Consider the following 115343-nt stretch of genomic DNA (forward strand, 5'->3'; position numbering starts at 1 on the left):
GACGCCACCCGCGAATTGCTGGCGGCGAAGAGCGTGGCCGATCTGGTCGAGTGGTCCGGCGGCCTCTACAACCCGCCCGCCAAGTTCAGGAGCTGGTAATGCACGCACTCAACCTGCAACCCAAAACCATCACTCTCGCGGAACGGCTGGCGGATCTGGCCGTGGACGCGCTGATCGACGAAGCTGACCTGTCACCAAAACCGGCGCTGGTCGACCGTCGCGGCAACGGTGCACACACCGATCTGCACCTGGGTTTGATGCACGCCTCGGCGCTGGCGTTGTGGCCGGCGTTCAAGGAAATGGCCGAGGCCGCTCTCGAGTTCGGCGCGATCGGCTTGCCGCTGCGCGAAGCTATTGGCCGTATCGGTCGGGAAGGCGAGCAAGCGATGCTCGCCACCACCAGCGGTGTGAACACCCATCGCGGGGCGATCTGGGCGCTGGGCCTGCTGGTCACGGCTGCTGCGCTGGATACCAAGTCCACCAGCGCTGGCGCCGTCACTCTGCGCGCTGCGCGTCTGGCATTGCTCGATGACCGTTATGCGCCTCGCCCGCTGAGCCACGGTGCCCAAGTCGCCCAGCGCTACGGTGCTCGCGGTGCCCGGGAGGAAGCGCAACTCGGCTTCCCGTCCGTGGTGCAACGCGGCCTGCCGCAGCTCAAACGCAGCCGCGCCGCCGGCCATGGCGAACAGAACGCCCGGCTCGATGGCTTGCTCGCAATCATGACCGACCTCGCCGACACTTGCGTCCTCTATCGCGCCGGCGAACCGGGCCTGCACGCCATGCAGCACGGCGCCCAGGCAGTGCTCGACGCCGGGGGCAGCGCCAGCCTCACCGGTCGCCGCCGCCTGCACGAACTGGATCAACAACTCATCGCATTGAATGCCTCGCCCGGTGGCGCCGCCGACTTGCTCGCCGCCACTCTGCTGCTTGATCGAATCGAGCGCGACGGCATCTTTCAGGGAGCGTTTTGATGGAAACCTTATCCTTTGAATTCCCCGCCGGGCAGCCGTCGCGCGGTCGGGCGCTGGTCGGTTGTGTCGGTTCGGGCGATCTGGAAGTGCTGATCGAACCGGGCCTGGCCGGCAAGCTGACGATCAATGTGCAGACCTCGGTCAACGGCGCGCAGCAGCGCTGGCAGCATCTGTTCGCGCGGATGTTCGACGGCACCACGCCGCCGGCGATGGCCATCGATATCCACGACTTCGGCGCGACCCCGGGCGTGGTGCGCTTGCGGCTGGAACAAGGCTTCGAGGAGATCGGCCATGACTGACACCTCAGCGCTTCTGCACAAACACTCGTTCGTCGAACTCGGCGCACGGCAGCGGGCGAAAGCCTTGCTCGACACCGGCACCTTCCGCGAACTGCTCGATCCGTTTCAACGCGTCATGTCGCCATGGCTGGAACGTCAGGGCGTGGTGCCGCAGGCCGATGACGGCGTGGTGATCGCCAAGGGCAGCCTCGTCGGTTTGCCGGTAGTGATCGCGGCCATCGAAGGCGCGTTTCAAGGCGGCAGCCTCGGTGAAGTCGGCGGCGCCAAAATCGCCGGCGCGCTGGAACTGGCCGCCGAGGACAACCGCAAAGGCATCCCGACCCGCGCCATCCTGCTGCTGGAAACCGGCGGCGTGCGCTTGCAAGAAGCCAACCTCGGACTGGCGGCGATTGCCGATATCCACGCGGCGATTGTCGATCTGCAGCAGTACCAACCGGTGGTCGGCGTGGTGGCCGGCAGCGTCGGTTGCTTTGGCGGGATGTCGATTGCCGCCGCGCTGTGCAGCTACTTGCTGGTGACCCAGGAAGCTCGCCTCGGCCTGAACGGCCCGCAGGTGATCGAGCAGGAAGCCGGGATCGAGGAGTACGACTCCCGCGACCGGCCTTTCATCTGGAGCCTGACCGGCGGTGAGCAACGTTTCGCCAGTGGTCTGGTGGACCGTTACGTTGCCGATGACGTGGCGCAGATTCGCCAGCAGGTCGACGAACTGCTGCAACAAGGCTTGCCGCTGCAACCGCGCAGTCAGCGGGCCGAATGGTTCCTGCAACGCCTGACGAGCCTGGACACTGACAAGCAAATCGAGCCTTCGGTGGTTCGCGATCTGTATCAAGGAGAGCGCTCATGAGCGGTTATTCCGTGCGCGGTTTGAACTGGTTCATCGCCTTGAGCGCTGGCGCGAATGTGGTTGAAGGTTTGCCGCCATCGCTGAAGGTCGCTGACGGGCCACTGGGTCGCTTTATCGCGGTGGTCGCCGATCCGCAAAACCGTTTCCCTCGCGCTCGCAACGGCGAAGTCGGTTTGCTCGAAGGCTGGGGTCTGGCCAAGGCTGTGGATGATGCGATCACCGCCGACCGAGACAAAACGCAAAAGCGCCCACTGATCGCCATCGTCGATGTGCCGAGCCAGGCCTACGGTCGCCGCGAAGAAGCCCTCGGCATTCATCAGGCTTTGGCCGGTGCGGCGGATGCTTACGCCCGCGCGCGTCTGGCCGGGCATCCGGTGATTGCGCTGCTGGTGGGCAAGGCCATGTCGGGGGCGTTTCTCGCTCACGGATATCAGGCCAATCGCTTGATCGCCCTGCGTGATCCGGGGGTGATGGTGCACGCGATGGGCAAGGCTTCGGCGGCGCGGGTGACCTTGCGCAGCGTCGAAGAACTGGAAGCCCTGGCGTCCAGCGTGCCGCCGATGGCCTATGACATCGACAGCTATGCCAGCCTCGGATTGCTCTGGGAAACCCTGTCGGTGCAACAGATCGAACAGCCGACGGCGGAGGATCTGGCGCGGGTCGGCGAATGCCTGAAGCAAGCCATCGGCGATATTTCGGCGACTGATTTGAGTAATCGTCTCGGCGCGAAAAATCGCGAAGCCTCCAGCCGTGTACGTGAATTGCTGAGGGCGCAGTGGTGAACACGCCTCTGGCCCACGACCTGCTGTGGGGCATGACGCCGGCGCAGTTGCCGGCGGATGCGCCGCAGTGGGCGATTGATTCGCTGGCTGCCGGGCAACCGGTGGTGGTGCGGCGGGAGTTGAGTGAAGGCGGGTTCGTGGCAGTGGGCGTGCGCGGTCGGTTGCGCGAGCAGCGCTTGGCGGCGTTCATGGCGATCGATTCGATTGCCTGTCGGGTCAGCCCGGAAGCGCTTTGTCATGTCGAGAGCGAACGTGATTTGCCGGTCATGCACGCGCTGCGGCAACTGCGGCCGGTACTCGATGATTGCGGCTGGATCTGGGGTGTCAGTGGCAGTGTCGGGTTTGAACTGGCGAGTGGGTTTGCGGCCATGCACGAAGCCAGCGATCTCGACTTGATCCTGCGAACACCGCAACTCATTACCCGAAATCAGGCGCGTAAATTGGTCGCGGTTTTCGATCAGGCGATCTGCCGGGTCGATCTGCAATTGCAGACACCATTCGGTGCCGTCGCCCTGCGCGAGTGGGCCGGGAATGCTTCGCGGGTGCTGCTGAAAAACGCCCATGAAGCCTGTCTGGTGTCTGATCCGTGGAACCCTCAGGAGCAGGCAGCGTGAGCAGTCTGCTGGTGTTTCCCGGCCAGGGCGCGCAGCAACCCGGCATGCTCCAGCGTTTGCCTAGGGAAACGCTGATCGAGGCCAGCGATAGCCTCGGTGAAGATGTCTTGCGCCTGGATTCCATAGAAGCGCTGCGCAGCACCCGGGCGGTTCAGCTCTGTCTGCTGATCGCCGGAGTCGCGGCCTCGCGGCAGTTGTTGCAGGAAGGGTTTGCCGCAGATTACGTCGCCGGTCTGTCCATTGGTGCCTACCCGGCTGCGGTGGTTGCCAGAGCCTTGAGCTTCAGCGATGCGTTGCATCTGGTCAGCCTGCGTGGCGAGTTGATGCAGCAGGCTTATCCACAGGGCTTCGGCATGACCGCGATCATCGGTCTGCAATTATCCACAGTCGAAACGCTGCTGGCGCAGGTGCACGGCGCAGAAACACCGGTGTACCTGGCCAACATCAATGCCGATAACCAGGTGGTGATTGCCGGCAGCGACACGGCGATGCAGATGGTCGCCGAGCTGGCGCGCAGTCGTGGTGCCGGGCTGGCAAAACGTCTGGCGGTCAGCGTGCCGTCGCACTGCCCGTTGCTGGATCAGCCTGCGCAAACCCTCGCCGAAGCGTTCGCCAGGGTAGAACTGAAAACACCGAAAATCGCTTACCTGAGCGGCAGTCGCGCAAGGCCTGTGATCCAGGTAGAAGCGCTGCGCGACGACCTCGCCTTCAACATGTGCCGCGTGGTGGACTGGCGCGGCACCGTGCAAAGCGCTTACGAGCGCGGCGTACGTCTACAGATCGAACTGCCGCCCGGTGCGGTGCTGACCGGGCTGGCGCGCCGGGTGTTCGAGCAGGGCACCGTCACTGCCTTCGACAGTGCCCGGCTCGACACCTTGCAGGCGCTGTTGCGTGAAGAGGAGGGCCGACGACCCTAAATCACCGACTCAGGCTTCGAACAACAAAAACAACATTCGACGATGCACTTTGAGGACTACAACAATGATTATTTACGGTGTGGCGCTGCTGGCGATCTGTACGCTGGCAGGGGTGATCATGGGTGACCTGCTCGGCGTGCTGCTGGGGGTCAAATCCAACGTCGGCGGGGTCGGCATCGCCATGATCCTGTTGATCTGCGCGCGGTTGTGGATGCAGAAACGCGGCGGCATGACCAAGGATTGCGAGATGGGCGTCGGCTTTTGGGGCGCCATGTACATTCCGGTGGTGGTGGCGATGGCCGCGCAACAGAACGTCGTCACCGCCCTGCACGGCGGCCCGGTGGCGGTGCTGGCGGCGATCGGTTCGGTGGTGGTCTGTGGCTGCACGATTGCCCTGATCAGCCGCACCCACAAGGGCGAGCCTTTGCCCGACGAGCCGGCGGAAATCTCCCCGGTCGGCACGCCGGTAGGAGGTCGCTGACATGTGGGATCTCATTGAAAAAGGTCTGGAACACAACGGTCTGGTCACTGCGTTTGCCTTCGTCGGCGTGATCATGTGGGTCTCGGTGATTCTCTCCAAGCGCCTGACGTTCGGGCGGATTCACGGTTCGGCGATTGCCATCGTCATCGGCCTGGTACTGGCCTGGGTTGGCGGTACGATGACCGGCGGGCAGAAGGGCCTGGCGGACCTGACGCTGTTCTCCGGTATTGGTCTGATGGGCGGTGCGATGCTGCGGGATTTCGCCATCGTTGCCACGGCGTTTGAGGTGCAGGCCACTGAAGCGAAAAAGGCCGGCATGATCGGCGTGATTGCGCTGCTGCTGGGCACGATCCTGCCGTTCATTGTCGGCGCGTGCATGGCTTACGCGTTCGGTTATCGCGATGCGGTGAGCATGACCACCATCGGCGCGGGTGCGGTGACTTACATCGTTGGGCCGGTGACCGGTGCGGCGATTGGCGCGACGTCGGATGTGATGGCGCTGTCGATTGCCACCGGGTTGATCAAGGCGATTCTGGTGATGGTTGGCACGCCGGTGGCGGCGCGCTGGATGGGCCTCGACAATCCGCGTTCGGCGATGGTGTTTGGCGGGCTGGCCGGGACGGTGAGTGGTGTGACGGCGGGGTTGGCGGCGACGGATCGGCGGTTGGTGCCTTATGGGGCGTTGACGGCTACTTTCCACACAGGGCTTGGGTGTTTGCTTGGGCCTTCGCTGCTGTTCTTCATTGTTCGCGGGATTGTGGGCTGAACGTCAAAAGCGCCCTCACCCTAGCCCTCTCCCGGAGGGAGAGGGGACTGACCGAGGTGAATATTTGAGTTACGCCGACCTGAAAATCCTGAGTCGAACTCAGGTTTGAAAAGCCCCCGATCTGCTCCCTTTCCCCTCGCCCCCTTGGGGGAGAGGGCTGGGGTGAGGGGGTAGGCTGTTGATCTGCTGTTGATCTGCTGTTGATCTGCTGTTGATCTGCTGTTGATCTGCTGTTGATCTGCTTTTAATCACACCGCCGACTGGCGATTCGCATACATCCGACACTCCGCCAACAACGCCAACAAATTCGGATCCCGCTCCTTGGCCTTCAAGAACACCACCCCAATGTGCTGCTGCAACCGGTACTTCTCCTGCAATGGAATCAGCTTCACCCGGTTCTCGTACACCGCCGCAATCCTCCCCGGCAACAAGGCATAACCGACCCCGGAACTGACCATGCTCAGCAGGGTGAAGATGTCGTTGACCTGCATCGCCACCTTCGGCTCGAACCCCGCCTGCCTGAACACCCGAATACCGTCCTGATGAGTGGCGAAGCCTTGCGTGAGGGTGATGAAGGTTTCGTCGCGCACCTCCGCCAGATCCACTTCGCTGCGCTGGGCGAACCGGGAGTCCGCCGGGGTGGCGAGGAAGATGTCGTCGGAAAACAGTGGAATCTGCTCGCAGTCCGGGTCGTTGACGGTGTCGTCCAGCGACACCAGGATCGCGTCGACTTCCATGTTTTTCAGTTTGTAGAGCAGGTCGATGTTCGAGCCGAGGATCAGGTCGATGTTGAGTTCGCTGCGGCGGATCTTCAAACCCATGATCAACTGCGGCACGGTCTTCACCGTCAGCGAATACAGCGAGCCGAGCTTGAAACGCTCGGCCGAGAACCCGGCGGCTTCGCGGGTCAGACGCACGCTTTCGACCACGTCCTGAATCAGCTTCTGCGCCCGCTCTTCGAGCACGTAGGCGCTTTCCAGTGGCGTCAGGTTGCGCCCTTCGTGTTTGAACAACGGGCAGCGCAGGGCGCTTTCCAGCGAATGGATCGCGCGGTGCACGCTGACGTTGCTGGTCTGCAACTCGGCGGCGGCGCGGGCGAGGTTGCCGGTGCGCATGAAGGCGAGGAACACCTCGAGTTTCTTCAGGGTCAATTCTTCGTCGATCAGCATGGCGCGGACTCTTCTTGGTATCGGTCGATTGTGCCCAAATATCAGGACAGGCGCCTGCCTGTGTTGAACGGAAACATTGCGCTTTTACGCTCAAGGCCCGAGCCTTGCGCGCTGCGGTAATGAAATCGAGGTGTGCGACACATGTATCACGGAGAAAAACTGAACGCCTGGACGCATCTGGTCGGGGCGGTAGCGGCGTTTGTCGGGGGCGTGTGGATGCTGGTGATCGCCAGTCTCGACGGCAGCCCGTGGAAGATCGTCAGCGTGGCGATTTACGCCTTCACCTTGCTGGTGCTCTACAGCGCATCCACCGTGTACCACAGCGTGCGCGGGCGCAAGAAAGCGATCATGAAGAAGGTCGATCACTTTTCGATCTACCTGCTGATCGCCGGCAGTTACACGCCATTCTGCCTGGTGACACTGCGCGGGCCGTGGGGCTGGACGCTGTTCGGGATTGTCTGGGGGCTGGCGCTGATCGGCATTCTGCAAGAGATCAAGCCGCGCTCCGAGGCGCGGATCCTGTCGATCGTGATCTACGCGGTGATGGGCTGGATCGTGCTGGTGGCGGTCAAACCGCTGATCGCAGCGCTCGGGACGGCGGGGTTTGCCTGGCTGGCCTCGGGCGGTGTGCTGTACACCGTGGGGATCATCTTTTTTGCCCTCGACCATCGGTTGCGGCATGCCCACGGGATCTGGCATCTGTTCGTGATCGCCGGGAGCCTGCTGCACTTTGTGGCGATTTTGTTTTATGTCTTGTAGAGCGAGGCGCCGCCAATCGCTGGCAAGCCAGCTCCCACAGGGTTTGGTGTTGCTCACAACTGTTGCGGCCAACAAGGATCCCGTGGCAGCTGGCTTGCCAGCGATGGGGCCTTAGAAATCACCCCACAATTGCTGCGCCACCGCCAGCGCCACAACCGGCGCAGTCTCGGTACGCAGCACGCGCGGGCCGAGGCGGGCGGCGTGGAAACCGTTGGCCTTGGCTTGCTCGACTTCGGCGTCTGACAACCCGCCTTCAGGGCCGATCAGGAACGCCAGCGTCGCAGGCTTGGCATGGCTGACCAACGGCTCGGCCACCGGGTGCAGCACCAGTTTCAGTTCGGCTTCGGTCTGCTTCAGCCAGTCGGCCAGCAGCACCGGTGGATGAATCACCGGTACTCGCGAACGACCGCATTGCTCGCAGGCGCTGATCGCCACCTGACGCCAGTGCAGCAGGCGTTTGTCGGCGCGTTCGTCCTTGAGGCGGACTTCGCAGCGCTCGCTGAAGATCGGGGTGATTTCGGTCACGCCCAGTTCGGTGGCTTTCTGGATTGCCCAGTCCATCCGCTCGCCCCGGGACAGGCCCTGGCCGAGGTGGATTTGCAGCGGCGATTCGACCTGACCTGCGAACTGCTCGTCGATCTGCACCACCACGCGTTTCTTGCCGACTTCCACCAGCGATCCGCGAAATTCATGGCCGGAGCCGTCGAACATCTGCACCGCATCGCCCTCGGCCATGCGCAGCACGCGGCTGATGTAATGCGCCTGGGCTTCCGGCAGTTCGTGTTCGCCGGTGCTGAGCGGGGCGTCGATAAAGAAGCGGGACAGTCTCATGGTGGTTCTCTTTAAGTAGATCGTTCCCACGCTCTGCGTGGGAATGCCTCGTTGGACGCTCTGCGTCCGCTTTTGGGACGCGAAGCGTCCCGGGCTGCATTCCCACGCAGACGGTTCGACGCCTCGACGTGGGAACGAGTGAAGTAAGCCGGATCAGCCCGGATCACGGAACCCGGGATGGAAATCCTTCGGCACCGCCACACTGACGTTGTCACGGGTGGCGATGTCGATGCCTTCGCTGGCGACTTCGGCAAGGAAGTCGATCTGCTCCGGGGTGATCACGTACGGCGGCAGGAAATACACCACGCTGCCCAACGGACGCAGCAACGCGCCACGCTCCAGCGCATGCTGGAACACCTTCAGGCCGCGACGTTCCTGCCACGGATAAGCCTCTTTCGTGGCTTTGTCCTTGACCATCTCGATCGCCAGCACCATGCCGGTCTGACGCACTTCCGAAACATTCGGGTGATCCACCAGATGCGCCGTCGCCGAGGCCATGCGTTGAGCCAGCGCCCGGTTGTTCTCGATCACGTTGTCCTGTTCGAAGATATCCAGAGTCGCCAGCGCCGCCGCACACGCCAGCGGGTTGCCGGTGTAGCTGTGCGAATGCAGGAAGGCGCGCAGGGTCGGGTAATCGTCGTAGAACGCGCTGTACACCTCGTCGGTGGTCAGGCACGCCGCCAATGGCAAATAACCGCCGGTCAGGGCTTTCGACAGGCACAGGAAGTCCGGGCGGATGCCGGCCTGTTCGCAGGCGAACATCGTTCCGGTGCGGCCGAAGCCGACGGCGATTTCGTCGTGGATCAGGTGCACGCCGTAGCGGTCGCAGGCTTCGCGCAGCAGCTTGAGGTACACCGGGTGGTACATGCGCATGCCGCCGGCGCCCTGGATCAGCGGCTCGACGATCACGGCAGCGACGCTGTCGTGGTTCTCGGCCAGCGTCTGCTCCATCGCGGCAAACATGTTGCGCGAGTGCTCTTCCCAGCTCATGCCCTGCGGGCGCAGGTAGCAATCCGGGCTCGGCACCTTGATCGTGTCCATCAGCAGCGCTTTATAGGTTTCGGTGAACAACGGCACGTCACCGACCGACATCGCCGCCATGGTTTCGCCGTGGTAGCTGTTGGTCAGGGTAACGAAGCGCTTCTTGTTCGGCTGGCCGCGGTTGAGCCAGTAGTGAAAGCTCATTTTCAGCGCAACTTCGATGCAGGACGAACCGTTATCGGCGTAGAACACCCGGTTCAGGCCTTCCGGCGTCATCTTCACCAGACGTTCGGACAGTTCGATCACCGGCTGATGGCTGAAACCGGCCAGAATCACGTGTTCCAGCTGATCGACCTGATCCTTGATGCGCTGGTTGATGCGCGGGTTGGCGTGGCCGAACACGTTGACCCACCAGGAGCTGACCGCATCCAGATAACGCTTGCCTTCGAAGTCTTCCAGCCAGACGCCTTCACCGCGCTTGATCGGGATCAGCGGCAGCTGTTCGTGGTCTTTCATCTGGGTGCAGGGATGCCACAGCACCGCGAGATCGCGTTGCATCCACTGGTTGTTCAGGCCCATGTTCAGTCTCCTCGAGGCGGCTCGCGTCAGGCGCGGGCAAACAATCGCGCAAGCCTATGCAATGCGTCGCGCCGGGACAACCCATTGTGTCGATTGAGCTACTTTGTATGGGCCGATAGACGTCGCTGGCGGCGTTTTGATGGCTGACGTATTCTTCGCGGTTCTTTGGGTCGTCTGACTCGCAAAACTGCATTTTCCTACGTGTTTTTCCGGAGTTCGCTGAATGTCTGTCGGTTGGCTGCGCGCCTGTGCGCTAGTGGTGTTGGGGCTGTTTAGCGTTACGGCGCTGGCCAAGGATAAAACCGCAATCGTGATCGGCGGCGGCCTGTCGGGCCTGACGGCGGCTTACGAACTGCAGAACAAGGGCTGGCAGGTCACGCTGCTCGAAGCCAAGCCGAGCCTGGGCGGTCGCTCGGGCATGGCCACCAGCGAGTGGATCGGCAACGACAAGACTCAACCGGTGCTGAACAAGTACGTGTCGACCTTCAAGCTGAACACCACGCCAGCGCCTGAATTCGTACGGACCCCGGGTTACCTGATCGACGGCGAGTATTTCTCCGCCGCCGACCTGACCACCAAACAGCCTGCCACGGCCGAAGCGCTGAAGCGCTACGAAAAAACCCGTGACGATCTGGCGCGTTCGATCGACGACCCACAGAACCCGGCGGCGACCAACACCCTGCACGCCCTGGACCAGATCAACGTCTCGAGCTGGCTCGACAAGCAGAACCTGCCGGCCACCGCGCGTCAGCTGATCAACCAGGACATCCGCACCCACTACGACGAGCCTTCGCGCCTGTCGCTGCTGTACTTCGCGCAGCAGAGCCGGGTGTATCGCGGCGTGTCCGACCGTGACCTGCGCGCTTCGCGTCTGGTCGGTGGCAGCCCGGTGCTGGCCCAGGCCTTCGTCAAACAGCTGAAAACCATCAAGACCGACTCGCCGGTGTCCGCTATCACCCAGGACAAGGACGGCGTGACCGTCAAGGTCGGCAGCGTGGGCTATTCGGCGGATTACGTGGTGTTGGCCGTGCCACTGCGCGCGCTGAACAAGATCCAGCTGACCCCGGCGCTGGACGCCCAGCACCTGGCCGCGATCAAAGGCACCAACTACGGCTGGCGCGACCAGATCATGCTGAAGTTCAAGACGCCCGTGTGGGAAAGCAAGGCGCGGATGTCCGGCGAGATCTACAGCAACACCGGTCTTGGCATGTTGTGGATCGAGCCGGCCCTGAAGGGCGGCGCGAACGTGGTGATCAACCTGTCCGGCGACAACGCCCGCGTCATGCAGGCCTTCGGCGACAAGCAGATGGTCGATCAGGTGCTGATTCGTCTGCACGCGTTTTATCCACAGGCCCGTGGCTCGTTCACCGGCTATGAAATCCGTCGCTACAGCACTGATCCATCGACCGGCGGTTCTTACCTCGCCTTCGGCCCAGGCCAGATCAGCAAATACTGGCGTCTGTGGGAGCGTCCGCTGCAACGCGTAGCGTTTGCCGGCGAACACACCGACACCTTGTACCCGGGCACCCTGGAAGGCGCACTGCGCACCGGTCAGCGTGCGGCCAGTCAGGTTGAAGACCTGGCGGCGGGCAAATCCTTCGAACCGGCCAAAGTCGGCCCGGCAGCGGCCACCGCCGCAGCGGCAGGTGCAGCGGGTGCAGCCGTGGCGGCGAAGAAAGGCAACTTCTTCACCAACCTGTTCGGCGGTTCGGACGACGACAAGAAGCCAGAGCCTGTAAAAGCGCCAGAGCCGGCACCTGCTCCAGCCGCCCCAGCGCCTGCACCGACCCCGGCCCCTGCGCCAGCCCCGGTAGAAGCACCGAAGCCAGCAGCTCCGGTAAAAGCCGAGCCGGCCAAGAAAGCGGCTGCCAAACCAGCAGCGAAGAAACCGGCGGCCAAGACCGAAGCGAAAAAACCTGCAGCCAAACCTGCGGCGAAAAAAGCTGAACCGGCGAAGAAGCCAGCGGCCAAACCGGCGGCAACCACCGAGACCAAAGCGCAGTAAGGCTTTGCGGTGAATGAAAAAGCGCGGCTTTCAGGCCGCGCTTTTTTTTGCCCGTGATTCACAACATCCCGCCACACTTTTGTCTTTAATCTTTCCTTAACTCCCCTGTTCAAGACTCTTGATCGTATTTCTCGATATTTCAAAGCGAAATTTTCCGCTTTAATTCGATAGATAACTCGCTAGTCTTGGTTCGCAGTTCTCACAGGATTTGGGCAATGCAGCTACGTAACTCTTCTTCGCGCTACGGTTGGGTCAGCATCTTCATGCACTGGGGCGTGGCGCTGGTGGTCTTCGGGCTGTTCGCGCTGGGTCTGTGGATGGTGGGGCTGGATTACTACAGCACCTGGCGCAAAGACGCGCCGGATCTGCACAAGAGCATCGGTCTGGTGCTGCTGGGTGTGATGGTGTTGCGGGTGTTGTGGCGCTTTGTCAGCCCACCACCGCCAACGCTGCAAAGCTACAGCCGCATGACCCGCATCGGCGCCAGGTTCGGCCATGGGTTCCTCTACCTTGCGCTGTTCGCCGTGATGATTGCCGGTTACCTGATTTCCACCGCAGACGGTGTCGGGATCCCGGTGTTTGGCCTGTTTGAAGTTCCTGCACTGGTTTCCGGACTACCGGATCAGGCAGATACCGCCGGTGTGATTCATCTCTGGCTGGCATGGGCGCTGGTAATTTTTTCCGGCCTTCATGCGTTGGCAGCATTGAAGCACCACTTTATCGATCGTGATGCGACCCTGACACGAATGCTGGGACGCAAAGCCTGATGTTCAACCTCGACTCCAAAGGAAAACAAAGCATGTTGAAAAAGACTCTGGCCGCTCTGGCAATCGGCTCTGCCGTCCTGTCCGCCAACGTGATGGCCGCTGACTACGTGGTTGATAAAGAAGGCCAGCACGCCTTCGTCGACTTCAAGATCAGCCACCTGGGCTACAGCTTCATCACCGGTACCTTCAAGGACATCGATGGCAAGTTCAGCTTCGACGCTGCCAAGCCTGAAGACAGCAAGATCGAGTTCAACGTGAACACCGCCAGCGTGTTCACCAACCACGCCGAGCGCGACAAGCACATCGCCAGCGCTGACTTCCTGAACGCCAGCAAGTTCGCCAAGGCGACCTTCGTCTCCACCAGCGTCAAGTCCACCGGTGCCAACACCGCTGACGTGACCGGCGACCTGACCATCCTGGGCGTCACCAAGCCAGTGGTCGTGAAGGCTACCTTCCTGGGCGAAGGCAAGGATCCATGGGGCGGCTACCGTGCAGGTTTCGAAGGCACCACCACCATCAAGCGTTCCGATTTCGGCAAGCAGAAAGACCTGGGTCCGAAGTCCGACGCGGTCGAGCTGTACGTTTCGTTTGAAGGTGTGAAAGCGAAGTAATTTTCGCCGGCCACACAAAAACGCCCCCGGTCTTGCGACCGGGGGCGTTTTTTATTGCCTGCCGTAACTCTCGTCTCGGCGGCGCGCAAAAAAATGCCCCGGTTTTCAGGCCGGGGCATTTTTTCATGGCAGTGGAAAACTCAGCGATTGCGGGTCAGCAAGGCCGGTTTTTCACCGCGTGGGCGGCTTGGCAGTTGATCCAGCTGCTCAGGTGTCGGGAAGCGGTCGGCTTTCGATTCCTTGTGCATGATCTTCGGCCCGCTGCTGCGCGGGTTCTGCACTGCCGGTTCAGCGCGTTGCTGATCGTCACGGGCCGGGCGGCGGTTGCGCGAATTTTCATCGCGACGACCCTGACCATCACGCGGGGCACCGTTGCGCGGGCCGCTGCGTTTGCCTGGCGGCGTGCCGGTGCTCGAACCGTTGCTGTTGCGCGGGCCGTTCTGGCGACCTTGCGACTGACCGCCACGTGGTGCGCCCGAACCTGCGCCTTGCGCCGGAGCGCCTGGACGACGGTTGCGACCACCGGCCGGAGCCTGCTTCGGCACGTAATCGACGCGGTTACCGAAGTTATCGATATCGTCGTCGAGGAACTCGTCCGGAGCACGGTCAGCTGCGGCACGTGGCGGCTGGCTTGGCTGGCGCTGTTCGCGGGCCGGGGTGCCTTCACGCGGCTTTTGTTGACGGGCTGGACGCTCGCCACGCTCACCGGCCGGTTTTTCCTTGCCCTTGTCTTTGCCTTTGTCTTTACGACCGCCGCCACCGCCGCCGCCATTCGGGCCGTCGCCGCGTGGGCCACGGGCATTGCGCGGGTTGCGCATGTCCGGACGTTCGCGGGCTTCCGGCTTCTCGGCCTCGATGGTGCTGGCATCGAAACCCATCAGGTCGCCGTCGGCGATTTTCTGCTTGGTCATGCGTTCGATGCTTTTCAGCAGTTTTTCTTCGTCCGGTGCGACCAGCGAGATCGCCTCGCCCGAACGACCGGCACGGCCGGTACGGCCGATACGGTGCACGTAGTCTTCATCGACGTTCGGCAGTTCGAAGTTGACCACGTGTGGCAACTGGTCGATGTCCAGACCGCGCGCCGCGATGTCGGTCGCTACCAGGATGCGTACCTGGTTGGCCTTGAAGTCGGCCAGGGCTTTGGTGCGGGCGTTCTGGCTCTTGTTGCCGTGGATCGCCACAGCCGGCAGGCCGTGTTTGTCCAGGTACTCGGCCAGACGGTTGGCGCCGTGCTTGGTGCGGGTGAACACCAGCACCTGTTCCCACGCGCCGGCGGTGATCAGGTGAGCCAGCAGCGCACGCTTGTGGCTGGCTGGCAGACGGAATACGCGTTGCTCGATGCGCTCGACCGTGGTGTTCGGCGGCGTCACTTCGATGCGTTCCGGGTTGTGCAGCAGCTTGCCGGCAAGATCAGTGATGTCTTTGGAGAAGGTCGCCGAGAACAGCAGGTTCTGACGCTTGGCCGGCAGACGCGCGAGGACTTTCTTCACGTCGTGGACGAAGCCCATGTCGAGCATGCGGTCGGCTTCGTCGAGCACGAGGATTTCAACGTGGGACAGATCGACGCTGCCCTGGCCGCACAGGTCGAGCAGACGACCCGGGCACGCAACGAGGACGTCCACGCCACGGGACATGGCCTGAACCTGTGGGTTCATGCCGACGCCGCCGAAGATGCAGGCACTGACGAATTTCAGGTCGCGGGCGTAGATCTTGAAGCTGTCGTGAACCTGGGCCGCGAGTTCGCGGGTCGGGGTCAGGACCAGCACGCGCGGCTGGCGCGGGCCGTGACGCTGGGATTTGTCCGGGTGGCCGTTGGGGAACAGCCGCTCCAGGATCGGAAGGGCGAAACCGCCGGTTTTACCGGTACCTGTCTGTGCCGCAACCATCAGGTCGCGACCTTGCAACACGGCGGGAATGGCCCGCTGTTGCACCGGAGTAGGCTCGGTATAGCCCGCATCTTCGATAGCGCGGACCAAAGCCTCGGAGAGACCGAGGGAAGCAAAGGACATGAGTAATCCTGTTTCAGTTAGGGCTTGGCCCAATGGGAGTCTTGCCTGGCGCGAATGGCGTTTAAGAGGACGCAATCCCGTCCGGTCCTGCTGCGGTTCCGAAGGCACGTCCGGAGCGCTCGCGCGGGCTGAAAAGCTGCGCTGTAGCGGGTCGGGAGGCCTGTTACGGTTCCGGGCGTCCGGGCGTGAGCCTGGCGGGAACGCCGGAGTATAACAGAGCAATCACTGCGCGCCGCTTTCCTGCTGCTCAACGGTTTTTCCGCTGGCGGTGGCGTTGCCCAGCGGCGCCGTCAGGGCGGGGGCCGCGCCGTAGCGGGCGCTGAGCTCGGCATAGGCCGGTTCGCGCTTGAAACGCTTGAGCTCGGCGCCGAAGCGCTGCACCAGCAAATCCATCCCGGCGTTGCGCCGCACGGCCAGAAACTGGCTCTGGCGGCTGATGACCGTGGGGTTTTCCGTGATCTTGTCGCGAATGCCCAACTCATCAAGTAAATGCTGACCCACGCGGCGATCGGTGATCAGCAGGTCGATGCGCCCGCGCACCAGTTTGCCGAAATTGGCCTCGTGGGTCGGGGCCGGTTCCCGAGTGAACAGGGGCGATTCGCGGAAGTCGGGGCTGTACAGATAGCCCGGCGAGGTGCCGACAGTCAGGCCTTTGAGGTCTTCCAGGCTACTAAAAGGGTGCGGTCGCTCGTTGGCGTAGAACATCACGAACTCGACGTCCGACAGCGGTTCGCTCGGGTAGAGCAGGGTGGCGTCGCGTTCGTCGCTGTGGAAGATGTCCAGCGCACCGTCGGCCTGGCCGGTTTCGAGCATCGACAGGCAGCGTTTCCACGGCAGGAACTGCCATTCGACTTCGATGCCCAGGCGCTTGAACACAATGGCGGTGGTTTCGTAGTCCAGACCGAGGTTCTTGCCGCCCTGTTCATAGACGTACGGCGCCCACGGTTCGGTGACGATACGCAGCTTCTCGCCCCGAGCCGCAAAGCTCAGGCAAGCAAAAACCAGCACGGCGAATAACTGCGTGATCAAAGGCATGGCTTGAGATTACGACGAGAAACGGCAAAGAGCCAGAAACTGGCCGCAGAAGCTCTGTTTCGGGCGTTAAAAGCAAAAGATCGCAGCGGCGAAAGCGCTGTAGGCACTGTCGCGGCTGCGATCTTCTGGTCTTGCGGTGACGTCTTTTTAGCGCGGCAGCTTCAGGTTGTTCCAGATCGCCAGGCTCGGTTCGGCCTGGTTCATGGAATAGAAGTGCAGGCCAGGCGCGCCGCCTTGCAGCAGGCGTTCGCACATTTCGCTGACGACCTGTTCGCCAAAGCGCTGAATGCTCTGGCTGTCATCGCCGTAGGCTTCCAGCTGCTTGCGGATCCAGCGCGGGATTTCCGCACCGCAGGCATCGGAGAAGCGCGCGAGTTTGCTGTAGTTGGTGATCGGCATGATCCCCGGCACGACCGGAATGTCCACGCCCAGCGCCTGCAAACGGTCGACGAAGTAGAAGTAGCTGTCGGCGTTGAAGAAGTACTGGGTGATCGCGCTGTCGGCGCCGGCACGAGCCTTGCGCACGAAGTTGGCGAGATCGTCTTCGTAGTTGCGCGCTTGCGGATGCATCTCCGGGTAGGCGGCGACTTCGATGTGGAAATGATTGCCGGTTTCTTCACGAATGAATTCAACCAGTTCATTGGCGTGACGCAGCTCGCCGCTGGTCATGCCCATGCCGGACGGCAGGTCACCGCGCAGGGCGACGATGCGCTTGATGCCGGCAGCCTTGTACTCGTTCAGCAGGCCGCGCAGGTCGTCCTTGCTGTCGCCGACGCACGACAGGTGCGGGGCGGCGGGGATTTTGACTTCGTTTTCCAGCTGCAGAACGGTATTCAGCGTGCGGTCACGGGTCGAGCCGCCAGCGCCGTAGGTGCAGGAAAAGAAATCAGGGTTGTAGGTGGCCAGCTGACGGGCAGTGGCGAGCAGTTTTTCATGCCCAGCATCGGTCTTGGTCGGGAAGAACTCGAAGCTGTAGCGACGGTCTTGGGACATGGAGGGGACCTCCAGCTACAAGCTGCAAGCTTCAAGCTGCAAGAGCAGCGGAGGTGCGCTGGTCTCTTGTGCCTGAAGCTTGCGGCCTGACACTGTTTTGACAAATAGGGGCAGAGCTTTCGGGCTTCGCGCGGCAAGCCCGGCTTGTGGCCTTGCTTGCCGCTTGAAGCTTGAAGCTCGCAGCTGCTCTTAGTAGCGGTAAGCGTGCGGCTTGAACGGACCTTCGACGGTCACGCCGATGTAGTCAGCCTGTTGCTTGGTCAGTTGAGTGACCACGCCGCCGAAGCCGCGAACCATTTCCAGGGCCACTTCTTCGTCGAGTTTCTTCGGCAGTACTTCAACGGTCAGACGCTCGGCTTTCTGGGCTGGCGACAGGTCGGCGTACTTCTGGCCGAACAGGAAGATCTGGGCCAGAACCTGGTTGGCGAACGAACCGTCCATGATGCGGCTCGGGTGACCGGTGGCGTTGCCCAGGTTCACCAGACGGCCTTCGGCCAGCAGGATCAGGTAGTCGTCGTTCTGAGCGTCGAAAGCGCCCGGGCCGGTACGGTGGATCTTGTGTACCTGTGGCTTCACTTCTTCCCATGCCCAGTTCTTGCGCATGAAAGCGGTGTCGATTTCGTTGTCGAAGTGACCGATGTTGCAGACAACGGCGCGCTTCTTCAGGGCTTTGAGCATGTTTGCGTCGCAAACGTTGACGTTACCGGTGGTGGTCACGATCAGGTCGATCTTGCCCAGCAGCGCTTTGTCGATGCTCGCTTCGGTGCCGTCGTTGATACCGTCGATGAACGGCGAAACCAGTTCGAAACCGTCCATGCAGGCTTGCATGGCGCAGATCGGGTCGACTTCGGAAACCTTGACGATCATGCCTTCCTGACGCAGGGACTGGGCCGAGCCCTTGCCCACGTCACCGTAACCGATGACCAGCGCTTGCTTGCCGGACAGCAGGTGGTCGGTGCCGCGCTTGATGGCATCGTTCAGGCTGTGACGGCAGCCGTACTTGTTGTCGTTCTTGGACTTGGTCACCGAGTCGTTGACGTTGATGGCCGGGATTTTCAGCTCGCCTTTGGCCAGCATGTCCAGCAGACGGTGTACGCCGGTGGTGGTTTCTTCGGTCACGCCGTGAACGCGGTCCAGAACCTGTGGGTACTTGTCGTGCAGCAGCTGGGTCAGGTCGCCGCCGTCGTCGAGGATCATGTTGGCGTCCCATGGCTGGCCATCTTTCAAGATGGTTTGCTCCAGGCACCACTCGTACTCTTCTTCAGTTTCGCCTTTCCAGGCGAAAACCGGGATGCCGGCAGCAGCGATGGAAGCAGCGGCCTGATCCTGAGTCGAGAAGATGTTGCAGGACGACCAGCGCACTTCGGCACCCAGGGCAACCAGGGTTTCGATCAGCACGGCGGTCTGAATGGTCATGTGGATGCAGCCGAGGATTTTTGCGCCTTTCAAAGGCTGCTCAGAAGCGTACTTGCGGCGCAGACCCATCAGGGCCGGCATTTCCGACTCGGCGATGATGGTTTCGCGACGGCCCCAGGCAGCCAGGGACATGTCGGCAACTTTGTAATCGTTAAAATCTGCAGGCGTGATAACAGCGCTCATGAAGAGCCTCCATTCGTAATGTATGCGAATGGGCGCCGTTGTGCGTTTAGTGTCCGGCCTGAGCCGGTCAACGCCCCATCCGAGCCTGACAGGTTGAACCTGCTGCAGCGCCCCTCGGACAGGTGGCGGGAAAACGGTATCAAGTGAACGTTACCGTTTTGAAACGGGGGCGATTATAGCCGTCTAGACTGATCTTCCAAAGGGTTTCTGTCGGCCAGATGAAGATCGCTAATCGCGACCATAGTAGAACCCTCATGGAGAGTGACCGCTCAGTCTGCCAAGATGGCGCCATCATTCGGCAAGACGCTCAGGAGTGAAGATGAATTTCCACACCCGCAAGTGGGTAAAACCCGAAGACCTCAACCCTAACGGCACCCTGTTCGGCGGCAGCCTGCTGCGCTGGATCGACGAAGAAGCGGCGATCTACGCCATCGTGCAACTGGGTAACCAGCGCGTGGTGACCAAGTACATTTCCGAGATCAACTTCGTCAGCGCCTCGCGCCAGGGCGACATTATCGAACTGGGCATCACCGCCACCGAGTTCGGCCGCACCTCGATCACCCTGACTTGCGAGGTGCGCAACAAGATCACCCGCAAGAGCATCCTGACCGTCGAGAAGATGGTCTTCGTCAACCTCGGCGAAGACGGGTTGCCGGCCCCGCACGGGCGGACCGAGATCAAGTACGTCAAAGACCAGTTCAAGGATGAAACACCCGTAACCGAGTAATCGCACCACCCTGGCGAACGGAAGCCGAGCGGCGCGTGTCGTAGCCTTATGACCCCGCCACCGGTTTCCCGCCATGACCACGCCAACAGACGGCAAGACCCCCGACCTCTCGGCCAAGGAACAACACGAAGTCGAGAAAAACCAACCGCCCCGGGCGGCGGTCCTGCATGAAATCATCCGCAAACAGGGCGACCAGGAACTGGAGCGCAGCATCGCCGCGCTGTGGTGGTCGGCGCTGGCGGCCGGGCTGACCATGGGCCTGTCGCTGATGGGCATGGGCCTGCTCAACTCGCGTCTGCCCGAGGGCGACGAATTCAAGGTGATCGCCAGCTTCGGTTACTGCGCGGGTTTTCTCGCGGTGATCCTCGCCCGCCAGCAACTGTTCACCGAAAACACCCTGACCGCCGTGCTGCCGGTGATGACCAAACCGACCCTGGCCAATTTCGGCCGGCTGATTCGGCTGTGGACGGTGGTGCTGTTCGGCAACCTGTGCGGGACGATTCTGGTGGCGTACGTGATGCTCGAACTGCCGATCTTCGACAGCAAGACCGACGAGGCCTTCCTCGAAATCGGCCGCAAGGTCATGGAGAACCACGCGAGTCAGATGTTCGCCAAGGGCATCGTTTCCGGCTGGATGATCGCCACCATGGTCTGGATGATTCCGTCCATGGAGAGCGCGAAGATGTGGATCATCATCCTCATCACCTACTTAATGGCGCTGGGCGATTTCACCCACATCGTGGTGGGGTCGGCGGAGGTGTCGTATCTGGTGTTTGCCGGCGAGCTGCCGTGGAGTGATTTCTGGGCGGTGTTTGCCGGGCCGACCTTGGCGGGGAACATCATCGGCGGCAGTTTCATCTTCGCGCTGATCAGTCATGCGCAAATTCGCAGTGAAAGCGGCGCGCCAAAAGAAACGGACGGGCCGAAAGAGTCTGCGGATCAGGCCGAAAAGCCCGATCCGCAGCAGATCAGGAAATGATCAATGGTGCGCGGGCTCGGCAGCGGTCGCCGGCTCATCGCGGGTTGCGTGCTTGACCAGTTTGCCGATGGTCAGGCCCTGCAACAGGATCGATGACAGCACCACGATGTAGGTGATGCTCAGCAGCAGGTCGCGTTCCGGGCCCAGCGGCAGGGCCAGGGCCAATGCCACCGAAACACCGCCGCGCAAACCACCCCAGGTCAGGATGCGAATGGTGCCGCGCGGCACCGTGCGCCAGCGCCGCAGCAGGACGATGGCCGGGGCCACGGTGAGCAGGCGCGACAGCAGAATCGCCAGCGCCAGCAGACTCGCTGCCGCCACGTGCAGCCAGTTGAACGGCAGCAGTAACAGCTCCATGCCGATCAGCGCGAACAGCAAGGCGTTGAGCATGTCGTCGAGCAACTCCCAGAAACCGTCGAGGTATTTGCGCGTCATGTCGTTCATCGCCAGGTTGCGACCGAGGTTACCGATGATCAGACCGGCGACCACCATCGCAATCGGCGCCGAGACGTGCAGCTCGGTAGCCATTGCCGAACCGCCGATCACCAGCGCCAGGGTCAGCATGACTTCGATCTGGTGCTGCTCGATGCTCTTGATCATCAGGTACACCAGATAACCGATCAGCCCGCCGAACAGCACGCCGCCCACTGCTTCGTGGACGAACAGCATGGCCGTGGCGCCGACGGTCGGGGTTTCGCCCAGTTGCGCGATTCCCAGCAACACGGTGAACACCACCACGGCGGTGCCGTCGTTGAACAGCGATTCGCCGACGATGGTGGTTTTCAGTGGCTTCGAGGCATTGGCCGTACGTAGCACACCGAGTACCGCAATCGGGTCGGTCGGGGAAATCAGCGCGCCGAACAACAGGCAGTAAAGGAAGCTCACGTGCCAGCCGAACAGGGCAAAAATGTAATAGGCGAGGCTGCCGATCACGGCGGTGGCGATCAGTACGCCGAAGGTCGCCAGCAGGCCGATGGGCCAGCGGTAGCTGCGCAGGTCGTTCAGGTTGACGTGCAAGGCACCGGCGAACAGCAGGAACGACAGCATCCAGTTCATCAGCAGATCGCCGAAGTCGATCTGGCCGATCAGTTGCTGCACGCGTTCTTCGAGGCCGGGGTAACCGAGCAGGCTCAGGCCTTGCAGCAACAGGGAAAACATCAGTGCGGTAACCATCACACCGATGGTCGGGGGCAGGCCGATGAAGCGGAAATTCACGAAGGTGAGGAGGGTGGTGAGGCAGATGAAAGCGGCGACGAGTTCAAGCATCCGGGGTCCTTTGGATGGGGGGGTGAAAGACAGCGCGCCCGTTCATGGACGCAAGGGTTGGATGGGCTGACGCCGGGTGGGGACACAATTGTGTCCCCCGGGAAAATCAGCCGGACACATTGACCGCAGCGACACTCCGACGTTGCAGGTAGATGAAAAACAGCGCCGTCAGCACGGTAAACACGCCCACCAGTGCACCGGTCCAAGGCAAGTCCGCCAGATCCGCGCCGCTGGCCACCACCAGCCCGCCGATCCACGCGCCGGCGGCATTGCCGAGGTTGAAGGCGCTCTGGTTCAGGGTCGAACCGAGGTTCGGTGCTTCATGCGCCTGATCAATGATCAGCAGTTGCAGGATCGGGCACAGGGCGAAGGCAAAAATCCCCCACAGCACCAGTGTGATCGCCGCCGGAACCACCGAGCGACTGGTCTGGCTGAACGCCGCCAGAATCACCACCACCGCCAGCGCGACACCCACCAGCGACGGCAACAGACGGCTGTCGGCCAGGCGCCCGCCGAGCATGCTGCCGCCGGTCAGGCCGACGCCGAACAACAGCAGCATCACGGTCACGCCGTGAGGGCTGACGCCAGTGATGTCCTGCAGAATCGGCGCAATGTAGGTGAACACGCTGAACAGGCTGGTGGACGCCAACACGCTCATGCCCAGCGCCAGCAACACGTTGACCTTGCCCAGCACCTTGAACTCGCTGGCGAGGTTGGCCTTGTCCATCGGGATGTGTTTCGGCAACCACAACCATTGGGCGAGGGCGGCGATCACACCGATCACCGAGACCGCCCAGAAAGTCGAGCGCCAGCCGGCGTACTGGCCGAGCGCAGTGCCCAGCGGTACGCCGAGAACGTTGGCCAGAGTCAGACCGGTGAACATCATGGCAATCGCCTGCGCCCGTTTGTTCGGCGCGACCAGCCCGGCGGCCACCACCGAACCGATACCGAAGAACGCGCCGTGGCAAAGCGCGGTGACCACTCGCGCCGCCATCAGCGTTGCGTAGTTCGGTGCCAGTGCGCACAGCACGTTGCCGAGGATGAACATCAGCGTCATGCCCAGCAGCGTGGCCTTGCGCGGCATATTGGCGGTGCCGATCGCCAGGATCGGTGCACCAAACACCACGCCCAGGGCGTAGCCGGTGATCAACAGGCCGGCGTGGGGAATGCTCACCGCGAGGTCGCGGGCGACATCGGGCAACAGGCCCATGATGACGAATTCAGTGGTGCCGATGCCGAAAGCGGCAACAGCAAGTGCAAGCAAGGCGAGTGGCATGCGCAAGGTCTCTGTCGGTAGTCTTGACGCTTTGATCAGGCATACGCAGGCCGGCGACCGGTCTCGGACGAGAACGGGGCAGGCAGGAATTATTGGAATTTATCTGTGCGCAACTGAGTGCGGCGTGGTCGCTTGCAGTATAAACAGCTGCTGACACATCGCGAATCAATAATCTGACTAATTGGCTCAGGCTCAACAACAAAAATCAAGGAGTGGCACGTGCTGGCGACAGCTCTGGTGTTGGTGGCGGCGCTGTTGCACGCAGCGTGGAATACGTTGATCAAGTTCAGCGCCGAGCGGCTGCTGGTGGTGGCCTGCATGGACACCGTGGCGCTGTTGTTCGTCGCGCTGGCATTCCCTTTCATCAGCCTGCCGCCGGCGGAAATCTGGCCGTGGATTCTGGCGTCGGCGGCATTCGAACTGCTCTATCGCTATCTGTTGATCCAGGCCTATCGGGTTGGCGATCTGGGGCTGGTCTACCCGTTGATGCGCGGACTGTCGCCGCTGGTGGTGCTCGCGCTGACCCTGATCTTCGCCGGCGAAGTGCTGACCACCCAGCAGATCTTCGGGATCATGCTGATCCCGCTGGGCATGGCTTGCCTGCTCTGGCAGGGCGGCGGCGGGAAGCACTTGCCTTGGTCGATGCTGCCGGTGGTGGCGCTGATCGGCTTGTGCATTGGTTGCTACACCTACATCGATGGCCAGGCGTTGCGGCGCTGGTCGCATCCGCTGGATTACCTGGTCTGGGTCACGCTGCTCAGCGCCTGGCCGTTCCCGTTGCTGGCGTGGGTAGCCAAGCGTCCGGCGTTCAAGCTGTTCTGGCGCGAGCAATGGAGGCTGGGATTGGCGGTCGGGTTCTGCGTGTTGTTCAGCTACGCTCTGGTGCTGTGGGCGATGCAGTTGGGCTCGATTGCCGAAGCGGCGGCTTTGCGTGAAATCAGCGTGATTCTGGTGGTGCTGTTCGGCATGCGTTACCTGAAAGAACCTTTCGGCCGGCCGCGGCTCTTAGCCTGTGGGCTGGTGCTGGTCGGCATGCTGGTGATGAAGTTCTGACCGCCCGGCAACTCTATAACTCGAAAAAAGGACGGCGTTATGACGGTGGCTCTGTGGTGCGTTTTGATTGCGATCTTTCTGCCCTACCTGTGCACAGGCGTGGCCAAGGCTGTCGGTGGGTATCGGCTGAGCGACAATCACGATCCCCGGGATTTTCTCGAAAGCCTGAACGGCGTGGCGCGGCGTGCCCATGCGGCACAGCTGAACAGTTTTGAAGTGACGCCGGCGTTTGCGGCGGCGGTGATCGTTGCGCACCTGGTCGGCACGGCAGAGCTGGTGACGGTCAACGTGCTGGCGGTGCTGTTTATCACCAGTCGCCTGCTCTACATCATTTGCTATCTGGCGGACTGGGCGATTCTGCGGTCGCTGGTGTGGTTTGTCGGGATGGGGCTGATTGCCAGTTTCTTCTTCGTTTCGGTCTGAACCCTGAAAGATCGCAGGCTGACGAGGCCTGCGATCTTTTGCGTTGCGCTTATGGCTTGTCGGCCACCTGCGGCACTTGCGGCAGCGCTGCACCTTTTGGCCAGAGCATCCAGATCTGCCCTTGCTGCTTCATGTCGCCGGCCAGTTGCCCGGCGGCATCGCCGGTGCCCCAGAACAGATCCGCACGAACTTCGCCGGCAATCGCGCCGCCGGTGTCCTGCGCAGCCACCGGGCGTACCAGCGCCGTGCCGTCCGGGCGGGTGGTCGACAGCCACAACAGGCTGCCCAGCGGAATCACCTTGCGATCCACTGCCGCGCTGTAACCGGCTGTCAGCGGTACATTCAGCGAGCCGCGCGGGCCTTCGTTGCTGTCCGGGTTGCGGGTGAAGAACACGTAGCTCGGATTGCTCGCCAGCAGTTCCGGAATGCGCGACGGGTTGGCCTTGGCCCAGTTGCTGATCGCGCCCATGGTGACTTCCTCTTTTTTCAGTTCGCCCTGTTCCACCAGCCAGCGGCCGATCGGCCGGTATGGGTGGCCGTTCTGGTCGGCGTAGGCGATGCGCAGTTGGCGACCGTCATCGGTCTGGATCCGCCCCGAACCCTGAATCTGCAGGAATTGCAGGTTCATCGGGTCGGTCAGCCAGGCCACGACCGGCGCCTTGACGCCCTGGTTCTCGATGGTCGCCGCGTCGTCGTAAGGCTTGAGCACGCGACCTTCGAGGCGTCCGCGCAGGCGCTTGCCTTTCAGTTCCGGGTAAATGCTGTCCAGCGACACAATGATCATGTCTTCGGGCACGCCGTACACCGGCACGTTGGCGGTGGCGGTTTGCGTCAGACTGCCGGGATAGACCGGTTCGTAGTAGCCGGTGATCAGACCGTTGGGGTTGTCGTTCTCGGCGCGCAGGCCGAAGACGTCGAGGTTCTGCTTGAGGAACGTGCGAATGTCGCCGGCGCTTTGCGGCACGTTGGCGGCTGCCGCACAGGTCGCGCCCCAGACCGGGTCAGCCTTGAGCCGGGTGCAGGCACTGCGCCAGGAACCAAAACCGGCCACCAGATCGCTATCGGACACTGCCGGCAGGGCTTCCCAGGTGGCACTGGAATACGTGGCCAGGGCGTGGGTTTTCGGCTTGGCGCTGTCGCCACCGGTGCAGCCGGCGAGGATTGCCAGCAGCGGGAGGGTGGCGATAAGCGGATGACGCCAGGCCTTGAAACGGCTGTTCATGGAGAATTTCCTGTGCCGGTTGCAGAAGTGCTCCATGCGCTCAAGCAACCCTTATTGTTAATAGGGCTATTGGTGTTTGGCGGTGACCCGAGGATACTGGCCGCCGATTTCCGTGACCTGAAGCCACCATGACTCTTAAAAGAATTTCTGTTGTATTGCTGGCCTGTCTGACCTTGTCCGCCTGTGGCGGTGTCGACCCCAATTCCCCGCTGGGTCAGCGCAAGGCGATCTTCAAGCAGATGCTCAAGACCGGCGAAGACCTGGGCGGCATGCTGCGCGGACGCATTGCCTTCGACGGGCCGAAATTTGCGGAAGGTGCGGTCAAGCTCGATGCGTTGTCCCATGAGCCGTGGAAACATTTCCCGCAGGTGCGCGAAGAAGATCACACCAGCGCCAAGGACGATGTCTGGCAGAAACAGGCGCGCTTCCAGGAAATGGCCCGCACCCTTGAAGCGGCCACCGGTGAACTGGTGATCGCCAGCAAGGTTCAACCCTACAAGGCCAGTAACCTGGGGCCGGCCGTGCAGAAAGTCGAAGATGCCTGCAGTGCCTGCCATAAAGAGTTTCGCGACCACTGATGTTCAAGGGATCACGGCTTTTGGCTGTGATCCCCGGCTTTCTTACTTGTCGAGTTCGTCCAGCGCGTCCTGCAATTCCTTGCGCGATTCGGCGAGCTTGTTCTTGCGCTTGTCGATCTTCTCCGGATCGCCTTTCTTCATGGCCTTGTCCAGATCGGCCTGACGCTTGCTCACTTCGTGCTTGGCGTCGAGCACCTTGTTTTCGCGTTCTTTCTTCAGGCCGGCGTCGGTGCAGTGTTCGGTGACTTCGCGCAGGGCGGTTTCGAGGCCGGCCTGCTGGTCGGCGTTGCCGCGGGACTTGGCCTGTTCGATCTGATTGATGATGCCCTGCTTCTTGGCGGCACAACCGGTCAGGCCCGGCGCGTCTTCGTCGGCCATCACGGGGGCGGCGAGGACTGCGCAGAAAGACAGCAGGGCGAGCGGTGCGAGAAATTTCATAAAAGCTCCATGTGCAAAGGCAATCGGTCGGTGAAGCACTGCGCTGTTGGAGCGCTCCGGCGGACATTGGGTTCCCGGCGGGCCGGGGATTGCGTGTTCAGAAGCCGTCGACGCCGGCGGCTTGCAGGGTTTCACTCAGGGCCAGTACCTGCGGGTCGCGAAAAAAGGCGCTTAACTGCGCCGCGCGGCCCGGGCCGATTCCGGCTTCTGCCTGCCATTGTTCGGTATTGCGTTGTGCCAGCGCCTGCCATGAATCGGCGAGTGTTGCCTGACCGGTCGGTGGCAATCCCAAGGCTTTGAGCCACTGCAGGAACGGCCGTTGGCGGGCGCTGTGAAAACTGTGCAGCAGGCGGGCACTGCTGCGCTCGCCGAGACCGGCAATGTTAGCAAGCTCCGGCCCGTCGAGGGTCAACCAATCCAGCAGGCTGTTCAGGCGGCCTGTTTCCAGAGGTTTCTCCCAGGTGCCGCGACCGACATGGGGCATGGCCAGGCCCTGCTTGCCGCTGAGCCAGGTCAGGCGTGCGAGGAACTGGCTTTCGCAGCCCGGCGTCGGTTGCCAGCAGCTCAGGGTGTGAAAGTCGCTGGCGAGCGGAACGTTCAGATCCGCGCGTTCGGTGCTGCGCAGCACCACGCTGTCCAGGCGCGGGATCGTCAGCCCGGCCAGGCTGATTGCCACCTGATCGCCGGGGCGAATGTCCAGTTCCTGCCAGCGCCTGAGCGAACTGACGCTGACCCGTTTGATCTGCCGGTCATCGAGCATCACTGGCGATAGTTCGAGCACCGGCGTAATGCGCCCGGTGCGGCCGATCTTGAAGTTCACCTTGCGCACATCGGCCAGCGCCTGGGCGAAAGGGTATTTCCAGGCGACAGCCCAGTAGGGCGGACGAGCCTGCCAGCGTTCGGCCGGCGGTCGCAGGCTTTGGCGCAGAACCACTCCGTCCGTGGCAAATGGCAGTGGCGAGCGATACCAGTGATCGCGCCAGTGTTGCGCTTCGTTCAGGCTGGCGACGGCCTGGGTGTAGGGCTCGGTGGTGGGAAAGCCGAACTGCGTCAGCGCCGCGATTCGCTCGGGTAATTCGTTCGGTCCTTGCGGCCAGTCCCAGACAAACAGCCCGATGCCGGCAGCGTGTTCCGCGTCGAGATCCTTGCGCCCCAGCAGCCCGGCCACGGTGGCGCGGGCATTGGCGCTGCCGGCACGTGCCTGCGTATGTCCGTTCAGGCGCCAGTAGAGTTCGCCTTGCACCAGCAGATCCTGCGGTTGCTTCAGCTGCTGCGGAATGGCTCCGATCTTTTTTGCTGAAGTCGTCCAGTCCTGCCCGCGAACGCCATCCCCGCGACTGATCGCCTGATGCAGTCGACCGTCGCGATAGATCAGGGTGACCGCTACGCCATCGACCTTGGGTTGTACCCAGACGTTTTGGCGGTCGCGCAACCAGGTGGCGATGTCCACCGCATCGTGAAGTTTGTCCAGACCAGTGTGAGCGACCGGGTGCGCAACCGAGCCTGATGCGGTGTGCAACGGCTCGGGCGGTGAGGGAAGTTTGAAGCACTGGCGCCATTGGTTCAGGCGCAGGCGTGACTGATCGTAGAGCTCATCGGCGATCACCGAGTGGCCTTCGCGATGATAGGCGTCGTCCCAGTGATCGATCTGTTGTTGCAGGGCGGCGACTTCGTTCGAAGCCCGGGCGGCGGTCCAGTCGGGGCAGTCGGCAGCGAAGGCGTTGAGGTGAAAAACCGGCAGGAAAAACAGAAACAGGCGCAGTGTGGCAAGCATTGTGAGCGTCCTTGCTCAGGGAGATGCTTGAAGGCTAGCCGGGATTTTGAAGTGGGCCGGGCGGCTGTTTTGCCGGTTGTTTCGCGACCACGAAAAAGCCCCGCACGGCGAACCGTGCGGGGCTTCTTGTACCGCCAGGAAAATTACAGGCCGGCAGCGGAACGCAGAGCGTCGGCGCGGTCGGTTTTTTCCCAGGTGAACGTGGAGAAGGTGTCTTCGCCAACAGTCTTGGTCTGCGGAGCACGGCCGAAGTGGCCGTAGGCTGCAGTTTCCTGGTACATCGGGTGCAGCAGGTCCAGCATGGTGGTGATCGCGTATGGACGCAGGTCGAACACTTCGCGGACCAGTTTGATGATCTTGTCATCGCTGATCTTGCCGGTGCCGAAGGTGTTCAGCGAGATCGAGGTAGGCTGGGCCACACCGATCGCGTAGGAGACCTGGATCTCGCAACGCTCGGCCAGGCCGGCAGCCACGATGTTCTTGGCAACATAACGGCCAGCGTAGGCAGCCGAACGGTCAACCTTGGATGGATCTTTACCGGAGAACGCGCCGCCGCCGTGACGGGCCATGCCGCCGTAGCTGTCGACGATGATCTTGCGACCGGTCAGACCGCAGTCACCTACCGGGCCGCCAATGATGAACTGGCCGGTCGGGTTGATGTGGAACTGGGTGTCCTTGCTCAGCAGTTCGGCAGGCAGTACGTGCTTGACGATCAGCTCCATCACGCCTTCGCGCAGGTCGTTGTACGACACTTCAGGGTTGTGCTGGGTCGACAGAACCACGGCGTCGATACCGACAACCTTGCCGCCTTCGTAACGGCAGGTCACTTGCGACTTGGCGTCCGGACGCAGCCAAGGCAGCAGACCCGATTTACGGGCTTCGGCCTGACGCTGCACCAGCTGGTGCGAGAAGGTGATCGGTGCTGGCATCAGCACGTCGGTTTCGTTGCTGGCGTAGCCGAACATCAGGCCCTGGTCGCCGGCGCCCTGATCTTCAGGCTTGGCACGGTCAACACCCTGGTTGATGTCAGGGGACTGCTTGCCGATGATGTTCATCACGCCGCAGGTCGCGCCGTCGAAGCCGACGTCGGAGCTGGTGTAGCCGATGTCGCAGATCACGTCACGAACGATCTGCTCCAGGTCGACCCAGGCGCTGGTGGTCACTTCACCGGCAACGATGGCCACGCCAGTCTTGACCAGGGTTTCCACCGCAACGCGTGCGTGCTTGTCCTGGGCGATGATGGCGTCCAGCACTGCATCGGAAATCTGGTCGGCGATTTTGTCCGGATGTCCTTCAGACACGGACTCGGAGGTGAAGAGGGAGTATTCGCTCATCTCGATGTTTTCCTGAATTTACCGATGGTGAGTGTCGCCAGCCGGTCGCTGAAAATGGCGAACCTGGATCTGGAAACCATTACGTAAGCCTACATAGAGGCTTTCCCCGGGAACGAGTCCCGCAGCGGTGGCCCAACGGGCCAGATCGTCCTGTTCAAACCCCAACCACAGATCACCGCAGGCCTCCCTGGCCCAACTCTGGTTGTGGCTACATAACTCTGTCACGAGCAGGCTACCGCCCGGTTGCAGCAGGCTGGCCATGTGCTTGAGCGCTTCGGCCGGCGCGGCGAAATGGTGCAACACCATGTTCAACACCACGCAATCGGCCTGAAGACTTACGCCATTCAATGCATCGGCCAATTGCAGGCTGACGTTAGCCAGCTTTTCACGTTCACATACCTGGCGTGCCAGTTCGAGCATCGCCGCGCTGTTGTCCAGTGCGGTTACGGTGCCGAAGCGGCGCGCCAGTTCCGGCAGGAATGCACCATCGCCGGGGCCGACTTCAATGGCCGTGGCAGCGCCATTGAAATTCAGTTTGTCGAGCAGGGCCAGCACGCTTTCACGGTATTGCGGCAGGCCGGCAATCAAATCCTGCTGGGCGCGGAATTTCTCCGCGACCCGGGCGAAAAAGTCCTGGCTGTTGGCCGCGCGTTGCCCGTGAACCTGTGCGATCCGGGTTTCCACGTCGGCGGGCAGCGCCAGATTGTCGACTTCTTCTAACAATGCCGCGTGCAGCTTGCCGCCCAGCAACTCGGTGTGGGGCAGGGCGCGGCGATAGAACACCGCATTGCCTTCACGGCGAGTCGCCACCAGATCCGCCTGCGCCAGCACTTTAAGGTGATGGCTCATGCCGGACTGGCCGATATCGAAAATCTGCGCCAGTTCCAGTACGCCGAACGAGTCGTTGGCCAGGGCGCGCAATACATTCAGCCGCAGCGGATCGCCGCCGGCCTTGCACAGGGCCGCCAGCTCGTCGCAATCGTCATGGCGAATGGAAGGCACGCGTAAGTTCATAGGGCTGGCAGTCTAGTGACGGCGGGAAGGCATCGCAAGGTCTATATCAAAAAGTTTTGATATTGCTCGATGGATGGCGCATTCGATTGCACTTCTCACTGCCCGGTTAACTCTACAAACGAACAGCGGAAAGGTTTCACCAACCGAAACCGATGTTATCCATGGGAAAAACGCCTCCGGATGACTATCTGTCATTGCCCCGAGGCGCTCGGGTGAGGGAAAATGCCCTCCTTTTTTCCGTTTCAATCTATTCACACCCAGGAGATCAGCGATGCCTAGCCGTCGTGAGCGTGCCAACGCCATTCGTGCCCTCAGCATGGATGCCGTGCAAAAAGCCAACAGCGGCCATCCCGGTGCCCCTATGGGTATGGCAGATATCGCCGAAGTGCTTTGGCGCGACTACCTCAAGCACAACCCGAGCAATCCATCGTTCGCCGACCGTGACCGCTTCGTGCTGTCCAACGGCCACGGCTCGATGTTGATCTACTCGCTGCTGCACCTGACCGGCTACGACCTGTCGATCGACGACCTGAAGCAATTCCGTCAACTGCACAGCCGTACCCCGGGCCACCCGGAATTCGGTTACACCCCGGGCGTTGAAACCACCACCGGCCCGCTGGGTCAGGGTCTGGCCAACGCCGTGGGCTTCGCCCTGGCTGAAAAAGTACTGGGCGCGCAGTTCAACCGTCCTGGCCACAACATTGTCGACCACCACACCTACGTGTTCCTGGGTGATGGCTGCATGATGGAAGGCATTTCCCACGAAGTCGCTTCCCTGGCCGGTACGCTGGGCCTGGGCAAGCTGATCGCTTTCTACGATGACAACGGCATCTCCATCGACGGCGAAGTCGAAGGCTGGTTCACCGACGACACGCCGAAGCGTTTCGAATCGTACAACTGGCAAGTGATCCGCAACGTCGACGGTCACGACCCGGAAGAGATCAAGACCGCCATCGAGACCGCTCGCAAGAGCCCGCTGCCGACCCTGATCTGCTGCAAGACCACCATCGGTTTCGGTTCGCCGAACAAGCAAGGCAAGGAAGATTGCCACGGCGCCCCGCTGGGTGACGCGGAAATCGCCCTGACCCGTCAGGCGCTGAACTGGAACCACGGCCCGTTCGAAATCCCGGCCGACATCTATGCCGAGTGGGATGCCAAGGAAAAAGGCCGCGCCGCCGAAGCCGAGTGGGACCAGCGTTTCGCTGCCTACTCCGCCGCGTTCCCGACCGAAGCCAACGAACTGATCCGTCGCCTGAGCGGCGAGCTGCCGGCCGACTTCTCCGAGAAGGCCGATGCCTACATCGCTGAAGTCGCGGCCAAAGGCGAAACCATCGCCAGCCGTAAAGCCAGCCAGAACGCCCTGAACGCGTTCGGCCCGCTGCTGCCGGAAGTGCTGGGCGGTTCGGCTGACCTGGCCGGTTCCAACCTGACCCTGTGGAAAGGCTGCAAAGGCGTCAGCGCCGAAGACGCCAGCGGCAACTACATGTACTACGGCGTGCGCGAATTCGGCATGACCGCCATCATGAACGGCGTTGCCCTGCACGGCGGTCTGGTGCCTTACGGCGCGACCTTCCTGATGTTCATGGAATACGCCCGCAACGCAGTGCGCATGTCCGCTCTGATGAAGCAGCGTGTGATCCACGTCTACACCCACGACTCCATCGGTCTGGGCGAAGACGGCCCGACGCACCAGCCGATCGAGCAACTGACCAGCCTGCGCAGCACGCCGAACCTCGACACCTGGCGTCCAGCCGATGCCGTTGAATCGGCCGTGGCCTGGAAAAACGCTCTGGAACGCAAGGACGGCCCGTCGGCGCTGATCTTCTCGCGTCAGAACCTGCAGCACCAAACCCGTGATGCCGGCCAGATTGCCGACATCCGCCGTGGTGGCTATGTGCTGAAGGACTGCGCAGGCGAGCCTGAGCTGATCCTGATCGCGACCGGTTCGGAAGTCGGTCTGGCCGTTCAGGCCTACGACAAACTGACCGAGCAAGGCCGCAAGGTGCGCGTGGTTTCCATGCCATGCACCAGCGCGTTCGACGCTCAGGACGCCAGCTACAAGCAATCGGTCCTGCCGTTGCAGGTTGGCGCGCGTATCGCGATCGAAGCGGCCCACGCCGACTTCTGGTTCAAGTACGTGGGTCTGGAAGGTCGCGTGATCGGCATGACCACCTACGGCGAATCGGCTCCGGCTTCGGCACTGTTCGAAGAGTTCGGCTTCACCCTGGAAAACATCCTGGGTCAGGCTGAAGAGCTGCTGGAAGACTGATTCAGAATAGATGTCGTCTTGACTGACGCCATCGCGGGCAAGCCCGCTCCCACAGGGATCTACATCGTCCATGTGGGAGCGGGCTTGCCCGCGATGGCGGTCGGTCAGGCAACATCGCACTGCCTGATTCACCACGGTAATCGAGAACCCCATGCCTCAACCGCGTCCCTACAAAGTTGCACTCAACGGCTACGGCCGGATTGGTCGTTGCGTCTTGCGTGCGTTGTTCGAGCGAGGCTCGGCGGCAGGGTTTGAGATTGTCGCGATCAACGATCTGGCCGACATGGCCAGCATCGAATACCTGACACGCTTCGACTCCACTCATGGCCGGTTCCCCGGCGAGGTGAAGGTCGACGGCGATTGTCTGCATATTAATGGCGACTGCGTGAAGGTCCTGCGCAGTGCCACCCCCGAAGGCATCGATTGGGCGTCGCTGGGCGTCGATCTGGTGCTCGAATGCTCCGGCGCCTACCACACCCGCGCAGACGGCCAGCGTTTCCTCGACGCCGGCGCGCCGCGTGTGCTGTTTTCGCAGCCGATGGCCAGCGAGGCGGATGTCGACGCCACCATCGTCTACGGCGTCAATCAGGATTGCCTGACCGGCGACGAACTGCTGGTGTCCAACGCCTCCTGCACCACCAACTGCGGCGTGCCGCTGTTGCGTCTGCTGGATCAGGCGGTCGGCCTGGATTACGTATCGATCACCACGATTCACTCGGCGATGAACGATCAGCCGGTGATCGACGCCTATCACCACGAAGACCTGCGCCGCACCCGTTCGGCGTTCCAGTCGGTGATCCCGGTGTCCACCGGTCTGGCGCGTGGTATCGAGCGCCTGCTACCGGAACTTGCCGGGCGAATTCAGGCCAAAGCCGTACGCGTGCCGACGGTCAACGTGTCCTGCCTCGACATCACGATGCAGACCGCGAGCGACACCGACGCCGGCGAGGTCAACCGGATCCTGCGCGACGCCGCCACCAGCGGCCCGCTCAAAGGTCTGTTGGCCTACACCGAACTGCCTCACGCAAGTTGTGATTTCAACCATGACCCACATTCGGCCATCGTCGATGCCAGTCAGACCCGCGTTTCCGGCCCACGGCTGGTGAACATCCTGGCCTGGTTCGACAACGAATGGGGTTTTGCCAACCGAATGCTGGATGTTGCAGAACACTATCTGCAAACAGCGACTTCAAAAAAACCGTAGGAAGTGCGACCCATGACCGTGTTGAAGATGTCCGACCTCGATCTGCAAGGTAAGCGCGTATTGATCCGCGAAGACCTCAACGTCCCAGTCAAGGACGGTGTTGTCACCAGCGATGCGCGTATCCTGGCTTCGCTGCCGACCATCAAGCTGGCCCTGGAAAAAGGCGCGGCCGTGATGGTCTGCTCGCACCTGGGTCGTCCGACCGAAGGCGAATTCTCTGCCGAGAACAGCCTCCAGCCAGTCGCCGATTACCTGAGCAAGGCTTTGGGTCGCGAAGTGCCGCTGGTGGCTGACTACCTGGGCGGCGTTGACGTCAAGGCCGGCGACATCGTGCTGTTCGAAAACGTGCGCTTCAACAAGGGCGAGAAAAAGAACGCCGACGAACTCGCCCAGCAATACGCCGCCCTGTGCGACGTGTTCGTGATGGACGCTTTCGGCACCGCTCACCGCGCCGAAGGTTCGACCCACGGCGTCGCCAAGTTCGCCAAGGTCGCCGCTGCCGGCCCGCTGCTGGCCGCTGAGCTCGACGCACTGGGCAAAGCCCTGGGCGCCCCGGCCAAGCCGATGGCTGCCATCGTTGCCGGTTCCAAGGTCTCGACCAAACTCGACGTGCTGAACAGCCTGAGCCAGATCTGCGATCAACTGATCGTCGGCGGCGGTATCGCCAACACCTTCCTCGCTGCGGCCGGTCACCCGGTCGGCAAGTCGCTGTACGAGCCGGACCTGCTGGACACCGCGCGCGCCATCGCCGCCAAGGTCAGCGTGCCGCTGCCGGTCGACGTGGTAGTTGCCAAGGAATTCGCTGAAAGCGCCGAAGCGACCGTGAAGCTGATCGCTGACGTTGCTGCCGACGACATGATCCTCGACATCGGCCCGCAAACCGCCGCCAACTTCGCCGAACTGCTGAAGTCGTCGAAAACCATCCTGTGGAACGGCCCGGTCGGCGTGTTCGAATTCGACCAGTTCGGCAACGGCACCAAAGTGCTGGCCCAGGCCATCGCCGAAAGCGCAGCGTTCTCGATTGCCGGTGGTGGCGACACCCTGGCGGCCATCGATAAATATGGCGTGGCTGAAAAGATTTCCTACATTTCCACCGGCGGTGGCGCGTTCCTCGAATTCGTCGAAGGCAAGGTGTTGCCGGCCGTTGAAGTCCTGGAAAGCCGGGCCAAGGCCTGAGGCCGCCCGATTGGCCAGGCAAAGGAGTGTTCAGATGGTCAAGTCGTTAGCGCTGTTGTTGCTGACCGGTACATTGGCAGCCTGCGGGAGTAACCCGAAGGCTGCGCCGGAGCCGGCACCCGGCGAGGCACAGAAAGGCTGTTACCAGGCCGACTGGCAGGCCGAAACCAACCCGGTGCTGAACAAGCGCTCGGGCCCGGACGGTCTGGACAAATACGAGACGCAAACCCCGGCCAAGGAACATGGTTGTCCTTGACCGGTCTGACTCTTTACTCAAGTCCGGCGGCGTGCGCTGCCGGTCGAGGAACACGGATGAAAGGCTTGATCGCCGTTGCGGCACTGGGATTGTTGGGTGGTTGCGCGCAGTGGAACCCGTTCCAGTCGTCCGCCCCTGTGGATAACTGGACCACCTGGACCTGCGACAGCCAGGCCAAGGTGCTGTGGCGCTTCACCGATGCCGCCCGCAAGGAAGTCGATGTGCGCCTGGGCGGCGGTGATCAGGTCTATCGCCTGAAAGAAGAGCCGGGCGCCTCGGGCGCGCTGTACAGCGACGACATGCTGGCGTTTCACATCAAAGGTGAGGAAGGCCTGGTCTACTGGGTCGCCACCAATGATCTGATCGGCCGGGGCTGCAAAGCCGAATAAAACAGAATTTGCTTTATCGAATCACCAGGCCGGGCCTCAACCCCCGATCTGCAATCACTTGAATAGCCGCCGCCGCTCCGGCAGGCTGGCACGATTAACGACCCAAACCGGGAGAGAGACACACAATGGCACTTATCAGCATGCGCCAGATGCTGGACCACGCAGCCGAATTCGGCTACGGCGTTCCAGCCTTCAACGTCAACAACCTTGAGCAGATGCGCGCCATCATGGAAGCCGCTGACAAGACTGACTCCCCGGTGATCGTCCAGGCTTCGGCCGGCGCTCGCAAATACGCCGGTGCGCCGTTCCTGCGTCACCTGATCCTGGCGGCAATCGAAGAATTCCCGCACATCCCGGTGTGCATGCACCAGGACCACGGCACCAGCCCTGACGTCTGCCAGCGTTCCATCCAGCTGGGCTTCAGCTCGGTCATGATGGACGGCTCCCTCGGCGAAGACGGCAAGACGCCGACCGACTACGAATACAACGTCCGCGTGACCCAACAAACCGTAGCCATGGCTCACGCCTGCGGCGTTTCGGTTGAAGGCGAGCTGGGCTGCCTGGGTTCGCTGGAAACCGGCATGGCCGGTGAAGAAGACGGCATCGGCGCCGAAGGCGTTCTGGATCACAGCCAGATGCTGACCGACCCGGAAGAAGCTGCTGACTTCGTCAAGAAGACTCAGGTCGACGCCCTGGCCATCGCCATCGGCACCAGCCACGGCGCCTACAAGTTCACCAAGCCACCTACCGGTGACGTGCTGGCGATCGACCGCATCAAGGAAATCCACAAACGCATCCCGAACACCCACCTGGTGATGCACGGTTCCTCGTCGGTTCCCCAAGAGTGGCTGGCGATCATCAACCAGTACGGCGGCGACATCAAAGAAACCTACGGCGTACCGGTTGAAGAAATCGTCGAAGGCATCAAGCACGGCGTGCGCAAGGTCAACATCGACACCGACCTGCGTCTGGCATCCACTGGCGCCATGCGTCGCCTGATGGCCACCAACCCGAGCGAGTTCGACCCGCGTAAATTCTTCGGCGAAACCGTCAAGGCGATGCGCGATGTATGTATCGCTCGTTACGAAGCCTTCGGTACTGCCGGCAACGCTTCGAAGATCAAGCCGATCTCGCTGGAAAGCATGTATCAGCGTTATCTGAAGGGTGAGTTGAACGCCAAGGTCAATTGAGACTGGGTGTTTAGCTGAGTTGAAGGAAACCCGCCGAGAGGCGGGTTTCTTTTTGCCTGGGTTTTTTATGTCTAGCTCATATACGTTGCGTGAGATGTCACCTATAACGGACAAAAAGCCGGAACGGCTTACTGAAGTCCGATATAGGTGACATTGATGATCTTGTACAACCCTCCGCTGTTTGGTGAGCGAGTCCGTCAGTACAGGCGTGCGAAGGGTTATACCCAGGCGCTGTTGGCGCAGAGAGCGGCGTGCAGCCGTAAGACCATTATTGATCTTGAAGCGGGAGGGAATGTGGCCCTGTACACCGTGTTCAGGGTTTTGACAGCGCTGGGAATGGCGCTTGATATCGTGGATAGCCGGATAGATATCAAATCCTTGGCGGATCTGGTTGAGCACGATGAGTAGCTGCAACGGAGTCCGTCTACGGATTTTCACGGGAGGTGATTTTGCGTGGGGTAAGAATTATCCAAAAAGTCAGAGATCATTGAATAACTCCGCAAGCTCTTCAAGAGTCGGCATTACAGCTGGAATGACCACAAGCTCACTATCCAGAGCTGCCAGGGTGCGTGCGTAGGCGATCATGCTGACAGATGGAGCGCCTTTCTCCACTGCGATGATTTTGTATCGTGTCAGCCCCGCGAGCTCGGCAAGTTGTACTTGCGTCAGGCCACGAGCTATACGTTTTTCGCGTAGTTGATTACCTAGACGGCTGATCAATAGGACGTAGTCCATGTTCCGCTACCGCAACATTTGAAGATTCATGTTGTGCAAACACAGTTCGAGAAACCCGCCGTGAAGCGGGTTTTTTTAGATAGAGCGGATTATTTCGGCTATACGTGATCCAGCGCCTGATTTACCGCCAGTTCTCCAAGCATCACCAGTTGCGCAATGCCTATCGCGGTTTTGCGGTCGGCGGGAGGGAGGGTGGCGGCGAAGTTGTTGAGCATTTCGCTGGCGGAGCCGAGCGTTTCGCTGGCGTTGGCCAGCAGGGATTCGGTGTTGTAGGCGGGGTTGGCGAAGTACATGCGGTCGGGTTCGTTGACCGTGGCCATGATGCGGGCGCCGGGGCAGAGGTAGTGGTCGAGGGCGCGTTCGGCGGCTTCGTTGAGTTTTTTGGAGTCGAGGGATTCGTAGGGGGAGGCCAGATCGATATCTGGAGGATTAGGCGTAGGTTTGAACATTTGGTGGATTCCCGATAGGGCCACGACCAATCCGCTACTACACGAAAGGGTGGCGGCTGTACGCAAGTTAGTAGACCGGGCAACCCCACCAAATCCCGGCGCACCCGAAGGCGCCATGCGCACAGCCACCATCAAGTACAGGCCAGGCCTGACTGAAGGACGCTTGTACGACGGTGGAGTTGCCGGGCTACTAAACCCGATCACTGCGAATCAGTGACCCGAATCAAGTTACCGATGGCCCTCCAGGCGCACAAGCCGGCGGATTCTGGCGTACCGGTAGGCAGCGACGCAAGCCGTTGTAGGCTTCGGGACGTTTCGCGAACTGCCTTTAAACAGAAGCCTTAAACGGTCGCGCGGCTGCTATTTATCGTGATCAATATCCAGCTTGCTGAACGTCACTTGCCCACCTTCACTCGTGTACCCGGTGTTGTCCTGCACATACACGCCCGCCTTGAAATACAGCGGTTTGTTGCGCCACGTTGCGCTGATCTGCGAATCCCACTGATACCCGGCCGCACTCACGCCCAGCGCGCCGCCGGGGCTCAGGTGAATGAGGTAGTTGAACTCGCGATTGAGTTTGATCCCGGTGGCGAGGGTGATGACGCGGCTTTCGTCCTGATCCGGATGGGTGCGCAGTTTGATCACCAGGTTGCCGGTCTCGGTTTTGTCTTTGTATTGATACTCAAGCTTGAGCATCGGCTTCTGGCTTTCATAGGCGTGGATCTGGCCGATGACGATCTTGCCGGAGCTGGGCACCTTGTTGACCGAAAGGGTCGCGCGCAGCAGGTTGTCGGCGTCCGGGTAGTACCAGTTGCGCAGAGTGCCGTTGCTGTAGGTTTCGCGCAGTTCGGTGCGCGGGTAGATGGCGTTTTCGGTTTTCGAGCCGGTCACCGGGGACCAGAAGAACAAGGTGCCGGTGTCGGAATGGAAGTACTGATCCTTGAAGCCGTTCACCAGTTTGGAGGTTTCGACGGTGTAGGGCGGGCTGCCAACGGGAACGCTGAGGTTCCAGGTTGCGAGGTCGATCATGTCGGTTCTTCCACTCTGTTGCTGTTGCACGCGCGTGCCAGAAGCTCTAGCCCGCGGTTCTTGGGGGCGGCCTTTATAAGCGTAGAGGGATTTTTTGTTAACGGCCGTCTGGCGGATGATTGGCGTCAACATCCTGTCGAAATGCCATCTTTCCCGGTTTTCGGGGGCTTCAGCGGTGACCGTTAGTCGGCTACTTACCGGTTTGGTTAAATGATGGCTTGGTGACAGCTACTGCTTTTACAGATCCCGGACTAGAGTGAAGGCTCAGTGACTGTACGGTTTTCACGAGAAACCGCCCGGAACGCTGATCCGAGATGCCCCGACACGAGATGTCCCGACAAGAGAAGCAGCATGGAATGCGCGCAACCCCAGCCAGGTGAAGGCAGCTCAGTCCTTTTGATCGTTGATGATTACCCTGAAAATCTGATCAGCATGCGCGCGTTGCTGCAGCGCCAGGACTGGCAGGTGATGACCGCCGCTTCCGGTTTCGAAGCCCTCAGCCTGCTGCTCGAACACGACGTCGATCTGGTGCTGCTGGATGTGCAGATGCCGGGCATGGACGGTTTCGAAGTCGCGCGGCTGATGCGCGGCAGCCAGCGCACGCGCCTGACCCCGATCATTTTCCTCACCGCCAACGAGCAGTCCCAGGACGCCGTGATCAAAGGCTACGCCAGCGGTGCGGTGGATTACCTGTTCAAACCCTTCGATCCGCAGATTCTCAAGCCCAAAGTCCAGGCGTTGCTGGAGCACCAGCGCAATCGCCGGGCCTTGCAGCGCTTGAGTCAGGATCTGGAATCGGCACGAGCCTTCAATGCCTCGGTGCTGGATAACGCCGCTGAAGGCATTCTGGTGCTGGCCGAGGATGGCTTGATTCGCTTCGCCAACCCGGCGATTTCCCGACTGCTGAATGCGCCGGTGAAGGAACTGGAAGGGCAGGAGTTTCTCGATTTCCTGCAGAAACCGCACATTCCGCTGTGGGCCGATTCCGAGTTTTATGCCGGTTACAAACGCGGCGAGACGTTGCGCTTACACGACGCGTTGCTGCGTACCGCGCCGGGCCAGCAAGTGCCGGTGGCCCTGTCTTGCGCGCCGCTGCCGAGTGAACAGCACGCGATGGTGGTGACGGTGCTGGACATGTCGGTGGTGCGTCATCTGCATCAGCAGCTGGAATTTCAGGCGGTCACCGACCCGCTGACCGGGCTGCTCAATCGTCGGGGTTTTTACCAGACTGTGGAAAACCTGCTACTGCGCGGCGAGCGCACGGACAGCAGTTGGGTGCTGATGTACCTCGATCTAGACGGCTTCAAAAGGGTCAATGATTCCCTCGGCCATGATGCCGGAGACCGGGTGTTGCGCTGGGTCTCCGAACAACTGAAAGCCTGCCTGCGGCCATTCGACATTCTGGCGCGGATGGGCGGTGACGAGTTCACCGCGCTGCTGGATCTGGAATTCCCCGAACAAGCGGCGAAGATTGCCGAGAAGCTCATCGAACGGGTTTCGATCTGTCAGCAGATCGAAGGCCTCGATATTGCGCTGGGCGCGAGTATTGGCATCGCCACCTACCCGGATTGCGGCAACAACCTCGACGGTCTGATGCGCGCCTCGGACATCGCCATGTATGAGGCCAAGCGTGCCGGGCGGCAGCAATATCGCTTCTACGATCACGAAATGAACGGTCGTGCGCGCTCGCGATTGATGCTGGAAGAGAGTGTGCGCAACGCCATCGAGAACCGCGATTTCAATCTGGTGTATCAGCCGCAAGTCGCGATTGGTGACGGCAAGATTCGCGGTTTCGAAGCGTTGCTGCGTTGGCAGCACCCGAGTGTCGGTGATGTGCCGCCGGGCCTGTTTCTGCCGTTGCTGGAGGAGGCGACGCTGATCAGCCGGCTCGGCAGCTGGATTTATCATCGCAGCGCCGGGCAGCGTAAGGCCTGGGAATCCGAGTTCTCCAGGGATCTGGTGATCGGCGTGAGCCTGAGCAACACCCAGTTCGGCCTGCCGAATCTGGTCACTGAATTGCGCCAGGTGCTGGAGCGCCATGGCTTGCAGCCGCACCAGATGGAAGTGGAAGTGACCGAAGAGGCGCTGACGATCAACCCGGACGAGACCCGCAAACAGTTGAAGCTGCTGCGCAATCTCGGGGTGCGGGTGGCGCTGGACGATTTCGGTTCCGGCTCCTGCTCGCTGTCGCATCTGCGCGATCTGGAACTGGACACCCTCAAGCTCGATCGGCACCTGATCGCCCGATTGCCGGACTCGTCCCGCGACGCTTCGCTGGTGCGCACGGTCATCGACCTGTGCAAGGAATACGGCTTGCTGGTGATTGCCGAAGGCGTGGAAACCGTCGAGCAATACCAGTGGCTGCAAGCCCATGGTTGCGAGTACGTGCAAGGTTTCCTGGTGGCGCGGCCGTTGGTCGCCGAGGACACCGCACGCTTTACCGAGCCATTCGACTGGAGCGCGTTGGCCGGTTGAATTCGCTACACTGGCGGCCTTTTCATGACCCGTGCCGCCCCATGACTGCGTTGAAATACCTCCAGGCCTATCCCGCGAATCTGCAGGATCAGGTGCGCCAATTGATCGCCGACAACCGCCTCGGTGATTACCTGAGCCAACGTTATCCGGGTCGCCACGATGTGCAGAGCGACAAGGCGTTGTACGGCTACGCGCTGGATCTGAAGCAGGAATACCTTCGCAACGCCCCGGCCATCGACAAGGTGCTGTTCGACAACCGCCTCGACCTGACCCACCGCGCCCTCGGCCTGCACACCACGGTTTCGCGGGTGCAGGGCGGCAAGCTCAAGGCCAAGAAAGAGATTCGCATCGCCTCGCTGTTCAAGGATGCCGCGCCGGAGTTTCTGAAGATGATCGTCGTGCACGAGCTGGCGCACTTCAAGGAGTCGGATCACAACAAGGCGTTCTATAAGTTATGTGAGCACATGCTGCCGGGCTACCACCAGGTCGAGTTCGACCTGCGGGTGTACCTGACGTGGCGGGACATGCAATAAGACATCAAACAACGGAGCGCATGCATGGACGTAAGCAAGACCAAGAGCAGTTTCTACCGGCGCTTGTACGTGGCGTACCTGATCGACAGCGGCCTGGCAAGCAGCGTGCCGGCGCTGACCGAGGTCACCGGCATGCCCCGGCGCACGGCGCAGGACACGATTGCGGCGCTGGCGGATCTGGATATCGTCTGCGAGTTCGAGCAGGAAGAGGGCGCGCGCAATCATGCGGGGCGTTATCGGATTCGGGAGTGGGGGGCGATTGATCGGGGGTGGATTGAGCGGAATTTGCGGCAGATCAAGGCTGTTCTCGAATATCCCTGAGTTTGGGTGTTCGCCTTTAGATTGTTGCCCTCACCCCAGCCCTCTCCCGGAGGGAGAGGGAGCCGATTGGGGGATATTTGAGAGATACGCCGACGTGCACCAACGCTTTTGAATCCATAATCGCCAAGCTCGTTCAGGTCGGCGTATAGCGCAAGACAACTCGGTCAGTCCCCTCTCCCTCTGGGAGAGGGTTAGGGTGAGGGAGCTTTTCAGGACCGCCGCATTCCAATATGCGGAATGTCATCCTCAAGATATTCCTCACCCGCCACCACAAACCCGTAGCGCCCGTAATACCCCTGCAAATGCGCCTGGGCCGACAGATAGATCGGCACTTCAGGCCAACGCTTCTCGGCCTGTTTCAGCGCCTGTTCCATCATTTCATGCCCCAGCCCTTTGCCACGCCCGGCAGGCGCCGTGAGCACGCGGCCGATCACTACGTCGCCACCCTGGGATTCCGGATCCAGCAGGCGCAGGTACGCTACCAGCTGATCACCGTCCCAGCCCATCAAATGGCAGGTGTCACCGTCCAGATCCTGACCGTCCGGATCCAGATACGCGCAGCGCTGTTCGACCACGAACACTTCCGAGCGCAATTTCAAGATGGCGTACAGCTGCTCCAGTCCCAGATCGCTGTGATGTTTGCAGACCCACTCGATTGTCATCTTCCGATTCCTTGAACTACGTCGCCCGATACTAAGCGCAGCGCCGAAATATGTCTGTATGGCTGAGAAATCTGTGACAAAGGCCAAAATGCCATCATTCCAATATCGCGGCCCGCCTTACTTTGTGTAATCTGCTGGGAAGCGCTGTGCAATGGCTTCAATGAGCTAATGTTAGGGCCTGGGATTCGCCGGTAAGGGGCCTTGGGGTTTTGACTGAAAACACGCCGGGCGGCCCGCCCGCTAAGGATTTTCAAGCATGCCGCGATTGCATCGAGCCTTTGCTTTGATCGGATTGCTGTTGCTGGGTCAAAGCGCTGCAGCGGAGAAATTGCGTCTGGTATTCGACGTCTGGCCGCCCTTTACCGATGACACGCTGGTCAACGGTGGGCTGGCGACCGACATCGTCAGTACGGCCCTGGCCCGTGCCGGTTATGCCAGCGGTTACGAGCAGGTGCCGTGGGCGCGGGCGTTGATGGGGGTTGGCGAAGGACGTTACGACGTGCTGGTCAACGCCTGGTACAACGACGAGCGCACGAAGCTGGGGCAGTTTTCTGCCGAGTACCTGCTCAATCGCGTGCGTTTTCTCAAGCGCAAAGACGCGCCCATCGAATACAACAACCTGCAGGAACTGCACACCTATCCGATTGCCGTAGTGCGCGGCTACGCCTATTCGGCGCCGTTCGATGCCGACACCGCGTTGCAGAAAGTCCCTGTGCATAACTTCGCGATGGCCGTGCGCATGCTGGCGGCGGACCGGGTCAAGCTGACGCTGGAAGACGAATACGTCGCCCGCTATTACCTGGCCCGGGAGTCACCGAAGGTACGAAACGCGGTGGAGTTCCTGCCGAAACCGCTGAGCGAGAACAGCCTGCACATTCTGGTCAGCCTGAAGAACCCGCAGCACGAACAGATCGTGGCCGGGTTCGACAAGGCAATTGCATCGATGAAGGCCGATGGCAGCTATGACAAGCTGCTCAGGCAGCACGGAATGTGAGGCGGCTCAATCTTCGGCGGTGTCTTTGATCAGGTGCGCCGCCAGCGTGCGCAACGGTCCGAGCTGGCGGCAGATCAGCGCCAGTTGCGTCTGCACCAGCCGCTGGCCTTCGTCGATTTCGTCCGGCATCTGCTCAAGCTCGTTGGCCAGCGCCTCTTCCTCATCGCTCTGAATCGCAATCGGCTGTTTGCTCGCCAGCCCTTGGGCGATTTCATCGATGCTCGCCGCCAGACTCACCCCGGCGCCGTCGATCAGGTGTTCGCGCACTTCGGCCGGCAGCTGGGTTTCCCGGTGTGCGCCGAGGCCTGACAGATAGCTGAGCAAGGTGTGCGACAGCACCAGGAAACGGAAGCCCACGTCGGCTTCCTTCCGGAAATGCCCAGGCTCCATCAGCATGTTCGCCAGCGTAGTCGACAGCGCCGCGTCGGCGTTGTGCGCGTTGCGTCGGGCCAGGCGATAGGCGAGGTCGTCGCTCTTGCCGGCGGCGTATTGCTGCATGATCTGGCGCAGGTAAATGCTGTTGCAGGTGAGGGTGTTGGCCAGCACTTTGTTCAGGCGCCGACCCTGCCAGTCCGGCAGGAACAGGAATACCGCAAGCCCCGCGATCAGGCTGCCGAGCAAGGTATCGAACAGCCTCGGCACAAACAGCCCGTAGCCGTCGCCGACCTGGTTGAAGCAGAACAGCACCATGATCGTGATCGCGGCGGTGGCCACGGTGTAGCGGGTGGTGCGGTTGGTAAAGAACACCACGCCGGCGGCGATGGCGAAGCACGACTGCACCAGCGGATTCGGGAACAGATCGAACAGCGCCCAGGCAATCGTCAGGCCGATCGCCGTGCCGAAAATCCGCTGGCCGAGTTTGCGCCGGGTGGCGCCGTAGTTCGGCTGGCAGACGAACAGCGTGGTGAGGATGATCCAGTAGCCTTGCGACGGGTGAATCAGATGCACCATGCCGTAGCCGATGCTCAACGCCAGTGGCAAACGCAGGGCGTGGCGGAACAGCAGCGAGGTCGGCGTCAGCTGCGTGCGCAGGCGAATCCACACATCCTTGAAGTTGCGCGGCGAGCGGTCGAGCAGGCTGCTGTCGGTGGCATCCGCCAGGGCGTCGGGGTTGCTGGCGTCGCTGAGCAAACGGTCGAGGGTGCCGAGGTTGGCCGCCAGTGCGCGCAACGAACGGAGCAGTCCGCGCCAGGCCGGGTTGCTCTGGATGCGCAGGTGTTCGAGGGAAGCGTGCAGGTCGCTCAGTGCTTCGGCGAAACTCGCGTCGTAGATGAACGGCTGACGCATCTGAATCGATTCGGCCAGCGCCCGGCAGGCCTTGCCTTGCTGGCGCAGCAGGCGCTGGCAGCGGAACAAGACATCGCTGTGGAAAAACGCATCGGCCAGCGCGTTATAGGGATAGTGCGAAGAGCTGGCGCGTTCGTGAATGTCTTGCGCCAGGAAGTACAGCTTCAGGTAACGGCTGACTTTCGAGCCCGGGCGACCGTTGCCGACCCGGTGCAGGATGATTTCCTTGGCGCTGTTCAGGGCTGCGACGACCCGGCCGTTCTGCTGGGCCAGTTCCAGTCGCCGTGCTTCGACATCCATATGACGGATCGGCTCGAACAGCGAGGATTTCAGCTTCAGGTAATAGCCGAGTTCGCGGAACAGCCGCGCCAGACTCTGCTGCACCGGCTGATTGGAAAACATCGCCTGCCACAGCACCGACAGCAGGCCGTACCACGCGGCGCCGGCCACCAGCAGCATCGGCTCATGCCAGAAGTCCGTGACCGCACCACCGCGCTGATCCACGCCGATCATGGTGTAGACGGAGAGAATCAGGGTCGCTGAAGCAATTGCGCCATAACGCTCGCCGAGCGCACCGAGCATGGTCAGGCCGAAACTGGCGAGTGCCAAAGCGATGACGAAAACGATGGGGTAGGGGAACAGCAGTTCCACGGACAGCGCCGCGACGCTGAAACACACCAGCGTCACCGCCAGTGCGTTGAGGCGGCCCTGCCAGCTGTCGTCGGTCTCGGCCAGGGCGCTGGCGATGATCCCCAGGAACAACGGGATCAGCAGCCCCATTTCATCCTGATACCAGCACAGCGCCATGCTGCCGGTCAGGGCGATGAACACCCGCACGCTGTAGCTGAATTTATCCAGCGCCCACAGGCGCCGCAAAGACTGACGAAACGAGGTCGAGGACATGAAGTGCGAAGGCCTTCCGAGGCGATGCCGCTAAATTGAGCCAGTAATGACGCCGACGCAATGGCGCCGATCACATCTGACAGCAAAAAGTGTTCCGCACGGCCTTCGAATCAGACGTATTGCGCCGCCGCGTAACCCGATGCCCAGGCCCACTGGAAGTTGAATCCGCCCAGATGCCCGGTGACATCCAGCACTTCGCCGACAAAGTACAGGCCCGGGCTTTTCAGCGATTCCATGGTCTTGGACGAGACTTCGCGGGTGTCGACGCCACCGAGGGTGACTTCGGCGGTGCGGTAGCCTTCGGTGCCGGCCGGGACGACTTTCCAGCTGCCCAGCTTCTCGGCGATGTCCGCCAGTTCGGCGTGGGTGTACTGCTTCATCGGTTTGGAGACGAACCAGTTGTCCGCCAGCAGGTTGGCCATCTTCTTGGTGAAGATTTCGCCGAGCAGGGTTTTCAGTTCGCTGTTCGGACGCTCGGCGGTTTGCTGTTGCAGCCAGCTCGCGGCGTCGTGGTCGGGCAACAGGTTGATCTCGACCGTGTCGCCCGGCTCCCAGAACGAGGAAATCTGCAGAATCGCCGGACCGCTCAGGCCACGGTGCGTGAACAGGATGTTCTCGCGAAAGCTCTGGTCGTTGCAGCTGACCAGACAATCCACCGAAGTGCCGGACAGTTCGGTGCACAACTCCTTGAGCTGGTCGGTGATGGTGAACGGTACCAGACCGGCGCGGGTCGGCAGCAGTTCGTGGCCGAACTGTTTGGCGACCTGATAACCGAAACCGGTCGCGCCCAATGTCGGGATCGACAGGCCGCCAGTGGCGATCACCAGCGACTGGCACTGGATCTGGCCGAGGGTGGTGTCGAGCAGGTAACCGCCCTCAACCTTCTCGATGGTCTGGATCGATGTGTCGAGGTGCAGATTGACGCCGACCTGATCGCATTCGTCCAGCAACATGCCGAGGATGTCGCTGGATTTGTTATCGCAGAACAGTTGGCCGAGTTTTTTCTCGTGGTACGGCACGCCGTGCTTGGCGACCATGCCGATGAAGTCCCACTGGGTGTAGCGGGCCAGCGCGGATTTGCAGAAATGCGCATTCTGCGAGAGAAAATTGCTCGGTTCGGTGTACATGTTGGTGAAGTTGCAGCGCCCACCGCCGGACATCAGGATTTTCTTGCCGGCCTTGTTCGCGTGGTCGAGCAGCATCACCTGACGCCCGCGCCCGGCGGCGGTCAGTGCACACATCAACCCTGCGGCGCCAGCGCCAATGATCACGACTTCGGTAGAGCGCAAAACGGTGTCCTCACAGTGTTTTCAAATTCACCGACGCCCCATGTGGGAGCGGGCTTGCCCGCGATGAGGTCGGCACATTCAACATAGATGTTGTCTGTATGTCCGTCATCGCGGGCAAGCCCGCTCCCACAGGGATGTGCGTTGTTCTTACAAGACGCGAACGCGCAAAGAACGACCCTTGATCTTGCCGTTGTTCAAGCGCTGCAGCGCCTGCATGACCACGGTGCGTTCAACAGCCACATAGGACTGGAAGTCGAAGATCGCGATCTTGCCGACCTGGGCGCCCGGAATGCCGGCTTCACCGGTCAGTGCGCCAAGAATGTCGCCCGGACGCACCTTGTCCTTGCGCCCGCCAGCGATGCACAGCGTGCTCATCGGCGGTTGCAGCGGGGCACCGCCCTGCGACTTGAGGTTGTCCACCTGATCCCAGTTCAGCGGGGTTTTCTGCAGTTGTTCGATGGCTTGCGCGCGGTGGGCTTCGGACGGCGCAACGAGGCTGACCGCGATGCCTTTCTCGCCGGCACGACCGGTACGGCCGACGCGGTGAATGTGGATTTCCGAGTCGCGGGCCAGTTCGACGTTGATCACCATGTCCAGCGCATCGATGTCCAGACCACGGGCGGCAACGTCGGTGGCGACCAGTACCGAAGTACTGCGGTTGGCGAACATCGCCAGCACCTGATCGCGGTCACGCTGTTCCAGGTCGCCGTGCAGGCCGACGGCGGAAATGCCTTTGGAGGTCAGGTGATCGACGGTTTCCTGCACTTGCTGCTTGGTGAAGCAGAAGGCCACGGTGGAGGCCGGGCGGAAGTGGTGCAGGACCTTGGTCACCGCGCTCATGCGCTCTTCCGGAGAAATCTCGTAGAAGCGCTGTTCGATCTGGGTGTCGTCGTGGAACGCTTCGGCCTTGACCGTTTGCGGATCGCGCATGAACTTCGACGCCAGCTGCTTGATGCCCACCGGGTAGGTCGCCGAGAACAGCAGGGTCTGACGGCGGGCCGGGGTCTGCTCGATGATGTCTTCGATAGCGTCGTAGAAACCCATGTCGAGCATGCGGTCGGCTTCGTCGAGGATCAGCGTGTTCAGGCCGTCGAGGACCAGCGAACCCTTGCGCAGGTGCTGCTGGATGCGGCCCGGGGTGCCGACGATGATGTGCGCGCCGTGCTCCAGCGAGCCGATCTGCGGGCCGAACGACACGCCGCCGCACAGGGTCAGGACCTTGATGTTGTCTTCGGCACGGGCTAGGCGACGGATTTCCTTGGCGACCTGGTCAGCCAGCTCGCGAGTCGGGCAAATCACCAGCGCCTGGCAACCGAAGTAGCGCGGATTGATCGGGTTCAGCAGGCCGATGCCGAACGCGGCGGTCTTGCCGCTGCCGGTCTTGGCCTGGGCGATCAGGTCCATCCCCTTGAGGATCACCGGCAAGCTCTGCGCCTGGATCGGCGTCATCTGGGCATAACCGAGGGAGTCGAGGTTAGCCAGCATGGCGGCGGACAGCGGCAAAGTATTAAAAGCGGTGGCGATGGTGGTCACGGGACTGGCCTGCAAAACAAAATGTCGCGCAGTGTACCAGCCCGGTGGCCATTAGCCCTAAGACTCGATGTGTTCTTCCGGACGTCTGACTCGCCGTCCGTCATTCTTTGAAAGTTGAGAAAAAATGGTCGCGGCCAACATGGCCATGATCCCAACGGTCACGAACGTGAGCTGAAACGCGCCCAACACGGTCTCAACGCCGTCGTTGCCGATCTCCGCTGTAAAGCCGCCGAGCAGCGCACCGGCGCACGCCACGCCGAGACTCAGCGACAACTGCGCCACCACCGACAGCAAACTGTTGCCGCTGCTGGCGCTGGCGTCGTCGAGGTCGATCAGGGTCACGGTGTTCATCGCGGTGAATTGCAGCGAGTTGATCGCCCCGAGAATCGCCAGCAGGCACAGCAGCAGCCAGTATGGCGTCTGTTCGCTGACCAGGCCCATGCTCGCCAGCATGATCCCCAGAAACAGGGTGTTGCCGGTCAGCACGATGCGATAGCCCAGACGCTCGATCAGCGGTCGCGCACCCCACTTGGCGACCATCGCCGCAGCGGCCAAAGGCAACATGCTCATCCCGGCCTGGGAAGGCGAATACCCCAGCGCCACTTGCAGCAGCAACGGCACCAGAAACGGCAGGGCGCCGCTGCCCAGACGGGCGAACAGGTTGCCGAGAATGCCGACCGCGAAGGTGCGGGTCTTGAACAGCGACGGCGCGAACAGCGGGTTTTCAATGTGCCCGGCGCGCAACCAGTACGCCGCCAGACACGCCATACCGCCGAACAGCAACAGCATCACCCGCAGGTGCGGCAGGTGCAGTTCGCCGAGGCCTTCCATGGCGATGGTGATCAGCACCATCGCCGCGCCGAACAGCAGGAAACCGAGGCTATCGAAACGCGTGCGCTCGGTGCCGCGCAGGTCGGGGATGAATTTCCACACCGCGTAGCAACCGATGACGCCGACCGGCAGGTTGATCAGGAAGATCCAGTGCCACGTCAGGTATTCGACCATCCAGCCGCCCATGGTCGGGCCGATCAGCGGGCCGAGCAGGCCGGGAATGGTGATGAAGCCCATGATCCGCACCAGTTCCGAGCGCGGGTAGGCGCGCAGCACCACCAGGCGTCCGACCGGCAGCATCAGCGCACCGCCGAGGCCCTGGATCACGCGCGCGCCGATCAGCATGCTCAGGCTGCTCGACAAGGCGCAAAGCAGCGAGCCGAGGCTGAACAGCAGGATCGCGCCGAAGAAGATTTTCTTGGTCCCGAAGCGGTCGGCGATCCAGCCCGAGGCCGGAATCAGCAGGGCCACGGTGAGCATGTAGGCGATGATCACGCCCTGCATGCGCAGCGGATCTTCGGCGAGATCCCTGGCCATGGCCGGCAGGGCGGTGTTGAGGATGGTCCCGTCGAGGGACTGCATGAAGAAAGCGATTGCGACGACCCACGGCAACCAGCGGGCGGTGATGGCGTCGAGAGGCGGGCGGTTGGGCATGGAACCTCTTGTGGTGTGGGGCAGTAGATGATCGTTCCCGCGCAAGGCGCGGGAACGATTTGTATCAGAGGGTCAAGGTCAATCGGCTCACCAGCGCCCCCGGCAACAGCGCCGACGAGGTATTGCGCTGGCTGTAGGTGCTCGCCGACAGCAGCAGCTCGCGCTCGGCGGTCAACGCTTCCAGCTGCGAACCCAGCAGGCTGTAGGCGCTGTCGTCGAAACGCATGGTGCTGACCGGTGCCTGAATCTCGCCGTTTTCAACCCAGAACGTGGCAAACCGGGTCATGCCGGTCAGTCGCGCCGCCGGTTGATCGGAGAAGTTCAGGTACCACAGATTGCTGATGTACAACCCGGTGCCCAACTGTTTGAGGATCTCGGCCTGCGGCAGATCACCGGCGCCCATGTTCAGCGCGCTCGGCGATTCGCCACCGCCGGCACCGTTGGCCGTCAGACCGTACTCGGCGGCACTGCGCGAACCGACCAACTGATCACCCGCTTTGCCTTCGATGATCAACCGCAGATCGCTGCGCGGGTAACCTTCGCCGGAGAACGCCGGGCTCAGCGAATCGCTGACTTTCTCGTCGAGGGACACCAGCGGGCTGAACGCCTGATCGCCGGCATACAGCTTCTGCAACGGGCTGCTTTTGCTGGCAATCGACTGCGCCGAGAAACCGCCCCAGCACAGCATGCCCATGATTTCCTCCAGGGCTGCGGGTGCCAGATAGGCGCGGTATTGGCCGGGTGGAAGGGTGCGCAGCGGGCGACCGAGAAACTCGAGTTGTTCGCGGGCCTGCTGGATGCGTTTGGCGAAGTCCTCGCTGTTCCAGTCATGCCCGGCGTAGCTGGCCTTCACCGCTTCGCCGTTCTCGTGGAACAGGCTGAAGTCGAAGTTGAAACTGTTGGCCTGATGCCAGCCGAATGCGCCGGAAGAGCTGGCAAAACCACGGCTGATCGGGCCGGCAGCGTAGAAGCCGACCAGATCCAGACCTTCGGCCGCCTGAGCGATTTCAGCCACCACCTGCTCGGTGTCCGGCAGCGGATGTTCCTGCACATTCTTGCTCTGCCAGCCGTTGTGGTTGAGCAACAGGTACGGATCCTGCGGCAGCAGCGGCAGGGTTTCGCGCAGTTGCTGCAAACCTTCGGCGAGGCGTTGCAGGTCGGTGGCCTGTTCACCGGAAAGGGTGATGTGCAGGTCGGCATGGCGACCGTCATCGATCAGTTTCAGACCGATACCGGCTTGTTGTACTTGCCCGGCCTGACGCACCTTGGCGTGGTTGAAACGGACGAAGGCCGACGATTCGGCGTCGTAACTCAGGGTGAACTGTTCCGGCTCGCGCACGGCATCGCGCAGCCAGTTGACCAGCACCTTGAACGCCTCGGACGGGTTCTTGGAAATACTCATCAGGCGTCTCCCCCAAACACATCAACATTGCTGAACACGCAGGCCGGCGACGCATGGCCGACGCGTATCACCTGGTTCGGTTCGCCCTTGCCGCAGTTCGGCGTGCCCAGCACCTGAGTGGTGCCGGCGTTGCCGACGGCGCGCAGGCTCTTCCAGAAGTGCGCGGAAATGCCCCGGTAGTTCGGGTTTTTCACCACACCCTTGAGTTCGCCGTTTTCGATCAACTGGCCCCATTCGCAGCCGAACTGGAATTTGTTGCGGGCATCGTCGATCGACCACGAACGGTTGGTGCTCATCAGGATGCCGTTTTCGATGCCGCCGATCAGTTGTTCCAGCGGCTGATCACCCGGCTCGATGTTGAGGTTGGCCATGCGGTCGATCGGCGGTCGGTTCCAGCCACAGGCGCGGCTGTTGGCGACACCGTCGAGACCCGCGCGGAACTGCGACAGGGCACCGCCCAACGGCCGCACCAACAGGCCTTCGTGAATCAAAAATTGCTTGCTGGCCTTGGAACCGTCGTCATCGTGACCGTAACTCGCCAGCTCTTCGGGAATGCCCGGATCGAACGTCACGTTGAGCAGTTTCGAGCCGTATTGCAGGCTGCCGAAATCCGAGGCTTTGACGAAACTGGTGCCGGCGTAATTGCGCTCGTCGCCGAGGATCCGGTCGAGCTCCAGCGGGTGACCGATGGATTCGTGGATCTGCAGCATCATCTGGTCGGGCATCAGCAGCAGGTCGCGCGGGCCTTGCGGGGTGTTCGGCGCGAGCAGCAGTTGCAGCGCCTGATCGGCGACTTGCGGGCCAGCACCGATCAAACCGCAGCGGCTGATCACGTCGGCGCCGCCCTGCTGGCCGAAGTTCTCGCGGCCGAGGCTGCGGGTCTGGCTGTCGTTGCCGTCGTAGGCGGTAACGTCCAGGCCCGGATAGACGAAGCGCTGGGCCTGGCGCAACTCAGCGCCGGCGCTGCTCAGGTAAATCTGTTCGACGTGGGTGATGCCGATGCTCACTTCCCAATTCACCAGGCGCTCATCCTTTGGCACCGAGGCGGATTCCGCGCCGAGCAGCTCGAAGCATTCGCTCAGGGACGGGAAGGGTTGTTCCAGATTGGGTGAAAAGTAGTCGGCGCGGTCGCTGGACACCGGCTGCTGGCTCAGGTCGAGCAGGGCGTGCGGTTTGATCCGCCGGGCCTGTTGTTCGGCGCGCTCGAGGGCGGCTTGCAGGCCTTGTTGCGACAGGTCATTGGTCGCGGCGTAGGCTTCGACGCCGTTGACCCGGACGGTGAGCATCGCACCTTCGTCGCGGCTCAGGCTCGGCGGTTCGGCGACGTTCTTGCGCACCGACAGGTACTGGCCGGACTCGCGGACATACCGCAAGGAAAAAAACTCGGCGCCCGTGCGCAAGGCAGCGAAGCGCTGCTTGAGCTGGGGGTGGAAATCGAACATCAGGGAAACCTCCTTGTTATGGGAGAAACGGCGAAGCGGATTCGGCGGGGAGGTGAAACGATTGGGCGAGGACTAGAGTAGGCCTGCGAGGGGGTAGGATCAAGTGAAGAGGGGGTGTAGGGGGATTTACTGCTTTGAGTCGGCTGATCGTCCCCACATTGCATGGGAACGATCACCGCCCGGTATTACGACTTACTGAGCAACAGCACTCACATCACGCAGTGCCTTGCCTTTCACCGGCGCATCGCCAGCGACGTAGTACGGCGCCTTGCTGCGCGGCAGCGGCTGGCGGCCACGGATCTTGTCGGCGATTTTCTCGGCCATCATGATCGTCGGCGCGTTCAGGTTGCCGGTGGTGATGATCGGCATGATCGAGGCATCGACCACGCGCAGACCCTGCATGCCATGCACGCGGCCTTCGCCATCCACTACGGCCATGTCGTCGGTGCCCATCTTGCACGAGCAGGATGGGTGGAACGCGGTTTCGGCGTGCTCGCGGATGAACTTGTCCAGCTGCTCATCGGTTTGCACTTCGATGCCCGGGCTGATTTCGCGGCCACGGAAAGCGTCCAGTGCAGGCTGTTGCATGATTTCACGGGTCAGGCGGATGCCGTCGCGGAATTCCTGCCAGTCCTGCTCGGTGGCCATGTAGTTGAACAGGATGCTCGGGTGCTGGCGCGGATCCTTGGATTTGACCTGGATGCGGCCGCGGCTCGGCGAACGCATGGAACCCATGTGCGCCTGGAAGCCGTGCTCTTTCACACCGTTGCTGCCGTTGTAGTTAATCGCGACCGGCAGGAAGTGGTACTGAATGTTTGGCCATTCGAACTCTTCGCGAGTCCGGATGAAACCGCCGGCTTCGAACTGGTTGCTGGCGCCGATGCCGGTGCCGTTGAACAGCCACTCGGCACCGATGGCCGGCTGGTTGTACCAGAGCAGCGACGGGTACAGCGAGACCGGTTGGGTGCAAGCGTATTGCAGGTACAGCTCGAGGTGATCCTGCAGGTTTTCGCCGACGCCCGGCAGATCGTGAACGACCGGGATGTCGAGGCTTTCCAGCAGTTTTGCCGGGCCGACGCCGGAGCGTTGCAGCAATTGCGGCGAAGCGATAGCGCCGGAGCAGACGATGACTTCTTTACGGGCGCGGGCTTCGACGCGCTCTTCAGCGGCGCCGATCAGGTAACGCACGCCAACGGCACGCTTGCCGTCGAACAGAACCTTGTCGGTCAGGGCGTGAGTGACGATGGTCAGGGTCGAACGCTTCTTGGCCACGTCCAGGTAACCACGGGCGGTGGAAGCACGACGGCCTTTCGGCGTCACGGTGCGGTCCATCGGGCCGAAGCCTTCCTGCTGGTAGCCGTTCAGGTCTTCGGTGCGCGGGTAACCGGCTTGCACGCCGGCTTCAACCATGGCGTGGAACAGCGGATTGTTGCCCGCCTTCGGCGTGGTCACGCTGACCGGGCCTTCGCCACCGTGGTAGTCGTTCGGGCCGATGTCGCGGGTTTCCGCTTTGCGGAAGTACGGCAGGCAGTCGAGGTAGGTCCAGTCTTCCAGGCCTGGCAGTTTCGCCCAGCCGTCGTAGTCCATCGCGTTGCCACGGATGTAGCACATGCCGTTGATCAGCGAGGAACCGCCGAGGCCCTTGCCGCGACCGCATTCCATCCGGCGACCGTCCATGTGTGGCTCTGGATCGGTTTCGTACGCCCAGTTGTAGCGACGGCCTTGCAGCGGGAATGCCAGAGCGGCCGGCATTTGCGTGCGGAAGTCGAAACGGTAGTCCGGGCCACCGGCTTCGAGCAGCAGGACGGTGACGCCTTCGTCTTCAGTCAGACGGGTCGCCAGGGTGTTACCGGCAGAGCCGGCACCGACGATGATGTAATCGAATTCTTGGGACATTGAATGCACCCTCTTTGAAGTTGGTCAGGTCAGACAGCCAGCGCTTCCCTTGTGGGAGCGGGCTTGCCCGCGAAGGCGGCTTCGCGGGCAGCACACAATGGCGGGTCTTAGAACACCGAGACGTAATCGCCCAGCTCGACCTGTACCGATTTGATGCGAGTGAAGTTGTTCAGCGAGCTGATGCCGTTCTCACGGCCGACGCCCGACTGCTTGTAACCGCCAACCGGCATTTTTGCGTCGGACTCGCCCCAGGCGTTGATCCAGCAGATACCGGCTTCCAGTTGATGAATCACGCGGTGGGCGCGGTTCAGGTCGCGGGTGACGATACCGGCGGCCAGGCCGAAGTCGGTGTCGTTGGCGCGACGGATCACTTCTTCTTCGGTTTCGTAGGTCAGGATCGCCATCACCGGGCCGAAGATTTCTTCACGGACGATGGTCATGTCGTCGGTGCAGTCGGTGAACACGGTCGGAGCCACGAACGCGCCCTTGGCGAATTCGCCGTCGGTCAGACGTTCGCCGCCGCACAGAACGCGGGCGCCTTCTTCTTTACCCTTGGCGATGTAACCCAGCACGCTTTCCATGTGAGGGAAGCTGACCAGCGGGCCGAAGTTGGTGTTTTCGTCTTCCGGGTTGCCAACGCGGATGCGCGCAACGCGCTCGACGATCTTGGCTTCGAAAGCGGCTTTCAGGTGGCTCGGCACGAACACGCGAGTGCCGTTGGTGCAGACCTGACCGGAGCTGTAGAAGTTGGCCATCATGGCGGTGTCGGCGGCGCGATCCAGGTCGGCGTCGTCGCAGATGATCAGCGGGGACTTGCCGCCCAGTTCCATGGTCACGTCTTTGAGCGACGAAGCCGAAGCGCTGGCCATTACCTTCTTGCCGGTGTCGGTGCCGCCGGTGAAGGAGATTTTCTCGATGCGTGGGTGCTCGGTCAGCCAGGTGCCGACTTCACGGCCGCTGCCGGTCAGGACGTTGAACACGCCGTTCGGAACGCCGGCTTCGGTGTAGATCTCGGCCAGTTTCAGGGTGGTCAGCGAGGTGACTTCGCTTGGCTTGAAGATCATCGCGTTACCGGCCGCCAGGGCTGGAGCGGATTTCCACAGAGCGATCTGGATCGGGTAGTTCCACGCGCCGATACCGGCGACAACGCCCAGCGGCTCGCGACGGGTGTAGACGAATGCGGTGTCACGCAGCGGGATCTGCTCGCCTTCGATGGCGGGTACCAGGCCTGCGTAGTATTCCAGCACGTCGGCGCCGGTGACGATGTCGACGTACTTGGTTTCGGAGAAGGCTTTACCGGTGTCCAGGGTTTCCAGGGCAGCCAGTTCATCGTTGCGCTCGCGCAGGATGTCGACGGCGCGACGCAGGATGCGCGAACGCTCCATGGCGGTCATCGCGGCCCAGATTTTCTGGCCCTTTTCGGCGCTGACCACGGCGCGCTCGACGTCTTCCTTGGTCGCACGTTGCACTTGTGCGAGGACTTCACCGTTAGCCGGGTTGATGGCTTCGAAGGTGGCATCGCTGCCGGCGTCGGAGTACGCGCCATCGATGTAGAGTTTTTGCAGTTCGAAACGGGCCATAGTGTCCTCGCAAGTGCATTAGTGGTTGGCGTTGGTCACCGGGTGAGCCATGTAGCTGTGGCATCGCTGGTCGGTGACAGTTCAGGGGCCGAGCGTTTTCTCTGTGCTCTAGCTCACCTGCTTGGCCAATTGGAAATCCATGTATTCGTAAGCGATCTGTTGCGCCTGCGCAGTGTCGAAAGCGTCTCCCGACAGCGCGCCGCGCAACCACAAGCCGTCGATCAGAGCTGCCAGTCCACGGGCGGCGGTGCGCGCATCTTCGAGCGGCAACACACGGCGGAACTCGCAGCACAGGTTGGAATACAGACGGTGATCGTTGATCCGCTGCAACCTGTGCAAAGACGGCTGGTGCATGCTGGTGGCCCAGAAGGCCAGCCAGGTTTTCATTGCCGGGCCATTGACCTGGCTGGCGTCGAAGTTGCCTTCGATGATCACCTGCAGATGCGCCCGGGGGCTGCTGTCTGCCAGCGCCTGACGGCGCGCGGTGACGCTCTCGCTGAGGGCGGTCATCAGATACCGCATCGTGGCGGCGATCAGGCCATTCTTGTCCTGAAAATAGTGACTGATGATGCCATTCGAGACACCGGCCAAACGGGCGATCAGCGCAATGCTGGCGTCCCCCATTCCGACCTGATCAACCGCCTGCAAAGTGGCTTCGATCAGTTGTTGGCGGCGGATGGGTTGCATACCGACCTTGGGCATCTTGCACATCTCCTTAGGCCTTCCGACGGGCGAATGACGCCTATCGGATTGAGGGCCAGTCTATTTTGTTTTGATTGAACGTTCAATCAACAAAGAATAAGATCTGCGACAAATCGTCGCTGCCTACAGATTTTTCCTACGTGTAAGTGGCGATAAACCGACATCCGAAAATGCTCGAAACCTGCGCGGGGCAAGGCGCGGTTCGATGTTCGATGGACGTGTTGAATGGGCAAGACGCTCAAGGCCAGGTTTCGGATGAACGTCCATGCCTCGGCCACGACGGCGATTCGCGGTGCCATCTCTGCAGGTTCGGGCTTTTTTCGGGGTGTCTTTATATCACCCGCCGGTCGGCTGCCAACTAACCGATTGGTCGGGTTCCGTGTTGCCTTGTGTTCTTCTCTCGCACTGCCTGGAGCATTTGTGCCATGAGTTCTGCCTCGCTTATAAAGACCCCGCCCGAGAAGGTGACGGTCAACGGTTGGGTGTTCTACACCTCTACCGCGCTGATTCTGTTGTTGACCGCCATTCTGATCATCGCCCCGCAAGAGGCCGGCAGAATGCTGGGAGTGGCTCAGGCCTGGTTGTCCCGCAGCTTCGGCTGGTACTACATGGTGGTGATCGCCGCTTACCTGGTTTTCGTGGTGGGCCTGGCGTTTTCCTCGTACGGCAAACTCAAACTGGGTAGCAAGGACGACACCCCGGATTTCAGCTACGGCGCCTGGGCGGGGATGCTGTTCTCGTCGGGTATCGGTATTTCGCTGCTGTACTTCGGCGCTTCCGAGCCGCTGGATCACTACTTCAATCCGCCGGAAGGCGCGTCCGCTACCAACATGGCGGCACGTCAGGCTGTTCAGCTGACTTTCCTGCACTGGGGCCTGCACGGCTGGGCGATCTACGCGCTGGTCGGTCTGGCCGTGGCCTATTTCGCTTACCGTCATAACCAGCCGCTGGCCCTGCGTTCGGCGCTGTATCCGCTGGTGGGCGAGCGTTGGGTCAAGGGCGCTGCCGGTCATGCGGTGGACGGCTTCGGCATGTTCGTGACCCTGCTGGGTCTGGTGACCAACCTGGGGATCGGCTCGCTGCAAGTGTCCTCGGGCCTGGAAAACCTGTTCGGCATGGAACACAGCAACACCAACCTGCTGATCGTGATCATCGTGATGAGCACCGTGGCGACCATCGCCGCAGTGTCCGGTGTGGAAAACGGCATCCGTCGTCTGTCCAACCTCAACATCATCCTGTTCAGCGGCCTGCTGATTTTCGTCCTGCTGTTCGGCCCGACCCTGCACCTGCTCAACGGCTTCGTGCAGAACATCGGCGACTACCTCAACGGCGTGGTGCTGAAGACTTTCGACCTGTACGTCTATGAAGGCGACAGCGAGAAGTCCGACCGCTGGCTGGGCCTGTGGACTCTGTTCTACTGGGCGTGGTGGATTTCCTGGGCCCCATTCGTCGGCATGTTCATCGCGCGTATTTCCCGTGGTCGTACCGTGCGTGAGCTGGTGGCTGGCGTGCTGCTGATCCCGCTGGGTTTCACCCTGGCGTGGCTGTCGATCTTCGGTAACTCGGCGCTGGATCTGGTGATGAACCAGGGCGCGGTGGAGCTCGGCAAGACGGCGCTGGAACAGCCGTCGATGGCGATCTATCAGTTGCTGGAACACTACCCGGCGTCGAAAGTCGTCATCGGTGTGTCGATCTTCGTGGGTTTCGTGCTGTTCCTGACCCCGGCCGACTCCGGCGCGGTGATGATGGCGAACCTGTCCTGCAAGGGCGGCAACGTCGACGAAGACGCACCGCACTGGCTGCGGATCTTCTGGTCGGTCGTGATTACTCTGGTGACCATCGGCCTGCTGTTCGCCGGTAACTTCGAAGCCATGCAGACCATGGTGGTGCTGGCCGGTCTGCCGTTCTCGGTGGTGCTGGTGTGCTTCATGTTCGGCCTGCACAAGGCGATGCGCCAGGACATGCAGATCGAACAGGAGCAGGCGCAACTGGCTGAACGCGGTCGCCGTGGTTTCAGCGAGCGCCTGACCCAGCTGGATCTGCAACCGAGCCAGTCGGTGGTTCAGCGTTTCATGGACAAACACGTCAGCCCGGCGCTGGAAGATTCCGCTGCGCAGATGCGTGCTCAGGGTCTGGAAGTGCAGACGCTGCTGGGCAAGTCCAAGCGCTGCATGGGGGTGCGGGTCGAGATGGAAGAGGGCAACCCTTTTGTCTACGAAGTGAGCCTGGACGGCTATCTGGCGACCCCGAGCGAATCGGTCCAGTCCGATGAAGCGCGCCAGCGTTTCTACCGCGCCGAGGTGTACCTGCACAATGGCAGCCAGGACTACGACCTGATGGGCTTCACACAGGATCAGATCACGCGTGATGTGCTTGATCAGTTTGAAAGCCATCGGCAGCTCCTTGGCCGGGTGTACAGCTAAGATCAAAAGCTCCCCCTCACCCTAACCCTCTCCCGGAGGGAGAGGGGACTGATTGGGGGATGCTTGAGAACTACGCCGACCTGAACGAATTTCACTGTATCCATAATCGACGCTGATCTTTCAGGTCGATGTATAGCGAAAGACGGCTCGGTCGGTTCCCTCTCCCTCCGGGAGAGGGCTAGGGTGAGGGGCTCTTTTCCCTGACCCAATAAAAAAGGGATCGCTCACCGCGATCCCTTTTTTTTCGTCCCGCCTTACCCCAGGTTCTTCCCGAGCAACGCGTGATACAGCTCGCTGTCCCCAAGAATCCCCACCACATGGTTGTTGTCGTGCAGCACCAGTTTGTTGCCGGTCTGGTAACGGATCTGCAACGCGTCGCGCATGCCGATGTTCGAATCCACCAGTGTCGGTTTTCGCTCCAGCCCTTCCACGGCTTGCCCCGGTGCCCAGTTTTGCAGGTTCAGCACCGAACCGTTCTGCCGCGCACCCTTGATGGTGTTGCCTTCGGCCAGGTCCAGCCACGAATCGCCGCCCGGATCCAGGCACACCGAGCCGTTGATGCGTTTGCAGTTGTCCAGGGTGCGCATCAGGCTGCGACCGCACAGCACGTTCAGCGGATTGGTGTGGGCGACGAAGGTGCGCACGTAATCGTCTGCCGGGTTGAGCACGATCTCTTCCGGCACGCTGTACTGGATGATTCGGCCGTCTTTCATGATCGCGATGCGGCTGCCGAGTTTCAGCGCTTCGTCGAGGTCGTGGCTCACGAACACGATGGTCTTGCTCAGCTTGCGTTGCAGTTCCAGCAGTTCATCCTGCAGACCCTGACGGATCAGCGGGTCGAGGGCCGAGAACGGTTCGTCCATCAGCAGAATGTCGGCGTCCATCGCCAGTGCGCGGGCCAGGCCGACACGCTGCTGCATGCCGCCGGACAGCTCATCGGGCTTCTTGTTGCGCCATTGGGTCAGGCCCACGAGTTCGAGTTTTTCATCGACCAGCTTGCGCCGTTCCTTCTCCGGACGACCCTGCATTTCCAGACCGAAACTGATGTTCTCGCGCACCGTCAGCCAGGGCATCAGGGCGAACTTCTGGAACACCATGGCGATGCGTTTGGTGCGCATCATTTTCAGCTCGGCCGGGGTGCAGGAGGCGATGTCGATCTGCTTGCCTTCGTGTTCGACGAACAGCTTGCCGCGGCTCACGGTGTTGAGGCCGTTGATGCAGCGCAGCAGGCTCGACTTGCCGGAGCCGGACAGGCCCATCAGCACGCAGATCTCGCCTTTGTTGATGTCCAGGCTGGCCTTTTCAACGCCAACGATCTGCCCGGTCTTTTTCAGGATCTCACTGCGGGTCAGGCCTTGATCGAGAAGTTTCAATGCTTCGCGCGGATCCTTGGTGAAGATCACGTCAACGTTTTCGAAGCGAATTATGCTCATGCGTCACCCCCTACTTTGGCGTCGGGTTGTTTGCAGATACGGTCGAGCATGATCGCCAGCAGTACGATCGCCAGGCCCGCTTCGAAGCCCAGGGCGATATCAGCAGTGTTCAGTGCGTTGACCACCGGTTTGCCGAGTCCGTCGGCGCCCACCAGTGCCGCGATCACCACCATCGACAGCGACAGCATGATGCACTGGGTGATGCCGGCCGCGATGCTCGGCATGGCGTGAGGCAGTTCGATCCGTGAAAGCAGTTGGCGACGCGAGCAGCCGAAGGCCTTGCCGGCGTCCATCAGTTCTTGCGGGACATCGCGGATGCCCAGGTAGGTCAGGCGGATCGGCGCGGCGATGGCGAACACCACCGTCGAGATCAGGCCCGGTACCACGCCCAGCCCGAAGAGGGTCAGGGTAGGAATGAGGTAAACGAAGGTCGGTACGGTCTGCATCAGATCGAGTACCGGCCTCATCAAAGTGTAGAACATCGGTTTGTGCGCGGCGACGATGCCCAGCGGCACGCCGATGACCACGCAGACCAGGGTCGCGAACATGACCTGGGCGAGGGTTTCCATGGTTTCCTGCCAGTACCCCAGGTTGAGGATCAGCAGGAAGGAGGCGACCACGAACGCGGTCAGGCCCCATTTGCGTTGAATGAAGTGGGCCAGCAGGGCGATGAGGCCGATCAGCACCAGCGGGTTGAACCAGGTCAGCGCAAACGTCACGCCGTGGATCATCGTTTCCAGTGTCACGGCGATTGCGTCGAAGGTGTTGGCGCCGTGTTGCGTCAACCATTCAACGAAGCCCGCGATGTACTGGCCTAAAGGGATTTTCTGATCAATCAGCATGGTAGTGAACGTCCGCATGCAAGGAAATAAACAGCCCGGACGGGACTAGCCCGCCCGGCATAAGCGATTACTGATTCAGCTTGGCTTTCACGGCCTCCAGGCCAGGTTTACCGTCAGTGGTGGTCACGCCAGCGAGCCAGGTATCGAGCACCTGTGGATTCTTTTTCAGCCAGGCCTTGGCGGCCGCGTCAGGCTTCATCTTGTCGTCCAGGATGTTGCCCATCAGTTCGCTTTCCATGTCGACGGTGAACTCCAGGTTTTTCAGCAGTTGGCCAACGTTGCTGCATTCCTCGGCGTAGCCCTTGCGGGTGTTGGTCGCCACGGTGGCGGCGCCGAAATCCGGGCCGAAGAAATCGTCACCACCGGTCAGGTACTGAATCTTGAAGCGCTTGTTCATCGGGTGCGGCGCCCAGCCGAGGAACACCACGGCGGTGTCGCGTTTCTGTGCGCGGTCGACCTGCGACAGCATGCCCGCTTCGCTGGACTCGACGACCTTGAAGCCGGCGGTCTTGAGGCCGAAGGCGTCCTTGTCGATCATGCTCTGGATCAGGCGGTTGCCGTCGTTGCCCGGCTCGATCCCGTAGATCTTGCCGTCGAGTTCCTTCTTGAATTTGGCGATGTCGGCGAAGTCATGCAGACCCTTGTCATACAAGGCTTGCGGAACGGCGAGGGTGTACTTGGCGCCCTTGAGGTTGGTGCGCACGGTTTCCACGGTGCCGGCGTCGCGGTAGGCCTTGATGTCGTTTTCCATGGTCGGCATCCAGTTGCCGAGGAATACGTCCATGTTCTTGCCGTCGGCCAGCGACTTGTAGGTCACGGGTACGGAAATCATGGTGGTCTTGGTCTTGTAGCCGAGGGCCTGAAGCACGACGGAGGTGGTGGCGGTTGTTGCGGTGATGTCGGTCCAGCCGACATCGGAGAAGTTCACGGTACTGCACTGCGCCGGTTCTGCGGCTTGAGCCAGTAACGGCAGACTCAGCATGGCGGCCAACAACAACGACGGGGAACCTTTCATGAATGGACTCCTTGGTGTTTTTTTTGGCAGTGTTCCGATTGGACCACCGCACTTATGGGTTGCGGTTGGATGGCGTTCTGGAGACAGCTCTACCGCAGCGCCTTGCAATCGAGTCGATACGATCATGTACCAGTGAAAATCTGACGCCTACAGGGTGCGTCGTATCCAGTACAGGGATGGTCGCATCCAGTGTCAGTGACGTCGTTTACAGCTTTTTTCTGCCCTGTCTGGCCATCTGAACCGCATAAAAACGGCGAAAACACGGGCTGAAACCGGCACGGCGTTAGTGGGCATGAGTGCGTCGGTGTCAGACGCCGAGCAACCCGGGAAAAGCCCGATGATGCGGGCATTCCGGCGGATCGCAGCTTGAGCGTAGCAGCTCCGCCAGCGGGCGCTTCACGCCCCGGACCGGCACTCTCAGGAGCTCTGCAACAATGGCTATCAGCGTTTTCGACCTGTTCAAAATCGGCATTGGCCCTTCCAGTTCCCACACCGTCGGGCCCATGCGCGCCGCCGCCTTGTTCGTCGAGTCGTTGCGCGACAAACACCTACTGGAGCGGGTGCGTCGCATCGAGGTGCAGTTGTTCGGTTCGCTGTCGGCCACCGGTGTCGGTCACGGCAGCGACAACGCGGTGATCATGGGCCTGATGGGCGAGTGGCCGGACGCGATCGACCCGTCGCAGATCGGCCCGCGGATCCAGGCCCTGCGTGAAACCCACACGCTGTTGCTCGACGGTCGTTTGTCGGTGCCCTTTATATGGGGGCGGGACATGCGCCTGATCGACGAGAACCTGCCGTTCCATCCCAACGCCATGACCCTGGTTGCCGAAGGCGATCACGGCGAGCTGCATCGCGACACCTACTATTCGGTCGGCGGCGGTTTTGTGGTGGACGAGGCGCAGGCCTCCAGCGGCGTGGTGGACCTGGACCGCACCGAATTGCCTTACGACTTTTCCAGCGCGGTGGAGCTGCTGGAGCTGTGCAAGACCCACAACCTGCGCGTGGCCGAATTGATGATGGCCAACGAGAAGGTCTGGCGCAGCGAAGAAGAAATCCGCGCCGGCCTGATGAAACTCTGGCGGGCGATGCAGGATTGCGTCGAGCAGGGCCTCAAACACGAAGGCATCCTGCCCGGCGGCCTCAACGTGCGCCGCCGCGCGGCGAAGTTGCACCGCAGTCTTCAGGAATTGAACAAGCCCAATGTGATCGGCTCGACCCTCAGCGCCATGGAGTGGGTCAACCTGTTCGCCCTAGCGGTGAATGAGGAAAACGCCGCCGGCGGGCGCATGGTCACGGCGCCAACCAATGGCGCGGCGGGAATCATTCCGGCGGTGCTGCATTACTTCATGAAATTCAGCGAGGCGGTGACGGACGCCAACGTGGTCGATTACTTCCTCGGGGCGGCGGCGGTGGGGATTCTGTGCAAGAAGAACGCTTCGATCTCCGGCGCCGAAGTCGGTTGTCAGGGTGAAGTCGGCTCGGCCTGCGCAATGGCGGCGGCAGGGCTGGCGGAAATCCTTGGCGCAAGCCCCGAGCAATTGTGCAACGCGGCGGAAATCGGCCTGGAACACAACCTCGGTCTGACCTGCGATCCGGTGGGTGGCCTGGTGCAAGTGCCGTGCATCGAGCGCAACGCGATTGCGGCGGTGAAGGCGATTAACGCGGCGCAGATGGCCTTGCGTGGGGACGGTCAGCACTTCATCTCGCTGGACCGGGTGATCCGTACCATGCGCGATACCGGCGCCGACATGCATGACAAATATAAAGAGACATCGCGGGGCGGGTTGGCGGTCAGCGCGGTGGAGTGCTGATTCCTACGATAACCTCGGACCAGTCAAAACTGCGCACCAAGTGAGCATCGGCAATAAAACGCGCCACCTTTTGGCGCGTCGCTATCAGATAAGAGTCTTTCCCACCTCCAGCGCCTGATTCGCAGGCGCTACCGTCCGTCACCCGTGCCTGCGGTGACACTGTCGGACAATCGCGCGCAGGCCAGTTCCCACAAGTGCTACCGATTTGCTCACACGCTTCGGAGCAGGGCATTCGCGGCCGCTGATGGCACTTCGAATTACCTTTCGTCGGAGCGCTTGTATAGACGCGTCGCGACGTCGTTTTCAGGAGTTATTGAACAGCCATTCAAATTTAGGCATGGCAATTGCTCTGTCATAACAAAGCCCGTCTCACGCAAGAGAACGATGGCAATAACAAGAGCCTCCGCCTGAGGCCATCACCCGCTTTGTGTGAGGAGATACCGCGATGACGTCGTTCAACTCCGGGGCTCAACCCCAGAACCGTGCGCCTCAATCCATCGGCTTTCTGCTGCTGGACAATTTCACGCTGATTTCCCTGGCTTCCGCAGTCGAACCGCTGCGCATGGCCAACCAGTTGTCCGGTCGCGAGCTGTATCGCTGGACCACCCTCACCGTTGATGGCGGCCAGGTCTGGGCCAGTGACGGTCTGCAGATCACCCCCGACGCCTCCATGCACAAAGCCCCGGCCCTCGACACCATCATCGTGTGCGGCGGGATCGGCATTCAACGCACCGTTACCCGTGAACACGTCTCGTGGCTGCAAAGCCAGGCGCGTCAGTCCCGTCGCCTCGGCGCCGTGTGCACCGGCAGCTGGGCCCTGGCCTGCGCCGGCCTGCTCGACGGCTTCGATTGCAGCGTGCACTGGGAATGTCTGGCGGCGATGCAGGAAGCTTTCCCGCGCGTTGCGATGAGCACTCGTCTGTTCACCCTCGACCGCAACCGTTTCACCAGCTCCGGCGGCACCGCACCGCTGGACATGATGCTGCACCTGATCAGCCGTGATCACGGGCGTGAACTGTCCGCCGCGATCTCCGAGATGTTCGTCTATGAACGCATCCGCAACGAGCAGGATCACCAGCGCGTGCCGCTCAAGCACATGCTCGGCACCAACCAGCCAAAACTGCAGGAAATCGTCGCGCTGATGGAAGCCAATCTGGAAGAGCCGATCGACCTCGACGAGCTGGCGGTGTACGTCGCCGTGTCCCGTCGCCAGCTCGAGCGCCTGTTCCAGAAATACCTGCACTGCTCGCCGTCGCGCTACTACCTCAAGCTGCGCCTGATCCGCGCGCGACAACTGCTGAAGCAGACGCCGATGTCGATCATCGAAGTGGCGTCGGTCTGCGGGTTCGTGTCGACGCCGCACTTCTCCAAGTGCTACCGCGAATACTTCGGCATTCCGCCGCGTGACGAGCGCGTCGGTTCCAACACCACCCAACAGGTGGCGATGATGCCGCTGCCGCAGGCCATCGTGATGTCGCCGCTGTCCGGGCCGATGTCGGCGTTGAGCCAGGCACGCAACGAATCCACCTTCGCCAGCGTGCGCCTCTAAAACGAAAGATCGCAACCTGCGACAGCGCCTTCAGGAAAGGCACTGTCGCAGGCTGCGATCTTTTTTTTGGTCAGGTATCAGGCGCGGGTTTGCTGATACTGCGCCAGTGCCGGCAGCAACTGCTTGTCGATGGCTTCGCGCACGGTCGGCTGAATGCTCGCGCTGCTGGTGTACATCTGCTTGACCATGGTGCGCAGCGTGTTAGCCCGCACATCGTCCAGACCCCGCACCGCGCACTCGCAGGCCTGCTGGGCAGTGGAGCCCGACGGTACTTCGAATCCCAACGACTTGAGCTGGCCCAACAGGTCTTCCTGATCGATCAAATCGGCATACATCATGACGCGAATCCTTCTTCGGCAACGGAGGTCGTGGCTCGATTCTGGTAGGCATGCCCAGGCACGGCAAGGGCGATTTGTCGCAGTGTCCACATTGGCTATGAGCATGTCGTTTTCGGCTAACTTGCCGGCAAGGGGAGTGGGCACACTGGACCCAGCTCGCTTCACGAAGGTTTGGTCACCCTCGCCACGGCAGCTCCTCAACAGTACCCTCGCCCCGATCCTGTCACGGCTTGTATCGGGGCTTTTTTTGCCTGCGAATTACGATGATGCGGTCTAGCGCTGCAACACCAGAATCCGCGACAACAATTCATCCCGATCGATGTAGCAGCCCTGAAAATGCCGGGCCCCGGTGGCCGGGTCGAAGGCGTTGCGCGCGTGCAGGGTGCGGCGGTTGTCGAAGCACCACAGCTCGCCCGGGTTGAGTCGTTGCATGACCCGGAAACGTGGCTCGCGGGTCATGGCGATGAAGCGCCGGTAAGCGCGATACAGCAGGGGCATTTGCTCCACTGACGTGTCGAACGCGCCGCGCAGAAAGTTGGCCATGCGAACTTCCGCGACCCGGCCCAACGCATCCAGGGCGATGATCGGCGCGAGGCAGCGATAGTCGCTGTGGCGGTCCTTGTTGCGAAACTCCACCGGGATCTCGCACAGCGCCTGAAACGACGCGGGATCTTCCTGACGCAACGCTTCGGCAATCGCAAAACCGTCGACAAAAATGCTCTCGCCACCTTCGGCGTCGTTCACCAGACAATGCAGAAATTGCAGCCCCGGTTGCAGCTCTCGGGTCGGCAGATCCGTGTGCAACGGCAGGTTGAAAGCGGTGTAGGCATTGCTGTCGGCGTCGGCCTTGGATTGCACGTTGAACAGCACGCCGAAGTTGCTCTCGCGGATGAACGAAATGCGCTGGGCGATCAGCTTCAGCGAGCCGGGTTCGGTGGGTACGCCGCGCACCTGGGTCAGGCCGATATCGCGTACCGCCAGCAACCATTGCAGCAGCGCGGCGTTGTCGTTCATCAGGGCTGCATAGTCGAACACCGGCAACTGTAAATCGCTGCGCCACAGGAAGGGTTTAGGTTTGGCGGCGAGGCGTTCGGCGCGGGACTCGTCGTCATAGGCGTGTGCCCGCAGCCAGCCCGCATCGAAGCGGCTGAGGTGGCCGTCCTGCCAGTCGATGCGCAGGCAGCCATCGGTGTCGATGTGCGCGGCGGAGGGCGACAGATCCTGCGCCGCATCGACGATCTCGAACACCTGCTCGCGGGTGACGCTGTAGACGCAGTGCGGACACGGACAGTTGTCGCGCAGCCACACGTGGTGGAACGGGCTGACACGCCCGTCGGCCCATTCAATCAGGACGCGATCCGCCAGGTTCTGCACACCGTTCAGCGCGCTGATCAACGGATAAGTACGGAAATCGGCAACTGCAGCGGCGGTGTGCATGGCGGCTCCTTGCGATGGATGGATTTACCGGGCTGGTGGCAGGGCGATGACCCGGCCGATGTAGGCAGGCGCGGACAGGTCGGCCTGCTCGGCGACGATGGCTTGCAGACGGCTCAGGGTGTCAGGGGTAAACGGTGCGGAGCGCGGCCCGGCGAGGTCGACGTGCAACAGCATCTGTTCGTTGCCGGCCAGCTCCTTGTCACCGCCAGCCAGATGCAGGCTGTGATAGAGGTGCAGGCGTTTCTGGTCGTGGCCGATGATCTGCGTGCGCACTTCGACTTCGGCGTCGAGCTTCACTTCGTGCAGGTAATTGAGGTGCAGTTCGAGGGTGAACAGCGAGTGACCGCTGGCTTCGCGATTGTTGCTGTCCATGCCGAGGCGATCCATCAGGGCGTCGGTGGCGTAGCTGAAGATCAGCAGATAGAAGGCGTCGCGCAGGTGGCCGTTGTAGTCGACCCAGTCGGGGATGATGCGGGTTTGGTAGGTGGTGAGGGTGGGCATGATTGGGTTCCGCTGGAAGTTGGTGTTCAAGATCAAAAGCTACCCCCTCACCCCAGCCCTCTCCCTCAGGGAGAGGGGGAAAGGGAGCCGATCTTCAAGCTTTTCGAGAGCTGAGTTCGACTTGGGATTTTCAGGTCGGTGTAGCTCGTACATTCACCGCGGTCAGTCCCCTCTCCCCTTGGGAGAGGGTTAGGGTGAGGGCAGCGGTTTCAAGCCAGACACATCACTCGCTGAAACTCATCCCGTGCTTCTCTTTGGTGGTCTTCACCGCCTCAAGCACCGCCAGCAAGCAATCATCACGATAGCGCTCCAGCGCCGAAATACTGTGGCGGCCCAGTTGATCGCTGGTGCCGTCCACCACATCGTCGATCAACTTGTCGGTCAGTTCCGGTGCCGGCAGGTACGTCCACGGCAACTGCAACGCCGGGCCGAACTGCGACATGAAGTGACGCATACCGGCATCGCCACCGGCCAGGGTGTAGGTCAAGAACGTGCCCATGAACGACCAGCGCAGACCGGCGCCAAAGCGGATCGCATCGTCGATTTCACCGGTGGTCGCCACGCCGTCGTTGACCAGATGCAGCGCCTCGCGCCACAGCGCTTCGAGCAGGCGGTCGGCGATGAAACCCGGCACTTCCTTGCGCACATGCAGCGGGCGCATGCCGAGGGATTCGTAGACTTTCATCGCCGCTTGAACCGCTTCCGGCGCGGTGTTCTTGCCGCCGACCACTTCCACCAGCGGCAGCAGGTAAACCGGGTTGAACGGGTGACCGACCACGCAGCGTTCCGGGTGGGTCGAACTCTCGTAAAACTCGCTCGGCAACAGACCCGAGGTGCTGGAACCGATCAATGCATTCGGCTTGGCCGCTGCACTGATTTTGCTGTGTAGCTCCAGTTTCAGTTCGAGGCGTTCCGGGGCGCTTTCCTGGATGAAGTCCGCATCGCACACGCATTCTTCAATGGTCGCCACGAAACGCAGGCGATCCTGCGAAGCGCCCGGCGCCAAACCGTTTTTCTCCAGCGCGCCCCAGGCGTTGGCCACGCGTTTGCGCAGCGCCGCTTCGGCACCCGGCGCCGGGTCCCAGGCCACCACGTCGAGGCCATGGGCGAGGGCGCGGGCGACCCAGCCGCTGCCGATGACGCCGCTGCCCAGTGCTGCGAAGGTTTTGATTTCGGTGATAAAGCTCATGGTCACTTCCTGGAATGAGGCAAAAAAACGGTGGGCGTCAATGGCCCGCCCACCGGGGGATAGGGTGATTTCAACCGCGCTGGGTCAGGCCCATTTTCTTGCGACCTTCAGCCGGGGTCAGCACGCGGGCGCCGAGGCGGCTGAGGATTTCAGTGGCGCGTTCGACCAGTTGGCCGTTGGTCGCCAGCACGCCTTTGTCGAGCCACAGGTTGTCTTCCAGACCGACCCGCACGTTGCCGCCGAGCAGCACCGCTTGCGCCGCCATCGGCATTTGCATCCGGCCGATGCCGAAACCCGCCCACACCGCATCGGCAGGCAGGTTGTCGACCATGGCTTTCATGGTGGTGGTGTCGGCCGGCGCGCCCCACGGGATGCCCAGGCACAGCTGGAACAGCGGATTGTCGAGCAGGCCCTCCTTGATCATCTGTTTGGCGAACCACAGGTGACCGGTGTCGAAAATCTCAAGCTCCGCCTTCACGCCCAGCTCGGTGATGCGCTTGGCGCCAGCCCGCAGCTGGGCCGGAGTGGAGACGTAAATGGTGTCGCCGTCGCCGAAGTTCAGGGTGCCGCAATCCAGCGTGCAGATTTCCGGCAGCAGCTCCTCGACGTGGGCCAGACGGGTCAGCGGGCCGACCAGATCGGTGTTCGGGCCGAACTCCATCGGGTTCTCTCCCGGGCCGATTTCCAGGTCGCCACCCATGCCGGCGGTGAGGTTGACGATGATGTCGACGTCGGCCTCGCGGATGCGCTCCATGACTTCGCGGTACAGCGCCACGTCACGGCTGAACTTGCCGGTCTGCGGGTCACGGACGTGGCAGTGCACGACCGTGGCGCCGGCCTTGGCCGCTTCCACCGCAGCTGCGGCGATCTGTTTCGGGGTGACCGGCACGTGAGGGCTCTTGGCGGTCGTGTCGCCAGCACCGGTGAGTGCGCAGGTGATGATGACGTCGTGGTTCATGGTGCGTTTTCCTTCAGGCGTGATGGGTCTGTTCGCAGCCCGTGGCGGGCTGCGAAGTGGTTCGTTCGTTGCGGTTTATTTGCTGGTGAGCTGGAGGTTTTCAGCCGCCGGTTTGCCATCGAAGGTGGTCACGCCTTCGAGCCAGCGCTGTTTGTCCTGCGGGTGATCCTTGAGCCATTGCTTGGCCGATTCGAAAGCGTCCTTGTGATCGAGCAGCGGCTGCATCATTCGGCTCTCGTCTTCGGCGGTGAACGTCAGGTTGCTCAGCAGGCGGCTGACGTTCGGGCATTGTTCGGCGTATTTCGGCGCGGTGACGGTCCACACGGTGGCCATGCCTTCGTTCGGGCCGAGGGCGTCGTCGCTGCCGGTCAGATAAGTCATCTGCACGTTGACGTTCATCGGGTGCGGCGCCCAGCCGAAGAACACCACGGCTTCCTTGCGGCGCACCGCGCGATCGACGGCGGCGAGCATGCCGGCCTCGCTGGATTCGACGAGCTGGAATTTGCCGAGGCCAAACTGATTCTTGGCGATCATCGCCTTGATCTGGGTGTTGGCGCCCGAGCCTGGCTCGATGCCGTAGATCTTGCCGCCCAGTTCCTTCTCGAACTTGGCGATATCGGCGAAGGTTTTCAGACCCTTGTCCGCCAGGTAGGTCGGCACGGCGAGGGTGGCGCGGGCGTCCTTGAGGCTCGGGGCCTGGAGGACTTTGACCTGGTTGGCGTCGACGAACGGGGTGATGGTCTGGGTCATCAGCGGGTTCCAGTAGCCGAGGAACAGATCCAGGCGCTGGTCGCGGATCCCGGCGAAGACGATTTGCTGAGAGGCGCTGGTCTGTTTGGTGCTGTAGCCGAGGCCGTCGAGCAGAACCTGGGCCATCGCACTGGTGGCGATCACGTCGGTCCAGTTCACCACGCCCATGCGCACGTTCTGACACGATGCGGAATCGGCCGCCATGACACTGGCGCTTAAAAACGCGGTACCACTGAGTGCGAGAACACAGCTGCTGATCAGTCGTTTCATGTCGGGTTCCTCGGCAGGTCGTTATTGTGGGTCCCGGCATCTGTCGTGCCGGTGATGCTCAAATTACGCAGCAATGCCCCTGTAAAAACGCACTGCGGCGACCAGCTCTTGCACTGCAGCGACCTGTGCTCTTGAATGCCGCCGACAACTGGCGTATCAACGTTGCACGCTACCCGCGAATCGAGTGCGCGCCATGTCCCAGGATTTCTACTTTCTGTTGATGCCGGGTTTTTCCGCCATCGGTTTCATCTCTGCGATCGAACCTCTGCGGGTGGCCAACCGCTTTCGCGGCGAGCTGTACCGCTGGCACGTCTTGAGCGCCGATGGCGGGGCGGTGCTGGCGAGCAACGGGATGTCGGTCAACGCCGATGCGGCGCTGGAGCCGCTGAAGAAAGGGGCGACGCTGCTGGTGGTCGCCGGTTTTGAACCGCTGAAGTTCGCCACCCCGGCGCTGGAGCACTGGCTGCGACGGCTGGACAACGAAGGCGTGACCCTCGGCGCCATCGACACCGGTAGCTTCGTCCTCGCGGAGGCGGGCCTGCTCGAGGGTCATCGCCTGACCCTGCACTGGGAGGCCATCGACGCCTTCAAGGAATCTTATCCACAGCTCAGCGTCACCCAGGAGCTGTTCGAGATCGACCGTCGGCGCATCACGTCTGCCGGCGGCACCGCTTCCATCGACCTGATGCTCGACCTGATCGCCCAGGCCCACGGCCCGCAACTGGCGATCCAGGTCAGCGAGCAGTTTGTATTGGGGCGGATTCGTCCGCGCAAGGATCACCAGCGCATGGAAGTCGCCACGCGTTACGGCATCAGCAACAAGAAGCTGGTGCATGTGATTGGCGAGATGGAGCAGCACAGCGAACCGCCGCTGACCACCCTGGAACTGGCGGAGTCGATCAAGGTGACGCGGCGGCAACTGGAGCGGTTGTTCCGCCTGCACCTGAACGACACGCCGAGCAATTTCTATCTGCGCTTGAGACTGGAAAAGGCCCGGCAGCTGTTGCGCCAGACCGACATGAGCGTGCTCGAAGTGAGCATCGCCTGCGGGTTCGAATCACCGTCGTATTTCACCCGCAGCTACCGGGCGAAGTTTGCCCGGTGTCCACGGGAGGATCGGCGACGGGAGGCCGTTTGACGGACGATTATAGTTAATTATACTTTCAGGTATAAATTACAGTCGTTTGAATAATTGAGTGTAAAACCATGTCCCGAAACAACGGCTTCGTCTTCCGCCGCCCCGCTCTGGCCCGCAGCGTTGCCGATGGTCTGGTGGGTGCAGGTCTGCAGGATTTCACCTCCGGCCTTTTTCTGGCAGCGCCGCGTCGCACCGGCAAAAGTACCTTTCTGCGCGAGGACCTGATCCCGGAATGCCAGGCCCGAGGCTGGCTGACGGTTTACGTCGACCTGTGGGCCGACAAGGAAAAAGACCCTGCGGACTTGATCGCCAGTGCCATTGCAGGCGCGTTGGTCCCCTTTGAAAAGGGCATCCGCAAACTGGCAAAGAATATCGGCATCGAAAAGCTCAGCTTTCTGCGCACCTTGTCCTGGGATTTCACCAAGCCGCAACTGCCGGCGGGCGCGACCCTGACTCAAGCATTGGAGTTGCTCCACAGCGCCGCCGAGAAACCAGTAGTGCTGGTGATCGATGAGGCCCAGCACGCGCTAACCACCGCCGCAGGCATCAACGCAATGTTTGCCCTGAAGGCTGCACGGGATCAGCTCAACCAGGGACGTGAAGGCGAGGGCAGCGGTTTGCATCTGGTGTTCACCGGTTCCAATCGCGACAAACTCGCCCATCTGGTGCTGGGCAAGAGCCAACCGTTCTTCGGCTCGAGCATCACGCCCTTTCCATTGTTGGGAAAAGAGTTCACTCAAGCGTACACCTTGCACCTCAACGCCCATCTGGCCGAGACCAACCAGTTCAGTGCGGCCGATATCGACGACGCCTTTGAATTGGTGGGGCGGCGCCCGGAAATGTTGCGCACCATCATCGGCGAAGTCGCGCTGGAACTGGGCGAAGCCAGCAATCTGGGGCAGCTGCTGCAAAGCCGTGCCGAATTGTTGCGCGCAGGCGTGTGGAGCGAGTTCGAAAGCGCCTGGAACGCACTGACCATCCCTCAGCGCGCCGTGCTGGAAGTGATGGTGGAGCGCTCTCAAAACAACGAGCCTTTTGCACCGTTCACCGACAGCACGCTCATGGCGGTCAGCAAGGCGTTGGAAAACCTGGGCAGCGACGTGGTGCCGGGCACCCAGACCATTCAGGCCTGCATCGATGCCCTGCGCGACAAGGAGCTGGTGTGGAAGTCGAGCCGTGGAGGCTATGCGCTGGAGGACAAGTCCTTCGGTGATTGGCTGAGCGCACGTAAAGCGCGCTAGTTACTTCTTCACCAATGCCGAGCACGCTGCCTTGTAGGCTTCATGCTGATACTTGTTCAGCGTGCCCGGCAGCTCGAAATTGTGCTTCTTGGCCTGGGCATTGATCGTCTGCGGCGACAGCAGCGTCACCTCGCAACCGTCCAGCAACTGAAACACGCCCTCGATCTTGAACGTGGTCGGCCCACCGGCAAACTCGCCCTTCTTGCTGCGCTTCTTGATCGCGATGCGATCAATCGAGTTCTCGCGCACGAACGACGCCACCTGTGCGGCGAACAGCCTCACGTTGGCCGCCTCGTCGTCATCGTCCAGCGCGATTTTCTTGGTGCTCAGCGCGACATGGCTCAGCACCGAACCGTCGAGGGACGCCACGGCGATGATCGCTTCACTGCCTTTGATTTCGATACCGCAGATGTTCATGTGAATCCCTTGATTGGCTGAAGAGGTGCAGCTTACAGCTCAAGCCCTCACTCCTGCCCGATCGACTCCAAAAACTCCGACCGCTCGTCACTCATCCGCGCCACGCAGTCATTCTGCGCAATCTTGAACGCCTTGCTGCCGTCCGTCGCCGGGAAGGCTTCCACGGCGCAGTCCGCGTCGCGGGTTTTCAGCCATTGTTGCTGGGCGGCCTTGAGTTTGGCGGTGATGTCGGCCAGTTGCGCCGGGTTCTTGCCGTAGGTGGTCTGCATGCGCTCATTGAGGCTGGCGTAGTTGTCCTTGAGCAGGTCCTCGGCGGTGGTGCGGCTGTAGGTCGAGCATTCCAGGGTCTGGATGTCGTTTTCCACCGCGTCGCACGGGTTGTTGTCGGACTCTTCGGCGGCGTGTACGCCGGTCGCAATCAGGGCCAGGGCCAGGAAGATCGATTTCATTGATGTCGCCGCTCTAATCCAGTGGTGTTTCCGGGATGCGGCAGATTCTGGCTCAAGCTCGCGGGCTTGAACAGGTGGCCGGTCGGACCGGTTGGCGACCCTTTGTCGCGGATTGACGCTTTCGGCAATTCCCCTGTCGTTTTTGCACCCGGCTGGTCGCGCACCGAGGCATATGCTGGCCCCAAAGCGCCGGCAGACGATTCGGCGCATGAATCGCCAATAAGGGGACGCCTGATGAGCCCAGCCGAATTACACGCCGACAGCATCGTTATCGACGGTCTGATCATTGCCAAATGGAACCGCGAGCTGTTCGAAGACATGCGCAAGGGCGGTCTGACGGCGGCCAACTGCACCGTGTCGGTGTGGGAGGGCTTTCAGGCCACGGTCAACAACATTGCCGCCAGCCAGAAACTGATTCGCGAAAACAGCGACCTGGTGATCCCCGTCCGCACCACCGCCGACATCCGCAAGGCCAAGGAGCAGGGCAAGACCGGCATCCTCTTCGGCTTCCAGAACGCCCATGCGTTCGAAGACCAGATCGGCTATGTCGAGGTGTTCAAGCAGCTCGGCGTCGGCATCGTGCAGATGTGCTACAACACCCAGAACCTGGTGGGCACCGGTTGCTACGAACGTGACGGCGGCCTGTCGGGTTTCGGTCGCGAAATCGTCGCCGAGATGAACCGCGTCGGCGTCATGTGCGACCTGTCCCACGTCGGCTCCAAGACTTCCGAAGAAGTCATCCTCGAATCGAAAAAACCGGTCTGCTATTCCCACTGCCTGCCGTCGGGGCTGAAAGAGCACCCGCGCAACAAGTCCGATGAAGAGCTCAAGTTTATTGCTGACCACGGCGGTTTCGTCGGCGTGACCATGTTCGCGCCGTTCCTGGCCAAGGGCATCGATTCGACCATCGACGACTACGCCGAAGCCATCGAATACACCATGAACCTGGTCGGCGAAGACGCCATCGGCATCGGCACCGACTTCACCCAGGGTCACGGTCAGGACTTCTTCGAATACCTGACCCACGACAAGGGCTACGCCCGCCGTCTGACCAACTTCGGCAAGATCATCAACCCGCTGGGCATCCGCACCGTCGGCGAGTTCCCGAACCTGACCGAAACCCTGCTCAAGCGCGGCCACTCCGAGCGCGTGGTACGCAAGATCATGGGCGAAAACTGGGTCAACGTCTTGAAAGACGTCTGGGGCGAGTAAGCCGCCGCTTCCCGAATACTTTCCCCCGGCCGTCCGCGCCGGGGGCAACACCAAAATTTTTCTGGAGTTAAGTTTCCATGGCCAAGATCGCCCCGCAATTGCCAATCGAAGTCGACAGCGAGACCGGTGTCTGGACCTCCGACGCCCTGCCAATGCTGTACGTGCCGCGGCATTTCTTCGTCAACAACCACATGGGCATCGAGGAAGTGCTGGGCGCCGATGCCTATGCCGAAATCCTCTACAAGGCCGGCTACAAATCCGCCTGGCACTGGTGTGAAAAAGAAGCCGAGTGCCACGGTCTGGAAGGCGTCGCGGTGTTCGAGCACTACATGAAGCGCCTGTCGCAGCGCGGCTGGGGCCTGTTCAAGATCCAGGACATCGACCTCGATAAAGGCACCTGCAGCGTCAAGCTCGAACACTCGGCGTTCGTCTACGTCTACGGCAAGGTCGGGCGCAAGGTCGACTACATGTTCACTGGCTGGTTTGCCGGTGCCATGGACCAGATCCTCGCCGCTCGCGGCAGCAAGATCCGCACCGTGGCCGAGCAGGTTTACGGTGGCTCCGAAGAAGGCCACGACGACGGCCTGTTCACCGTCAAGCCGTTGTAAGTCGAGGAACCCGCCATGGCTTTCGAAGCAATGTTCCAGCCAATTCAAATTGGCAAACTGACCATCCGCAACCGCGTGCTCAGCACTGCGCACGCCGAGGTCTACGCGACCGACGGCGGCATGACCACTGAGCGTTACGTCAAATATTACGAAGAGAAAGCCAAGGGCGGCATCGGCCTGGCGATCTGTGGCGGTTCGTCCGTGGTGGCGATCGACAGCCCGCAGCAATGGTGGAGTTCGGTGAACCTGTCCACCGACCGGATCATCCCGCACTTTCAGAATCTCGCCGACGCCATGCACAAGCATGGCGCCAAGATCATGATCCAGATTACCCACATGGGCCGTCGCTCCCGTTGGGACGGTTTCCACTGGCCGACCCTGATGTCGCCGTCGGGCATCCGTGAACCGGTGCACCGCGCCACCTGTAAAACGATTGAGCCGGAAGAAATCTGGCGGGTGATCGGCAACTACGCGCAAGCCGCGCGCCGCGCCAAGGCCGGTGGCCTGGACGGTGTTGAACTGTCGGCCGTGCACCAGCACATGATCGACCAGTTCTGGAGCCCGCGCGTCAACAAGCGGACCGACGAATGGGGCGGTACCTTTGAAGGCCGGATGAAGTTCGGCCTGGAAGTCCTGAAAGCCGTGCGCGCCGAAGTCGGTGACGATTTCTGTGTCGGCATGCGCATCTGCGGCGACGAGTTCCACCCGGACGGTCTGTCCCACGAAGACATGAAGCAGATCGCCAAGTATTACGACGACACCGGCATGCTTGATTTCATCGGCGTCGTCGGCTCGGGTTGCGACACCCACAACACCCTGGCCAACGTGATTCCGAACATGAGTTATCCGCCGGAGCCGTTCCTGCACCTGGCGGCCGGGATCAAGGAAGTGGTCAAGGTTCCGGTGCTGCACGCGCAGAACATCAAGGACCCGAACCAGGCGACGCGGATTCTGGAGGGCGGTTACGTCGACATGGTCGGCATGACCCGCGCCCACATCGCCGACCCGCACCTTATCGCCAAGATCAAGATGGGCCAGATCGACCAGATCAAGCAGTGCGTCGGCGCCAACTACTGCATCGACCGTCAGTACCAAGGTCTGGACGTGCTGTGCATTCAGAACGCTGCGACCTCCCGTGAATACATGGGCGTGCCGCACATCATCGAGAAATCCACCGGACCGAAACGCAAGGTGGTGATCGTCGGTGCCGGCCCGGCGGGAATGGAAGCTGCCCGTGTGGCGGCCGAACGTGGCCACGACGTGACCCTGTTCGAGAAGAAAGAATTCATCGGCGGCCAGATCACTACGGCCTCGAAAGCGCCGCAGCGTGACCAGATTGCCGGTATCACCCGCTGGTTCCAGCTGGAACTGGCACGCCTGAAAGTCGACCTGCGTCTGGGCACTGCCGCCGATGCCGACACCATCATGGACCTGCATCCGGACATCGTGGTGCTGGCGGTCGGCGGTCACCCGTACCTGGAACAGAACGAACACTGGGGCGCCGCTGAAGGGCTGGTCGTCAGCAGTTGGGACGTGCTCGACGGCAAGGTTGCGCCGGGCAAGAACGTGCTGGTCTACGACACCATTTGCGAGTTCACCGGGATGTCGGTGGCCGACTTCCTCGCCGACAAGGGCAGCCAGGTCGAGATCGTCACCGACGACATCAAGCCGGGCGTGGCCATCGGCGGTACGTCGTTCCCGACCTACTACCGCAGCATGTACCCGAAAGAAGTGATCATGACCGGCGACATGATGCTGGAGAAGGTCTACCGCGAAGGCGACAAGCTCGTCGCCGTGCTGGAGAACGAATACACCGGCGCCAAAGAGGAGCGGGTGGTGGATCAGGTGGTCGTCGAGAACGGCGTGCGCCCGGACGAAGAAATCTACTACGCACTCAAGGACGGCTCGCGCAACAAGGGCCAGATCGACGTCGAGGCGCTGTTCGCGATCCAGCCGCAACCTTCGTTGAGCAGCAATGGCGACGGTTACCTGTTGTTCCGCATCGGTGACTGCGTGGCGCAGCGTAATACCCATGCTGCGATCTATGACGCCCTGCGCCTCTGCAAGGATTTCTAAAAGCTTGCACAAGACCCTGTGGGAGCGGGCTTGCCCGCGATAGCGGTGGGTCAGTCGATGAATATGTGACTGACAGAATGCATTCGCGGGCAAGCCCGCTCCCACAGTGACCGAGTAAGGCATCTCGACCTGCAAGACCCGAGGTCTTTGGGAGCAACACCTATGTTGAACACCCTTCTTCCAATCCTGTTGTTCGCAGCCCTGGCCCTTGCGGTGCTGGGGGCGTTGCGGCGGGTGGCCATGTGGCGTCGGGGCCGGGCCTCGAAAGTCGATCTGATCGGCGGCCTGTTCGCCATGCCCAAGCGTTACATGGTCGATCTGCACCACGTGGTGGCGCGGGACAAATACATCGCCAACACCCACGTCGCCACGGCGGGCGGTGCGGTAGCGTCGATCGTGCTGGCGATTCTGGTGCACGGTTTCGGCCTGCATAATCGGATCCTCGGCTACGCGTTGCTGCTGATGACGGCGGTGATGTTCGTCGGGGCGATCTTCGTCTATCGGCGTCGGCTCAACCCGCCGTCGCGGCTGTCGAAAGGCCCGTGGATGCGCCTGCCGAAAAGCTTGTTGGCGTTCTCGGCGTCGTTTTTCCTGGTGACCTTGCCGGTGGCCGGGATCCTGCCGGAGAACTTCGGTGGCTGGGTGCTTGCAGCAATTCTCGGGATCGGTGTGTTGTGGGGCGTGTCGGAACTGTTCTTCGGCATGACTTGGGGCGGCCCGATGAAACACGCCTTCGCCGGTGCGTTGCACCTGGCCTGGCACCGTCGCGCCGAACGTTTTGGTGGCGGCCGCTCCACCGGTTTGAAACCGCTGGATCTGAATGATCCGACCGCGCCGCTGGGTGTGGAAAAACCCAAGGATTTCACCTGGAACCAGTTGCTCGGTTTCGACGCCTGCGTGCAGTGCGGCAAGTGCGAAGCCGCGTGCCCGGCGTTCGCTGCCGGCCAGCCGCTGAACCCGAAAAAACTGATTCAGGACATGGTCGTCGGCCTCGCCGGCGGCACCGATGCCAAGTTCGCCGGCAGCCCTTATCCGGGGAAAGCTGTGGGTGAGCACGGCGGCAATCCGCATCAACCGATCGTCAACGGTCTGGTCGACGCCGAAACCCTGTGGTCGTGCACCACCTGCCGCGCCTGCGTCGAGGAGTGCCCGATGATGATCGAGCACGTCGATGCCATCGTCGACATGCGCCGGCACCTGACTCTGGAAAAAGGCGCGACCCCGAACAAGGGCGCCGAAGTCCTGGAAAACCTGATCGCTACCGACAACCCTGGCGGTTTCGCCCCGGGCGGTCGGATGAACTGGGCGGCGGATTTGAACCTCAATCTGCTCAGCGAGAAGAAGTCCACCGACGTGCTGTTCTGGGTCGGCGACGGTGCTTTCGACATGCGCAACCAGCGCACTCTGCGCGCCTTCGTCAAAGTGCTGAAAGCGGCGAAGGTCGACTTCGCGGTGCTCGGTCTGGAAGAACGCGACAGCGGCGACGTGGCCCGTCGTCTGGGTGACGAAGCGACCTTCCAATTGCTCGCCAAACGCAATATCCAGACCCTGGCCAAGTACAGCTTCAACCGCATCGTCACCTGCGATCCGCACAGCTTCCACGTGCTGAAAAACGAGTACGGCGCGTTCGATGGCAACTACCTCGTGCAGCACCACAGCACTTACCTGGCGGAAATCATCCAGGCCGGCGCGCTGAACCTCGGTCAGCACAAAGGCAACAGCGTGACCTATCACGATCCTTGCTACCTCGGCCGCTACAACGGCGAGTACGAGGCGCCGCGCGAAGTGCTGCGCGCCCTCGGCATCGAGATCAAGGAAATGCAACGTTCCGGCTTCCGTTCACGCTGCTGCGGCGGCGGTGGCGGGGCGCCGATCACCGACATTCCGGGCAAGCAGCGGATTCCCGACATGCGCATGGAAGACATCCGCGAGACTGGCGCCGAACTGGTGGCCGTGGGTTGTCCACAGTGCACGGCGATGCTCGAAGGCGTGGTCGAACCGCGTCCGCTGATCAAGGACATCGCCGAACTGGTGGCCGACGCGCTGCTCGAAGACGCCGCGCCGAACAAACCTGCCACCCCGGCCAAACGTGAACCTGCGGAGGCCCACTGATGAGCGACATTATCCGCCGCGACCCCCGCGCCGAATGGATCGCACGCAACCGCCTGCACCCGCTGCACGCGGCCATGCAACCGGCGCAACACAGCTGGATGGGCCCCAACGGGATCATCCGCAAGAACCTGCACGGCATCGGCTTCATCGGGCCGAACGGCATCAAACGCATCGACCGCAGCGGCGCCCAGCAGGGCGGGGCGGTCAAACGCTCGGCAGCGGTGGAAGTGCAATTGCCGCTGCATCAGGTGCCGGCCCCGGCGTTCTACATCAGCGTGGTGCCGGACATGGTCGGTGGCCGCTTGAGCAGCCACGACCGTGACTTGCTCGGCCTGGCTCATCAGCTGGCCGGCAGCGACGGTGCGGTGCTGGCGGTGGTGTTCGGCGAGCACAAGGAAAACGCTTTCGCCACGGCGGGCATTGACCGCTTGCTGGTGCTGGAAGGCGAAGAATTCAGCGGTTATGCACCGGAACAACGGATCCAGGGCCTGCGGGCTGTGGATAACCAGTTCAACCCGCGTCACTGGCTGCTGCCGGACAGCCGCAGCGGTGGCGGTGAACTCGGTCGACGCTTTGCTGCTGCACTGGGCGAACGCCCGGCGACACGGGTGTGGCAGGTCAAGGATCAGGAATGCATCGGCCGCGCCGGTGCCGGGTTGCAGGATCTTGCCCGCCCAGTGGCGCGCTTGATTCTGGCGTCCGCCGAATGTGCCGAACCGGTCAGCGAAACCCGTCACGAAGCGCTGCCGGTGGAGTTATCCACACCCGTCGCGCGCAGCCTGTCGCGGATTGAGGATCTGGGTGCGGTGGCGGTGGATCCGGCAGCCATTCCGATGGCCGAAGCCGAGTTCATCTTCTCCGGCGGCAACGGGGTCAAGGACTGGGAGCTTTTCCACAGAACCGCTGCCGCCCTCGGCGCCACCGAAGGCGCTTCGCGGGTGGCGGTGGACGACGGCTTCATGGCCCGCGACCGTCAGGTCGGCGCGTCCGGCACCTGGGTCACCGCGCGGGTTTACGTGGCCGTGGGGATTTCCGGGGCGATCCAGCACCTGCAAGGCATCGGAGCCTGCGACAAGGTAGTGGCGATCAACCTCGATCCGGGCTGCGACATGATCAAGCGTGCCGACCTGTCGGTGATCGGCGAAAGCGCGGAAATTCTTCAGGCCTTGATCGCGGCGGTAGAGGCTTACCGCAACGAAGCCAAGCGCGATGCGGCTTAAGGAACGGTTATGAGCACAAAGATCATCAGTCTGGTTTCAATCGGCGCCCACCCGACCTCCGGCCGCCCACGCCGCGCCGATCAGGACGCCCGCGCGGTGGAACTCGGCCTGCAACTGGCGGGGGATAACCTGCAAGTGCTGCACGCCGGCGACATCGCCGAACCGGCGCTGCGCGCCTATCTGGGCATGGGACTTGCGCAGATGCATGTGCTGGAACAACCGGCGGGCGCCGACGCGTTGCCGGCGTTGACCGAGTATCTGCGTGATGCCGGCGTACAGGTTGTACTGACCGGCAGCCAGGCGGAAACCGGCGAGGGCTCGGGGATGCTGCCGTTCCTGCTGGCTGAGGGGCTGGGTTGGCCGCTGGTGGTGGGGTTGGCGCAGGTCGAATCGATCAACGATGGTTCTGCGCTGGTGCTGCAAGCGTTGCCCCGTGGGCAGCGCCGCCGGTTGAAGGTGCGCCTGCCGTTTCTGGCAACTGTGGATAACGCTGCGCCCAAGCCTCGGCAGAGTGCTTACGGGCCTGCGCGACGCGGCGTTCTTCAGGCTAAAGATGTGGAAGTGGTGGATGACGAATTACTAGCGGTGGCGACCCTGCAACCGGCCAAGCCTCGGCCAAAACGGCTGAAGGTGATCAAGGCCAAGAGCGGGGCGGACCGGATGAAGGCGGCGACGGCCAAGGCCAGTGGGGGTGGGGGGCAAGTGCTCAAGGGCGTGACGGCGCAGGCTGGCGCTGACGCGATTTTGAAGTTGCTGATTGAAGAGGGTGTTGTTCGCTAGAAGCCCCTCACCCTAGCCCTCTCCCGGAGGGAGAGGGGACTGACCGAGTTGGGCCGGCCATTTACATCGACCTGCGACTCCGGCGGTGACCTTGGTTCGCCAAGCATTAACCACTTGATATGGCGTTAGCTTGATCAAACCTGAGGTCGCGATAAACGCTCAGGTCGACGTGTCCCGCAAGATCACCACCGTAGGCTCCCTCTCCCTCCGGGCGGTCCGACGTTTCGGGAGGGCTGGGGTGAGGGCAGCGGTCACAAGCCATCCACTCACTGGAAATTACACACAATCCCTGTTAACCACTCTGTGGATAACATGTTCGCCCCTCTCCCAACCCCATACAAACCAAGCCCTCCAGCCCCCAGATCAAAAAATAACCAGCCTAACTCGCGGTTTTTACGAGCTTTTTCCCCAGAACAACTCCCAGACTTGCCCCCAATCTCTGTTGGCGCTTCTGTGGATAAGATGTTCGCTATCCGCTGCAAGCCATATAAACCGTGGCTTACAAAGATCTGATCAAAAAACGCTCAAATTAGCCTTTTAACCCATCAATCCCCACGCAGACCCCGATTTATCAACGCCTCCAGCGCTTTTCCACAGCACCCGCCAAGTTACCCCCGAACTCTGTTGGCGCTTCTGTGGATAAGGTGTTCGCCATCCTCTACAAGCCACGTAATCCGTGCCATCCATAGGATTGGTCAAAAAACCATCAATCGCTAATGGAAACCCTGCTTCTGGATAAGTCACGAATTTTCTTCACAAAAACCCGATTATTTTTCCAGGTCATCCACAGTTGTCCCCATTAGCTGTGGGTGGCTATGTGGATAACTTGTTCGCCAAACCCTGCAACCCCCGGCGGGCTTAGTCCAAAAGGCAATTGATCACATTTCATACAGTTCTAAGAACCCGCCTTGACTTCGATCCGGTGCCTGTCTTCACTGCAATGGCACAAGGACAGCCGTCACTTATCCACATCTGGTTCAGGGAGAACGCGTGATGGATACCCAGCCACACCGCTTACCCCTCAGTCCCTGCACGCTCCGTGCCCTGCCGGCACCTTCGCCGCGAAAGCGCACGTTGCGTCGTGCCGCCAATCAGCACGCCCGTCTGTAGCGCTTGATTCCTGCCTAAACCGTTGTACTGCCGTCGGGATTTCCCGGAGGCCAGGTGCCCGTTCGCCCATTGATTGCAGGCAACCGCAGAGTTGCCCCATCTGCCTGAGAGAGGAACCACCTCATGACACGGATCGCAACGCCCATCAGCGAAATCAAGGAACATTACGACGTGATCGTCATCGGCTCCGGGTACGGCGGCGGCATTGCCGCGTCGCGCCTGTCCCGGGCCGGTAAAAAGGTCTGTCTGCTGGAACGCGGCCGGGAAATCCAGCCCGGCGAATACCCCAACACCATGATCGCCGCCACCGAGGAATTGCAGGTACACGATCCGGACGGCCACATCGGCTCGCGCACCGGGTTGTTCGATCTGCATGTCAACGCGCAGCAGAACGTGGTGGTGGGTTGTGGCCTCGGCGGTACGTCGCTGATCAATGCAAACGTCTCGCTGGAACCGACAGCCGATGTGTTCAAGGATCCACGCTGGCCGTTGGCGGTGCGCGAGGATAACGATGGCCTGCTCAAGGCGGGTTACGAAAAAGCCCGAGAGATGCTCAAACCCAATCCCTACCCGAGCACCTCGCCGAACCTGCCGAAGCTTGATGCCAACAAAAAATCCGCAGACTTCCTCAAGCAAGGCGCGCACTTCTACAAGCCGCCGATCAACGTGACCTTCGACAAACTGCCCAACAACCTCAATCACGTCGGCGTCGAGCAACTGCCGTGCAACCACTGCGGCGACTGCGTGTCGGGCTGTAACAACAAGGCCAAGAACACCACGCTGATGAACTACCTGCCGGACGCCACCAATCACGGCGCGGAGATTTTCTGCCAGGCCCAGGTGCGGCATCTGGAGCGCGACGGCAACGGCTGGATCGTGCACTTCCAGTATCTCGACAGCGGTCGCGAGAAATTCGACGCGCCGACCTTGTTCGTGAAGGCTGACATTGTGGTGGTCTCCGCCGGCACCCTCGGCTCCACCGAGATTCTGCTGCGCTCGCGGGACAAGGGCCTGGTGATGTCCGGCCAGCTCGGCGAGAACATGAGCGGCAACGGCGACATCCTCGGCTTTGGCCATAACTGCGAGCAGACCATCAACGGCATCGGCTTCGGCGCGCACTCGGCCAAGGAAATGCAACCGGTCGGCCCGTGCATCACCTCGATCATCGACATGCGCACCGAGGGTGACCGCAGCAGTCGCATGGTCATCGAGGAAGGTTCGATTCCCGGCGCGCTCGGCCGGCCGATGGTGCCGGCGATGGCCGGGTTCGCCGAGATGATCGGCAAGCCCACCGACGACAGCTTCAGCGGCAAGGTGAAGTACAAGGAGCGCGAAGCCGAAAGCTTCCTGCGCGGCCCGTATCACGGCGCGCTGCACAACATGCAGACTTACCTGATCATGAGCCACGACAGCGGCCAGGGGCGCATGGTCCTCGACAGCAAGGATCAACTGCGCATCGACTGGCCGGGCGTCGGCGAACAGGAAAACTTCAAGATCGGCAACGAACGGCTGTACCAGAGCACCAAGGCGTTGGGCGGGATCTGGGTCGAGAATCCGATCTGGACCAAGCTGCTCAAGCACAGCATCGTCTCGGTGCATCCGCTGGGCGGTTGCGTGATGGGCGAAGACGCCGCGCAAGGCGTGGTCAACCACAAGGGCCAGGTGTTCAGCGGTGCCAGTGGCACCGATGTCTACGCCAACCTGTACGTGACCGACGGCGCGGTGATCCCGACGTCACTGGCAGTCAATCCGCTGCTGACCATCTCCGCCGTGAGCGAGCGCAACATGGGCCTGCTGGCCGCCGATCGTGGCTGGACGATCGACTACACGCTGCCGTCGGCGCCGCGCAAACAGACCGCGCCGCCGACCCTCGGCGTGCAGTTCACCGAAACCATGAAGGGTTACTTCTCCCGCGCCTTCACTGCCGCGCAAAGCACCGACCTCAAGGTTTATGAGGCGGCCGCCAAGCGCGGTGAGGCGGACAATTCGCCGATCGACTTCACCCTGACCATCACCGCCAATGACCTCAACCGGATGATCAAGGAACCGGAACACGCCGCGACCATCGTCGGCACGGTGATCGCCCCGGCGCTGTCGCCGGAACCGCTGACCGCCAGCAACGGTGTGTTCAACCTGTTCGAGCAGTTCGAGCAGCAGGTCGATACGCGCCACATGAAGTACGACATGAAACTGACCGCCGAGGACGGCCACGACTATTTCTTCAGCGCCTTCAAGACCGTGCCGGAAGACAACGGCGTGCTGAATATCTGGCACGACACCAGCACCCTCTACGTGACGCTGTATCGCGGGCCGGACAAGACCGGCGAGGTGATCGGCTCCGGGGTGATGCACATCAAACCGACCGATTTCGCCAAGCAGATGACCACCATGAAAGTCCTCAATGCGCGCAACGAGCGTGAGCGCATCGAAGGGCTGGCGCGGTTCGGCAAGTTCTTCGCCGGGATTCTCTGGGAAAGTTATGGCGGGGTGTTTGCCGGGGACAAATACTTCAATCCCGACGCGCCGCCACGGCTGAAACGGCCACTGGATGCGCCGACGCCGGCCGTGCATTTCTTCTCCACCGAAGACGGCGTGCAGCTGCGCCTGACCCGCTATCAGGCTGGCAGCAAAGGCCCGGTGATGCTGGTGCATGGTTTGGGGGTGGGCTCGAATATCTTCTCGACCGATACGATCCAGACCAACCTGCTGGAGTTTCTCTGCAAGCACGATTACGACGTGTGGCTTCTGGATTTCCGGGTGAGCATCCTGCTGCCGGCGAGCAAGAAGGAATGGAACGGCGACCAGATCGCCCAGTACGACTTCAAGGCCGCCATCGCGCAGATCCAGCAAGAAACCCAAGCCAAAGACGTGCAGTGCGTGGTGCATTGCTACGGCGCGACCACGTTCTTCATGTCGCTGCTCGCCGGTTTGCAGGGCGTGCGTTCGGTGGTCTGTTCGCAGATCGCCGCTGACACGGTGGTCGCGACGGCGACGGGGCTGAAGGCCGGTCTGCACTTGCCGGGAATGCTCGACGCAATCGGCATCAAATCGATGACTGCCTACGCCGACAGCAAGGAGAACTGGTTCAACCGGCTCTACGACAAGGCGCTCAACGGTTATGCGCGGATCGAAGCCCAGGGCTATTGCACCAACCCGGTGTGCCACCGCATCACCTTCATGTACGCCTCGCTGTATCGCCACGACACCCTCAACGAAACCCTGCACGACAACCTGCACGAGCTGTTCGGCGAGTCGAACATCGAGACCTTCGAGCACCTGGCGCTGATCGTGCGCAAAGGGCATCTGGTGGATTTCAAAGGGCACGACGTGTACATGCCGCACTTTGACCGGCTGACCATGCCGATCTGCTTTATCAGCGGCGCCGACAACCAGTGTTATCTGCCGGAAAGCACGCTCAAGACCTATCAGCGGGTTTGCGAGCAGCACGGGCCGGAGCGCTACAGCCGGCATGTGGTGCCGGGTTACGGCCACATCGATTGCATGTTCGGCAAGAACGCGGTGGTCGATGTGTATCCGATCATCCTTGAACACCTGGAGAAAACAGCCCTCGGTTGATCTCAGACCGAGTCGACTGCCATCGCGAGCAAGCTCGCTCCCACAGGGGACTGTGTCGAGCACAAATTCTGAGCATGGCTGCTCTCTCTGTGGGAGCGAGCTTGCTCGCGATGGCGACAGGTCAGGCGCTACATCTCTCCCGTCTGCACAAGGAAATGGATGATATGGACAGCTACATCCGCTGGTTTCAACGCTTCATCTGGCTCGGCATTGCGATGAACATGGTGTTTGCAATCCCGGCGCTATTCGCGCCGGGATTGCTGACATCGGTGGTCGGCCTGCCGCCGCAACTCTCCGACCCGTGGCTGGAAAACGCCGGGATGCTGCTGGTCGGCATCAGCGTGTTCTACATGCCGTCGGGCTTCAACGCGCCGCGCTACGTGGTGCATTCCTGGCTGTGCGTGCTGACGCGGCTGATCGCCGTGGCGTTCTGGATCTACCTGATCAACACCAGCAGCCAGGGTTCGGTGTTCGTGCCGATGCTGATGGGCGACCTGAGTTTCTTCCTGATCCTCGGCATCCTGCTGTACCTCGGCACCACCCCCGAAAACCGACCCTTGGCGCTGCTCTGTGACGGCTGGCGCGAATGGCGCGCAGCGTGGGCGCGGCAGTGGCAGAGTCACGCGTTCAAGGTCGGCACGCTGGTCGTGGTGGCGCTGCTGGCGTTCATCGGTTACCAGACCTGGTACCAGATGCTGCGCGTGGTGCCGGAGCAGGATTACGCCTCCGACGAAGACCACTACAAATACGCCGCGATTGGCCTGGGCATCGAAGCGCGGATTCCCTATTACCTGTTCTCGGTATTGCCGCAGATGTGCCCGGAAAAACTGCCGAAACCCGGTGGTTGGGAAGTCTTCGGTTTCCTGTTCGAGAATGGCAAGGACCTGCCGATCGGCATGGCCAAGCGGCAGATCGGCTACCCGACCGTCGAGCCGAACTGCGCGCTGTGCCACACCGGTTCCTACCGGGCGAATGCCAGCGACGTCGCAGTGAACGTGCCGAGCGCACCGGCCAACACCCTGCAACTGCAAGCTTTCCAGTGGTTCGCCTACGATTGCGCCAGCGATCCGAAATTCACCACCGACGCCGTGATGGCGGCGATCAACAGCAAGTTCCAGCTCGGCTTCTTCGAGAAGATCTACAACCGTTACCTGATCATCCCGATGGCCAAGACTGCGCTGCTCAAACAGAAGCAAGCCTATGCCTGGCAGAAGCTGCGGCCGCAACAGGGGCCGGGGCGTACCGACACGTTCAACCCGACGAAAATGGTGGTGTTTGGCTTCCCGGATGACTCGACCATCGGCACCGTCGACCTGCCGCAAGTGTGGAATCAGAAACCCCGGGAATCGATGTACCTGCACTGGGACGGCAATAACAACAAGATCCACGAGCGCAACTACGCCGCTGCGATGGCCGTGGGGGCGACGCCGGAATCGGTGCTCCCGCCGAGTTTCAACCGGGTGACCAACTGGCTGCTCGGGCACAAGGCGCCGGCGTGGCCGTGGGCACTGGATCAGGCAAAAGTCGCCCAGGGCAAACCGGTGTGGGAGGCTAACTGCGCCGGTTGTCACGATTTCGGTCGCGTCGATACCGGGCAGGTCACCACCAACATCGACCAGCTCGGCACCGATCCGCACCGGCTGAACTCGTTCACCACCGGGCTGGTGACGGCGTTCCACACCTTCAAGAAACCGCCGTTCGATTTCGGCGCCTACCGCAAGACCCAGAGCTACAGCAACACGCCCACCGACGGCATCTGGCTGCGTGCGCCGTACCTGCACAACGGTTCGGTGCCAACCCTGTGGGACTTGCTGCAACCGGCGGAAAAACGTCCGCAGGTGTTCATCACCGGCTCCGATGTCTACGACCCGGTCAACGTCGGCTTCGTCACCAGTGGCGCCCAGGCCAAAGCCTCGGCGGACTTCACGTACGACACGCGCCTGGAAGGCAATCACAACAGCGGTCACCTGTATGGCACGACGCTGTCGGACGACGACAAGCGTGCGCTGATCGAATTCATGAAAACCCTGTGAACCCTTACGGATAGAGGATTACGTCATGTCAGCGGTCGGTCATCTGAAACACGAGTACGACAAGGTCAAGGTGCGCCTGCACGGCTTGTTCACGCGCATCGAAATGGCCTGGATGAAGCTCATCAGCGAACTCGAACCCAAGGAATTCGAGGCCATCATCAAGTTGCTCCAGCGCGGTCACGATCAGGCGCAATACGTGCTCAAGCATGGCGAGTTGCCGGACGACGAGCCGGCCGTGCCGTGGGAGTTGTCCCATGGCCTGTCGATCCTGCGCATCGGCAACGCAACGCCGCTGCCGCAATCGCCCGATCAACTGCAGACCAAGGTGCTCAAGGACGGCACGCTGCTGGGCTGTCGCAAATGGGAGCTGCTGGATCTGCTGTGGAGCGAAGCGCTGCTCAAGTGGATCGAAAACCTGCGCCATCACGCGACCTTCGGCACCGATCCGGCGCTGGTGAAAATGGAGCGTGAAGTGACGCTGGCGATTGCCGGCGACTGGGGCACCGGGCCGTTCAACAGCCATGCGCCGGCGGTGTCGGTGGCCAACCAGATGCAACTGGCCAATGCCGATTTCACCATTCACCTGGGTGATGTCTATTACGCCGGCACCCATTCCCAGGAAGACACCGACATGGCCGGCTGGCCGATGGGCACCCACGGTTCGTTCACCCTCAATTCCAACCACGAGATGTACAGCGGCGCCCACGGTTATTTCAAGGAACTGGCCGCGCGTTTTCCGGGGCAGCAGGGCACCAGCTATTTCGCCCTGATCAACGACGACTGGCTGATTGTCGGGCTGGACACTGCGTACGCCTCGGACGTCATGAACCTGTACATGGACGGCACGCTGAACAAGCCGCAGATCGAGTGGATGAAGGGCCTGCCGAAACGCAAGAAACTCATGGTGCTCAGCCACCATCAGGGCTTCGACATCACCGGGCACAACAAAACTGCGCTGTATCAACCGGTGTGCGATGCGCTGGGGCGCGAGCCGGATTACTGGTATTGGGGGCATCTGCACAACGGCATCGTCTATGCGACCCAGGGCGGACTGCATGCGCGCTGCGCCGGGCACGGGGCGATTCCCTACGGCACCACCAGCGAGCTGAACGGGCATTCGCGGGTGCTGTTTTCGGAGACGAAGGATGCGAACGATCCGGACTATCCGCTGCGGGTGTTGAATGGGTACGCGAAGATCAGGTTGGTGGGGGAGGAAATTTTCGAGGAGTTTATCGGGGAGGATGGATCGGTGAGGTGGTCATCCCAATGATGCGGTGGCTGTAAGGACGCCATCGCGGGCAAGCCCGCTCTCACAGGTTTTGTGGTGCTCACAACATTTGTGTACACCGCAGAACCTGTGAGAGCTGGCTTGCCAGCGATGCTTTTTAGCCCTGTACCGGAACGCCTTTGAGGTACGGCGCAGGCTCGGCCCCGAGGTTGCTCAGCATCCGCTCGCTGTACCAGTCCACGAAGTTGACCACGCCGAATTCATAGGTCTTGGAGTAAGGCCCAGGCTGGTACGCGGTGGAGTTGATCCCGCGCTGGTTCTCTTCCGCCAGACGACGGTCCTGATCGTTGGTCGCGTCCCACACCTGGCGCATGCGCTCGACGTCGTAGTCCACGCCTTCGACGGCATCCTTGTGCACCAGCCATTTGGTGGTGACCATGGTTTCCTGGGCGCTGATCGGCCACACGGTGAACACGATGATGTGGTCGCCCATGCAGTGGTTCCACGAGTGCGGCAGGTGCAGGATGCGCATCGAGCCCAGGTCCGGGTTCTTGATCCGGCCCATCAGTTTGGCGCAGCCCTGTTTGCCGTCCATGGTCATCGACACGGTGCCTTTGAGCAGCGGCATGCGCACGATGCGGTTGCGCAGGCCGAAACTGGCGTGGGCGTAAGGGATTTTCTCGGCTTCCCAGGCAGCAGCGGAGGCGGCGACGTGGTCCTTGAACGCCTGATCGGCGCGCGGGTCGGTGACGTCGTCCCACTCCAGCAGGGTTTTCAGCAATTCAGGGTGCGAACCGCCGCAGTGGTAGCACTCGCGGTTGTTTTCCAGCACCAGCTTCCAGTTGGCCTTTTCCATCAAGGTGGTGGTAATCGCCACCTTGGTGTTTTCCATGTCGTACGGTTCCATGTAGTGGTTCAGCGTCGACAGGAAGTCATCGATGGCCGGCGGGTTCTCCGCCAGGCTGATGAAGATGTAGCCGCCGGCAGTCTTCACGTTCACCGGTTTGAGGCCGTACTGCTTCATGTCGAAGTCGGCGCCCATTTCGGTGCCGGCGAACAGCAGGCGACCGTCCAGCTCATACGTCCACTGGTGGTAGTGGCAGACCAGTTTGGCGACCTTGCCCTTGTCACTGGTGCACAGGCGCGAGCCACGGTGGCGGCAGACGTTGTGGAATGCGTGCACCACGCCTTCGGCCCCGCGAATCACGATGATCGGGTTCTTGCCGATTTGCAGGGTGATGTAGTTGCCCTTGGCCGGGATTTCGCAGGTCATGCCGGCGATCAACCACTCTTTCTGGAAGATCTCCTGCATGTCGATATCGAACAGGCGCTCGTCACTGTAGAACGGTTGCGGCAGGGAATAAGTGCGCTCGCGCTCCTGCAGCATTTGTGCGGTGGCCTTGCGTGCGGGTTCCAGCGGGTCGCCCAGGCTGATTTTTGCGGTGTCCATCGATGTAATCCTCAAGGCCATCTGCGTGGCCGCGAAAGTGGCTGATCAGGGTTGCTACGCAAGGTGTAAAGAATCTGTTTGTGTTGGGGGCGAGTGTGGGGCCGCCGCTGCCCGGAACCTTATCCATGGGCGACATGGTGCAATCTGTTCCCGACGCGCAACCCCCGGTGGTTGGGGGCTGGTCGCGATAAGTATGTCAATGTCGCGGATAGGTAAACGGGGCGTTCTCGCTATACGCAGAATCGCCACATGAAGGCCGACAGTCGGCCGTGGAGAACAGCATGTCCAACAGCTTCCTGAATCCGGTCACCACCCAGACCTGGGCCAATGGCCGACACATCGTCCGTTGCGTCAAAGTCATCCAGGAAACCTGGGATGTGCGCACCTTCTGCTTTATGGCCGACCAGCCGATCCTGTTCTTCTTCAAGCCCGGGCAATTCGTGACCCTGGAGCTGGAGATCGAAGGCCAGCCGATCATGCGTTCGTACACCATCTCCAGCTCGCCGTCGGTGCCGTACAGCTTTTCGGTGACCATCAAGCGCGTGCCGGGGGGCAAGGTGTCCAACTGGCTGCACGACACCCTGCATGAAGGCCAGGAGCTGGCGGTGCACGGGCCGGTCGGGCTGTTTAACGCCATCGATTTCCCGAGCCCGAAAGTGCTGTATCTGAGCGGCGGTGTCGGCATCACGCCGTGCATGTCGATGGCGCGCTGGTTCTACGACACCAACGGCAACGTCGACATGACGTTCATCCACAGCGCCCGCTCGCCGAAAGACATCATTTACCACCGCGAGCTGGAACACATGGCGTCGCGGATCGACAACTTCAGCCTGCACCTGATCTGCGAGAAACACGGGCTGGGCGAGCCGTGGGCCGGCTATCGCGGCTACCTCAACCACAAGATGCTGGAACTGATGGTGCCGGACTTCCTCGAGCGCGAAGTCTTCTGCTGCGGCCCGACGCCGTACATGACCGCGGTCAAGCGGCTGCTGGAAAACGCCGGCTACGACATGAAGCGCTATCACGAGGAGTCCTTCGGCGCCACGCCACCGGAAGCCCGCGCCGATGCGGTGGAACAGGCCGAACAGGCAGCCGATGCGCCGGAAGTGCCTGCGGCGGATCTGCACCTGGTGGAATTCACCTCCTCGGACAAGAGCATCCGTGTCGCCCCGGGCGAGACCGTGCATGCGGCGGCTGCGAAGGTTGGCCTGATGATCCCGAAAGCCTGCGGCATGGGGATCTGCGGGACGTGCAAGGTGCTCAAACTGGGCGGAGAAGTGGAGATGGATCACAACGGCGGGATCACCGAGGACGACGAGGCGGAGGGGTACATTCTTTCTTGCTGCAGCGTGCCGAAGGGGGATGTGCGGATCGAATATTGAGTGGTACTTCAAAAGCCCCCTCACCCCAGCCCTCCCGAAACGTCGGACCGCCCGGAGGGAGAGGGAGCTGATTGGGGGATGCTCAAGGAATACGCCGACCTGAATCTTCTTTGCCGAATCCATAATCGATAAGGTCTTGCAGGTCGATGTAGCTCGCAAAACAACTCGGTCGGTTCCCTCTCCCTTTGGGAGAGGGCTAGGGTGAGGGGAGGGGCTCACAGACACACTGATCAATCCACAAACAAATCCGTCATCAACTTCGCATCACTCCCCGGTTCAAAGCGGTAATGATCAAACTCCGTCACGCCGCTTTCGCGCAAAATCTCCTCATCAATCAACAACCGCCCGGTAATCCGCCGCTCGCTGCTACTTAGAATCACATGCGCCGCATCCGCCATGATCTGCGGCGTGCGCGCATGCTTGAACGACTCGCGATTGCCCAACTGAAACTCGATCGCCGCCGTGGCAATCATGGTCTGCGGCCACAGCGAATTCACACTGATCCCGTAGTTGGCGAATTCCTCGCTCATGCCCACCGAGAGCATGCTCATGCCGTACTTGGTCACGGTGTAGGGGCTGTATTGCGCGAACCATTTGCTGGCCAGATTCAGCGGCGGTGACAGGTTGAGAATGTGCCCGGAGGACTTCTTCAGATAGGGCAGGGCCGCCTGGCTGCACAGCAACACCGCGCGGGTGTTGATCTGGTGCATCAGGTCGAATCGCTTGAGTTCGATGTGCTGCACACCGGTCAACTTGATCGCCCCTGCGTTGTTCACCAATACATTAATCCCACCGAAATGCTCATTGGCCTGGGCCAGCGCCTGACGCACCGCGTTTTCATCCCGCACATCCAGTTGCAACGCCAAAGCCTTGCCCCCGGCCGCTTCGACTTCAGCGGCGACGCTGTGGATGGTGCCGGGCAACTTGGCGTGCGGCTCGGCGCTCTTGGCCGCGATCACGATATTGGCCCCGTCCTGTGCAGCCCGCAGCGCAATCTCGCGCCCGATGCCACGGCTGGCGCCAGTGATGAACAAGGTTTTGTCTTTTAGCGACATGCGCAAGCTCCTGCTTATTGTTATGTGAGCGATGGCTCGACAGACAATGTAGACGATGGAGCTGAAACGGGAGGGGGAGGAGCGGTGGCGGGGGAGCAGGCTCCCGCGCCACGGGGAGGTGATCAGGCCGACATGACTTCGCGAATATCGCGTGCCAGTTCACGCACGCGCTCTTCTTCGGTGTCCCACGAGCACATGAAGCGTGCGCCGCCCTTGCCGATGAAGGTGTAGAAGCGCCAGCCGCGAACGGTCAGGGCGGCGATGGCCGGTTCCGAGAGTTGCAGGAACACGCCGTTGGCCTGGACCGGGAACATCAGTTCCACGCCCGGGATGTCGCTGACCAGTTCGGCCAACAGTTGCGCGCAGTGGTTGGCGTGGCGGGCGTATTTGAGCCAGGCGTCGTTTTCCAGGATGCCGACCCACGGGGCCGACAGGAAGCGCATCTTCGAGGCCAGTTGCCCGGCCTGTTTGCAGCGGTAATCGAAGTCTTCGGCCAGTTTGTGGTTGAAGAACAGGATCGCTTCACCGACCGCCATGCCGTTTTTCGTGCCGCCGAAGCACAGCACGTCGACGCCGGCCTTCCAGGTCAGGTCCGCCGGCGAGCAGCCGAGGAATGCGCAGGCGTTGGAGAAACGCGCGCCGTCCATGTGCAGGTTCAGGCCCAGTTCCTTGCAGGTGTCGCTGATGGCGCGGACTTCTTCCGGGGTGTAGACGCTGCCGACCTCGGTGGCCTGGGTCAGGGTCACGACGCGCGGTTTCGGGTAGTGGATGTCCTGGCGCTTGAGCGCGACTTCGCGGATCGAGGCCGGGGTGATCTTGCCGTTTTCAGTACCGGCGATCAGCAGTTTCGAACCGTTGGAGAAGAATTCCGGCGCGCCGCATTCGTCGGTTTCGACGTGGGCGGTTTCCGAGCAGATCACGCTGTGGTAACTCTGGCACAGCGACGACAGCGCGAGGGAGTTGGCGGCGGTGCCGTTGAAGGCGAAGAACACTTCGCAGTCGGTCTCGAACAGCTTGCGGAAATAATCGGAGGCGCGTGCTGTCCACTCATCGTCGCCATAGGCGCGCTGGTGGCCGTGGTTGGCCTGTTCCATGGCAGCCCAGGCTTCGGGGCAGATACCGGAGTAGTTGTCGCTGGCGAATTGTTGGCTCTTGTCGGTCATGGCCGGCTTCCGTGATCGAGGCGCTTGTGGCGCTTCGTGGGGTCAATGATGGTGCGCACTGTACCGAAGATCATCCGGGGAGCACACGGGATGTCGCTGTCAGAACTTTACAAGGATGCGAGCCGATTATGCACCTGAGCCGGCGCGACGGCGCACTCGATCTGCTCAAGTGGCTGGCGCTGCTGAGCATGCTGCTCGATCACCTGCGATATGTCGGGATCAGCGCCGATTGGCTGTATGTGCCGGGACGGCTGGCGTTCCCGTGGTTCTGCCTGGCGATGGCGGCGAACCTGGCCCGGGACGGCGCGCGCAAGACCGAATGGCGCTATCTGGGCTGGTTGCTGCTGTTCAGTCTGCTCAGCGAAATTCCCTACCGTTTGTACATTCCCGAGCCCGACACCTTGAACGTGATGCCCACGCTGGCGCTGGGCTTGCTGGTGGCGCGGGGCTGGCAGGATCCAACGCTGATTTCACGACTGCTGGGCCTCAGCGCCTTGCTGGTGGCTGCAATGTTCCCGGAGCGACTGATGTTCGGTTTGTTCGGTGTCCTGCTGCCACTGGCGATGTTGCTGGTGTTTCGCAAACCCCGGTTTTTCAGCCTGTTGCCGGGCCTGCTGTGTCTGGTCGCGAATCAATGGCGGGTGCTCTACGAATCCGCGCAGTTCGGCAACATCGTCGCCATCCTCGGGATTGCGACCTGCCTGATCGCGCCACTGCTCGGAATGTTCCTGTTGCGACACGCCACTTACCTCCACGCGCCACCCATGCGGCGCTGGGCGTATGCGCTCTATCCCGCGCATTTCATGGTTCTTCTGGCCTTGCGCCAGCTGCTTGTTTGAGTCCGTCGCCGCTGCCATGTCGTAAACGCACCTTTGCGTGGCGTCCGTAGGCATTTGACCTCCCTGCGCCGGCCATACCATCGCATCAAAGGGCACTGGCTGAACGCCGTGCCTTACCGAGACGAATGGCGCACAGATGCCGCTGGGAGAGACGCGATGTTCAGCAAGCAAGACCAGATCCAGGGTTACGACGATGCACTGCTGGCGGCGATGAATGCCGAGGAGCAACGTCAGGAAGATCACATCGAGCTGATCGCGTCGGAGAACTACACCAGCAAACGCGTGATGGAAGCGCAAGGCAGCGGCCTGACCAACAAATACGCCGAAGGCTATCCTGGCAAGCGCTACTACGGTGGCTGCGAGCACGTCGACAAGGTCGAAGCGCTGGCCATCGAACGCGCCAAGCAACTGTTCGGCGCCGATTACGCCAACGTCCAGCCGCACTCCGGTTCCTCGGCCAACAGCGCCGTGTACCTGGCCCTGCTGCAAGCGGGCGACACCATCCTCGGCATGAGCCTGGCCCACGGTGGTCACCTGACCCACGGCGCCAAAGTCTCGTCCTCGGGCAAGCTGTACAACGCCGTGCAGTACGGCATCGACACCAAGACCGGCCTGATCGATTACGACGAAGTCGAGCGTCTGGCCGTCGAGTGCAAACCGAAAATGATCGTCGCCGGTTTCTCGGCCTACTCGAAAACCCTCGACTTCCCGCGCTTCCGTCAGATCGCCGACAAGGTCGGTGCGCTGCTGTTCGTCGACATGGCCCACGTCGCCGGTCTGGTGGCTGCCGGTCTGTACCCGAACCCGCTGCCGTACGCCGACGTGGTCACCACCACGACTCACAAGACCCTGCGCGGTCCGCGTGGCGGCCTGATCCTGGCCAAGTCCAACGAAGAAATCGAGAAGAAGCTCAACGCCGCAGTATTCCCCGGCGCCCAGGGCGGCCCGCTGATGCACGTCATCGCCGGCAAGGCCGTGTGCTTCAAGGAAGCGCTGGAGCCGGGCTTCAAGGCCTATCAGCAACAAGTGATCGACAACGCCCAGGCGATGGCGAGCGTATTTATCAAACGTGGCTACGATGTAGTGTCCGGCGGCACCGACAACCACCTGTTCCTGGTCAGCCTGATCCGTCAGGGCCTCACCGGTAAGGACGCAGACGCGGCCCTCGGTCGCGCGCACATCACCGTCAACAAGAACGCCGTACCGAACGACCCGCAGTCGCCGTTCGTGACCTCCGGCCTGCGCATCGGCACCCCGGCGGTGACGACCCGCGGCTTCAAGGTGACCCAGTGCGTGACGCTGGCCGGCTGGATCTGCGACATCCTCGACAACCTCGGCGATGCCGATGTCGAGGCCAACGTCGCCCAGCAGGTTTCGGCCCTGTGCGCTGACTTTCCGGTTTATCGCTGAGCGTTCTGGAGTACATGACTATGCAACGCTATTCGGGCTTCGGCCTCTTCAAACACTCCCTCAGCCACCACGAAAACTGGCAGCGCATGTGGCGCACGCCGACCCCGAAAAAGGTCTACGACGTGGTCATCGTCGGCGGCGGCGGGCACGGTCTGGCGACGGCCTACTATCTGGCGAAAGAGCACGGCATCACCAACGTGGCCGTGGTCGAGAAGGGCTGGCTGGGCGGCGGTAACACCGCGCGCAACACCACCATCGTTCGCTCCAACTACCTGTGGGACGAGTCGGCGCACCTGTACGAACACGCGATGAAGCTGTGGGAAGGCCTTTCGCAAGACCTGAACTACAACGTGATGTTCTCCCAGCGCGGCGTCTACAACCTGTGCCACACCCTGCAGGACATTCGTGATTCCGAGCGTCGGGTCAGCGCCAACCGCCTCAACGGCGTCGACGGCGAACTGCTCAACGCCAAGCAGGTCGCGGACGAAATTCCGTACCTCGATTGCTCGAAAAACACCCGCTACCCGGTGATGGGCGCAACCGTTCAGCGTCGCGGCGGCGTGGCCCGTCACGATGCCGTGGCCTGGGGCTTTGCCCGTGCCGCCGACGCCCTGGGCGTGGACCTGATCCAGCAGACCGAAGTGATCGGTTTCCGCAAGGAAAACGGCGTGTGCATCGGCGTTGAAACCAACAAGGGCTTCATCGGCGCCAAGCGCGTCGGCGTGGTCACCGCCGGTAACTCCGGGCACATGGCCAAACTCGCCGGTTTCCGTCTGCCGATCGAATCGCACCCGCTGCAGGCGCTGGTGTCCGAGCCGATCAAACCGATCATCGACAGCGTGATCATGTCCAACGCCGTGCACGGTTACATCAGCCAGTCCGACAAGGGCGACCTGGTGATCGGCGCCGGTATCGACGGCTATAACGGCTACGGCCAGCGCGGTTCGTACCCGGTGATCGAGCACACCATCCAGGCCATCGTCGAGATGTTCCCGGTGCTGTCGCGGGTGCGCATGAACCGTCAGTGGGGCGGCATCGTCGACACCACGCCGGACGCCTGCCCGATCATTTCGAAAACCCCGGTGCCGAACATGTTCTTCAACTGCGGTTGGGGCACCGGCGGCTTCAAGGCCACACCTGGCTCGGGCAACGTGTTTGCCGCGAGTCTGGCCAAGGGTGAAATGCACCCGCTGGCCGCACCTTTCTCCATCGACCGTTTCCACAACGGTGCGTTGATCGACGAACACGGCGCTGCGGCTGTCGCCCACTAACAGGAGAAATCCCCATGTTGCATATCTTCTGTCCTCACTGCGGCGAACTGCGCTCCGAAGAGGAATTCCACGCATCCGGTCAGGCGCACATCCCGCGTCCTCTGGACCCTGCAAGCTGCACCGACGAGGAGTGGGGCGACTACATGTTCTTTCGCGACAACCCGCGCGGCCTGCACCACGAGTTGTGGGATCACGTCGCCGGTTGCCGCCAGTACTTCAACGTCACCCGCGACACCGTGACCTACGAGATTCTCGAAACCTACAAGATCGGCACCAAGCCGCAATTCACCGACAAGGCTGACACTGCGAAAACAGCCACGACGGCGCTGGGAGAGAAGGTATGAGCCAGACCAATCGCCTGTCCAACGGTGGACGGATCGACCGCAACAAAGTGCTGAGCTTCACCTTCAACGGTCAGACCTACAAAGGTTTTGAAGGCGACTCGCTGGCCGCAGCCCTGCTGGCCAACGGCGTCGACATCATTGGCCGCAGCTTCAAGTATTCGCGTCCGCGCGGCATCTTTGCCGCCGGTGCCGAAGAGCCGAACGCGGTGCTGCAGATCGGTGCTACTGAAGCCACCCAGATTCCCAACGTGCGCGCCACGCAACAGGCGTTGTACCAGGGCCTGGTCGCCACCAGCACCAACGGCTGGCCGAGCGTCAACAACGACATGATGGGGATTCTCGGCAAGGTCGGCGGCAAGCTGATGCCGCCGGGTTTCTACTACAAAACCTTCATGTACCCGCAATCGTTCTGGATGACTTACGAGAAGTACATTCGTAAGGCCGCAGGTCTGGGTCGTTCGCCGACCGAGAACGATCCGGACACCTACGACTACATGAACCAGCACTGCGACGTGCTGATCGTCGGCGCCGGCCCGGCCGGTCTGGCCGCTGCCCTGGCCGCTGCACGCAGCGGTGCGCGGGTGATCATCGCCGATGAACAGGAAGAGTTCGGCGGCAGCCTGCTCGACTCCCGCGAAAGCCTCGACGGCAAGCCAGCCGTGGAGTGGGTTGCCAGTGTCGTTGCCGAATTGAAGAACACCCCGGACGTGCTGCTGTTGCCGCGCGCCACGGTCAACGGTTACCACGACCACAACTTCCTGACCATTCACGAACGCCTCACCGATCACCTCGGCGACCGCGCTCCGATCGGCCAGGTGCGTCAGCGCATCCACCGTGTCCGCGCCAAGCGTGTGGTGCTGGCGACCGGTGCTCACGAGCGTCCGCTGGTCTACGGCAACAACGACGTGCCGGGCAACATGCTGGCCGGCGCGGTGTCGACTTACGTGCGCCGTTACGGCGTGGCACCGGGCAAGAAGCTGGTGCTGTCGACCAACAACGATCACGCCTATCGCGTGGCGCTGGACTGGCTCGACGCCAGCCTGCAAGTGGTCGCCATCGCCGACGCCCGCAGCAATCCGCGCGGTGCACTGGTTGAAGAAGCGCGCGCCAAAGGCATTCGCATCCTCACCGGCAGTGCCGTGATCGAGGCCCGTGGCAGCAAGCACGTGACCGCTGCCCGCGTGGCGGCGATCGATGTCAAAGGTCACAAGGTCACCAGCCCGGGCGAATGGCTCGACTGCGACCTGATCGCCAGCTCCGGCGGTTACAGCCCGGTGGTTCACCTGGCATCGCACCTCGGCGGCAAGCCGATCTGGCGCGAAGACATCCTCGGTTTCGTGCCGGGCGAAGCACCGCAGAAACGCGTGTGTGTCGGTGGCATCAACGGCGTCTACGGCCTCGGCGATTCCCTGGCTGACGGTTTTGAAGGCGGCGTGCGCGCTGCGTCCGAAGCCGGTTTCCAGAGCGTCGAAGCGGTGCTGCCGAAAGCCTTGAGCCGTCTGGAAGAGCCGACGCTGGCGCTGTTCCAGGTGCCGCACGAAAAAGCCACCGCACGGGCGCCGAAGCAATTTGTCGACCTGCAGAACGACGTGACCGCCGCCGCTATCGAACTGGCGACCCGCGAAGGTTTCGAATCGGTCGAGCACGTCAAACGCTACACCGCGCTGGGCTTCGGCACCGATCAGGGCAAGCTCGGCAACGTCAACGGCCTGGCGATTGCCGCCCGCTCGCTGAACGTGACCATCCCGCAGATGGGCACCACGATGTTCCGTCCGAACTACACGCCGGTGACATTCGGCGCGGTAGCCGGCCGTCACTGCGGGCACATCTTCGAACCTGTGCGTTACACCGCACTGCATCAATGGCACCTGAAAAACGGTGCCGAGTTCGAAGACGTCGGCCAGTGGAAGCGTCCGTGGTACTTCCCGAAAAACGGCGAAGAGATGCATGCCGCCGTCAAACGCGAATGCAAGGCTGTGCGCGACAGCGTCGGTCTGCTGGACGCTTCGACCCTGGGCAAGATCGACATCCAGGGCCCGGACGCCCGTGAGTTCCTCAACCGCGTGTACACCAACGCCTGGACCAAGCTCGACGTGGGCAAGGCCCGTTACGGCCTGATGTGCAAGGAAGACGGCATGGTCTTCGACGACGGTGTGACGGCGTGTCTGGCCGACAACCATTTCGTCATGACCACCACCACCGGCGGCGCGGCTCGCGTACTGCAATGGCTGGAGCTGTACCACCAGACCGAATGGCCAGAGATGAAGGTCTACTTCACCTCCGTCACCGACCACTGGGCGACCATGACCCTGTCCGGCCCGAACAGCCGCAAGCTGCTCAGCGCCGTGACCGACATCGACCTCGCCAACGAAGCGTTCCCGTTCATGACCTGGAAAGAAGGTCTGGTCGGCGGTGTGCCGGCGCGGGTGTTCCGCATCTCGTTCACCGGTGAGCTGTCGTACGAAGTCAACGTCCAGGCCGACTACGCGATGGGCGTGCTGGAAAAAATCGTCGAGGCGGGCAAGCAGTACAACCTGACCCCGTACGGCACCGAAACCATGCACGTACTGCGGGCCGAGAAGGGCTTCATCATCGTCGGCCAGGACACCGACGGCTCGATGACCCCGGACGACCTGAACATGGGCTGGTGCGTCGGTCGAACCAAACCGTTCTCGTGGATCGGCCAGCGCGGCATGAACCGTGAAGACTGCGTGCGTGACCAGCGTAAACAGCTGGTGGGCCTGAAGCCGATCGATCCGAACGTCTGGCTGCCGGAAGGTGCACAGCTGGTGTTCAACACCAAGCAGTCGATCCCGATGACCATGGTCGGCCACGTGACCTCCAGCTACGCGCACAACTCCCTCGGCTATTCATTTGCCATGGGCGTGGTGAAGGGCGGTCTGAAGCGTCTGGGCGAGCGGGTGTTCGCACCGCTGGCGGATGGCAGCGTGATCGAGGCGGAAATCGTTTCTTCGGTGTTCTTTGATCCGAAAGGCGATCGCCAGAACATTTGACACCTCAATCCCTGTGGGAGCGGGCTTGCCCGCGATGGCGTCAGACCAGACAACACAATGGTGACTGATACAACGCTATCGCTGGCAAGCCAGCTCCCACAGAGAACACAGAATTCAGGAAGGGTGCTTTATGACCGCAGCCAACGTTTACCAACAACGCCCGACCACCGGGGCCAAGGCCGAGTCGTCGCTGCATCACGCCGACCTCGCCAGCCTGGTCGGCAAGGGCCGCAAGACCGCCGGCGTGACCGTGCGCGAGAAGAAACTCCTCGGCCATCTGACCATCCGTGGCGACGGCCACGATGCCGCGTTCGCTGCTGGTGTGCACAAGGCGCTGGGCATCGAGTTGCCGGGCGCCCTGAGCGTGATCGTCAAAGGCGAAACCAGTCTGCAATGGATGGGCCCGGACGAGTGGCTGCTGATCGTGCCGAGCGGTGAAGAGTTCGCCGCCGAGCAGAAACTGCGCGAAGCGCTGGGCGATCTGCACATCGCAATCGTCAACGTCAGCGGCGGCCAGCAAGTGCTCGAATTGAGCGGCCCGAACGTGCGTCAGGTGCTGATGAAATCCACCAGCTACGACGTACACCCGAACAACTTCCCGGTCGGCAAGGCTGTGGGCACGGTGTTCGCCAAGTCGCAGCTGATGATCCGCCACACCGCCGAAGACACCTGGGAACTGCTGATTCGTCGCAGCTTCTCGGATTACTGGTGGTTGTGGTTGCAGGATGCTTCGGCTGAGTACGGGTTGAGCGTTCAGGCTTAAGTAGATTGAGTTGCAATGGCTTGTGAGTAGGGCTTGAGATCCTACCCCCTCACCCCAGCCCTCTCCCCCAGGGGGGAGAGGGGGAAAGGGAGCCGATCTTCGGCGTTATTAATAATTGCGACCGGCGTGAAATTGCTTTTCTCAGACCTGAGTTCGGCTCGGTATTTCACGTCGGTGTAGCTCGAAAGAACAACCCGGTCAGTCCCCTCTCCCTCCGGGAGAGGGCTAGGGTGAGGGGAAAACTCCCTGACACCCCGCACAAAGAACAGGAGTCACCGCACCATGAGCCGCGCCCCAGACACATGGATTCTGACCGCCGACTGCCCCAGCGTTCTCGGCACCGTGGACGCGGTGACGCGTTTTCTGTTCGAGCAGGGTTGCTACGTCACCGAGCACCACTCGTTCGATGACCGGCTCTCGGGGCGTTTCTTCATTCGTGTGGAATTCCGTCAGCCCGACGGCTTCGACGAACAATCCTTCCGCGCCGGCCTCGCCGAGCGTGGTCAGGCGTTCGGCATGATCTTCGAGCTGACCGCGCCGAACTACCGGCCAAAAGTGGTGATCATGGTCTCCAAGGCCGATCACTGCCTCAACGACTTGCTCTACCGCCAGCGCATTGGCCAGTTGTCGATGGACGTGGCGGCGGTGGTGTCGAACCACCCTGACCTCAAGCCACTGGCCGACTGGCACCAGATTCCCTACTACCATTTCCCCCTCGACCCGAACGACAAACCGGCCCAGGAGCGGCAGGTGTGGCAGGTGATCGAAGAGGCTGGCGCTGAACTGGTGATCCTCGCCCGCTACATGCAGGTGCTGTCGCCGGAGCTGTGCCGCAAGCTCGATGGCAAGGCGATCAACATTCACCACTCGCTGCTGCCGGGCTTCAAGGGCGCCAAGCCGTATCACCAGGCCTACAACAAGGGCGTGAAACTGGTGGGCGCCACCGCGCACTACATCAACAACGACCTCGACGAGGGGCCGATCATCGCCCAGGGCGTCGAGGCGGTGGATCACAGTCATTACCCCGAAGACCTGATCGCCAAGGGCCGCGACATCGAAGGCCTGACCCTGGCTCGGGCCGTGGGGTATCACATTGAGCGGAGGGTGTTTTTGAACGCCAATCGCACCGTCGTTCTTTAAGTCATAACAACGCAAAACCAACAAGCAGTAACCCGAGCACTTAACGCGCTGCCTGGCTGGGCGGCGCGGTTCCATAAAAACAACAGCGAGGTGAAAGCATGTCTGGCAATCGTGGTGTGGTGTATCTCGGCGCTGGCAAGGTCGAAGTACAGAAAATCGACTATCCGAAAATGCAGGATCCGCGCGGCAGGAAGATCGAGCACGGTGTCATCCTGCGTGTGGTTTCAACCAACATTTGCGGCTCCGACCAGCACATGGTGCGCGGCCGTACCACGGCGCAGACCGGTCTGGTGCTGGGCCACGAGATCACTGGTGAAGTGATCGAAAAAGGCTCCGACGTCGAGAACCTGAAAATCGGCGACCTGGTCTCCGTTCCGTTCAACGTGGCTTGCGGGCGCTGCCGTTCCTGCAAGGAGCAACACACTGGCGTCTGCCTGACCGTCAACCCGGCCCGTGCCGGCGGCGCTTACGGTTATGTCGACATGGGCGACTGGACCGGTGGCCAGGCCGAATACGTGCTGGTGCCGTACGCCGACTTCAACCTGCTGAAACTGCCGGACCGCGACAAGGCCATGGAGAAAATCCGTGACCTGACCTGCCTCTCCGACATTCTCCCGACCGGTTACCACGGCGCCGTTACCGCTGGCGTTGGACCGGGCAGCACCGTTTACATCGCGGGCGCCGGTCCCGTTGGTCTGGCCGCTGCCGCCTCCGCCCGCTTGCTCGGCGCTGCGGTCGTGATCATCGGCGACGTCAACACCATCCGCCTGGCCCACGCCAAGGCTCAGGGTTTTGAAGTGGTCGACCTGTCGAAAGACACCCCGCTGCACGAACAGATCGCCGCGTTGCTGGGCGAGCCTGAGGTGGATTGCGCGGTGGACTGCGTGGGCTTCGAAGCTCGTGGTCATGGCCACGACGGCGTCAAATCCGAAGCCCCGGCCACCGTGCTCAACTCGCTGATGGGCGTGGTGCGTGTAGCCGGCAAGATCGGTATTCCGGGCCTGTACGTGACCGAAGATCCGGGTGCCGTGGATGCCGCCGCGAAAATGGGCAGTCTGAGCATCCGCTTCGGCCTCGGCTGGGCCAAATCCCACAGCTTCCACACCGGTCAAACCCCGGTGATGAAGTACAACCGCCAGCTGATGCAGGCGATCATGTGGGACCGCATCAACATCGCCGAAGTGGTGGGCGTGCAGGTCATCAGCCTCGACCAGGCGCCGGAAGGCTACGGCGAGTTCGATGCCGGCGTGCCGAAGAAGTTTGTGATTGATCCGCACAAGTTGTTTAGTGCGGCGTAGGTTTCAACCTTAAAAAAAGAGCAACCCACTGGTTGCTCTTTTTTTTAATTCGAGCTGACTATTTGAATGCGCATTTGCTGGCGTCACCGTCCGTAACCGTACAATCATCGCCGTTCCAATTGCCTCCAGTGCCTTGGACGGGGGATCCGAGCCTGAGGCCAGATGAGGCACCAAGGTCGTCTTTACCTTCGTAACGGCAAATGACAACTGAATTGGCGCTGCTTCCGTCTTTGATGCGTGCAGAGGTAAAGGTAAGGTCTTCGGCGCCACTCGAACCGGTTACCGAGAGAGTTGGACAGGTAGCTGCATAGGCGCTGCTCATCAGCGCCAGACAAATCACGGCCCCCGAAAGCATTTTCAGTTTCATTGTTATTACTCCGTTACAGGATGGGAGGTCATATCCTCGGTTCTCCTCTTTGGGTTTTCTACTGTCATAAATGACAGTTTTTTAGCTCTGTTTGTAATAGCTGGCTGAGGATTGATAAGAGGTCGAGCTAACGAGCGGTGGTTGGTGGATACCTTTGGAGTGAAACCGCTTGTCTTCACACGGAACATGCTGCCGCCTGCCCGGTCAAACCGGCAGTTTGATCGCCTGTATCCAGGCGGCCTTCACGCCACAAGAGGATGTCTGAATGAAGATTTCACGCGGTTTTGCCCTGGCATCGCTCCTGACCCTGGCGGCAGGGCCGGTGTTTGCCGGTTTCAGTTTGAATGACGTGGCCGGTGCGGTATCGGGCATGCAGGGCGGGGACAAGGCTGCCGCTGCGGCGCCGACGTCGGAAACCGCCGGTCTGTTGAGTGCCTTGAGCGCTCTGAATGTCACGCCGCAGCAAGCGGTTGGCGGCACCAGTGCCATGCTGGGGTTGGCGAAAAACCAGCTCAGCAACACGGATTATTCCGAGCTGGCCAAGGAAGTGCCGGGCATCGACAAGCTGTCGGGCGGCTCAGGCAATCTGGCGGCGTTGAGCGGTTTGCTCGGCTCGTCGGGCAAGTCCGCCGGGCTAGAGAATGCGCTGGGCAACGTCAAGGACACCAACGACCTGAACAACGCTTTCGGTGCGTTGGGCATGGACAGCGGGATGGTCGGCCAGTTTGCCCCGATCCTCCTGCAATACCTCGGTCAGCAGGGTGTCGGCGGCTCGTTGCTGCAAAGTCTGGGCAGCATCTGGGGCACCGGCACCAACGGTTGACTCAGCGGCGCTCGCCTTTGAGCTCGGCGATGCGCTGATCCTTGAGAGTCCAGAGCTGGTTGACCCAGTTCTGGACCTTCTCGCGAAACACCGGATCGTTTTCGTAATCGCCCTGCCACAGGGCCGGATCCAGCTCGCGGGTCTGGATGTCGATGATCACGCGCGGCACGTTGCCGCTGATCAGGTCCCAGAACCCCGGAATCTTCTGCTGTGGATAAACCACGGTCACATCGAGAATCGCGTCCAGCTGTTCGCCCATCGCCGCCAGTACGAACGCCACGCCGCCCGCCTTGGGCTTGAGCAAGTGGCTGAACGGTGACTGCTGCTGAGTGCTTTTGGCAGCGGTGTAACGCGTGCCTTCCAGATAGTTCACCACCGTCACCGGCTGGCGCTTGAACAGCTCGCAGGCGGCCTTGGTGATTTCCAGATCCTTGCCGGCCAGTTCCGGGTTCTTCGCCAGGAACGCCTTGGTGTAGCGCTTCATGAACGGGTAATCCAGCGCCCACCAGGCCAGGCCCAGGAACGGCACCCATATCAGTTCCTTCTTGAGGAAGAACTTGAAGAACGGCGTGCGCCGGTTGAGGGTCTGGATCAGCGCCGGGATATCGACCCAGGATTGATGGTTGCTGATCACCAGGTAAGAGGTGTCACTGCGCAGGTCTTCGCCGCCGCGAATGTCCCATTGGGTGGGGATGCACAGGCGGAAGATCAGCTTGTCGATTTCCGCCCAGGTTTCGGCGATCCACATCACCGCCCACGAGGCGTAGTCGCGAAAGCGCCCTGGCAGGATCAGCTTGAGCAGGGCGAACACCATCAGCGGGCCGAAGAGCACGAGGGTGTTGGACAACAGCAGCAGGGTGACGAGACAGCCGGTGAGCAGGCGGCGCATAAGCAACTCTTGGAAAACGGATGGGCGCGCCATGATAAGTGGCTTCGGCCGGCAGGCCAAATCCGCCGGTGACGAATGTTTCACCTGTGGCGCGATAACCTGCCGGGAACGTTCATGCGAACAACGGTCTAAAATCTCGCGTCTGACGCCCCCATTTCCCAAGGAAGCCCCTTACGTGAAATCCCTCCTTGCACTGCTTTCCCTCGTCGCCCTGCCGGTGCTTGCCGCCGAACCAACCCTGTACGGTCGTTACGAATACATCGCGCTGCCGGAAATCGGCGGCGAGGTGCTCAAGGCCAAGATGGACACCGGCGCGCTGACCGCCTCGCTGTCGGCCAAGGACATCGAGACGTTCAAACGCGACGGCGAAGACTGGGTGCGTTTCCGTCTGGCCACCAAGGACGCCGGCAACAAGGTGTACGAGCACAAGGTCGCGCGGATCAGCAAGATCAAGAGTCGCTCGGATGAAGAAGACGAGGGCGAAAGCACCGAGGTGGCGAAGCGCCCGGTGGTCGATCTGGAGCTGTGCCTGGGCGACGTCAAGCGTACCGTGGAGGTCAACCTGACCGACCGCAGCAACTTCAACTACCCGTTGCTGATCGGTGCCAAGGCCCTGCGCGAATTCGGCGCGGCCGTGAACCCGGCACGACGCTTCACGGCGGACAAGCCGGACTGCTGAAACCAAGTGGTCTCATTGACGTAACGCCGGGCTTGGGGCACCGTTCGCGCACTTAACCCACAGGCTCGGACGCCATGCCTCATATCCTGATTGTCGAAGACGAAGCGGCGATTGCCGACACGCTGATTTTTGCCTTGCAGGGCGAGGGCTTCACCACGACCTGGCTGAGTCTCGGCGCGGCGGCGCTGGAGCATCAGCGCCAGACTCCGGCGGATCTGATCATCCTCGACATCGGCCTGCCGGACATCAGCGGCTTCGAAACCTGCAAGCTACTGCGTCGCTTCAGTGAAGTGCCGGTGCTGTTCCTCAGCGCGCGCAATGCAGAGATCGATCGCGTGGTGGGCCTGGAAATCGGCGCCGACGATTACGTGGTCAAACCGTTCAGCCCACGGGAAGTGGCAGCCCGGGTCCGGGCGATTCTCAAACGCATGGCGCCACGTCCGGTCATCGAAGCATCCTCGGCGCTGTTTCGCATCGATCCCGAACGCGTACAGATCAGCTATCGCGGCCAGCCCCTGAGCCTGACCCGCCACGAATTCCGCCTGCTGCAATGCCTGCTCGAACAACCCGAGCGGGTGTTCAGCCGCGAGCAACTGCTCGATGCGCTGGGCGTCGCGGCGGATGCCGGTTACGAGCGCAGCATCGACAGCCATATCAAAAGCGTGCGCGCCAAATTGCGCCTGGTACGCGCCGAGGCCGAGCCGATCCAGACCCATCGCGGCCTCGGTTACAGCTACAGCCCGGGGCACAGCTGATGTCGCTGGGGCTGCGGATTTTCCTGGTGTACGTGCTGTTCATCGGCCTCACCGGTTACTTCGTGCTCAACACCGTGATGGAAGAAATCCGCCCCGGCGTGCGCCAGTCCACCGAAGAAACCCTGGTCGATACCGCCAACCTGATGGCGGAAATCCTGCGGGACGATTTCAAGGCCGGCACCCTCAACCAGAATCGCTGGCCGCAGCTGCTCCGCGCCTATGGCGATCGCCAGCCGAAGGCGACGATCTGGGGACTGGCGAAAAACCAGGTCAACCACCGCATCTACGTCACCGACGCCAAGGGCATCGTGGTGCTGGACTCCAGCGGTTTGGCCGTCGGTCAGGACTACTCGCGCTGGAACGACGTCTACCTGACCCTGCGCGGCGAATACGGCGCACGCTCCAGCCGCAGTGACCCGAATGACCCGAACTCCTCGGTAATGCACGTCGGCGCGCCGATCCGCGACAACGGCGCGATCATCGGCGTGGTCACCGTGGCCAAACCCAACAGTTCACTGCAACCCTACGTCGATCGCACCGAACGCCGTTTGCTCGGTTACGGCGCCGGATTGATCGGTCTCGGCCTGCTGCTCGGCGCCGTGCTGTCGTGGTGGCTGAGCCGCGCGCTGCACCGCTTGACCGTGTACGCCCAGGCTGTGAGCGAGGGCCGTCGGGTGGCGGTGCCGCACTATCGCGGCGGCGAGCTGGAGCAGTTGGCGACCGCCTTGGAACAGATGCGCACCCAGCTCGAAGGCAAGGCCTACGTCGAGCGCTATGTGCACACCCTGACCCATGAATTGAAGAGCCCGCTGGCGGCGATTCGCGGTGCCGCCGAGTTGTTGCAGGACGAAATGCCGGCGGATCAGCGATTGCGCTTTGTCGGCAACATCGACAGTGAAAGTGCACGCATGCAGCAGTTGATCGAGCGCCTGCTGAATCTTGCCCAGGTCGAACAGCGGCAGGGTCTTGAGGAGCGTGTCGCCGTGCCGTTGGCGGCGTTGGTGAATGAGCTGCTACAGGCACAGATGGCACGCATCGAGGGTCGACAGCTGCGGATCGAACAAACCTTCGCGGCGGATCTGGCGTTGATCGGCGAGCCGTTTCTGTTGCGTCAGGCGCTGGGCAATCTGCTGGAGAACGCACTGGATTTCACCCCGTCGCACGGTCTGCTGCGTTTTGGCGCAGAAAGAATCGGCGAGCGGGTCGAGCTTCGCCTGTTCAATGAAACCACGCCGATTCCCGACTATGCCTTGCCGCGCCTGAGCGAGCGTTTCTACTCCCTGCCACGCCCCGACAGTGGGCGTAAAAGCACCGGTCTCGGTCTCAATTTTGTCGAAGAGGTGGTCAAGTTGCACGGTGGTTCGATGCGCATCGGTAACGTCGAAGGCGGGGTGGAAGTCGTTCTGCAGTTGTAGTCTCCACACAAACTCCACATTCCTCCCACAAAACCCCCACATCCTCTTTGCAGACTCTGCCCATCGAAACAGGGAGAGTCCCATGAACAAAAGTCTGACGATAAAACTCGGGGCCATTGCCCTGCTGATCCTGGTATTGCTGGTGCCGCTACTGATGATCGACGGCATCATCGACGATCGCCAGCAACTGCGCGACGGTGTGCTGGAAGACATTGCCAGAAGCTCAAGCTACAGCCAGCAACTCAGCGGGCCGGTGATGGTTGTGCCGTATCGCAAGGTGGTGCGCACCTGGAAAACCAAAGAGAAGAGCGACGAGCGCTACCAGGAAATCGGCGAAGAACGTGGACGTCTGTATTTCCTTCCGGAACGTTTTGAACTCGACGGCAAGGTGCAGACCGAGCTGCGCGCCCGTGGTATTTACGAGGCGCGGCTGTTCCATGCCGATAACCGCATCAGCGGGCATTTCTCGCTGCCGGCGCAGTTGGGGATCAAGGAAGACTTTGTCGATTACACCTTCGATGCGCCGTTCCTGGCGGTCGGCATCAGTGATATTCGCGGTATCGAAAATGCGCTGAAGCTGGAGCTTGGCGCGCAACGCCTGGACTTCGTTCCGGGTACTCAGATCGGCTGGCTGGGCGAGGGTGTGCGAGTGACGCTGCCGGCGCTGGACACCAGCAAGACCACGGAACTGGCCTTCGGTTTCGACCTGCGCCTGCAAGGCACCGGCTCGTTGCAAGTGCTGCCGGTGGGCAAGACCAGCCGCGTGAACCTCGCTGCCAACTGGCCGCACCCAAGCTTCATCGGCAACTTCCTGCCGGCCAAACGCGAGATCACCGATCAGGGGTTCACCGCCGACTGGCAGACCTCGTTTTTCTCCACCAATTTGCAAGAAGCGATGAGCCGCTGCGTGTCGGGCAATGATTGCGAGGCGTTCAACGGGCGCAGTTTCGGCGTGAGCTTCATCGATCCGGTGGATCAGTATCTGAAGAGTGACCGGGCGATCAAATATGCGCTGCTGTTCATCGTCCTGACGTTCGCCGGTTTCTTCCTGTTCGAAGTGCTGAAAAGCCTGGCGGTGCACCCGGTGCAATACGCGCTGGTGGGTGTGGCGCTGGCGTTCTTTTATCTGTTGCTGCTGTCGTTGTCGGAGCACATCGGTTTTGCCCTGGCGTATCTGTTGTCCGCCAGCGGTTGTGTGCTGTTGATCGGGTTCTACGTCTGCCATGTGCTGCGCAGCGTGCGGCATGGCTTGAGTTTTTCGGCGGGGCTGGCGGCGTTGTACGGCTTGCTCTACGGCTTGCTGAGCGCCGAGGATTACGCGCTGCTGATGGGCTCGCTGCTGCTGTTCGGTCTGCTCGGTGTGTTCATGGTGCTGACCCGTAATCTGGACTGGTACGGGATCGGGCAGAAACCGGCCAAACCGCTGGAGTTCGATATCGGAGCGGTGCAATGAGCCGGTTCGTGGGCTTGCGTGAGGAGCAGCGGGAGGCGGAGGTGTTGATGACGCTGATCTTTGCGTCGTTGCCTCCCGCTCGGTGCGTCAAGCCTTCGGCATCGTCGCAATCATCGACGGCCGCTGGCTCACTTCAAAGAACCAGTTGGCCAGTTGCGGGTTGGCGTCACGCCAGCCCAGATCCGGGAAGCGCAGATCCAGATAACCCAGGGCACAGGCCACGCTGATCGAAGCGACGTCGAAGTGGCAGGTCAGTTCGGCAATCGCGTCGCGCTCCAGCAGGGCGAGGGCGCGGCGGATCTTTTCGCGCTGGGCCTCGAGCCATTCGTCCCAGTGCTTTTCCGGGGCGCGCAGCACTTGCTCGTAACGCACCATGACCGAGGCGTCCATGATCCCGTCGGCCATCGAGGCCAGGGTCAGGCGCCGCCAGCGGGCCGAGCCGTCGCGGGGGATCAGCGGGTTGCCGACGTGCTGGTGGTCGAGGTAATCGAGGATCACCCGGCTGTCATGGATGACATTGCCGTCGGCCAGGCGCAGGGCCGGGATCTTGCCCAGCGGGTTGTCTTCGTTGAGGGCGGCGTCCGGGCTGACAGGGCTGAGCACGCAGTCCTGCAGCGCGACGCGATCCTGCTGGCCAGTCTCGTGCAGCAGCACCATGACTTTGCGCACGAACGGGGACAGGGTGTTGTGGAACAGGGTCATGCTGGGAGCGGACATTGGCAGGGTCTCGGTCAAGGGCAAGACGGGCAGCATAGCGCGTTGCCCGTCAGGCTCAAGCCGTTCAGCGGCGTTGCAGCAATCCGCGCAGGGCAATGGCGGCCGGAATGCCCAGACCAATCCAGCTCAAACCATCCCAGATCCCGTCGCCCAGCAGCGCCGCGAACAGCCCCGCGGCACTCAGTAGCGCGATTACCAGCGGTGTGCTGAAGACCTTCCAGAAATTTGACTGACGCGGCTTCATGCAGAGGCCTCCGCCGGTTCCAGTACCGGTTTCGCGGCCTTGCGCCTCACCACCCACAGGTACACGCCGCTGGCGAGGACGATGATGGTCAGCACGTCCAGCGTGGCCCAGAGGATTTTCATCGGCATGCCACCGTAGTCACCGAAGTGCAGCGGCTGCGACATGCCCATGGCGTCCATGTACCACGGTCGTTCTGCCACCGCCGTGACCTGCAGGGTGCTGGCGTCGATCAGCACCGGGGTCAGCAGGTGCGAGGTCAGGTGGGTGCCGCCCTTCATGAACACCGAGTAATGGTGCTCGCTGGAGAAGCGGGTGCCGGGGAAGGCGATGAAGTCGGGTTTCATCCCCGGTGTGACGCTGCCGGCGATGTCCAGCACCCGGGTGGCCGGGGCCAGTTGCGTCAGCGGCGGGACATCGCGGTAGGGCGCGATCAGGGTCGTCAGGGCTTCGGCCCGCCATGCGGCGATCAGCAGGTCGGCACAGGCACTGATGACGCCGGTCACGCCGACCACCAGCGCCCAGGTCAGGGTCACGACGCCGATCAGGTTGTGCAGGTCGAGCCAGCGCAGGCGGGTGGATTTGTCCTGGCGCACGGTGCCGAACTTCAAGCGGCGCATGAACGGCAGGTACAACACCGTGCCGGACACGATCGCGACCACGAACAGCAAACCCATGAACGCCAGCAGCAGCTTGCCCGGCAGGTCGGCGAACATGTCGACGTGCAGACGCAGGATGAACAGCATCAGGCCACCGTTGGCCGAAGGCATTTCCAGGGCTTCGCCGGTGCGCGCGTCGAGCATGAAGGTGTGCGAGGAATTGGGCTCGGTGCCGGCGGTCCTGGCCATGATCGTCAGCACGG

Annotated in this window: 103 protein-coding genes and 1 riboswitch (2 of these 104 running past the window's edge); of the genes, 57 read left to right on the forward strand and 46 right to left on the reverse strand. The window is 61.7% G+C overall.

The features are described from left to right. The 9 genes from mdcA to madM form a co-directional block, all read left to right on the forward strand. Positions 1-99 carry the 3' portion of a malonate decarboxylase subunit alpha gene (mdcA, locus tag M5G18_RS22100; protein ID WP_273896185.1) on the forward strand. The gene continues 1572 nt to the left of window position 1, outside the view, so 99 of the gene's 1671 nt are visible here — the last part of the coding sequence; its start codon lies off the left edge, out of view; it ends in the stop codon at positions 97-99. Then, positions 99-971 carry a triphosphoribosyl-dephospho-CoA synthase gene (locus tag M5G18_RS22105; RefSeq protein ID WP_273896186.1) on the forward strand — a complete coding sequence of 291 codons (873 nt, stop codon included), beginning with the start codon at positions 99-101 and terminating at the stop codon, positions 969-971. The genes mdcA and M5G18_RS22105 overlap by 1 nt, the downstream gene beginning before the upstream one ends. Next, positions 971-1270: a malonate decarboxylase subunit delta gene (locus tag M5G18_RS22110; RefSeq protein ID WP_273896187.1), complete on the forward strand. Its 300-nt coding sequence runs from the start codon at positions 971-973 to the stop codon at positions 1268-1270. The genes M5G18_RS22105 and M5G18_RS22110 overlap by 1 nt, the downstream gene beginning before the upstream one ends. Next, positions 1263-2114 carry a biotin-independent malonate decarboxylase subunit beta gene (locus M5G18_RS22115; RefSeq protein WP_273896188.1) on the forward strand — a complete coding sequence of 284 codons (852 nt, stop codon included), beginning with the start codon at positions 1263-1265 and terminating at the stop codon, positions 2112-2114. Before M5G18_RS22110 ends, M5G18_RS22115 begins: the two co-directional genes overlap by 8 nt. Beyond that, a complete protein-coding gene (gene mdcE / locus M5G18_RS22120; RefSeq protein WP_273896189.1) occupies positions 2111-2896 on the forward strand; it encodes a biotin-independent malonate decarboxylase subunit gamma in 786 nt (261 codons plus the stop codon). The genes M5G18_RS22115 and mdcE overlap by 4 nt, the downstream gene beginning before the upstream one ends. Beyond that, positions 2890-3510 (forward strand): malonate decarboxylase holo-ACP synthase, encoded by a 621-nt coding sequence (locus tag M5G18_RS22125; protein WP_273896190.1) that lies wholly within the window; start codon positions 2890-2892, stop codon positions 3508-3510. Before mdcE ends, M5G18_RS22125 begins: the two co-directional genes overlap by 7 nt. Further along, complete coding sequence (mdcH, locus tag M5G18_RS22130) at positions 3507-4427, forward strand: malonate decarboxylase subunit epsilon (protein WP_273896191.1); 921 nt, start codon at positions 3507-3509, stop codon at positions 4425-4427. The genes M5G18_RS22125 and mdcH overlap by 4 nt, the downstream gene beginning before the upstream one ends. Positions 4428-4491: 64 nt before the next feature. Then, the gene (madL, locus tag M5G18_RS22135; protein WP_007953315.1) at positions 4492-4908 is read left to right on the forward strand and encodes a malonate transporter subunit MadL; all 417 of its coding nucleotides are present in this window, start codon (positions 4492-4494) and stop codon (positions 4906-4908) included. Position 4909: 1 nt separating this feature from the next. Beyond that, a complete protein-coding gene (gene madM / locus M5G18_RS22140) occupies positions 4910-5674 on the forward strand; it encodes a malonate transporter subunit MadM (protein WP_273896192.1) in 765 nt (254 codons plus the stop codon). A 248-nt stretch (positions 5675-5922) separates the two neighbouring features. On the opposite strand, the gene M5G18_RS22145 is transcribed toward madM, so the two are convergent. Then, positions 5923-6843, reverse strand: a complete 921-nt coding sequence (locus M5G18_RS22145) for a LysR family transcriptional regulator (protein WP_115079492.1) — start codon at positions 6841-6843, stop codon at positions 5923-5925. Positions 6844-6984: 141 nt separating this feature from the next. On the opposite strand from M5G18_RS22145, the gene trhA reads away from it, so the two are divergent. After that, entirely contained in the window at positions 6985-7602 is a 618-nt protein-coding gene (gene trhA, locus M5G18_RS22150; protein ID WP_011336351.1) for a PAQR family membrane homeostasis protein TrhA, read from the forward strand. A 111-nt stretch (positions 7603-7713) separates the two neighbouring features. On the opposite strand, the gene M5G18_RS22155 is transcribed toward trhA, so the two are convergent. Then, positions 7714-8433: a 16S rRNA (uracil(1498)-N(3))-methyltransferase gene (locus tag M5G18_RS22155; protein ID WP_273896193.1), complete on the reverse strand. Its 720-nt coding sequence runs from the start codon at positions 8431-8433 to the stop codon at positions 7714-7716. Positions 8434-8586: 153 nt separating this feature from the next. Next, on the reverse strand, positions 8587-9993 hold the full coding sequence (locus M5G18_RS22160) for an adenosylmethionine--8-amino-7-oxononanoate transaminase (RefSeq protein WP_236187486.1): 1407 nt from the start codon (positions 9991-9993) through the stop codon (positions 8587-8589). Between the two features lie 223 nt (positions 9994-10216). Here M5G18_RS22160 and M5G18_RS22165 point away from each other — a divergent pair, with 223 nt between their 5' ends. From M5G18_RS22165 to M5G18_RS22175, 3 genes are all read left to right on the forward strand, one after another. Beyond that, complete coding sequence (locus M5G18_RS22165; RefSeq protein WP_273896194.1) at positions 10217-11998, forward strand: flavin monoamine oxidase family protein; 1782 nt, start codon at positions 10217-10219, stop codon at positions 11996-11998. Positions 11999-12213: 215 nt separating this feature from the next. Further along, a complete protein-coding gene (locus M5G18_RS22170) occupies positions 12214-12765 on the forward strand; it encodes a cytochrome b (RefSeq protein ID WP_192562700.1) in 552 nt (183 codons plus the stop codon). A gap of 32 nt (positions 12766-12797) precedes the next feature. Beyond that, positions 12798-13376: a YceI family protein gene (locus tag M5G18_RS22175; protein WP_045121911.1), complete on the forward strand. Its 579-nt coding sequence runs from the start codon at positions 12798-12800 to the stop codon at positions 13374-13376. 140 nt (positions 13377-13516) lie between these two features. Here the strand turns inward: M5G18_RS22175 and M5G18_RS22180 are convergent, their stop codons facing one another. The 4 genes from M5G18_RS22180 to ahcY all read right to left on the reverse strand — a co-directional run bounded on the left by M5G18_RS22180 (position 13517) and on the right by ahcY (position 19012). Further along, positions 13517-15385 carry an RNA helicase RhlE2 gene (locus M5G18_RS22180; protein WP_273896195.1) on the reverse strand — a complete coding sequence of 623 codons (1869 nt, stop codon included), beginning with the start codon at positions 15383-15385 and terminating at the stop codon, positions 13517-13519. 222 nt (positions 15386-15607) lie between these two features. Continuing rightward, positions 15608-16420: a substrate-binding periplasmic protein gene (locus M5G18_RS22185; protein WP_273896196.1), complete on the reverse strand. Its 813-nt coding sequence runs from the start codon at positions 16418-16420 to the stop codon at positions 15608-15610. Positions 16421-16567: 147 nt separating this feature from the next. After that, a complete protein-coding gene (metF, locus tag M5G18_RS22190) occupies positions 16568-17413 on the reverse strand; it encodes a methylenetetrahydrofolate reductase [NAD(P)H] (protein WP_273896197.1) in 846 nt (281 codons plus the stop codon). A gap of 189 nt (positions 17414-17602) precedes the next feature. Further along, positions 17603-19012 (reverse strand): adenosylhomocysteinase, encoded by a 1410-nt coding sequence (gene ahcY, locus M5G18_RS22195; protein WP_007959684.1) that lies wholly within the window; start codon positions 19010-19012, stop codon positions 17603-17605. A 23-nt stretch (positions 19013-19035) separates the two neighbouring features. Continuing rightward, positions 19036-19134: riboswitch (S-adenosyl-L-homocysteine riboswitch) on the reverse strand. 197 nt (positions 19135-19331) lie between these two features. On the opposite strand from ahcY, the gene M5G18_RS22200 reads away from it, so the two are divergent. Together M5G18_RS22200 and M5G18_RS22205 are read left to right on the forward strand one after the other, a co-directional pair. Continuing rightward, on the forward strand, positions 19332-19739 hold the full coding sequence (locus tag M5G18_RS22200; RefSeq protein WP_007959686.1) for an acyl-CoA thioesterase: 408 nt from the start codon (positions 19332-19334) through the stop codon (positions 19737-19739). 73 nt (positions 19740-19812) lie between these two features. Beyond that, entirely contained in the window at positions 19813-20718 is a 906-nt protein-coding gene (locus tag M5G18_RS22205; protein WP_273896198.1) for a formate/nitrite transporter family protein, read from the forward strand. Here M5G18_RS22205 and M5G18_RS22210 read toward each other — a convergent pair whose 3' ends face one another. Further along, complete coding sequence (locus M5G18_RS22210; RefSeq protein WP_085611954.1) at positions 20719-21984, reverse strand: cation:proton antiporter; 1266 nt, start codon at positions 21982-21984, stop codon at positions 20719-20721. It abuts the gene before it with no gap. A gap of 106 nt (positions 21985-22090) precedes the next feature. Beyond that, complete coding sequence (locus M5G18_RS22215; protein ID WP_273896199.1) at positions 22091-23260, reverse strand: MFS transporter; 1170 nt, start codon at positions 23258-23260, stop codon at positions 22091-22093. Positions 23261-23479: 219 nt separating this feature from the next. On the opposite strand from M5G18_RS22215, the gene M5G18_RS22220 reads away from it, so the two are divergent. Both M5G18_RS22220 and M5G18_RS22225 read left to right on the forward strand, forming a co-directional pair. Beyond that, positions 23480-24313, forward strand: a complete 834-nt coding sequence (locus M5G18_RS22220) for an EamA family transporter (protein WP_273896200.1) — start codon at positions 23480-23482, stop codon at positions 24311-24313. A gap of 39 nt (positions 24314-24352) precedes the next feature. Then, positions 24353-24736 (forward strand): MAPEG family protein, encoded by a 384-nt coding sequence (locus M5G18_RS22225; protein ID WP_007959694.1) that lies wholly within the window; start codon positions 24353-24355, stop codon positions 24734-24736. 49 nt (positions 24737-24785) lie between these two features. On the opposite strand, the gene mltA is transcribed toward M5G18_RS22225, so the two are convergent. Then, complete coding sequence (mltA, locus tag M5G18_RS22230; RefSeq protein ID WP_273896201.1) at positions 24786-25958, reverse strand: murein transglycosylase A; 1173 nt, start codon at positions 25956-25958, stop codon at positions 24786-24788. A 128-nt stretch (positions 25959-26086) separates the two neighbouring features. Here mltA and M5G18_RS22235 point away from each other — a divergent pair, with 128 nt between their 5' ends. Next, the gene (locus tag M5G18_RS22235) at positions 26087-26536 is read left to right on the forward strand and encodes a c-type cytochrome (RefSeq protein ID WP_007959696.1); all 450 of its coding nucleotides are present in this window, start codon (positions 26087-26089) and stop codon (positions 26534-26536) included. Between the two features lie 42 nt (positions 26537-26578). Here M5G18_RS22235 and M5G18_RS22240 read toward each other — a convergent pair whose 3' ends face one another. The 4 genes from M5G18_RS22240 to M5G18_RS22255 all read right to left on the reverse strand — a co-directional run bounded on the left by M5G18_RS22240 (position 26579) and on the right by M5G18_RS22255 (position 31096). Next, complete coding sequence (locus tag M5G18_RS22240; protein ID WP_007959697.1) at positions 26579-26974, reverse strand: DUF1090 domain-containing protein; 396 nt, start codon at positions 26972-26974, stop codon at positions 26579-26581. Positions 26975-27071: 97 nt separating this feature from the next. Then, positions 27072-28748: an NAD-dependent DNA ligase LigB gene (ligB, locus tag M5G18_RS22245; protein WP_273896202.1), complete on the reverse strand. Its 1677-nt coding sequence runs from the start codon at positions 28746-28748 to the stop codon at positions 27072-27074. A gap of 143 nt (positions 28749-28891) precedes the next feature. Continuing rightward, complete coding sequence (gene metK, locus M5G18_RS22250; RefSeq protein ID WP_011336330.1) at positions 28892-30082, reverse strand: methionine adenosyltransferase; 1191 nt, start codon at positions 30080-30082, stop codon at positions 28892-28894. An 18-nt stretch (positions 30083-30100) separates the two neighbouring features. After that, positions 30101-31096, reverse strand: coding sequence for an ArsR/SmtB family transcription factor (locus M5G18_RS22255; protein ID WP_273896207.1), 996 nt, complete (start codon positions 31094-31096; stop codon positions 30101-30103). A gap of 271 nt (positions 31097-31367) precedes the next feature. Here M5G18_RS22255 and tkt point away from each other — a divergent pair, with 271 nt between their 5' ends. The 7 genes from tkt (at position 31368) to M5G18_RS22290 (ending at position 37988) form a co-directional block, all read left to right on the forward strand. Then, positions 31368-33365, forward strand: a complete 1998-nt coding sequence (gene tkt, locus M5G18_RS22260; RefSeq protein WP_221535732.1) for a transketolase — start codon at positions 31368-31370, stop codon at positions 33363-33365. 151 nt (positions 33366-33516) lie between these two features. Then, positions 33517-34569, forward strand: coding sequence for an erythrose-4-phosphate dehydrogenase (gene epd, locus M5G18_RS22265; RefSeq protein ID WP_007959703.1), 1053 nt, complete (start codon positions 33517-33519; stop codon positions 34567-34569). A gap of 12 nt (positions 34570-34581) precedes the next feature. Next, positions 34582-35745 (forward strand): phosphoglycerate kinase, encoded by a 1164-nt coding sequence (locus M5G18_RS22270; RefSeq protein ID WP_273896210.1) that lies wholly within the window; start codon positions 34582-34584, stop codon positions 35743-35745. Between the two features lie 34 nt (positions 35746-35779). Then, positions 35780-36001, forward strand: a complete 222-nt coding sequence (locus M5G18_RS22275) for a hypothetical protein (RefSeq protein ID WP_085697808.1) — start codon at positions 35780-35782, stop codon at positions 35999-36001. 56 nt (positions 36002-36057) lie between these two features. Next, positions 36058-36390 (forward strand): MliC family protein, encoded by a 333-nt coding sequence (locus tag M5G18_RS22280; RefSeq protein WP_011336325.1) that lies wholly within the window; start codon positions 36058-36060, stop codon positions 36388-36390. 125 nt (positions 36391-36515) lie between these two features. Further along, positions 36516-37580: a class II fructose-bisphosphate aldolase gene (gene fba, locus M5G18_RS22285; protein WP_007959708.1), complete on the forward strand. Its 1065-nt coding sequence runs from the start codon at positions 36516-36518 to the stop codon at positions 37578-37580. A gap of 156 nt (positions 37581-37736) precedes the next feature. Continuing rightward, positions 37737-37988: a helix-turn-helix transcriptional regulator gene (locus tag M5G18_RS22290; RefSeq protein WP_273896215.1), complete on the forward strand. Its 252-nt coding sequence runs from the start codon at positions 37737-37739 to the stop codon at positions 37986-37988. A gap of 69 nt (positions 37989-38057) precedes the next feature. Here M5G18_RS22290 and M5G18_RS22295 read toward each other — a convergent pair whose 3' ends face one another. The 3 genes from M5G18_RS22295 to M5G18_RS22305 all read right to left on the reverse strand — a co-directional run bounded on the left by M5G18_RS22295 (position 38058) and on the right by M5G18_RS22305 (position 39793). Continuing rightward, positions 38058-38315 carry a helix-turn-helix domain-containing protein gene (locus M5G18_RS22295; protein ID WP_273896217.1) on the reverse strand — a complete coding sequence of 86 codons (258 nt, stop codon included), beginning with the start codon at positions 38313-38315 and terminating at the stop codon, positions 38058-38060. Positions 38316-38413: 98 nt separating this feature from the next. Next, positions 38414-38764, reverse strand: a complete 351-nt coding sequence (locus M5G18_RS22300; protein WP_273896218.1) for a DUF6124 family protein — start codon at positions 38762-38764, stop codon at positions 38414-38416. 360 nt (positions 38765-39124) lie between these two features. Next, positions 39125-39793 carry a polysaccharide lyase family 7 protein gene (locus M5G18_RS22305; RefSeq protein WP_007959711.1) on the reverse strand — a complete coding sequence of 223 codons (669 nt, stop codon included), beginning with the start codon at positions 39791-39793 and terminating at the stop codon, positions 39125-39127. A 351-nt stretch (positions 39794-40144) separates the two neighbouring features. On the opposite strand from M5G18_RS22305, the gene M5G18_RS22310 reads away from it, so the two are divergent. Genes M5G18_RS22310 through M5G18_RS22320 form a run of 3 tightly spaced genes read left to right on the forward strand, consistent with a single transcriptional unit; the run spans position 40145 to position 43122 of the window. Then, positions 40145-42268: a putative bifunctional diguanylate cyclase/phosphodiesterase gene (locus M5G18_RS22310; RefSeq protein ID WP_273896220.1), complete on the forward strand. Its 2124-nt coding sequence runs from the start codon at positions 40145-40147 to the stop codon at positions 42266-42268. 41 nt (positions 42269-42309) lie between these two features. Next, positions 42310-42801, forward strand: a complete 492-nt coding sequence (locus tag M5G18_RS22315) for a M48 metallopeptidase family protein (protein WP_007959720.1) — start codon at positions 42310-42312, stop codon at positions 42799-42801. A gap of 24 nt (positions 42802-42825) precedes the next feature. Next, the gene (locus tag M5G18_RS22320; RefSeq protein ID WP_007894945.1) at positions 42826-43122 is read left to right on the forward strand and encodes a winged helix-turn-helix domain-containing protein; all 297 of its coding nucleotides are present in this window, start codon (positions 42826-42828) and stop codon (positions 43120-43122) included. A 209-nt stretch (positions 43123-43331) separates the two neighbouring features. On the opposite strand, the gene M5G18_RS22325 is transcribed toward M5G18_RS22320, so the two are convergent. Continuing rightward, positions 43332-43784, reverse strand: coding sequence for a GNAT family N-acetyltransferase (locus tag M5G18_RS22325; RefSeq protein ID WP_011336314.1), 453 nt, complete (start codon positions 43782-43784; stop codon positions 43332-43334). A 256-nt stretch (positions 43785-44040) separates the two neighbouring features. On the opposite strand from M5G18_RS22325, the gene M5G18_RS22330 reads away from it, so the two are divergent. Further along, a complete protein-coding gene (locus tag M5G18_RS22330) occupies positions 44041-44778 on the forward strand; it encodes a substrate-binding periplasmic protein (RefSeq protein ID WP_064380188.1) in 738 nt (245 codons plus the stop codon). A 6-nt stretch (positions 44779-44784) separates the two neighbouring features. On the opposite strand, the gene yccS is transcribed toward M5G18_RS22330, so the two are convergent. The 9 genes from yccS to betI form a co-directional block, all read right to left on the reverse strand. Further along, a complete protein-coding gene (gene yccS / locus M5G18_RS22335; RefSeq protein ID WP_273896227.1) occupies positions 44785-46968 on the reverse strand; it encodes a YccS family putative transporter in 2184 nt (727 codons plus the stop codon). Between the two features lie 110 nt (positions 46969-47078). Beyond that, positions 47079-48257: a BaiN/RdsA family NAD(P)/FAD-dependent oxidoreductase gene (locus tag M5G18_RS22340; RefSeq protein ID WP_102716747.1), complete on the reverse strand. Its 1179-nt coding sequence runs from the start codon at positions 48255-48257 to the stop codon at positions 47079-47081. A 147-nt stretch (positions 48258-48404) separates the two neighbouring features. Continuing rightward, the gene (dbpA, locus tag M5G18_RS22345) at positions 48405-49790 is read right to left on the reverse strand and encodes an ATP-dependent RNA helicase DbpA (protein ID WP_007959732.1); all 1386 of its coding nucleotides are present in this window, start codon (positions 49788-49790) and stop codon (positions 48405-48407) included. Between the two features lie 57 nt (positions 49791-49847). Beyond that, positions 49848-51275, reverse strand: coding sequence for a multidrug transporter subunit MdtD (gene mdtD / locus M5G18_RS22350; protein ID WP_007959733.1), 1428 nt, complete (start codon positions 51273-51275; stop codon positions 49848-49850). A 64-nt stretch (positions 51276-51339) separates the two neighbouring features. Beyond that, entirely contained in the window at positions 51340-52677 is a 1338-nt protein-coding gene (locus M5G18_RS22355; RefSeq protein ID WP_007959735.1) for a TldD/PmbA family protein, read from the reverse strand. Then, the gene (locus M5G18_RS22360; protein WP_102685745.1) at positions 52677-54119 is read right to left on the reverse strand and encodes a TldD/PmbA family protein; all 1443 of its coding nucleotides are present in this window, start codon (positions 54117-54119) and stop codon (positions 52677-52679) included. Before M5G18_RS22360 ends, M5G18_RS22355 begins: the two co-directional genes overlap by 1 nt. Before the next feature lie 192 nt (positions 54120-54311). Further along, positions 54312-56015 (reverse strand): choline dehydrogenase, encoded by a 1704-nt coding sequence (betA, locus tag M5G18_RS22365; protein WP_273896233.1) that lies wholly within the window; start codon positions 56013-56015, stop codon positions 54312-54314. A 107-nt stretch (positions 56016-56122) separates the two neighbouring features. Further along, complete coding sequence (gene betB, locus M5G18_RS22370) at positions 56123-57595, reverse strand: betaine-aldehyde dehydrogenase (RefSeq protein WP_007959741.1); 1473 nt, start codon at positions 57593-57595, stop codon at positions 56123-56125. A 108-nt stretch (positions 57596-57703) separates the two neighbouring features. Continuing rightward, a complete protein-coding gene (gene betI / locus M5G18_RS22375) occupies positions 57704-58297 on the reverse strand; it encodes a transcriptional regulator BetI (RefSeq protein ID WP_007959743.1) in 594 nt (197 codons plus the stop codon). A gap of 482 nt (positions 58298-58779) precedes the next feature. Here betI and M5G18_RS22380 point away from each other — a divergent pair, with 482 nt between their 5' ends. Continuing rightward, complete coding sequence (locus M5G18_RS22380) at positions 58780-60720, forward strand: BCCT family transporter (RefSeq protein WP_273896347.1); 1941 nt, start codon at positions 58780-58782, stop codon at positions 60718-60720. 254 nt (positions 60721-60974) lie between these two features. Here the strand turns inward: M5G18_RS22380 and choV are convergent, their stop codons facing one another. The 3 genes from choV to M5G18_RS22395 all read right to left on the reverse strand — a co-directional run bounded on the left by choV (position 60975) and on the right by M5G18_RS22395 (position 64010). Beyond that, the gene (gene choV / locus M5G18_RS22385; protein WP_273896236.1) at positions 60975-62153 is read right to left on the reverse strand and encodes a choline ABC transporter ATP-binding protein; all 1179 of its coding nucleotides are present in this window, start codon (positions 62151-62153) and stop codon (positions 60975-60977) included. After that, positions 62150-62995: a choline ABC transporter permease subunit gene (choW, locus tag M5G18_RS22390; RefSeq protein ID WP_007959749.1), complete on the reverse strand. Its 846-nt coding sequence runs from the start codon at positions 62993-62995 to the stop codon at positions 62150-62152. The genes choV and choW overlap by 4 nt, the downstream gene beginning before the upstream one ends. Before the next feature lie 67 nt (positions 62996-63062). After that, a complete protein-coding gene (locus tag M5G18_RS22395) occupies positions 63063-64010 on the reverse strand; it encodes a choline ABC transporter substrate-binding protein (RefSeq protein WP_207984180.1) in 948 nt (315 codons plus the stop codon). A gap of 434 nt (positions 64011-64444) precedes the next feature. Here M5G18_RS22395 and M5G18_RS22400 point away from each other — a divergent pair, with 434 nt between their 5' ends. Together M5G18_RS22400 and gbdR are read left to right on the forward strand one after the other, a co-directional pair. Continuing rightward, positions 64445-65821, forward strand: coding sequence for an L-serine ammonia-lyase (locus tag M5G18_RS22400; RefSeq protein WP_273896240.1), 1377 nt, complete (start codon positions 64445-64447; stop codon positions 65819-65821). A 445-nt stretch (positions 65822-66266) separates the two neighbouring features. Then, positions 66267-67370 carry a choline metabolism transcriptional regulator GbdR gene (gene gbdR, locus M5G18_RS22405; protein WP_007959756.1) on the forward strand — a complete coding sequence of 368 codons (1104 nt, stop codon included), beginning with the start codon at positions 66267-66269 and terminating at the stop codon, positions 67368-67370. Between the two features lie 77 nt (positions 67371-67447). On the opposite strand, the gene M5G18_RS22410 is transcribed toward gbdR, so the two are convergent. The 6 genes from M5G18_RS22410 to choX all read right to left on the reverse strand — a co-directional run bounded on the left by M5G18_RS22410 (position 67448) and on the right by choX (position 72813). After that, positions 67448-67708: a hypothetical protein gene (locus M5G18_RS22410; protein ID WP_007959758.1), complete on the reverse strand. Its 261-nt coding sequence runs from the start codon at positions 67706-67708 to the stop codon at positions 67448-67450. A 273-nt stretch (positions 67709-67981) separates the two neighbouring features. Further along, positions 67982-69145 carry a gamma-butyrobetaine dioxygenase gene (locus tag M5G18_RS22415; protein WP_273896245.1) on the reverse strand — a complete coding sequence of 388 codons (1164 nt, stop codon included), beginning with the start codon at positions 69143-69145 and terminating at the stop codon, positions 67982-67984. Positions 69146-69169: 24 nt separating this feature from the next. Continuing rightward, on the reverse strand, positions 69170-69646 hold the full coding sequence (locus M5G18_RS22420; RefSeq protein ID WP_273896248.1) for a thioesterase family protein: 477 nt from the start codon (positions 69644-69646) through the stop codon (positions 69170-69172). A gap of 223 nt (positions 69647-69869) precedes the next feature. Then, positions 69870-70835 carry an L-carnitine dehydrogenase gene (locus M5G18_RS22425; protein ID WP_273896251.1) on the reverse strand — a complete coding sequence of 322 codons (966 nt, stop codon included), beginning with the start codon at positions 70833-70835 and terminating at the stop codon, positions 69870-69872. Between the two features lie 70 nt (positions 70836-70905). Then, entirely contained in the window at positions 70906-71793 is an 888-nt protein-coding gene (cdhC, locus tag M5G18_RS22430) for a 3-dehydrocarnitine:acetyl-CoA trimethylamine transferase CdhC (protein WP_064380223.1), read from the reverse strand. A 75-nt stretch (positions 71794-71868) separates the two neighbouring features. Continuing rightward, positions 71869-72813, reverse strand: a complete 945-nt coding sequence (gene choX / locus M5G18_RS22435) for a choline ABC transporter substrate-binding protein (RefSeq protein ID WP_169432236.1) — start codon at positions 72811-72813, stop codon at positions 71869-71871. Between the two features lie 193 nt (positions 72814-73006). Between choX and M5G18_RS22440 the strand changes: the two genes are divergently transcribed. After that, the gene (locus M5G18_RS22440) at positions 73007-73951 is read left to right on the forward strand and encodes a GlxA family transcriptional regulator (RefSeq protein ID WP_085608906.1); all 945 of its coding nucleotides are present in this window, start codon (positions 73007-73009) and stop codon (positions 73949-73951) included. A gap of 68 nt (positions 73952-74019) precedes the next feature. Further along, a complete protein-coding gene (locus M5G18_RS22445; RefSeq protein WP_273896256.1) occupies positions 74020-75192 on the forward strand; it encodes an ATP-binding protein in 1173 nt (390 codons plus the stop codon). On the opposite strand, the gene M5G18_RS22450 is transcribed toward M5G18_RS22445, so the two are convergent. Both M5G18_RS22450 and M5G18_RS22455 read right to left on the reverse strand, forming a co-directional pair. Then, positions 75193-75609, reverse strand: a complete 417-nt coding sequence (locus M5G18_RS22450; protein ID WP_273896257.1) for a DUF3010 family protein — start codon at positions 75607-75609, stop codon at positions 75193-75195. A gap of 47 nt (positions 75610-75656) precedes the next feature. Continuing rightward, on the reverse strand, positions 75657-76058 hold the full coding sequence (locus M5G18_RS22455) for a lysozyme inhibitor LprI family protein (RefSeq protein WP_007959774.1): 402 nt from the start codon (positions 76056-76058) through the stop codon (positions 75657-75659). A 234-nt stretch (positions 76059-76292) separates the two neighbouring features. Here M5G18_RS22455 and M5G18_RS22460 point away from each other — a divergent pair, with 234 nt between their 5' ends. The 9 genes from M5G18_RS22460 (at position 76293) to M5G18_RS22500 (ending at position 92055) form a co-directional block, all read left to right on the forward strand. After that, positions 76293-77270: a dipeptidase gene (locus M5G18_RS22460; protein ID WP_039768004.1), complete on the forward strand. Its 978-nt coding sequence runs from the start codon at positions 76293-76295 to the stop codon at positions 77268-77270. 77 nt (positions 77271-77347) lie between these two features. Beyond that, positions 77348-77878: a DUF5943 domain-containing protein gene (locus M5G18_RS22465; protein ID WP_007959778.1), complete on the forward strand. Its 531-nt coding sequence runs from the start codon at positions 77348-77350 to the stop codon at positions 77876-77878. Positions 77879-77893: 15 nt separating this feature from the next. Next, on the forward strand, positions 77894-79954 hold the full coding sequence (gene dgcA / locus M5G18_RS22470; protein ID WP_273896261.1) for a dimethylglycine demethylation protein DgcA: 2061 nt from the start codon (positions 77894-77896) through the stop codon (positions 79952-79954). 162 nt (positions 79955-80116) lie between these two features. Further along, positions 80117-82066: a dimethylglycine demethylation protein DgcB gene (dgcB, locus tag M5G18_RS22475; protein ID WP_273896262.1), complete on the forward strand. Its 1950-nt coding sequence runs from the start codon at positions 80117-80119 to the stop codon at positions 82064-82066. Then, complete coding sequence (gene etfA, locus M5G18_RS22480; protein ID WP_273896264.1) at positions 82066-83286, forward strand: electron transfer flavoprotein subunit alpha; 1221 nt, start codon at positions 82066-82068, stop codon at positions 83284-83286. The genes dgcB and etfA overlap by 1 nt, the downstream gene beginning before the upstream one ends. A gap of 9 nt (positions 83287-83295) precedes the next feature. Next, a complete protein-coding gene (gene etfB, locus M5G18_RS22485; RefSeq protein ID WP_273896266.1) occupies positions 83296-84066 on the forward strand; it encodes an electron transfer flavoprotein subunit beta in 771 nt (256 codons plus the stop codon). 1233 nt (positions 84067-85299) lie between these two features. After that, positions 85300-88752, forward strand: coding sequence for a GMC family oxidoreductase N-terminal domain-containing protein (locus tag M5G18_RS22490; protein WP_273896267.1), 3453 nt, complete (start codon positions 85300-85302; stop codon positions 88750-88752). A gap of 164 nt (positions 88753-88916) precedes the next feature. After that, positions 88917-90785 (forward strand): c-type cytochrome, encoded by a 1869-nt coding sequence (locus tag M5G18_RS22495; RefSeq protein ID WP_273896269.1) that lies wholly within the window; start codon positions 88917-88919, stop codon positions 90783-90785. Between the two features lie 25 nt (positions 90786-90810). Beyond that, positions 90811-92055, forward strand: a complete 1245-nt coding sequence (locus M5G18_RS22500) for a metallophosphoesterase family protein (RefSeq protein ID WP_179693451.1) — start codon at positions 90811-90813, stop codon at positions 92053-92055. A gap of 115 nt (positions 92056-92170) precedes the next feature. Here M5G18_RS22500 and gbcA read toward each other — a convergent pair whose 3' ends face one another. Further along, positions 92171-93463 (reverse strand): glycine-betaine demethylase subunit GbcA, encoded by a 1293-nt coding sequence (gene gbcA, locus M5G18_RS22505; protein ID WP_127800304.1) that lies wholly within the window; start codon positions 93461-93463, stop codon positions 92171-92173. A gap of 281 nt (positions 93464-93744) precedes the next feature. On the opposite strand from gbcA, the gene gbcB reads away from it, so the two are divergent. Further along, positions 93745-94845 (forward strand): glycine-betaine demethylase subunit GbcB, encoded by a 1101-nt coding sequence (gene gbcB / locus M5G18_RS22510; protein ID WP_207984168.1) that lies wholly within the window; start codon positions 93745-93747, stop codon positions 94843-94845. A gap of 230 nt (positions 94846-95075) precedes the next feature. Here gbcB and M5G18_RS22515 read toward each other — a convergent pair whose 3' ends face one another. Together M5G18_RS22515 and M5G18_RS22520 are read right to left on the reverse strand one after the other, a co-directional pair. After that, a complete protein-coding gene (locus M5G18_RS22515; RefSeq protein ID WP_273896271.1) occupies positions 95076-95900 on the reverse strand; it encodes an SDR family oxidoreductase in 825 nt (274 codons plus the stop codon). A gap of 122 nt (positions 95901-96022) precedes the next feature. Beyond that, the gene (locus M5G18_RS22520) at positions 96023-97063 is read right to left on the reverse strand and encodes a threonine aldolase family protein (RefSeq protein WP_273896273.1); all 1041 of its coding nucleotides are present in this window, start codon (positions 97061-97063) and stop codon (positions 96023-96025) included. A gap of 128 nt (positions 97064-97191) precedes the next feature. On the opposite strand from M5G18_RS22520, the gene M5G18_RS22525 reads away from it, so the two are divergent. The 8 genes from M5G18_RS22525 (at position 97192) to fdhA (ending at position 107142) form a co-directional block, all read left to right on the forward strand. Beyond that, complete coding sequence (locus tag M5G18_RS22525; protein WP_273896274.1) at positions 97192-97902, forward strand: TraX family protein; 711 nt, start codon at positions 97192-97194, stop codon at positions 97900-97902. A 156-nt stretch (positions 97903-98058) separates the two neighbouring features. After that, positions 98059-99312 (forward strand): serine hydroxymethyltransferase, encoded by a 1254-nt coding sequence (gene glyA / locus M5G18_RS22530; protein ID WP_007959804.1) that lies wholly within the window; start codon positions 98059-98061, stop codon positions 99310-99312. A 20-nt stretch (positions 99313-99332) separates the two neighbouring features. Then, on the forward strand, positions 99333-100583 hold the full coding sequence (locus M5G18_RS22535) for a sarcosine oxidase subunit beta (RefSeq protein ID WP_003206307.1): 1251 nt from the start codon (positions 99333-99335) through the stop codon (positions 100581-100583). A 14-nt stretch (positions 100584-100597) separates the two neighbouring features. Continuing rightward, positions 100598-100927 carry a sarcosine oxidase subunit delta gene (locus M5G18_RS22540; protein WP_007959805.1) on the forward strand — a complete coding sequence of 110 codons (330 nt, stop codon included), beginning with the start codon at positions 100598-100600 and terminating at the stop codon, positions 100925-100927. After that, positions 100924-103941 (forward strand): sarcosine oxidase subunit alpha, encoded by a 3018-nt coding sequence (locus M5G18_RS22545; RefSeq protein WP_273896279.1) that lies wholly within the window; start codon positions 100924-100926, stop codon positions 103939-103941. Before M5G18_RS22540 ends, M5G18_RS22545 begins: the two co-directional genes overlap by 4 nt. Positions 103942-104071: 130 nt before the next feature. Beyond that, entirely contained in the window at positions 104072-104704 is a 633-nt protein-coding gene (locus M5G18_RS22550; RefSeq protein WP_064599941.1) for a sarcosine oxidase subunit gamma, read from the forward strand. A 282-nt stretch (positions 104705-104986) separates the two neighbouring features. Further along, positions 104987-105844 (forward strand): formyltetrahydrofolate deformylase, encoded by an 858-nt coding sequence (purU, locus tag M5G18_RS22555; RefSeq protein WP_007959808.1) that lies wholly within the window; start codon positions 104987-104989, stop codon positions 105842-105844. A gap of 98 nt (positions 105845-105942) precedes the next feature. Continuing rightward, complete coding sequence (gene fdhA / locus M5G18_RS22560) at positions 105943-107142, forward strand: formaldehyde dehydrogenase, glutathione-independent (protein ID WP_007959809.1); 1200 nt, start codon at positions 105943-105945, stop codon at positions 107140-107142. 58 nt (positions 107143-107200) lie between these two features. Here the strand turns inward: fdhA and M5G18_RS22565 are convergent, their stop codons facing one another. After that, positions 107201-107509, reverse strand: a complete 309-nt coding sequence (locus tag M5G18_RS22565; protein ID WP_273896280.1) for a hypothetical protein — start codon at positions 107507-107509, stop codon at positions 107201-107203. Positions 107510-107774: 265 nt separating this feature from the next. Between M5G18_RS22565 and M5G18_RS22570 the strand changes: the two genes are divergently transcribed. Beyond that, positions 107775-108332 (forward strand): DUF2780 domain-containing protein, encoded by a 558-nt coding sequence (locus M5G18_RS22570; protein WP_007959813.1) that lies wholly within the window; start codon positions 107775-107777, stop codon positions 108330-108332. A gap of 1 nt (position 108333) precedes the next feature. Here the strand turns inward: M5G18_RS22570 and M5G18_RS22575 are convergent, their stop codons facing one another. Beyond that, entirely contained in the window at positions 108334-109221 is an 888-nt protein-coding gene (locus M5G18_RS22575) for an acyltransferase (protein WP_085746626.1), read from the reverse strand. Positions 109222-109396: 175 nt separating this feature from the next. Between M5G18_RS22575 and rloA2 the strand changes: the two genes are divergently transcribed. The 4 genes from rloA2 to creD all read left to right on the forward strand — a co-directional run bounded on the left by rloA2 (position 109397) and on the right by creD (position 113523). After that, positions 109397-109900, forward strand: coding sequence for a retropepsin-like aspartic peptidase RloA2 (gene rloA2, locus M5G18_RS22580; RefSeq protein ID WP_273896281.1), 504 nt, complete (start codon positions 109397-109399; stop codon positions 109898-109900). Between the two features lie 74 nt (positions 109901-109974). Beyond that, complete coding sequence (gene creB / locus M5G18_RS22585) at positions 109975-110655, forward strand: two-component system response regulator CreB (RefSeq protein WP_273896282.1); 681 nt, start codon at positions 109975-109977, stop codon at positions 110653-110655. Beyond that, the gene (gene creC, locus M5G18_RS22590) at positions 110655-112070 is read left to right on the forward strand and encodes a two-component system sensor histidine kinase CreC (protein ID WP_273896283.1); all 1416 of its coding nucleotides are present in this window, start codon (positions 110655-110657) and stop codon (positions 112068-112070) included. The genes creB and creC overlap by 1 nt, the downstream gene beginning before the upstream one ends. A gap of 82 nt (positions 112071-112152) precedes the next feature. Further along, positions 112153-113523 (forward strand): cell envelope integrity protein CreD, encoded by a 1371-nt coding sequence (creD, locus tag M5G18_RS22595; RefSeq protein WP_273896284.1) that lies wholly within the window; start codon positions 112153-112155, stop codon positions 113521-113523. Between the two features lie 87 nt (positions 113524-113610). Here creD and M5G18_RS22600 read toward each other — a convergent pair whose 3' ends face one another. The 3 genes from M5G18_RS22600 to M5G18_RS22610 all read right to left on the reverse strand — a co-directional run. After that, positions 113611-114240: a glutathione S-transferase gene (locus tag M5G18_RS22600; RefSeq protein WP_039768114.1), complete on the reverse strand. Its 630-nt coding sequence runs from the start codon at positions 114238-114240 to the stop codon at positions 113611-113613. 64 nt (positions 114241-114304) lie between these two features. After that, a complete protein-coding gene (locus M5G18_RS22605; protein WP_085609062.1) occupies positions 114305-114484 on the reverse strand; it encodes a hypothetical protein in 180 nt (59 codons plus the stop codon). After that, positions 114481-115343, reverse strand: the 3' portion of a protein-coding gene (locus M5G18_RS22610; protein ID WP_273896285.1) for a PepSY-associated TM helix domain-containing protein. Its footprint extends 268 nt past the window's final position; only the last 863 of its 1131 coding nucleotides appear in the window; the start codon falls outside the window, past its right edge — the gene reads right to left on this strand; its stop codon occupies positions 114481-114483. Before M5G18_RS22610 ends, M5G18_RS22605 begins: the two co-directional genes overlap by 4 nt.

Source organism: Pseudomonas aphyarum, assembly GCF_028657055.1.
GTDB lineage: Bacteria > Pseudomonadota > Gammaproteobacteria > Pseudomonadales > Pseudomonadaceae > Aquipseudomonas > Aquipseudomonas aphyarum.

Coding starts and splice junctions, on each gene's coding strand:
- M5G18_RS22105 (WP_273896186.1), top strand. CDS start 99: ATGCACGCACTCAACCTGCAACCCAAAACCATCACTCTCGCGGAACGG.
- M5G18_RS22110 (WP_273896187.1), top strand. CDS start 971: ATGGAAACCTTATCCTTTGAATTCCCCGCCGGGCAGCCGTCGCGCGGT.
- M5G18_RS22115 (WP_273896188.1), top strand. CDS start 1,263: ATGACTGACACCTCAGCGCTTCTGCACAAACACTCGTTCGTCGAACTC.
- mdcE (WP_273896189.1), top strand. CDS start 2,111: ATGAGCGGTTATTCCGTGCGCGGTTTGAACTGGTTCATCGCCTTGAGC.
- madL (WP_007953315.1), top strand. CDS start 4,492: ATGATTATTTACGGTGTGGCGCTGCTGGCGATCTGTACGCTGGCAGGG.
- madM (WP_273896192.1), top strand. CDS start 4,910: ATGTGGGATCTCATTGAAAAAGGTCTGGAACACAACGGTCTGGTCACT.
- M5G18_RS22145 (WP_115079492.1), bottom strand. CDS start 6,843: ATGCTGATCGACGAAGAATTGACCCTGAAGAAACTCGAGGTGTTCCTC.
- trhA (WP_011336351.1), top strand. CDS start 6,985: ATGTATCACGGAGAAAAACTGAACGCCTGGACGCATCTGGTCGGGGCG.
- M5G18_RS22155 (WP_273896193.1), bottom strand. CDS start 8,433: ATGAGACTGTCCCGCTTCTTTATCGACGCCCCGCTCAGCACCGGCGAA.
- M5G18_RS22160 (WP_236187486.1), bottom strand. CDS start 9,993: ATGGGCCTGAACAACCAGTGGATGCAACGCGATCTCGCGGTGCTGTGG.
- M5G18_RS22165 (WP_273896194.1), top strand. CDS start 10,217: ATGTCTGTCGGTTGGCTGCGCGCCTGTGCGCTAGTGGTGTTGGGGCTG.
- M5G18_RS22170 (WP_192562700.1), top strand. CDS start 12,214: ATGCAGCTACGTAACTCTTCTTCGCGCTACGGTTGGGTCAGCATCTTC.
- M5G18_RS22175 (WP_045121911.1), top strand. CDS start 12,798: ATGTTGAAAAAGACTCTGGCCGCTCTGGCAATCGGCTCTGCCGTCCTG.
- M5G18_RS22180 (WP_273896195.1), bottom strand. CDS start 15,385: ATGTCCTTTGCTTCCCTCGGTCTCTCCGAGGCTTTGGTCCGCGCTATC.
- M5G18_RS22185 (WP_273896196.1), bottom strand. CDS start 16,420: ATGCCTTTGATCACGCAGTTATTCGCCGTGCTGGTTTTTGCTTGCCTG.
- metF (WP_273896197.1), bottom strand. CDS start 17,413: ATGTCCCAAGACCGTCGCTACAGCTTCGAGTTCTTCCCGACCAAGACC.
- ahcY (WP_007959684.1), bottom strand. CDS start 19,012: ATGAGCGCTGTTATCACGCCTGCAGATTTTAACGATTACAAAGTTGCC.
- M5G18_RS22200 (WP_007959686.1), top strand. CDS start 19,332: ATGAATTTCCACACCCGCAAGTGGGTAAAACCCGAAGACCTCAACCCT.
- M5G18_RS22205 (WP_273896198.1), top strand. CDS start 19,813: ATGACCACGCCAACAGACGGCAAGACCCCCGACCTCTCGGCCAAGGAA.
- M5G18_RS22210 (WP_085611954.1), bottom strand. CDS start 21,984: ATGCTTGAACTCGTCGCCGCTTTCATCTGCCTCACCACCCTCCTCACC.
- M5G18_RS22215 (WP_273896199.1), bottom strand. CDS start 23,260: ATGCCACTCGCCTTGCTTGCACTTGCTGTTGCCGCTTTCGGCATCGGC.
- M5G18_RS22225 (WP_007959694.1), top strand. CDS start 24,353: ATGACGGTGGCTCTGTGGTGCGTTTTGATTGCGATCTTTCTGCCCTAC.
- mltA (WP_273896201.1), bottom strand. CDS start 25,958: ATGAACAGCCGTTTCAAGGCCTGGCGTCATCCGCTTATCGCCACCCTC.
- M5G18_RS22235 (WP_007959696.1), top strand. CDS start 26,087: ATGACTCTTAAAAGAATTTCTGTTGTATTGCTGGCCTGTCTGACCTTG.
- M5G18_RS22240 (WP_007959697.1), bottom strand. CDS start 26,974: ATGAAATTTCTCGCACCGCTCGCCCTGCTGTCTTTCTGCGCAGTCCTC.
- ligB (WP_273896202.1), bottom strand. CDS start 28,748: ATGCTTGCCACACTGCGCCTGTTTCTGTTTTTCCTGCCGGTTTTTCAC.
- metK (WP_011336330.1), bottom strand. CDS start 30,082: ATGAGCGAATACTCCCTCTTCACCTCCGAGTCCGTGTCTGAAGGACAT.
- M5G18_RS22255 (WP_273896207.1), bottom strand. CDS start 31,096: ATGAACTTACGCGTGCCTTCCATTCGCCATGACGATTGCGACGAGCTG.
- tkt (WP_221535732.1), top strand. CDS start 31,368: ATGCCTAGCCGTCGTGAGCGTGCCAACGCCATTCGTGCCCTCAGCATG.
- epd (WP_007959703.1), top strand. CDS start 33,517: ATGCCTCAACCGCGTCCCTACAAAGTTGCACTCAACGGCTACGGCCGG.
- M5G18_RS22270 (WP_273896210.1), top strand. CDS start 34,582: ATGACCGTGTTGAAGATGTCCGACCTCGATCTGCAAGGTAAGCGCGTA.
- M5G18_RS22275 (WP_085697808.1), top strand. CDS start 35,780: ATGGTCAAGTCGTTAGCGCTGTTGTTGCTGACCGGTACATTGGCAGCC.
- M5G18_RS22280 (WP_011336325.1), top strand. CDS start 36,058: ATGAAAGGCTTGATCGCCGTTGCGGCACTGGGATTGTTGGGTGGTTGC.
- fba (WP_007959708.1), top strand. CDS start 36,516: ATGGCACTTATCAGCATGCGCCAGATGCTGGACCACGCAGCCGAATTC.
- M5G18_RS22290 (WP_273896215.1), top strand. CDS start 37,737: ATGATCTTGTACAACCCTCCGCTGTTTGGTGAGCGAGTCCGTCAGTAC.
- M5G18_RS22295 (WP_273896217.1), bottom strand. CDS start 38,315: ATGGACTACGTCCTATTGATCAGCCGTCTAGGTAATCAACTACGCGAA.
- M5G18_RS22300 (WP_273896218.1), bottom strand. CDS start 38,764: ATGTTCAAACCTACGCCTAATCCTCCAGATATCGATCTGGCCTCCCCC.
- M5G18_RS22305 (WP_007959711.1), bottom strand. CDS start 39,793: ATGATCGACCTCGCAACCTGGAACCTCAGCGTTCCCGTTGGCAGCCCG.
- M5G18_RS22310 (WP_273896220.1), top strand. CDS start 40,145: ATGGAATGCGCGCAACCCCAGCCAGGTGAAGGCAGCTCAGTCCTTTTG.
- M5G18_RS22315 (WP_007959720.1), top strand. CDS start 42,310: ATGACTGCGTTGAAATACCTCCAGGCCTATCCCGCGAATCTGCAGGAT.
- M5G18_RS22320 (WP_007894945.1), top strand. CDS start 42,826: ATGGACGTAAGCAAGACCAAGAGCAGTTTCTACCGGCGCTTGTACGTG.
- M5G18_RS22325 (WP_011336314.1), bottom strand. CDS start 43,784: ATGACAATCGAGTGGGTCTGCAAACATCACAGCGATCTGGGACTGGAG.
- M5G18_RS22330 (WP_064380188.1), top strand. CDS start 44,041: ATGCCGCGATTGCATCGAGCCTTTGCTTTGATCGGATTGCTGTTGCTG.
- yccS (WP_273896227.1), bottom strand. CDS start 46,968: ATGTCCTCGACCTCGTTTCGTCAGTCTTTGCGGCGCCTGTGGGCGCTG.
- mdtD (WP_007959733.1), bottom strand. CDS start 51,275: ATGCCCAACCGCCCGCCTCTCGACGCCATCACCGCCCGCTGGTTGCCG.
- M5G18_RS22355 (WP_007959735.1), bottom strand. CDS start 52,677: ATGAGTATTTCCAAGAACCCGTCCGAGGCGTTCAAGGTGCTGGTCAAC.
- M5G18_RS22360 (WP_102685745.1), bottom strand. CDS start 54,119: ATGTTCGATTTCCACCCCCAGCTCAAGCAGCGCTTCGCTGCCTTGCGC.
- betA (WP_273896233.1), bottom strand. CDS start 56,015: ATGTCCCAAGAATTCGATTACATCATCGTCGGTGCCGGCTCTGCCGGT.
- betB (WP_007959741.1), bottom strand. CDS start 57,595: ATGGCCCGTTTCGAACTGCAAAAACTCTACATCGATGGCGCGTACTCC.
- betI (WP_007959743.1), bottom strand. CDS start 58,297: ATGCCCAAGGTCGGTATGCAACCCATCCGCCGCCAACAACTGATCGAA.
- choV (WP_273896236.1), bottom strand. CDS start 62,153: ATGAGCATAATTCGCTTCGAAAACGTTGACGTGATCTTCACCAAGGAT.
- choW (WP_007959749.1), bottom strand. CDS start 62,995: ATGCTGATTGATCAGAAAATCCCTTTAGGCCAGTACATCGCGGGCTTC.
- M5G18_RS22395 (WP_207984180.1), bottom strand. CDS start 64,010: ATGAAAGGTTCCCCGTCGTTGTTGTTGGCCGCCATGCTGAGTCTGCCG.
- M5G18_RS22400 (WP_273896240.1), top strand. CDS start 64,445: ATGGCTATCAGCGTTTTCGACCTGTTCAAAATCGGCATTGGCCCTTCC.
- gbdR (WP_007959756.1), top strand. CDS start 66,267: ATGACGTCGTTCAACTCCGGGGCTCAACCCCAGAACCGTGCGCCTCAA.
- M5G18_RS22410 (WP_007959758.1), bottom strand. CDS start 67,708: ATGATGTATGCCGATTTGATCGATCAGGAAGACCTGTTGGGCCAGCTC.
- M5G18_RS22415 (WP_273896245.1), bottom strand. CDS start 69,145: ATGCACACCGCCGCTGCAGTTGCCGATTTCCGTACTTATCCGTTGATC.
- M5G18_RS22420 (WP_273896248.1), bottom strand. CDS start 69,646: ATGCCCACCCTCACCACCTACCAAACCCGCATCATCCCCGACTGGGTC.
- M5G18_RS22425 (WP_273896251.1), bottom strand. CDS start 70,835: ATGAGCTTTATCACCGAAATCAAAACCTTCGCAGCACTGGGCAGCGGC.
- cdhC (WP_064380223.1), bottom strand. CDS start 71,793: ATGAACCACGACGTCATCATCACCTGCGCACTCACCGGTGCTGGCGAC.
- choX (WP_169432236.1), bottom strand. CDS start 72,813: ATGAAACGACTGATCAGCAGCTGTGTTCTCGCACTCAGTGGTACCGCG.
- M5G18_RS22440 (WP_085608906.1), top strand. CDS start 73,007: ATGTCCCAGGATTTCTACTTTCTGTTGATGCCGGGTTTTTCCGCCATC.
- M5G18_RS22445 (WP_273896256.1), top strand. CDS start 74,020: ATGTCCCGAAACAACGGCTTCGTCTTCCGCCGCCCCGCTCTGGCCCGC.
- M5G18_RS22450 (WP_273896257.1), bottom strand. CDS start 75,609: ATGAACATCTGCGGTATCGAAATCAAAGGCAGTGAAGCGATCATCGCC.
- M5G18_RS22455 (WP_007959774.1), bottom strand. CDS start 76,058: ATGAAATCGATCTTCCTGGCCCTGGCCCTGATTGCGACCGGCGTACAC.
- M5G18_RS22460 (WP_039768004.1), top strand. CDS start 76,293: ATGAGCCCAGCCGAATTACACGCCGACAGCATCGTTATCGACGGTCTG.
- M5G18_RS22465 (WP_007959778.1), top strand. CDS start 77,348: ATGGCCAAGATCGCCCCGCAATTGCCAATCGAAGTCGACAGCGAGACC.
- dgcA (WP_273896261.1), top strand. CDS start 77,894: ATGGCTTTCGAAGCAATGTTCCAGCCAATTCAAATTGGCAAACTGACC.
- dgcB (WP_273896262.1), top strand. CDS start 80,117: ATGTTGAACACCCTTCTTCCAATCCTGTTGTTCGCAGCCCTGGCCCTT.
- etfA (WP_273896264.1), top strand. CDS start 82,066: ATGAGCGACATTATCCGCCGCGACCCCCGCGCCGAATGGATCGCACGC.
- etfB (WP_273896266.1), top strand. CDS start 83,296: ATGAGCACAAAGATCATCAGTCTGGTTTCAATCGGCGCCCACCCGACC.
- M5G18_RS22490 (WP_273896267.1), top strand. CDS start 85,300: ATGACACGGATCGCAACGCCCATCAGCGAAATCAAGGAACATTACGAC.
- M5G18_RS22495 (WP_273896269.1), top strand. CDS start 88,917: ATGGACAGCTACATCCGCTGGTTTCAACGCTTCATCTGGCTCGGCATT.
- M5G18_RS22500 (WP_179693451.1), top strand. CDS start 90,811: ATGTCAGCGGTCGGTCATCTGAAACACGAGTACGACAAGGTCAAGGTG.
- gbcA (WP_127800304.1), bottom strand. CDS start 93,463: ATGGACACCGCAAAAATCAGCCTGGGCGACCCGCTGGAACCCGCACGC.
- gbcB (WP_207984168.1), top strand. CDS start 93,745: ATGTCCAACAGCTTCCTGAATCCGGTCACCACCCAGACCTGGGCCAAT.
- M5G18_RS22515 (WP_273896271.1), bottom strand. CDS start 95,900: ATGTCGCTAAAAGACAAAACCTTGTTCATCACTGGCGCCAGCCGTGGC.
- M5G18_RS22520 (WP_273896273.1), bottom strand. CDS start 97,063: ATGACCGACAAGAGCCAACAATTCGCCAGCGACAACTACTCCGGTATC.
- M5G18_RS22525 (WP_273896274.1), top strand. CDS start 97,192: ATGCACCTGAGCCGGCGCGACGGCGCACTCGATCTGCTCAAGTGGCTG.
- glyA (WP_007959804.1), top strand. CDS start 98,059: ATGTTCAGCAAGCAAGACCAGATCCAGGGTTACGACGATGCACTGCTG.
- M5G18_RS22535 (WP_003206307.1), top strand. CDS start 99,333: ATGCAACGCTATTCGGGCTTCGGCCTCTTCAAACACTCCCTCAGCCAC.
- M5G18_RS22540 (WP_007959805.1), top strand. CDS start 100,598: ATGTTGCATATCTTCTGTCCTCACTGCGGCGAACTGCGCTCCGAAGAG.
- M5G18_RS22545 (WP_273896279.1), top strand. CDS start 100,924: ATGAGCCAGACCAATCGCCTGTCCAACGGTGGACGGATCGACCGCAAC.
- M5G18_RS22550 (WP_064599941.1), top strand. CDS start 104,072: ATGACCGCAGCCAACGTTTACCAACAACGCCCGACCACCGGGGCCAAG.
- purU (WP_007959808.1), top strand. CDS start 104,987: ATGAGCCGCGCCCCAGACACATGGATTCTGACCGCCGACTGCCCCAGC.
- fdhA (WP_007959809.1), top strand. CDS start 105,943: ATGTCTGGCAATCGTGGTGTGGTGTATCTCGGCGCTGGCAAGGTCGAA.
- M5G18_RS22565 (WP_273896280.1), bottom strand. CDS start 107,509: ATGAAACTGAAAATGCTTTCGGGGGCCGTGATTTGTCTGGCGCTGATG.
- M5G18_RS22570 (WP_007959813.1), top strand. CDS start 107,775: ATGAAGATTTCACGCGGTTTTGCCCTGGCATCGCTCCTGACCCTGGCG.
- M5G18_RS22575 (WP_085746626.1), bottom strand. CDS start 109,221: ATGCGCCGCCTGCTCACCGGCTGTCTCGTCACCCTGCTGCTGTTGTCC.
- creB (WP_273896282.1), top strand. CDS start 109,975: ATGCCTCATATCCTGATTGTCGAAGACGAAGCGGCGATTGCCGACACG.
- creC (WP_273896283.1), top strand. CDS start 110,655: ATGTCGCTGGGGCTGCGGATTTTCCTGGTGTACGTGCTGTTCATCGGC.
- creD (WP_273896284.1), top strand. CDS start 112,153: ATGAACAAAAGTCTGACGATAAAACTCGGGGCCATTGCCCTGCTGATC.
- M5G18_RS22600 (WP_039768114.1), bottom strand. CDS start 114,240: ATGTCCGCTCCCAGCATGACCCTGTTCCACAACACCCTGTCCCCGTTC.
- M5G18_RS22605 (WP_085609062.1), bottom strand. CDS start 114,484: ATGAAGCCGCGTCAGTCAAATTTCTGGAAGGTCTTCAGCACACCGCTG.